Source organism: Streptomyces sp. NPDC058683 (assembly GCF_042716195.1).
GTDB lineage: Bacteria > Actinomycetota > Actinomycetes > Streptomycetales > Streptomycetaceae > Streptomyces.
Window position 1 is genome coordinate 57,672 of sequence record NZ_JBHXSK010000014.1, and the last position, 114,009, is coordinate 171,680.

Consider the following 114,009-nt stretch of genomic DNA (forward strand, 5'->3'; position numbering starts at 1 on the left):
TGGAGCGGGCGAGTACGGCCGCCCCGCCTGCCCGTTCAGCCGTACGAGGGTGACCGGAGCCCCTTCAAGATCGTTTCCAGTGCATGAAACTCACCCTGCGTACCGCGGCGGCCTGTGCCCTGGCCGCAGCCGCCGTGACCACGGTCCTGGGCAGCGCCCAGGCCACCACCCGTACCGTCGCCCCGGCCCAGCACCACGCCAGGGTGGCCGCGCCGACCGACGAGCACGACCCGAAGGAGGACGTGGAGCTGGACGAGAACGGCCGCCCGGACCTGAACGAGGACTGAGACGGAGCGCCCCGTCAGGCGCGCCGGGAGTACCCCCGGCCGAAGGCTGGGGGAGGAACTGCGCGACCAGCCACACCGGTCCCGCAGTTCCCCACCGGCCGGCCCTTCAGTCGTCGTCGTCCTGAGGCGGCTCACCGAACAGTGCCTGGATCGCGTCCACGGCGCTGCCGTCGTGGTCGCTGCCGGCCGTCCCCCTCCCGGCCTGGACGTTCGCCGTGCGGTCCACCTCCAGGATGGAGTCCGCGTTGGAGTTGTCGATCACAGTGATCAGGCTCCCGGCCGCGCACGCGGGCACCGCGGCCGCGCCGAGAAGTGCCGCCGCGACCGCCACAGCCGTCGGTAACCGCCTCACACGCCCACACCCTCGGGCTCGTCGAGCCGTTCCCGGGCGATGTTGCGTTCCAGCAGAGTGGTGGACGCCTTGACCCCGACGCCACCGGCCGCGTCCACCTCGGGGAGCCGGCCGTCCGCCGCCTTGAGCTCGCCGAGCGCGCTCTCCATGGCCTCGTGCGCGGCGAACAGACAGGGAGTGGAGTAGATGGCGACGTCGACACCGAGTTCGTCCAGTTCGGTGAGCGAGAGCCGGGGCGACTTGCCGCCGCCGATCTGGTTGAAGAGCAGCGGCTTGTCGCCGACGACCTTGCGGATGCGGCGGATCCACTCCTCGCTGCGGACCCCGTCGACGAGGATCACGTCGGCGTCGGTGGCGGCCAGCCGCTCCGCGCGGTGCAGGATGTCGTGCTCGTCGGTGGCGTCCGTACGGGCCACGACGAGCAGGTCCTGTCGGGTCGCCAGGACCTTCTCCAGCTTGTCCAGGTACTCCTCCAGGGGCAGTACCTGCTTGCCGTCGGCGTGCCCGCAGCGGCGGGGCCGCTTCTGGTCCTCCAGGATCACCCCGGAGGCGCCGATGCGTTCCAGCCCCTCCACGACGTGGCAGGCGACCTCCGGGTCGACGTAGCCGTCGTCGATGTCGACGAGGAGATGGTGGTGCGGGAACGCGCCCCGCAGCCGCTGGACGAAGGCCACCATGTCGGGCCAGGCGATGAACCCGATGTCCGGCAGGCCGTAGTACGACGCGGCGAAGCCGAAGCCGGAGACGAACATCCCGTCGTAGTGTTTGGCCGCGATCGATGCCGAGTACATGTCATACACGCCGATCAACGGGGTGGTCCCCGGTCCGGCGATCTGTTCGCGCAGCTTCTTCCCGTAAGTCAAGGTCCGGCCCCTCCTGTGGGTGGGTGGCGCGGCGGCTCGATGGCCTCCGCGTCTCGACGCCCTTTGCCAAGACAAGAGCATGTCTAGATACGCACGTGACTATCTCCGTGCGCGAGCTTTACTCACCCCAATGGCGGATCGGGTTCACCGGAGAAACGTCACTGGCCGAGCCGGGCGGCCCAGGCCAGACCCCCGTGCAGATGGGACAGGAAGGCCGAATCCCGGTACGCCTCCCGGGCATGCCCCAGTGCCGTGTAGAACACCCGTCCGGCTCCCTGCTCGCGGCACCAGGCCAGCGGATGGTCGTCCCCCGTCGCGCCGCCGTCGTACGACGACTCGTCGGCGCGCAGCAGCACCCGTACCCGGCCGCGCGGGTTGTCCCGGAAGTCGTACCACTCGTCCGTGAAGTCCCAGACGGCGGGCAGGTGCCGGGTCGCCGGATGGTCGTGGTCCTCGACGAGCGCCCGGCCGGGCTGGTACTCCGGGTGGCGCTCGAAGCGGGCGCCGAGGAGTTCGCCGTAGTAGGGCCAGTCGTACTCGGTGCAGGCCGCCGCGTGCACGCCGGCGAAGCCGCCGCCCGCCTCGACGTGGGCGGCCAGCCGGGCACGGCCCGCCGGGGTCAGGATCTCGCCGCTGGTGGAGAGGAAGACGACGGCCGCGTACCCGTCCAGCGGCTGTTCGAGGGCGGCCGGGTCCTCGGTGGCGTCGACGTCGAAGTCGGTGAACTCCCGTACGGCCGCCACGGCGTCGGGGATCGAGTCGTGGCGGTAGCCGGTGGTGCGGGTGTGGAGGAGCAGTCGAGGGGCCATGGCCGCATGGTCGCCCATGACCGCCGACGGTTCAAAGGCCGGGCGTCGGCACGCTGTTGTCGGGGGCGCCGTCGCCGTTGGACGGCAGGTCGCCGCGCTGCACCGGCTGGTCGTCGGTGAAGGCCGGGTCGGGCGTGGGCAGCAGGGTGTCGAGTTCGCCGGCGGTGGGACGGTGGATCGCGCGCACCGCCTTGCCCAGCACGGCGTCGGAGACCCCGCCCTCGCCTTCGAGCCACACCACGCAGTCCTTCTCCGTCACCTCGTACTTGTGCTGGCCGGCGTAGCGCAGGTGGTCGGTGTAGAGATGGATGACGGCGCCGGTCTTGTCCGCGTACGAGGCGGAGAACCCGTCGTCGCCCTGCACGCCGACGGACTGCTGGGCGAGGGTGAACCCCGGCGCCTCGGTGACATAGACCAGCTCCGGGTCCATGCCCAGCGCCTTGGCCTTGGCGGCGAGTTCGGCCGGGTCGGCGGGCGAGCCGGAGGCTCCGGAGTCCGCCTTCTCGGTACCGCATCCGGCGAGCAGGGCGGCGGCGAGGAGCAGGGGCGGCAGAACGCGCACGGCACGGATCATGCGCTCATCGTGCCGCACAGGCGTTCCACAGGCATCGGGTTTTCCGGTCGCCCCGCTGCTCGCCGTGTCCGCGACCGTCCCCGGCCCCGCGGGAGCCGTGCCCTCCGGCCGGGTGTCCGATTCCTTCAAGACCGGCGCCCGGCCCTCCGCCTACGGTGACGCCATGACTCCACGATTCGCCGTGATCGGCCTGGTCGCCTCCGACCTGACCGCGTCCCTCGCCTTCTACCGCCGCCTGGGCCTGGAGTTCCCGCCTGGCGCCGAGGAACAGCCCCATGTCGAGGCCGAGTTGCCCGGCGGGCTCACCCTCGCCCTGGACACCGAGGAGACGGTCCGCTCCTTCCACCCGGCCTGGCGCCCGCCGGCCGGCGGCGGCCGGACGGGGCTCGCCTTCCGCTGCGGGTCGCCCGCCGAGGTGGACGCGGTCTACGAGGACCTGGTCGGCGCCGGGTACCACGGCGAGCTCAAGCCGTGGGACGCCTTCTGGGGCCAGCGGTACGCCACCGTGCACGACCCCGACGGCAACGGCGTCGACCTGTTCGCCCCGCTACCCGAGTAGCTCGGTCAGCGGCAGCCCGGCCAGCTCCCGCACCTCACGGGAGAGATGGGGCTGATCCGCGTACCCCGCCCGGACCGCGGTCTCGGCGAGCGGGACCCCGCCCCGGGCGAGCGAGAGGGCCCGCTGCATCCGGAGCACCCGGGCGAGCGTCTTGGGCCCGTAGCCGAAGGCGGCGCGACTGCGCCGGTGCAACTGGCGGGCGCCGAGGCCCAGTTCGTCGGCGGTGGCCGCCACCGGGCGTCCCGCGTCCAGCGCTTCGACGAGCCGCCGCAGCGACGGGTCGGGCGGGACGGGCCGCTCCAGGGCGATCTGCTCCAGCGCGGCGGCGGGATCACCGGCGGCACCTACCCGGGCCCGCAGCCGCCGTACGACGGAGGCCGGCCAGAGGTCGCTCAGCTCCACACGCCGGTCGAGCAGTTCGTACGCCGGCACGCCGAGGACGGCGGGCGCGGTACCGGGGTAGAAGCGGAGGCCCACCCACCGGCCCTGGGCGCCCTCGGTGACGTACGCGCGCGTGTCGGGCCCGGCGACCAGCAGCCGCCCCTCGTGCCAGAGCAGATCCATACACCCGTCGGGCAGCACACGCCCCGATCCGCCCTCGCCAGGGGTATTCACCCAGACGACCGCACCGGAAAGCCGAGACGCCCGTTCCTTGTACACATGGGCCAGCGTAGACGCGCCCCGTCAGGACACGGGGCCATGCGCGATACGCCGGCTTCACCGCGCCCCGTCAGAGGCGGGGGGGCGATACGCCATCCTGATCGTGCCCCTTCAGGGGCGCGCGGAACTGCGCGAGCAACCACCCACAACCCGCACCCCGCCGAACACCGCACCCCCACGGCGAACCCGCCCCGGCCCTCAAGCCTCCGGCTTACGCGGCGGCGGATGGCTGCTCTTCACATGCGTACGCAACCGCGCCGTGACGTCCTCCGGCGGCAGGAACCGGGACCACCGCTCCGGGAACTCGGACGGCATGTCCGGATCCTCGGGGTCGACCTCGCGCGCCGCGGCCGCGCGGGCGACGTACTCGGCGACCTGGGCCTCCCGCAGCCGTTCGTTGGCGGCGCGGGCCGCGGCCGTGGCGGCGGCCGGCCAGACCCGGTCGATCGCGGCGTTCACGGCGGCGCCGACCAGCACGGCGAAGGCGGACACGCCGATCCACAGGAGCACGGCGACGGACGCGGCGAGGGAGCCGTAGATCGTCGCGCCCTCGATGGTGTTGGTCAGGTAGATGCGCAGCAGGAAGCTGCCGAGGACCCACATGGCCAGGGCCACCAGGGCACCCGGCACGTCCTCGATCCACGGCGAGCGCACCGGCACGGAGACGTGGTACAGCGTGGTCAGGAAGACGATGGACAGGACGATCACGACCGGCCAGTACAGGACCTGTACGACCGTCTCCGACCACGGCACGATCCGGACCACCGCGTCCGGCCCGGCCACCATCAGCGGCAGCGCCACCGAGCCGATCAGCAGGGCCGCGACGAAGAGCAGGAAGGACACCACCCGGGTCTTCACGATGCCCCGGACGCCGTCCAGGCCATACATCACGGTGATCGTGTCGATGAAGACGTTCACCGCGCGGGAGCCCGACCACAGGGCGAACAGGAAGCCGATGGAGATCACGTCGGGGCGGCCGCCCCGCATCACGTCGTGCAGGATCGGCTCGGCGATCTCCTTGACGCCCTTGTCGGACAGGACCGTGCGGGAGGCGTCCAGGAGGTTGGCCTCCAGGCTGGCGATGGTGTCGGCGCCGGTCCAGTCGTCGACGTAGCCGAGCAGTCCGATGAGGCTGAGCAGCAGCGGCGGTACGGACAGCAGGGTGAAGAAGGCGGCCTCGGCGGCGAGGCCGAGGATGCGGTACTCCATGCAGGAATTGACGGTGTCCTTGAGCAGCAGCCAGGCCGTCCTGCGCTTGGAGACGTTCCGGTAGAGGGCCCTGGCCCGGTGGAGCCGGCCGGAGGGCCGCTCGGGGGTATCGCTTGCTGGCTGCACGCCCTAACGGTATCCGCCGTCCGGGGCGGTACTCATCTTCCGGGGCCCCGAAGCGATCTTCCGGGACCCGGCGGGACCTTGCGGCGCGGCCGGGGGCACCGCCGTGTCACGCTGGAGACCACCGCCGTCGCCCCGGGTAGGTTCGCAGACATGGCAGGCACCCCCACGCATACCGTGACCAACCAGCCGCCTCCGCTGGCCGGATACGACCTCTTCGCCGCCGACCGCGCCCTCGTCGAGGCCGTGGCCCGGCACACCGGCCCGGAGCTGCTGGACGAGGTCCGTGCCGAGCTGTCGTCGATCGGCGTCTCGGCGGGTTCGGCGCAGGTGCAGGAGTGGGGGGTGCAGGCCAACGAGCACCCGCCGCGGCTGCGCACCCACGACCGCTACGGCCACCGTGTCGACGAGGTCGAGTTCCATCCCGCCTGGCACCGGCTGCTCGGCAAGGGCGTGGGCGCGGGCCTGACCACCGGCTGGGTACGGCCGTCCGGGCACGTCCGGCGGGCGGCCGCCTTCCTGGTCTGGACCCAGGTCGAGGCCGGCAACTGCTGCCCGCTGTCGATGACGAACGCGGCGGTGCCCGCGCTGCGCGCCGACCCGGAGCTGGCCGCCGTGTGGGAGCCGCTGCTGACGTCCGTGATCTACGACCGTGAGCTGCGGCCCGCCGCCCGGAAGGCCGGCGCCCTCTTCGGCATGGGCATGACGGAGAAACAGGGCGGCAGCGACGTACGCGCGAACACGACCTCCGCCGTGCCGCTCGCCGAGTCCGGGACGTACGCGCTCACCGGACACAAGTGGTTCTGCTCGGCCCCGATGTCGGACGGCTTCCTGGTGCTGGGCCAGGCACCGGACGGACTGACCTGCTTCCTCGTGCCGCGCGTCCTGGCGGACGGCACCCGCAACGTCTTCCTCCTCCAGCGCCTCAAGGACAAGCTCGGCAACCGGTCGAACGCGTCGGGCGAGGTCGAGTTCGACGGCACCTGGGCGCGGCGCGTGGGCGAGGAGGGGCGCGGGGTGCGGACCATCATCGAGATGGTCGCCGCGACCCGGCTCGACTGCGTGCTGGGCTCGGCGGGGCTGATGCGGCAGGCGGTGGCACAGGCCGTGCACCACTGCACGTACCGCGAGGCGTTCGGCGGGAGGCTCGCCGACAAGCCGCTGATGCGCAACGTCCTGGCCGACCTCGCGATCGAGTCGGAGGCCGCGACGACGCTCGCGCTCCGGCTGGCCGCCGCCTACGACGACGGGAGCGAGTCCGAACGGGCCCTGCTGCGGCTGGCGTTGCCGGCCGCCAAGTACTGGGTGACCAAGCGCTGCGCGCCGGTCGCCGTGGAGGCCGCCGAGTGCCTGGGCGGCAACGGCTACGTGGAGGAGTCGGGGCTGCCCCGGCTGGTGCGCGAGTCACCGCTGAACTCGGTCTGGGAGGGCGCGGGGAACGTCCAGGCGCTGGACGTCCTGCGGGCGTTGCAACGCGAACCGGCAGCACTGGACGCCTACCTCCAGGAGATCGGCCGCGCCCACGGCGCCGACCACCGCCTGGACCGCGCGGTCAAGGACCTCTTCTCCGAACTGGCCGACCTGGAGGGCATGGAGGCCAGGGCCCGACGCCTCGTGGAACGCCTGGCGACGGTCCTCCAGGGCTCCCTGCTGGTCCGCTTCGCGCCCCCCGAGGTGGCCGACGCCTTCTGCGCGTCAAGACTGGGCAACGACTGGGGTTCATCCTTCGGCACCCTGCCGAAGGGCCTGGACCTGGCAGCGGTGATGAATCGAGCAAGGGTGCGCATCCCTACCTGAAGGGGCGCGGGGAACCGCGCGAGCAACCCACCACTACCGTCGGCCGCCGACGCACCTGGTAGCGCAGCCCCTGCCGCGATCGGCTCCCCGCCGGGACGCGGGGGTGGTGCTGCGCCGACACGGCACCACCCCCGCTTCGGCCCATGTCAGGCCACGACGCCGGAGCGTCGGCTCAATTTTCGGCCAACCCCGGTCCGTTCACCAGGGTTGCAAGGGGTTGCAACATGACGGTGTCTGTGAGCGGACTGTGTGCCTCGGGCACTGGAAAACGGCAGTATGAGACGCGCAGTCGGACCGGAAACCGCCGCCCGGACGACTTGACAAGACTCTTCCATGCCTTTTTGCGAGGACTGTCCGGGAGGACCTCAGTGGGGAACCCGCCGATGGACGTGGCGCGACTCGCCGCGGTGGACGCGGCGCAGGCGGCGCGGTTACTGAGCGAACTGCGCGAGGCCAGACTCGCCGGACACCGTGGGCGGATCGCTCCCCGGCCGGTGATCGAGCAGTCCTGGGGGCGGACGCTGCGCAGCGGCGTCGACCCCGACCACGACCTCCGTTCGGGACTGCTGTCCGCCGACGAAGTCCGGCGCAAACGTGAGGAGTCACCGCTCAGAGATGTACTGCCGGTGTTGCGGGAGGGGTTGCTTTCGGTCGCGGACGTCGCCCGGCACATCATGGTGGTGGCCGACGCCGACGGCCGGGTGCTGTGGCGCGAGGGTTCCTCGCCGGTGCTGCGCAAGGCCGACGGTCTCGGCTTCGCGCCCGGCGCCGACTGGCGGGAAGACGTCGTCGGCACCAACGGGGTCGGCACCCCGGCGGTGGTGCGGCGCCCCGTCCAGGTCTTCGCCGCCGAGCACTTCGTCAGCTCACTCAGCTCCTGGACATGTTCCGGCGCACCCATCTGCGACCCCCGGGACGGCAGGCTGCTCGGTGTGGTGGACGTCAGCGGTCCGCTGGAGTCCATGCATCCGGCCACCCTCGCCTGGGTGAACTCGGTGGCGAAACTCGCCGAGGCCCGGCTGCGGGAGCTGCATCTGGACGCGCTGCAGCGGCTGCGCGCGGTCGCGGCGCCGGTGCTGGCCCGGCTGGGCGGGCGGGCGCTGGTGGTGGACGCCGACGGCTGGACGGCGGCGGTCATCGGCATGCCGTATCCCCAGCGGCTCGCGCTGCCCAAGCCCCTTTCGCCGGGCCGCCGCTGGCTGCCGGCGCTCGGGCTGTGCTCGGTGGAGCCGCTGGCCGGGGGCTGGCTGCTGCGCGCGGTGGACGATCCGGCACCGGCGGGCGGCGGGCGGCTGGTGCTCGACCTGTCCCGGCCGCGCCGGCCCTCGGTGACGGTGGGCGGCGGCGCCGGCTCCTGGTCCCGGGAACTGAGCCCCCGGCACGCCGAGTTGCTGTATCTGCTGGCGGTGCGAGGTGCCGGGCGGAGCGCGGCCGGGCTGGCCGAGGACGTCTTCGGGGACGCCTCACGGACGGTGACCGTGCGCGCCGAGATGTCCAGGATCCGGCGCTATCTGGGGGCGCTGCTCGAACACCGGCCCTATCGCTTCCGGGAGGACGCGGAGATCGAGGTGCTGCTCCCCGCCGACCCGCACGACCTGCTGCCCTGCTCGACCGCCCCGGCGGTGGCGGCGGGCAGAGGGCCTGCCCCCCGGTCCAGGTGAAGGCCCGCACCCCAGGGCTCATTCAACGCATCAGGGGCATAAGAGGACGCATCTTCCGCATATTTACGCGGTCTACGCGGTACGGCCGCCCCGACTGCCGTAGCATCCCGGTGCGGGCATCCCCACCTGCTCCTCGGTCAACGTACGGACCATGGGGCGCAGTTGGCCCGCCTCGGGAGGAGACATGAAGCATCGCGGCAGACACCGGCGGCGCAGGCGGGGCACGGCACTGCGGGCCGCCCTGGCCGGGGCCGCGCTGGCGCTCACCGCGACCGCCACGATCGTCAGCGCCTCGCAGGCCACGGTCGCCGAGAACCCGGGCGCACTGAAGCCGCTGACCTCTGCCGCCGACACCGCGCCGCTCCAGCTTCAGGAACACCTCGTGCCACGCCGCTCGCTGGACCGGCTCGCCTCGGCGATGGGCGGGACCGTCGGGGTCACCGACGTCCTGGCCGACGCCGACCACAGCCTGCGCGAGGCGGCCGACTGCGACTCCGACGACCGGGACTCACTGCCGGCCACCCCGGAGGCCACCGAGGCGTACTGCTGGGATCCCACCGACACCCTCACCGACGACTGGCGGCCGGCCTCGGTGACCACCTCATCCGACGCGGACGACGACGGCCTGTGGGGCGCCAACCGGGTCGTCCTGGCCGGCTGGACGCACAGCACCTCCAGCGGCCCGGCCGCCTCCCGGGGCCTGGCCAGGGTCGCGGTCGTGAACGAGAACGACCCGGCGCACCCCTCCTACTCCTGGGTCCTGCTGACCGTGCCCAGCGCCGACGGCCGTACCTACCGGGGTCTGACCTCGGAGATCTCCGGCATGGTCTGGTACGAGGACAAGCTGCTGGTCACCACCACCCCGGGCAGCGCCGACGCGCTCTACGTCTACGACCTCAACCGCATCCAGCGCACCTCGGTGCTGACCGACGCGGTCGGCCGGGTACCCGGCGGCTGGTCGGCCGACGGCTTCCGGTACGTGATGCCCGCCGTGGGCTCGTACCGGTTCACCGCGGGAGCCTGTTCCGCGGCCGGCGCGCCCTGTCCGAGCGCGCTCTCCGTGGACCGCGGGACGGCCCCGGACAGCCTGGTCCTCGGCGAGTGGACACCCGCCGGCAGCGATCAGCGGGCCCGGCTGTGGCGGTACGCGTTCGACGAGAACCCGAAGCACGACGGACCGCTCGCCACCGACGCCACCGGCCGGGCGGACGCGGTCGAGGCGTACCTGACCGGGGCCTCCGAGATCCGGGGCGTCCTGTCGTACCGACCGCCGGGCGCGACCGCCTCCGAGTGGTACGTCGGCCACCTCCCCGGCGCCATGGACGGGCACGGCAGCCTGTGGCGGCAGGACACCGAGGGCGCACAGGCGGCCAGCTGCGGCTCGGACGCCTCGCACCGCTGCTGGGGCGAGAGCGCCGGCTCGCTCTCCTACGCCCCCGACACGGGCGAGGTGTGGTCGGTCACGGACCGCATGCTGTTCTCGGTGCCGCTGCGCTCGATCGACGCGTCGCTCCGATAACGGACATCGACACGGCCGGGGCCGGGATGATTGCCTGGCCCCCATGAGCAGCGTCGTCGTGACCACCTGGTCCCTGGAGCAGACCTCCCCGGCCGACCTCCGCCCGGCCGCCACGCCGGAGGGCGGCACGGTCGGGGTCGTCCGCTCCGAGATCCCCTCCCCCGAGTTCAGCCGCTTCCTGTACGCCTCGGTCGGCGGCGACATCCGCTGGACCGACCGGCTGGGCTGGACGTACGCCCGGTGGCGGGAGCACCTGGAGCGGCCGGGCGTGGAGACCTGGGTCGGCTACGACCGGGGCACCCCGGCGGGCTACGTCGAGCTGGAACCGCAGGACGACGGAGTCGTGGAGATCGTCTACTTCGGCCTGATACCGGCGTTCCGGGGCCGCCGGATCGGCGGTCACCTGCTGTCGTACGGCGCCGCACGCGCCTGGGACCTGGCGGAGCGGTGGCCCGGTCTGCCGCCGACGAAGCGGGTGTGGCTGCACACCTGCAGCCTGGACGGCGAGCACGCGATGGCCAACTACCAGCGGCGGGGCTTCAGGCTCTTCGACACGAAGATCGAGGAGGAATCGGACGTCCCGGCCCCGGGGCCCTGGCCGGGGGCCCGTCCGGAGTCACGTCCCGGGGCGTGACGCGGGGCGTGACCCACGCCACCCTGTCTCAGTATTCAGAATAGATCCGTCCGAACTGCGGACGATGGTGGACTGCCCCGAGATCCGCGTGACACGCTTCCGTCATGTCTGGAACTGGAACCGCCTTGGTGAGTCGGCGGCACGTCGACCTCGGCCGCATGTCCAGCGCCATCTGTCCGGCGGGCTGAGAGCACAGCACCGCCGCCCCTTCCTGTCCAGACCTTCCCTTGCGCAGTGTCGCGCAGATTTACCCCCGTGCGCCCGTACGCGCAGGTAAGAGCCGCTTCCCCGCCTGTCCCGAAGGACGTAGTCACCATGGCCGCCACCCCGCAGAACCCTGCCGCCTCCGCGCCCCGCCGCAAGGTGAGTCGTCACCGCGGTGAGGGTCAGTGGGCTCTGGGTCACTTCACCCCGCTCAACGGCAACGAACAGTTCAAGAAGGACGACGACGGTCTCAATGTGCGGACACGCATTGAGACGATCTACTCCAAGCGCGGCTTCGACTCGATCGACCCCAACGACCTGCGCGGACGTATGCGCTGGTGGGGCCTGTACACGCAGCGCAAGCCCGGCATCGACGGCGGCAAGACCGCCATCCTGGAGCCGGAGGAGCTGGACGACAAGTACTTCATGCTGCGGGTGCGCATCGACGGCGGCCGCCTCACCACCCAGCAGTTGCGGGTGATCGGCGAGATCTCGCAGGAGTTCGCGCGGGGCAGCGCGGACGTCACCGACCGGCAGAACATCCAGCTGCACTGGATCCGCATCGAGGACGTTCCCGAGATCTGGAACCGTCTCGAGGCCGTCGGCCTGTCCACCACCGAGGCGTGCGGCGACACCCCGCGTGTCGTCATCGGCTCGCCGGTCGCCGGCATCGCCGAGGACGAGATCATCGACGGCAGCTGGGCGATCGACGAGATCAACCGGCGGTTCATCGGCAGCAAGGAGTTCTCCAACCTGCCGCGCAAGTTCAAGTCCGCGATCTCCGGCTCGCCGCTGCTCGACGTGGTGCACGAGATCAACGACATCGCGTTCGTCGGTGTGGAGCACCCCGAGCACGGCCCCGGCTTCGACCTGTGGGTGGGCGGCGGCCTGTCCACCAACCCGAAGATCGGTGTCCGGCTCGGCGCCTGGGTGCCGCTGGACGAGGTCCCGGACGTCTGGGCGGGCGTCATCGGCATCTTCCGGGACTACGGCTACCGGCGGCTGCGCACCCGCGCCCGGCTGAAGTTCCTGGTCGCCGACTGGGGCGCGGAGAAGTTCCGCCAGATCCTGGAGGACGAGTACCTCGAGCGGAAGCTCGTCGACGGCCCCGCGCCGGCCGAGCCCCTGCAGCGCTGGCGCGACCACGTCGGCGTGCACCGGCAGCAGGACGGCAACTTCTACGTCGGGTTCGCCCCGCGCGTCGGCCGCGTGGACGGCACCACCCTGGCGAAGATCGCCGACCTCGCCGAGGCGCACGGCTCGGGCCGGGTGCGCACCACGGTCGAGCAGAAGATGATCGTCCTCGATGTCGTGGAGGACCAGGTCGACTCGCTGGTCGAGGCCCTGGAGGCGCTGGACCTGACCGCCAAGCCGTCCCCGTTCCGGCGCGGCACCATGGCCTGCACCGGCATCGAGTACTGCAAGCTCGCCATCGTCGAGACGAAGGCGCGGGGCGCCGCGCTCATCGACGAACTGGAGCGCCGGCTGCCCGACTTCGACGAGCCGCTGACCATCAACCTCAACGGCTGCCCGAACGCCTGCGCCCGCATCCAGGTCGCGGACATCGGTCTCAAGGGCCAGCTGGTCCTCGACGACCAGGGCGAGCAGGTCGAGGGCTTCCAGGTGCACCTGGGCGGCGCGCTGGGCCTGGAGGCCGGTTTCGGCCGCAAGGTCCGCGGCCTCAAGGTGACCTCGGAGGAGCTGCCGGACTACGTCGAGCGGGTGCTCAAGCGTTTCCAGGCGGAGCGCGAGGACGGCGAGCGGTTCGCCGCCTGGGCGTCCCGCGCCAGTGAGGAGGCCCTCTCATGAGCGAGCGGGCCGCCCCCTTCTACTGCCCCTACTGCGGCGACGAGGACCTGCGTCCGAACGAGCAGGGTCACGGCGCCTGGGAATGCGCGGCCTGCAACCGCGCATTCCAGCTGAAGTTCCTCGGGCTGCTCGCCCGGGGGCTGAAGCACTCCGAAGCCGGAGGGGAACAGATATGACCACAGCTCAGGAAGACCGCACCACCGACGATTTGAAGGCGCTGGCCGAGCAGGCCGGCCGCGAACTCGAAGACGCCTCCGCCCTGGAGATCCTCCAGTGGGCGGTGGACACCTTCGGCAAGAGCTTCTGCGTGACCTCCTCCATGGAGGACGCCGTGGTGGCCCATCTGGCGTCCCGCGTCCAGAAGGGCGTGGACGTCGTCTTCCTCGACACCGGCTACCACTTCCCGGAGACCATCGGCACCCGGGACGCGGTCGAGGCCGTGATGGACGTCAACGTCATCACCCTCACCCCGCGCCAGACCGTCGCCGAGCAGGACGCCGAGTACGGCCCGAAGCTGCACGACCGCGACCCCGACCTGTGCTGCAGGCTCCGCAAGGTGCAGCCGCTGGAGCAGGGCCTGACGAAGTACGCCGCCTGGGCGACCGGGCTGCGCCGCGACGAGTCCGCGACCCGGGCGAACACCCCGGTCGTCGGCTGGGACGAGAAGCGGCAGAAGGTCAAGATCTCCCCGATCGCCCGCTGGACCCAGGACGACGTGGACGACTACGTCGCCGAACACGGCGTGCTGACCAACCCCCTGCTGATGGACGGCTACACCTCCGTCGGCTGCGCCCCCTGCACCCGCCGGGTGCTGGAGGGCGAGGACGCGCGCGCCGGCCGCTGGGCGGGGCGCGCCAAGACCGAGTGCGGACTGCACGGATGACGGCCATCGGGCTTTCGACGACCCATTCGACGAACCAGGAGAACAACGTGACGACCGGAGCCACCGTCTGGCTCACGGGTCTGCCGAGTGCCGGCAAGACCACCATCGCGTACGAGCTGGCCGGCCTGCTGCAGGCCGACGGCCACCTCGTGGAGGTGCTCGACGGCGACGAGATCCGCGAGTTCATCTCGGCGGGCCTCGGCTTCAGCCGCGAGGACCGGCACACCAATGTGCAGCGCATCGGCTTCGTCGCCGAACTCCTGGCACGTAACGGCGTCACAGCCCTCGTCCCGGTGATCGCGCCCTACGCGGACAGCCGGGACGCGGTGCGCAAGCGTCACGAGGAGAACGGCACCGCGTACGTCGAGGTGCACGTGGCGACCCCGGTCGAGGTGTGCTCGGTACGCGATGTGAAGGGTCTGTACGCCAAGCAGGCCGCCGGTGAGCTGACCGGGCTGACCGGTGTCGACGACCCCTACGAGGAGCCCGAGACACCCGATCTGCGGATCGAGTCGCAGCACCAGACCGTGCAGGAGTCCGCGGCGTCCGTGCACGCCCTGCTGAGCGGGAAGGGACTGGCATGACGACGACCGTGGCGGCTCACGGGGAGGGCACGGACACCCCGTACGCCCTGTCCCACCTGGACGCGCTGGAGTCCGAGGCGGTCCACATCTTCCGTGAGGTGGCGGGCGAGTTCGAGCGGCCGGTGATCCTGTTCTCCGGCGGCAAGGACTCCATCGTCATGCTGCATCTGGCGCTGAAGGCGTTCGCCCCGGCGGCGGTGCCCTTCTCGCTGCTGCACGTGGACACGGGACACAACTTCCCGGAGGTCCTTGAGTACCGGGACCGTGTGGTGGCCGCACATGGGCTGCGCCTCCATGTGGCCTCCGTACAGGACTACATCGACCGGGGTGTGCTCAAGGAGCGCCCGGACGGCACCCGTAACCCGCTGCAGACGCTGCCGCTGACGGAGAAGATCCAGAGCGAGAAGTTCGACGCGGTCTTCGGCGGCGGCCGCCGGGACGAGGAGAAGGCCCGCGCCAAGGAGCGGGTCTTCTCGCTGCGGGACGAGTTCTCCCAGTGGGACCCGCGCCGCCAGCGCCCCGAACTGTGGAACCTCTACAACGGACGGCACGCCCCCGGCGAACACGTCCGGGTCTTCCCGCTCTCCAACTGGACCGAGCTGGACGTCTGGCAGTACATCGCCCGCGAGGGCATCGAGCTGCCGCAGATCTACTTCGCGCACGAGCGCCAGGTCTTCCAGCGGGGCGGGATGTGGCTGACGGCCGGCGAGTGGGGCGGCCCGAAGGACGGCGAGACCATCGAGAAGCGGCAGGTGCGCTACCGGACCGTCGGTGACATGTCCTGCACGGGCGCCGTCGACTCCGACGCCGGCACGCTGGACGCCGTGATCGCGGAGATCGCCGCCTCCCGGCTCACCGAGCGCGGCGCCACCCGGGCCGACGACAAGCTCTCCGAGGCCGCGATGGAAGACCGCAAGCGCGAGGGGTACTTCTAGAGATGAGCACGACCACCACGGATCTCGGCCTGACCGAGACCACCCTGCTGCGCTTCGCGACCGCCGGTTCGGTCGACGACGGCAAGTCCACCCTCGTCGGACGGCTGCTGCACGACTCCAAGTCGGTCCTCACCGACCAGCTGGAGGCCGTGGAGCGCGCCTCGGCCTCGCGCGGGCAGGACGCACCCGACCTGGCGCTGCTGACCGACGGGCTGCGGGCCGAGCGCGAGCAGGGCATCACGATCGACGTGGCGTACCGTTACTTCGCCACGCCCAGGCGGCGGTTCATCCTCGCCGACACGCCCGGCCATGTGCAGTACACCCGCAACATGGTGACGGGTGCCTCCACCGCCGAGCTGACCGTGGTCCTGGTCGACGCCCGCAACGGGGTCGTCGAACAGACCCGCCGGCATGCCGCGATCGCCGCCCTGCTCCGGGTCCCGCACGTCGTCCTCGCCGTCAACAAGATGGACCTGGTCGACTACCAGGAGACGGTCTTCGCCGCGATCGCCGAGGAGTTCACGGCGTACGCGACCGAGCTGGGCGTCCCGGAGGTCACGGCGATCCCGATCTCGGCGCTGGTCGGCGACAACGTCGTGGAGCCGTCCGCCAACATGGACTGGTACGGCGGCCCGACCGTCCTGGAGCACCTGGAGACCGTCCCGGTCAGCCACGACCTGGCGCACTGCCACGCCCGGCTGCCCGTGCAGTACGTGATCCGCCCGCAGACCGCCGAACACCCGGACTACCGGGGCTACGCCGGCCAGATCGCCGCCGGCACCTTCCACGTCGGCGAGCCGGTCACGGTCCTGCCGTCCGGTCGTACGACCACGATCTCGGGCATCGACCTCCTTGGCAGGCCGGTCGACTCGGCCTGGACGACCCAGTCGGTGACCCTGCTGCTCACCGACGACATCGACGTCTCGCGCGGCGACCTGATCGTGCCCACGAAGGACGCCCCGGCGACCACCCAGGAGGTCGAGGCGACCGTCTGCCACGTGGCCGACCAGCCGCTGACCGTCGGGCACCGGGTGCTGCTCAAGCACGGCACCCGCACGGTCAAGGCGATCGTCAAGGACATCCCGTCCCGGCTGACGCTCGACGACCTGTCCCTGCACCCGCACCCGGGACAGCTCGTCGCCAACGACATCGGCCGGGTGAAGATCCGTACCGCCGAGCCGCTGCCGGTCGACTCCTACGCCGACTCGCGCCGCACCGGCTCGTTCATCCTGATCGACCCCGCAGACGGCACCACGCTCACCGCGGGCATGGTCGGCGAGTCGTTCGCCTCCCCCGAGCCCGTCAACGACGAGGCCGAGGACGACGGGTGGGACTTCTGACATGACGATGACCGACGTCTACTCGACGTTCGCGAAGGAGGGCGGCCGCGTCGGCAGCGGCGACCTCGGCAGCGGGCAGGGCGGGGTGGCGCGATGTGCGTGCTGACGTACGCGCACTGCCTGCGCGCCCCGGCCCCCCACCCGACGTCCCGGATGCGACGAAGACCTGCCGACCTCCCGGCCACGACCTGAGAGACCGTGACCGCCGGGCCAACGAGAGGAAAGCCTCCCGTGCCTGCCAACCGTTCCAAGCTCCTGCGCCGCGGCATAGCCGCGCTCGCCGCACTCCCCTTGCTCACGCTCGCCGCCTGCGGGTACGGGTCGGACTCCGACAAGAGCGACACCACCAAGGTCGCCGCCGGGGCCAAGAAGATCGAAGGCCTCGACACCGTCAAGATCGGCTACTTCGGCAACCTGACCCACGCGACCGCGCTGGTGGGCAACCAGAAGGGCTTCTTCCAGAAGGAGCTCGGCGCGACCAAGGCCAAGTACGCGATCTTCAACGCGGGCCCGTCCGAGATCGAGGCGCTCAACTCGGGCTCCATCGACATCGGCTGGATCGGCCCCTCCCCGGCGATCAACGGCTACACCAAGTCCAACGGCACCGACCTGAAGATCATCGGCGGTTCGGCGTCCGGCGGCGTGAAGCTGGTCGTCAACCCGAAGAAGATCAAGTCCCTGAAGGACGTCAAGGGCAAGAAGATCGCGACGCCTCAGCTGGGCAACACGCAGGACGTGGCGTTCCTCAACTGGGTCGCCGACCAGGGCTGGAAGGTCGACGCGCAGAGCGGCAAGGGTGACGTCACCGTCGTCCGCACCGACAACAAGATCACCCCGGACGCCTTCAAGGCCGGTTCCATCGACGGTGCCTGGGTGCCGGAGCCGACCGCGTCCAAGCTGGTCGCCGAGGGCGGCAAGGTGCTGCTCGACGAGTCCACGCTGTGGCCCGACAAGAAGTTCGTGATCACGAACATCATCGTGTCGCAGAAGTTCCTCAAGGCGCACCCGAAGGTCGTCGAGGCCGTGCTCAAGGGCTCGGTCGAGACCAACAAGTGGATCAACGCCAACCCCGACCAGGCGAAGGCCGCCGCGAACAAGCAGCTGGAGGTCGACTCCGGCAAGGCGCTGCCCGACGACGTCCTGGACCCGGCCTGGAAGTCGATCCAGTTCACCGACGACCCGCTGGCCTCCACCCTCAACACCGAGGCCGAGCACGCCGTCAAGGCCGGTCTGCTCTCCGACCCGCTGCTGAAGAACATCTACGACCTGACGATCCTCAACAAGATCCTCACGTCCGAGGGCGCGAGCACGGTCGACGCCGCCGGTCTCGGCAGCAGCTGACCCCGGTCCCGACGCGTTCCCAGGAGGTGACGACCATGGCCACGACCACGACACTCGCCAAGGCCGGCGAGTCGGTGGAGTACGCGGCACGCCTTGAGCATGTCTCGAAGTCCTTCGCGACTCCCGGCGGGCAGCAGCTCGTCCTGGACGACATCACGCTCGATGTCGCGCCGGGTGAGTTCGTCACCCTCCTGGGGGCCTCGGGCTGCGGCAAGTCCACGCTGCTGAACCTGGTGGCAGGGCTCGACCAGCCCTCGGCGGGTTCCATCGCGACGGACGGGCGGCCCGCCCTGATGTTCCAGGAGCACGCCCTCTTCCCGTGGCTGACCGCGGGCAAGAACATCGAACTCGCCCTGAGGCTCAGGGGGGTTCCCAAGAACGACCGCCGTGCCAGGACCGAGCAGCTGCTCGAACTGGTCCGGCTGAAGGGCGCGTACGACAAGCGCGTCCACGAGCTGTCCGGCGGTATGCGCCAGCGGGCCGCACTGGCCCGCGCGCTCGCCCAGGAGAGCAGACTGCTGCTGATGGACGAGCCGTTCTCGGCCCTGGACGCCATCACCCGGGACGTGCTGCACGACGAGCTGACCCGGATCTGGGAGGAGACCGGGGTCTCCGTCCTGTTCGTCACGCACAACGTGCGCGAGGCGGTGCGGCTCGCCCAGCGGGTGATCCTGCTGTCCTCCCGCCCCGGCCGGATAGCGCGCGAGTGGGAGGTCGGCATACCGCAGCCGCGCCGCATCGAGGACGCGCCCGTGGCCGAACTGTCCCTTGAGATCACCGATGTACTGCGTGGGGAGATCCGCCGTCATGGCCAGCAGTGAGACGAAGACGCCGGGGACGGCCGCGACGGTCGGCGGCGAGCTGGCCGGCATCGAGGCGGGTCTGGACGCGCTGGAGATCGCCGTCACCGGCCGGACGCCCTTCCGCCACACCTTCACCAGCAAGATCCTGCCCCCGATCATCGCGCTCGCCGTGGTCCTCGTGGTCTGGACGCTCCTCGTCCCGGTCGTCGACGACCCGTCCAAGCTGCCCTCACCGGCGGCGGTGGGCGACGCCTTCAAGGACGCCTGGCTCAAGGGCGACCTGCTCGGCTACATCTGGACCAGTGTCAGCCGCGGCCTCCTCGGGTTCCTCTTCGCGCTGGTCATCGGCACCCCGCTGGGTCTGCTGGTGGCCCGGGTGAAGTTCGTGCGCGCGGCCATCGGCCCGATCCTGTCCGGCCTCCAGTCGCTGCCGTCGGTGGCCTGGGTGCCGCCGGCCGTGATCTGGCTGGGCCTGAACAACTCGATGATGTACGCGGTGATCCTGCTCGGCGCGGTCCCCTCCATCGCCAACGGCCTGGTCTCCGGTGTCGACCAGGTACCCCCGCTGTTCCTGCGGGCCGGGCGCACGATGGGCGCGACCGGCGTCAAGGGCATCTGGCACGTCGTGCTGCCGGCCGCCATGCCCGGCTATGTGGCGGGTCTGAAGCAGGGCTGGGCGTTCTCCTGGCGCTCGCTGATGGCGGCGGAGATCATCGCGAGCTTCCCCGACCTCGGCGTGGGCCTCGGCCAGCTCCTGGAGAACGCGCGCACCGCCAGCGACATGGCCATGGTGTTCGAGGCCATCATCCTGATCCTGTTCGTCGGCATCGCGATCGACCTGCTGATCTTCAGCCCGCTGGAGCGGTGGGTGCTGCGCAGCCGCGGTCTGCTGGTGAAGAGCTGAGGTCGCCCATGCGCAAGCCGGTCCGCCCCGTCCTCGTCGTGATCGCCCACGGCAGCCGCGATCCGCGGCACGCGGCGACCGTGCACGCCCTGGTACGGCGGGTACGGTCGCTGCGGCCCGGGCTGCGCGTGGAGACCGGCTTCCTGGACTTCACCATCCCCTCGGTGCCCGGGGTGCTGGAGTCCCTGGCGGCAGAAGGCGTCCGCGATGTCGTGGCTCTCCCCCTGCTGCTCACCCGCGCCTTCCACGCGAAGGCGGACATCCCGGCCGTCCTGCGGGACGCGCCGCCGCGGCTGCGGATCCGGCAGGCGGAGGTGCTCGGCCCGTCCCCGCTGCTCCTGGCGGCCCTGGAACGGCGGCTGTACGAGGCGGGGCTGACCCCCGCCGACAAGTCCTCGACCGGGGTCGTACTGGCCTCGGCGGGGTCCAGCGACCCGGAGGCGATCGCGGTGATCGCAGAAATCGCGCGGGAGTGGCGGCACACCGGTTGGTGCGCCGTGCGGCCCGCGTTCGCCTCCGCATCCCTCCCCCGCACCGAGGACGCGGTACGGGAACTGCGCGACCTCGGCTGTGCCCGGGTGGCGGTGGCTCCCTACGTCCTCGCCCCCGGCTTCCTGCCCGACCGGATCGCGCGGGGCGCGGCGGAGGCGGACGTGCTGGCCGAGGTGCTCGGCCCGGCGCCGGAGGTGGCGCGGGTGCTGCTGGAGCGGTACGACGCGGCCCGCACCCCTGCCCTGGCGGCCGTGGGGGCCTGAGCCCCGTCCGGCGTCCGGCGTCCGGTCCGGGAGGCGTCCTCGGGGTTCGCGGTCCGGCGCTCCCCTGTGACGCCGGACCGCGAACGGCCGGCTCACGGACGGGCTCTCACGAGCGACACTGCCGTGGCCGGCTCTTACCTCTGCGTCGCCGTCCGCGAACGTGTCACACCAGGGGCTTTACCGGTTCGGCTTCCCAACGACTTGTCCTTATTGGGCAGTTGACCGGGCCCGGCCGCGCCCGGGTCACGCCTGCTGGAGGCGGGCGACAGCCTCGTCGGCGAGGCGGACCAGCTCCCCGACCGGCAGCGAGCCCGGCTCCCGCTGCTCGCGTGCGAAGGTGTTGGCGAGGCGCTGGAGCAGGTCGTTGAGCGGGGTCGGCACACCGTGCAGGCGGCCCAGCAGCGCGATCTCGCCGTTGAGGTAGTCGGCCTCGATGGTGCCGGTGCCGCGGCTGAGGGACTGCCAGGAGGAGCCGCCGCCGCGCGGAGCGCCGTCCAGCGGGACCAGGTCCACTTTGTGGCCACGCAGCGCCCGCTGCTCCTCGACGCTCGCGTACGCGATCCCGGCGGCGTCGAGCACGGCCTCGCCCTCGGCCCGCACCCGCTGGAACAGGGTCACGGCCGCCTCGTCGGCGACGGGCCCGGCGACGGCCTCCAGCGCGTTGCCGAGGTTGGACAGCAGCTTGGCGTACTGCCAGCGCGCCACGTCGGGCACGACGGGTGCCTCGAAGTGCGACGTCTCCAGGTCGGCGGCGACCAGCCGGACGGTCGCGTCGGTGCCGCGGGGGTGGCGGCCCAGGTGCAGCATGCCGGTGAGCGGGGCGCCGCCGGCGGAGACGACGCCCGGTTCGAGGTAGGTCGCCGGCAGCCAGACGCAGACGCCGTAGACGTGCCGGAAGACGCGCAGGGCGAGGCGCTGGCCCTCCACGCCGTTCTGGGCGCAGAACACGGGCAGCCGCTCCGCCGCCGTGCCGCCGCCCGCCACCGGCGCCGGCCCCCAGGTCCCCAGGGCGGTCACGGTGTCCTGTGTCTTGACGGCGAGGACGAGGACGTCGTCCGCCCGCAGCTCGCCCAGTTCCCCGGGCCCGGTGACGGCCCGCAGCCGGTACGTGTACTCGCCCTCCGGCACCTTCAGCCGCAGCCCGCCGTCCCGCAGCGCCGCGTGGTGCGCACCCCGCGCCACCAGCACGACCTCATGCCCCGAACCCGCGAGCCGCCCGCCGATCGCCCCGCCGACGGCCCCTGCTCCGATGATGATGTAGCGCATGGGAGGAGCCTCGCACAGGCGTTGACCCTGCCCCTGGGGCAGGGTCGAGGGTGACGGCATGGACGGATACCTGGAACAGACGCCGTACAGCGACCCCGGAGACCTGGACACGAGCCGGTTGCCGCGCGATCCCGGTGAACTCGCCCGGCTGGTCCGGGGGCTGATCATCCACCGCTTCGAGGGCGACCGCCTCGGGTACGAGATCCCGCCGGAACGGCTGCACCACGACGGCGAGGTCCGGTTCGTCTCCGGGATCCTGCGGATCCTGCGCGAGCGCTCGGGCGCACCGCTCACCGAACCGAGGGCGTACGGGGAGCGGTTCGTCGGGACGTGCCGGGACTTCGCCCTGCTGCACGTGTCCCTGCTGCGGGCGACGGGCACCCCGGCCCGGGTGCGCGGGGGCTTCGGCACGTACTTCGTCGACGGCTTCCACGAGGACCACTGGATCACCGAGTACAGGCTGCCGGACGGGAGTTGGCGGCTGGCCGACCCGCAGGTCGTGGATCGGGGCCACGACCTGGACTTCGACCCGCTGGACGTGGAGCGGGACCGGTTCGTCGTGGCCGGTGACGCCTGGCGGGCCGTCCGCAGGGGCACGGCCGATCCCGGGACCTTCGGGCTCTGGGGGAACGACGATCTGCGGGGCGCCTGGTTCGTCCGGCACAGCCTCGTCCTCGACCTGGCCTGCCGCAACGGCGTCGAGACGCTGCCGTGGGACGGCTGGCTCCCGCTGGCCGGTACCGAGGAGCCGGATGCGGTGCTCTCCGAGGACGACCTGGCCCTCCTCGACGCGGTCGCCGCCTGCGACGACGACGGGGCCCGCCGCCTGTACGCCGACCCGCGTCTGACCGCACCTCGCGAGATCCTGTCGCGCGCCCCCTTCCTCGGCCTGCGGAAGGTCACGCTCCCTGGGCGGTGAGCTCCACCAGCTTGACGACCGTGTTCCAGTTCCGGGTGGTGGCGATCAGCCCCTTGTTGATCCGCGGCCGGGACAGCGCCTCCGCCAGCTTGGAGCGGCCGAGGCCGTCCGGGGCGTACAGGTACAGCGCGCGGTCGCCCAGCCGGAACTCCTCGGGGAGGTGGGCGGCTGGGTCCAGGTCCGCGAACCGCTCCGGGGTGACCGGTGCGGAGAAGTAGGTGACGTGCAACTGCTTGGCCTCCAGCTCGGCGGCCGGGAACGGGCAGGCCTCGGCGATCGCCCTGAGGTAGGAGTGGTCGCGCACGAGCACGTCGACGGAGAAGCCGAACCGCTCCTCGATCGCCTCGGTCAGCTCCGCGGCCAGCGACCCGGCGTCCCCGTGGGCGGCGGCGAAGACCGCCTGCCCGCTCTGGAGGTAGGTCTGTACGGACTCGTGCCCCAGGCCGGTCATGAGCGCCCGCAGCTCGGCCATCGGGAGCTTCTTCCTGCCGCCCACGTTGATCCCGCGCAGCAGTGCCGCATACATCGTCATTCGAACACCTTAGAACGGCCGTCGTGCCCCGTGGGGGTGGGCACGACGGCCGTGCCGGGCGTGCCGGACTGCCCGAAACTCTGGCCGATGAGAGCGCCCCGGATCAACTCCTACACGCACCTGTGACTTGTTCAACAAGGTTTTGTAATCACAAAGCGGATCCGCGTCGTCGGAAGGGACACCCCTGATCAACACCCCCGAGATGGGTCGATAGATGTAAGGGCCCGACATCCTCCCAGGCGATGAGAGCCGGCCGTCGTACTTCACCGGGCAGCACGAGGAGTCGGTCTTATCCAGCCCATACCTTCGAATCGAACGAAGGAAGTCGTGAAGAAATCGTGGCGGCCGGGGCCGTCACCGCACACGAGGGGGCAATCCCGTCATGGGGATCGGAGAGACACGGGTGCGGGGCCTGGCCGCCCGGGCCGGCGGCTGGAGCGCCCGGCACCGCTGGGCCGCCGTCGGCATATGGGTCCTGTTCGTCGTCCTGGCGATGGGGCTCGGCTCGGCGGCCGGCCGGGTCGACGTCGACGAGAGCGACCAGCTCAAGGGCGAGACGCACACCGCGGCAAAGATCATCGACGACGCGGGGATCAAGGAGCCGGCCGCGGAGACGGTCCTGGTCCAGTCCGAGGATCCGTCGGTCAAGGCCACGGACGCCGAGTTCAGGTCCGCCGTCGCGGACGTCGTCAAGGCGGTCGACGGCACCGGCAAGGTCACGGGCATCACCTCGCCGTACGACACCGGGACGATCTCGAAGGACGGCCGCAGCGCACTGGTCCAGTTCGACATGCGCGGCGACGCGGAGACCGCCGCCGACCGGGTCGAGCCGGTGCTGGACGCGGTGGCCGGGGTGCAGAAGGCGCACGGCACGCTGCGGATCGCGGAGATCGGCGGCGCCAGCATGGACAAGCAGTACGGCGACGCCTTCGGCAAGGACTTCAAGCGGGCCGAGTACTCCGCCGTGCCGGTGGCCTTCGGCATCCTGCTGATCGCCTTCGGCGCGCTGGTGGCCGCGCTGCTGCCGGTCGGCCTGGCGATCACCGCGATCATGGCGACGATGGGCCTGATGGGCCTGGTCAGCCATCTGCAGCCGATGAGCGACACCGCCAACTCCGTGATGCTGCTGGTCGGCATGGCCGTCGGCGTCGACTACTGCCTGTTCTACCTGCGCCGGGAGCGCGAGGAGCGGGAGGCCGGCCGGGACGCGGGCGCGGCGCTGCGGATCGCCGCCGCCACCAGCGGCCGGGCCATCATCGTCTCCGGTGTCACGGTCTGCGTGGCGATGGCGGGCATGCTGTTCACCGGCCTCGCCGAGTTCGAGGCGATGGGCCTGGCCTCCCTGATGGTCGTCGCGGTCGCCATGGTCGGCTCGGTGACCGTCCTGCCCGCGCTGCTCTCCCTGCTGGGCCACCGGGTGGAGAAGGGTCGTATACCGTTCCTGCGCCGCCGCCAGCGCGCACACGGCCCTTCCGCGAGCCGCTTCTGGACCGCCGTGCTGCGGGGCGTGCTCGCCAAGCCGCTGGTCTCCGTGCTCGTCGCGGCCGGTGCACTGCTCGCGGTCGCCGCACCCGCCCTCGGCATGAAGACCTCGCAGCTCACCCTGGACCAGGAGTTCGGCGGCTCGCTGCCGATCGTGCAGACCTACGACCGGGTCAACCAGGCCTTCCCCGGCGGCTCCCAGCCGGCCGAGGTGGTCGTCAAGGCGAAGGACATCAACGCCCCCGAGGTCAAGCAGGCGCTGACCGACTTCCGCAAGCAGGCGATCAGTTCGGGTGCCTCGCGCGGCCCGGTCGACATCAGGCTGCACGACGCCCAGAACGTGGCGCTGATCTCCGTACCACTGGTCGGCGGCTCCGACTGGGACAAGGCCGGCCAGAGCCTGGAGAAGCTGCGCGACCAGGTACGGCCCGCCACGCTCGGCATGGTCGACGGGGTGCAGGCGCCGGTGACCGGGAACGTCGCGGGCAACGAGGACTTCAACGACCAGTTGATGGGCTCGGTCGTCCCGGTCTTCGCCTTCGTGGTCGTCTTCGCCTTCCTCCTCATGCTGCTGTCGTTCCGCTCGCTGACGGTCGCGATCACCTCGATCCTGCTCAACCTGCTTTCGGTGGGCGCCGCCTACGGCATCCTGGTCGCCGTCTTCCAGCACGGCTGGGGTGCCTCCCTGGTGGGCGCGGAGGGCGTCGGCGCGATCGTCAGCTGGCTGCCGCTGTTCCTCTTCGTGATCCTGTTCGGCCTGTCGATGGACTACCACGTGTTCGTGGTCTCCCGGATCCGCGAGGCCCGGCTGCGCGGCCGGTCCACCAGGGACGCGATCCGGCACGGGGTGGTCACCACGGCCGGGGTCGTCACCAGCGCCGCCGTCATCATGGTCGCCGTGTTCGCGATCTTCGGCACATTGTCCATGCAGTCCATGAAGCAGATGGGCGTGGGCCTGGCGGCCGCGGTCCTCATCGACGCGACGGTCATCCGGGGCGTGCTGCTCCCGGCGGTGATGGCCCTGCTCGGCGAGCGCAACTGGTACCTGCCTCGCTGGCTGCACTGGCTGCCGGACCTGACCCACGACGAGTCCCCGGAGCCGGTGGCGCCCCCGGTGAACCGGGGCGATCCGGACCGGCTGCCGGTCTGAGTGCCGGGTAACGCCCTCCGACACAGGGTCCGTTGGTATCCGGGGGAGCCAACGGGCCCTGTTCGGTGCGTACGGGTGCTCAGCGCTGGTAGCGGGCGAGGACGAGGTTGCCGTCCTTCTCCAGGCGGTGGCGGAGTTCGTCGAGGCCGATGGCGCCGCTGTAGTACGACTGGAGGGCGGGGGTGGCCACCTTGTCCTTCCACTCCGGGTAGCCGCGGACCGTCTGGGCGGGGGCCGGGCTGAGGTGGCCGGCCAGGGCGGTGCCGGTGGCCCAGCCGTACCTGGCGGTGTGCAGGGCCGGATCCTTCAGGGCCTGGGTGCCGGTGGGCAGCATCCAGTCGCCGAGGGCGAGCCGGACCATGTTGTCCGGCCGGAGCAGGAAGTCGATGAACTCGGCCGCCTCCTGCTTGTGGTGACTGTCCTCGGCGACGGACAGCGTCTGCGGGCTGACGCCCTGGGCGAGCCCGTCGGCGCCGGCCGGGGCGGGCAGCACCTCCCAGTCGAAGCCCTTCGGCGCCTGCTGGACGATCTGCTGACGGTAGGAGAAGCCGAGCGGGACCATCGCGTACTTGCCGCCGAAGAAGCCCGGCAGGGTGTCCGAGCCGCCGCTGCCCAGTGTGGAGCCGGGGGCGCTGTGGTCGGTGCCGACCTGGTCGTGGATGGTGCGCGGCACGATCTGGTCGGCGGCCCCGAAACGCACGGTCACCTTGCCGTCCGCGCCCCGGTGGAAGAGCTGTCCGCCCGCCGACAGGGAGAGGTTGAGGGTGGCGGAGACGGGCTCCTTGAGCGGCCAGGCGACGCCGTACCTGCCGTCGCCGCTGAGCTCCTTGGTGACCTGCCTGAACTCCTCCCAGCTCCAGGGCCGTTCGGGTGTCGGTATCCGCACTCCCGCCTTCGCGAGCCAGGTGGTGTTGGCGATCAGCACCCGCGGCTCCTGGAGGAACGGCACGCCGTAGATGCCGTCACCGAAGGTCGCCGTCTGCCAACTCCGCTGCGGTATGTCGGACTTGAGCCGGGCGGGCAGCAAGTCGGTCAGGTCGGCGAGGTAGCCGCCGTAGGCGAAGTCGGCGAGGTCGTCGGAGGCGTCGTGGATGATGTCCGGGGCCTCACCGCCCTCGAAGGAGGTGAGCAGCTGGTCGTGGACACTGTCCCAACTGCCCTGCACGTAATCGACCCTGACGTCCGGATGGGTGGCGTTCCACTCCTTCACCAGCTCCTTGTTGGCGGCGACCGAGTCCTCCTGCCAGGCCAGGGACTGGAAACGGAGGGTGATCGGACCGCCCTTCCGAGCGGCTCCCGAGCATCCCCCGAGCAGCAGGAGGAAGGCGACGACGAGTGCCGTGGTGGTCCTGGTCCGCATCAGCTCTTCACCGCCCCGGTGAGCATCCCGCCGGTGATCCGCCGCTGGACGAGTGCGAAGACGACCAGCGAGGGGAGCGTGGCCAGGAAGGCGGCCGCGGCGAGGGGACCCAGGTCGGCCACGCCCTCCGCGCCGATGAAGTGGGTGAGGACGACCGGCAGGGTCTGTTTCTCCGGTGTCTTCAGCAGCACCAGCGCGAAGAAGAACTCGTTCCACGCGGTGACGAAGGCGAACAGTCCGGTCGCCACGATCCCGGGAGCCAGCAGCGGTGCCGTCACCGACACCAGCGTCCGCAGCCGTCCGGCCCCGTCCACGGCCGCCGCCTCCTCCAGTTCGACGGGGACCGCCCGGACATAGCCGACGAGCATCCACAGCGCGAACGGCAGCGCCCACACCACGTACACCATCACCAGCCCGAACAGGGAGTCGATCAGCCGCAGGTTCTTCAGCACCAGGAACAGCGGGATGATCACCAGCACGAACGGGAAGGCCTGGCTGACCACCACCCACCCGGTGGCCGCCCGGGACAGCGCCCCGCGCCGCCGGGCCATGACGTACGCCATCGGGGTCGCGAGCAGTACGGCGATCAGCGCGGCGCCGAGCGCGGCGAGCAGGGAGTTGAGGCCGGCGCGCAGCAGGGGCTGTTCGTCGAAGGCCTGGCGGAAGTTGGCCAGGGTCGGGTGCCGGGGGATCCAGGTGGGGTGCAGACTGCCCAGCTCGGTCGGTGACTTGAAGGCCGTGGAAAGCAGCCACAGCAGCGGGAAGGCGAGGAAGACGAGGTAGCCGAGCAGGGCCGCGTACTGGGCGACGCGGGCGCCGGTGCGGGTCCTCACGCGTCCTCGCCTCCCCGCAGCCGGCCGGCCAGGAAGACGGCCAGCAGCACCGCGATCACCGCGACCATCACGCAACCCATCGCCGCCGCGTAGCCGAACTGCCCGTAGCGGAAGGCCTCTTCGTAGGCGAAGAGCATCGGCAGCCGGGTCTTGCCGCCGGGGCCGCCGTTGGTCAGGACGTAGACCAGGGCGAAGGAGTTGAAGTTCCAGATCAGGTTGAGCGCGGTGACGGCCAGGGCGACGGGTCTGAGGGCGGGCCAGGTGACCGTGCGGAAGCGGCGCCAGGCGCCGGCGCCGTCCACGGCCGCCGCCTCGTGCAGTTCGCGCGGGGTGTTCTGCACTCCGGCGAGCAGGGCGACCGTGGTCTGCGGCAGGCCGGCCCAGACGCCGACGACGATCACGGCGGGCAGGGCGCTGCCGAGGCCGCTCAGCCAGTCCCGGCCGTCGCCGAGGCCGAGGTCGCGCAGGGTCTCGTTGAGGATCCCCGCGTCCGGGTTGTAGACGAGCCGCCACATGACGCCGACGACGACCTCGGGCATCGCCCAGGGCACGATGGCCAGGGCGCGGGCCAGCCAGCGCAGCCGTAACTCCTGGTTGAGGAGGAGGGCCAGGCCGAGGGCGAGCAGGAACTGGGGCACGGTCACCCCGACGGCCCAGACCAGGCCGATCCGGAACGACTCCCAGAAGAGCGTGTCGTGCAGGAGGTCCTGGAAGTTGAGGCCGCCGATCCACCGGGTGGCCGCGGTCCGGCCGGACTGGGCGTCGGTGAACGCCAGCAGGATCCCGTAGAGCAGCGGGCCGACACTCAGGACCAGGATCGGGATCAGGGCGGGCAGGACCAGGAACCAGGCGCCGTGGCCGGTCAGGCGTGCGGCGCCCGGTCGCCGCACGGTGGCCACGTTCGTCGCCAATGCCACGTCATCCCCCTTTGCGCGGCCCGGTCGGACCCGGTCATGGTCGTGAAGGCAGGTTGTCTCGTCAAGGCACCGCGCACGCGTCGCGACCTCCGCGGATGCGAGACTGGCCGGCGGATGGCTGGAAGACGGCGCCGTGTGCACCCGCACAGCCTCGGGGGCGCGCGGGCATCGGGAACGGACACGGAGGCGGACGATGGACGAGGCAAGGGCGCGGGACGTACTGGCCGCGGCGGGTGTGCTGCCCGGTGCGGCGGCTGACGCCTCGCTCCTCGCCCTGGGCGAGAACGCGGTGTTCGCCGCCGGCGACCTGGTGGTGAAGGTCGGCCGGGACGCCGAACTCCTCGACCGGGCCCGGCGTGAGCTGGAGATCGCCGGGTGGCTGGCGGAGGCGGGCGTCCCGGCCGTGCGGGCCGCCGAGCCGAAGGCGCGGCTCGTGGACGGCCACCCGGTGACCGTGTGGCACTGGCTGGCGGATCCGGTACGGCCGGCCGAGCCGCGCGATCTGGCCGAACTGCTGCGGATCGTGCACGCGCTGCCCGCTCCTCCCTTCGCCTTGCCGCCCCGCGAGCTGCTGGGCGGTGTGGAGCGCTGGCTGCGGCTCGCGGGCGACGCCATCGACCCCGCCGACGCGGCGTATCTGCGCGAGCGCCGGGACGGCTTCGCGGCGGCCGCGGCCGCGCTGACGCCGCACCTGGCTCCGGGACCGATCCACGGGGACGCGCTGCCCCGCAACGTGCACGTCGGTCCGGACGGGCCGGTGCTGGTCGACCTGGAGACCTTCTCGTCCGACCTGCGCGAGCACGACCTGGTGGTCATGGCGCTCTCCCGGGACCGGTACGGCTTGCCGGCCGGGGCCTACGACTCGTTCGTCGAGACCTATGGGTGGGATGTGCGGGATTGGGAGGGGTGCTCGGTGTTGCGGGGCGCCCGGGAGACGGCCAGTTGCGCGTGGGTCGCGCAGCACGCGCCCAGCAACCCCAAGGCGCTGGCGGAGTTCGAGCGGCGGGTGGCGTCGCTGCGGGAGGGCGACGAGTCGGTGCGGTGGTATCCCTTCTGAGCACCAGCGCCCCCGCAGGGGCGCGGGGCTGTATTGGATGTGCGGCTACCGCCGCGTGGGCGCGACCAGCCCCCACCGGCCCGCGGCAAACGAACTACATAACCACCCCAGCACTCAGACGACGTCGGCCAGCTCCCGCAGCGGCCACGCCCCGTCCACCACCGCGTCGGCCTCTCCCTTGCGGCGCAGAAAGCTCTGGAAGTCCGCAGCCCACTCCGCGTACCACTCCACCTGGCGCCGGTGCAGCTCCGCCGGACCCAGCCCCGCGATCTTCGGGTGGCGCTCGGCTATGGCCCCGGCCAGGCGGGCCGCGGCCAGGGCGTCGGCCGACGCGTTGTGGGCGGCGACGAGGGTGATGCCGTACTCGGCGCAGACCGCTTCGAGGTTGCGCTTGCCGCGGCGGTAGCGGTCGACCCAGCGGTCGATGGTGTACGGGTCGATGACCGGTGCGGGGTCGAGGCCGCCGAGGCGGTCGGAGAGCGACGGCAGGCCGTGCCGGCGCAGCTCCGCGGAGAGCAGAGTGAGGTCGAAGGTCGCGTTGTAGGCGACGACCGGGACGCCGGTCTTCCAGTACCCGGTGAGGACGTCCGCGAGGGCGTCGGCGACCTGGTCGGCGGGCCGGCCCTCGGCCGCCGCCCGCTCGTTGCTGATGCCGTGCACGGCCACCGCGTCGGCCGGGATCTCCACGCCCGGATCCGCCAGCCACTCCCGGCGGCCCAGCTCCTGCCCGGCCCTGACCTCGATCACGGCGCCCGTGACGATACGCGCCTCGCGCGGATCCGTACCCGTCGTCTCCAGATCGAAGCCGATCAGGAGCTCTTGGTGCCAGCCCATGGGCGGTCCCCCTTCTTGGTGGTGCTTTCCCCCAGTGGTCTCCACCCTCGCATGCGCCACTGACAATCAGAGGACCGCGTTCCGCTTGCCGTCGCGCCCGCCTCAGGACACAGGGCGCGAATCCGCCCAAGCCATTTCGAACTCCTCGCGGTATGTCGGGAAGAGTCCCGCTTCCAGGACGTCGTCCGACTTGACCACCTTGTCGCCGTTGCGCAGGACCAGCACCGGCGACTCCATGCCCCGCGCCCCGCGCAGGTAGGACTGGACGATCGCGACACCGTCGGCGCCGTCGCCGTCGACCAGGTAGGCGGAGAAGCGGGGGGTGTCGTCGTACACCTGGATCTCGAAGGCGCCGGGGTCGCGCAGCCGGGAGCGGACCCGGCGCATGTGGAGGATGTTCATCTCGACCGAGCGGGATAGTTCGCCCCGTTTCATCCCGAGTTCGCGCTCGCGGCGCTTGATCGCGCTGGAGGCGGGGTTGAGGAAGAGCAGCCGGACCCGGCAGCCGGTCTCGGCGAGCCGGACCAGGCGGCGGCCGGAGAAGTTCTGCACGAGCAGGTTGAGGCCGATGCCGATGGCGTCCAGCCGGCGGGCGCCGCCGAAGAGGTCCTCGGCCGGGAACTGGCGCATGAGCCGGACCCGGTCGGGGTGGACGGCGACGACGTCCGCGTAGCGGTCGCCCACCAGGTCCTCCACCGCGTCCACCGGCAGCCGGCGCGCGGAGGGCACGTCGCCGCCGGTGCCGAGCATCTCCAGGAGCCGGGCGGAGGCCCGTTCGGCCTGGCCCAGGACGGCCTCGGAGAGCGCGCGGTTGCGGGAGACGACGTTGCGGGTCACCTCCAGCTCGTCAAGGGCGAGTTCGACGTCCCGGCGTTCGTCGAAGTACGGCTCGAAGCACGGCCAGTGTTGCACCATCAGCTCGCGCAGCTGCGGCAGCGTCAGGAAGCTGATCACGTTGTCGTCGGCCGGGTCCAGCAAGTAGCCCTTGCGGCGGCTGACTTCGCGGACCGCGACCGCCCGCTGGACCCATTCCTGACCGGCGGGTCCGGCCGCGGCGACCACCCACTCGTCGCCGTGGACGGGTTCGTAGATGGGGCGCAGCACGGCGGCCACGACCGCCCGCAGCCGCTGTTCGACGAGGTTCAGCCAGATGTAGGCACGGCCTGCCCGCTGGGCGCGCGTACGCACCTCCAGCCAGGCGTCGGCGTCCCAGTCCAGCTCCGGACCGATGGAGCCGGAGGCGTCCATCGGCCGGGCCAGGGACACCGCGCCGGGCGGGACGTCTGTGGAGTTCCCCTCGTGACCCTCGTCACCAGGGGGCAGCTCCAGGCCTCCCGAGCCCACCCGTGCACCGCCTTCCGCTCCCCCGAGCTCTCCCTGTGCCAACGATCAAGGAAGGGTACTCCGGGAGCGGTCGGCGGTGCAGCAGGATGGACAGGTCGTTTCTCAACTACCGTTTCCGGGCTGTCCGTTCTGATCAGCGAGGGCGGCCGGAGTGAGCGGATTCATAGCGGTGACGTCGCGGGGGGCCAGGGAGAAGCCCTGCCAGTGGACCGGCATGGGCTGCTGGTCCTCGTCCCGCGCGATGTGGTGGAAGCCGACGTTCACCCAGACCACGGGGTTGGTGAGGGTCTGTCCGTTCACCCACTGGTCGACGGTCTTGGGGTGGCCGTTGGCGCAGCCCGGGTTGTTGCTGGCGAACAGCTCGCACTTGTCGTACTGGGTGAAGTAGACGTCGTGCTTGGTGAAACCGTGCCCCGGGTACTTGTTGGTGGCGCCCTGGACGATCTCGTACGAACGGGCGTGCCCGTCCTTGTTCTTGCCGGCCGTGCTGACCACCCGCCACCAGCGCATGTTCTTGGAGTCACCGGCGAGTTCCTTGGTGACGTTGGTGCGGGTGGTCTTGTTGCTGGGCGCCTGCTGGCCGTGCGCGGGTGCGCTGACCACCGAGTCGTACTGCTCGATGCGGCTCTTGGCGGAGCCGTCGAGGTCGAAGTTCAGCTTCCAGAACACGTTGTGGGCGTGGCTGGTCGCATAGGCGTGGGCGCCCTTGCCGATCGGCCAGCCGCGGCCGTCCCCGGCGTCGTAGTCGCCCGGCGAGAGGCTGCCGGTGGCGCCGACGTTCATGTTGATCGTGCCGTCGTCCTGGAACCGCCACTCGGTCATGTACTCGTACCAGCCGACCTTGTTGACGGTGTAGACCAGCAGGTCCTTGCCCTGCGCCTGGTACACCTTGTTGCCGGTGTCGGCCTGCATCCGGTACGCGTGGCCGCGCGAACGGGTGGTGGTGCACAGGCCGTTGACGTTCGGGTGGGCCGGGTCCCAGGCGTCGGGGACCTTGACGGTCTTGATGGTGCCACCGGGGCACTCGGCCGAGTCGAGCGGCACCAGGCCCTGGGCGAAGCCGAAGCCGGTCAGGTCGTCGTACTCGACGCTGCCGTCGTCGTAGGGAACGTCGATCTGGCCGAGGCGGGCGCTGGAGAGCACCTTGATGGGCGCCGACTCGCCCTTGGGCTGGTAGGAGATGTGCTCCAGGACCAGCCCGGCCTTGCTGTCGTAGCGCCAGCACATCCGCCAGGTGGTACCGGTGGAGAGCTTCTGCTCGATCCGGTAGGCGGCGGAGCAGTCGGCGGCGGGCGCGGCGGCCTGCTTGGGCTGGGCGACGGCGGGCCCGGCCGCGGTGGTCGCGCCGGCGGCCAGCGCGGCCACGGACAGGCCCACGGCGGCCGTCCGGCGGGCGCGGCGGATTCTGTTCGGGTGCATGACGAAGTGACTCCTCGTGCGGGAGATGCAGTCGAAAAAGGAGAAGGAGTTCGGGAAAGGCGAACGGACCGGCTCAGCTGCCGAGCTTCACGACCTTGCGCGCGCTCAGGTCGACGATCAGGGAACGGGCGTCGATCCAGGGCCCGTTCTTGACCTTCGGGAAGAGCCGCACGCAGCGGTGTTCGCCGCACTTGTCGAGCGCGGCCGGCTGGGCGCCCGGAGTGGCGCGGTAGACCGCGCTGTTGAGCAGCAGCTGCTGCTCCGGGGAGGTGAGGTCCTCGCCCGTGGCGTCCTTGAAGTCCGCCTTCAGGCCGGCGCCGAGCGGATCGGCGACGAGCAGCTGGAGCGCCTCGACGTTCTCGTCGTGGCTGAGCGGCGGCTGGACACCCTGCCGGGTGGTGGTCTCCTCGACCTTGCCGGTGTCGAGGTTGACGGTCCGGGTGACGAGGCTGTCGTCCCGGTAGTCGTAGAACGTCACGTCCGCGCGCCGTGGCACGTTCGTGGCATCCAGTTCGTTCGCGTTCGGCTCGGCCAGGTCGACGCTGATCCGCTGCGGGCCGCGCCGGCCCTCGACGTTCTCCCCTGCGTTGAACATCTGCCTGGTCAGGGCGAGTTGTTCGACGCGCTTGGTCTCGTCGTCGGTCAGCGGGTCGCTGCCCGTGCCCTTCGTCCCCTCGGCCGGCGCCTGTTCCACCACGCCCGGCTTGACGGCGTCCGTGCCCTGCCCCGCCTGCTGCGCGGCGACCGAGCCGGTCCCGTCACTCCCTCCCGAGTCGTCCGCCCCGGCCGTACCCGGCAGGGTGATCCCGACCATCACGGCGGTCCCCGCAACCGCCAGGCCCGCACCGGCCACCACTTTGCCCAGATGGCGGTGCACTATCTTGCGCACATCTTCCCCCTACTCCCCCTTGGTCACAGGGAGTACGTGTTTGCCCCACTGGTTCGGCACACTTCGCCACATGGGCCGCTGTGTGCACTGGTCGCCGGGTAAGAGGGGCGTAAGTCACCTGGGGTTCCATTACTTTCGGGCAGACTCATGACCAAGGCGCCCCCGCGCGCAATGCACACCTGGAAGAGTCGACTTCATGCAGGTCTGGCCTGGAGAGGCGTATCCGCTCGGTGCCACGTACGACGGCGCCGGGACCAACTTCGCGGTGTTCACCGAGACCGCGGACCGAGTGGAGCTGTGTCTGCTGCACGACGACGGCTCCGAGACGGCGGTGGAGCTGCGCGAGAGCGACGCCTTCGTCCGGCACGCGTACCTGCCGGGGGTGATGCCCGGACAGCGCTACGGCTTCCGGGTGCACGGCCCGTACGACCCCGGACGCGGCCTGCGCTGCAACTCGGCGAAGCTGCTGCTCGACCCCTACGCGAAGGCGGTCAGCGGGTCGGTGAGCTGGGGCGAGGAGGTGTACGGCTACCACTTCGGCGACCCCGACAAGCGCAACGACCTGGACTCGGCCCCGCACACCATGACCTCGGTGGTGATCAACCCGTACTTCGACTGGGGCGACGACCGGCGGCCGCGCACCGAGTACCACCACACGGTGATCTACGAGGCCCATGTGAAGGGCCTGACCATGCGCCACCCGGGCCTGCCGGAGGAGCTGCGCGGCACCTACGCGGGGCTCGCGCACCCGGCCGTCGTCGAACACCTGACGGAGCTGGGCGTCACGGCGCTGGAGCTGATGCCGGTCCACCAGTTCGTGAACGACCACCGGCTGGTCGACATGGGCCTGAACAACTACTGGGGCTACAACACGATCGGTTTCTTCGCCCCGCACAACGCGTACGCCTCCTGGGGCGACCGCGGCCAGCAGGTCCTGGAGTTCAAGTCGGCGGTCCGGGCGCTGCACGAGGCCGGGATCGAGGTGATCCTGGACGTCGTCTACAACCACACCGCCGAGGGCAACCACCTGGGCCCGACGCTGTCCTTCCGGGGCCTGGACAACCCGTCGTACTACCGGCTGACCGACGACCCCCGCTATTACATGGACACGACCGGCACCGGGAACTCCCTGCTGATGCGGTCCCCGCACGTCCTCCAGATGATCATGGACTCGCTGCGGTACTGGGTCACCGAGATGCACGTCGACGGCTTCCGTTTCGACCTCGCGGCGACGCTGGCGAGGCAGTTTCATGAGGTGGACCGCCTTTCGTCGTTCTTCGACCTGGTGCAGCAGGACCCGGTGGTCTCCCAGGTGAAGCTGATCGCCGAGCCCTGGGACGTGGGCGAGGGCGGCTACCAGGTGGGCAACTTCCCGCCGCTGTGGACCGAGTGGAACGGCAAGTACCGCGACACCGTGCGCGACCTGTGGCGCGGCGAACCGCGCGCGCTCGCGGAGTTCGCGTCCCGGCTGACCGGCTCCTCCGACCTCTACCAGGACGACGGCCGCCGCCCGCTGGCCTCCATCAACTTCGTGACCTGCCACGACGGGTTCACCCTGCACGACCTCGTGTCGTACAACGACAAGCACAACACGGCCAACGGCGAGGACAACCGGGACGGCGAGAGCCACAACCGCTCCTGGAACTGCGGGGTCGAGGGGCACACCGACGACCCCGGGATCCTCGAACTGCGCGAGCGGCAGATGCGCAACTTCGTCGCCACGCTGATGCTCTCCCAGGGTGTGCCGATGATCGGCCACGGCGACGAGTTCGCGCGCACGCAGCAGGGCAACAACAACGCGTACTGCCAGGACAACGAGGTGTCCTGGGTGGACTGGCCGGCCCCCGAGGACGACAGCGGCCTGCTGGCCTTCACGCGCGCGATGGCGCGGCTGCGCAAGGAGCACCCGGTCTTCCGGCGCCGCCGCTTCTTCCACGGCCGCCCGGTGGAGGGCACCCACGACGAGCTGTCCGACATCGCCTGGTTCACTCCGGAGGGCCATGAGATGGCCCAGCAGGACTGGGGGTCGGCACAGGCGTCGGCCCTGACGGTGTTCCTCAACGGCAACGCGATCTCGGAGCCCGGCACCCGCGGGGAGCGGATCGCCGACGACTCCTTCCTGCTGATGTTCAACGCGTCACCGGATCCGCTGGAGTTCCTGGTGCCGGTGAATCACGGCCGCCAGTGGGAGGTGGTGGTGGACACGGCCGACGCCGAGGAGGTGCCGCCCGGTCCGAAGGTGGACGGTGGCGCACGGCTGACGTTGGTGGGACGGAGCCTGACCGTTCTGAAGAGGCCGGCGTAGGGATGCGCCACCGCACAAGGGCTGTTGTCCGGGTGCGGGCCGGTGGGGGCCGGCCGCGCAGTTCCCCGCGCCCCTTCAGGGCGCGACACCGCACCCGGTGACAGAGAAGCCGACGGATCGGGTACGTACGCTTGCATGACTGCTGAGCGAATCACCGCGGCCTTTCCGACAGCCACCTACCGCCTCCAGCTCCAGCCCAGCTTCCCCTTCTCGGCCGCCGAAGCCGCCGTGCCGTACCTCGCCTCGCTCGGCGTCTCCCACCTGCACCTCTCCCCCGTCCTGGAGGCCGTGCCGGGCTCCACGCACGGCTACGACGTCGTCGACCACGCGCGCGTGCGTGCGGAACTCGGCGGCGAGGAGGGGCTGCGCGCGCTCGCGCGTACCGCGCGGGAGCACGGCCTCGGTCTGGTCGTGGACATCGTGCCGAACCACATGGCCATGTCCCCCCGGCACAACCACGCCCTGTGGGAGGTCCTGCGGAAGGGCCCCAGGTCGCCGTACGCACGCTGGTTCGACGTCGACTGGGAGGCGCAGGGCGGGCAGCTGCTGGTGCCGGTGCTCGGCGGGCCGGTCGGCGAGGTGCTCGGCCAGCTCGTGGTCGACGGCGACGTGCTGCGCTATCACGAGCACGCCTTCCCGCTCCGGGAGGGCACCGCGGACCTGCCGCTGCCGGAGTTGCTGGACGCCCAGTGGTACCGCCCGGTGTGGTGGCGGCTGGCCCGGACCGAGCTGAACTACCGGCGGTTCTTCAGCATCTCGGAGCTGATCGGGGTGCGGGTGGAGGACCCGGAGGTGTTCGAGGCCACCCATGCCAAGATCCTCCAGCTGCTGCACGAGGGGGTGGTGGACGGACTGCGCGTCGACCATCCCGACGGTCTCGCCGACCCGGACGGCTATCTCACGCGGCTGCACGAGGCGACCGGCGGACGCTGGACGGTCGTGGAGAAGATCCTGGCCGACGGCGAGCGGCTGCCGGCCCGCTGGCCGGTCGCGGGGACCACCGGGTACGACGCGTTGCGGCAGGTGGACGGCCTGTTCACGGATCCCGCGGGCGCCGGTGAACTGCTCGGCCGGTACCGGCGGTTCGCGGCCCCTCAGACGGACCGGGGCGGCGACTGGGAGGCGACCGTGCGGCGGGCGGCCTACAAGGTGCTCACGCACGAGCTGGCGGCCGAGACGGAGCGGCTGACCCGGGCGGCCGCGCGCGCGTGCGCGACCTCGCCGGACCCCGCGCTGCGCGACCGGGCGCCCTGGGCGCTGCGCACCGCGCTGCAGGAGCTGCTGGTGCGGATGCGGGTGTACCGGCCGTACGTCTCCGGTGACGCGTCCGCCGTGGTCACCGAGCGGGCCGCCGAGGAGGCGAGGTCGGCCTTCGTGGTGCCCGAGGAGGGCGGGGCGGTGGACGTGGTGCGCGGGCTGCTGCTGGCGGGCGACGACGGTCCCGGGCCCGCGGAGTTCCGGACGCGGTTCGCGCAGACCTCCTCGGCGCTGCGGGCCAAGTCCGTGGAGGACACGGCGTTCTACCGCTATGTGCCGCTGCTGTCCGCGACCGAGGTGGGCGGTGCTCCCGGCAGCCCGGGTGTCTCCCCCGACGGCTTCCACGCGTACTGCGCGCGCGTGCAGCGCGACTGGCCGCTCACCGGGACGGCGGTGACGACGCACGACACCAAGCGCAGCGCCGACGTCCGGGCGGCGCTGGCCGTGCTGACGGAGTGCCCGGAGCGCTGGGCGGACGTGCTGACCGAGGTGACCCGGGACGGGGCGGGCGTACCGGACGCGCAGCTGGCGTGGGCCGCCTGGCAGACGGTGTTCGGGCTCGGCCCTGCGGCCCCGGAGCGGGTGCAGGGAGCGCTGCTGAAGCATGTGCGGGAGGCGGGCCTGTACACGAGCTGGACGGAGCAGGAGCCGCCGTACGAGGAGGCGGTGGCCTCGTTCGTCGCGGCGGGCCCGTGCGGGGCACCAGGAGAGCGTGTGGCGGCCTTCCGGGCCTCGCTGGCGGCCCACGTCCGGGCGAACGTCCTCGGCACGGCTCTGGTCCATCTGACGATGCCGGGGGTGCCGGACGTCTACCAGGGCACGGAGGGCGAGTTCCGGGCGCTGGTGGACCCGGACAACCGGCGGCCGGTCTCCTTCCCGCCCGAGCACCCGGGCGAGAAGGACGCGGTGACGGCGGCGGCGCTGCGGCTGCGGGCGCGCCGCCCGGACGTCTTCGGCGATACGGCGACGTACGAGCCGCTGACGGCCGAGGGCCCGGCCGCGGCGCACTGTCTGGCGTTCGCGCGCTCCGGCGAGGTGGTCACGGCGGTGACCCGGCTGTCGCTGCGGCTGGCCGCCGCGGGCGGCTGGCGTGACACGGTGCTGCCGCTGCCTCCGGGGCGGTGGGCGGACGTGCTGGCGCCGGAACGCGAGTTCACGGGGCACGCGCGCGTGGACGTGCTCTTCGAGGGGCTGCCGGTGGCTCTGCTGGAGCGAGTGGACGGCGGGGGCGACGAAGACGACGGGCACTGAGGGCACTGAGGGCACTGAGGGCACCGAGGGCACCGAGGGCACCGAGGGTCATATTCACTCGTACGGGTGAAGATGGGGCCGGGTCGGGGGGTTGCCGAAACTCGTCGGGCGCCTGCCGCGTCCGTAAAGGCGCGCGGAGCCGTTCCGCGCCCCGTAATGGCTTCGCACCCCCGTCGGCGTCAACCGCCTTGTCGGCCGACTGCTCATGCACCTGGGCGCCCCCTGGAGCCTCCCCCTGGAGGTTCTTGACAGTTCACCTATGCCGTGCGGGACTGGGGAATGCGAAGCCGGGCGGACAAGTCGGGGGTGAGTCTCCTGCCGGAGCTGCGTTACCCCAGTGTTCCCGAACTGGTCGCAACCGCCCGGGCGTTGGCCGCTCACCGGCCCGGCCTGTGCACGTTGCGGCAGATCGGCGTCTCCCGCGCGGGCAGACCGCTGCACCTGCTGTCCGTCGGGCACGCCCGGCGGGCGGTGCTGGTGGTCGCGGGTGCCCACGCCAACGAGCCGACCGGGGGCGGCACCCTCCAGGTGCTCGCCGAACGGGTATTGAAAGAGCGGGACCTACGGGCGGAGACCTCCTGGCACTTCCTGCTGTGCGCGGACCCGGACGGGGCGAGCCTGCACGTCACCCCGGCACCGCGCAGCCTGCTCGACTACCACCACGGCTTCTACCGCCCGGCGGGCCCCGAACAGCCGGAGTGGTCGCCGTCGGTGCTGCCCCCGGACCGGCTGCCGCCCGAGACCACGGCTCTGCTCGGAGTGATCGACGAGCTGCGCCCCTACCTCCAGGTCACCCTGCACGGCACCGACCTGGGCGGCAGCTGGGTGCAGTTGACGAAGGACGTGCCCGGGCTCGCCGAACCGTTCGCCAAGTCGGCGGCGGAGCTGCACATCCCGGTGGAGACGGGCGCCTCGGACGCCGCGGGCTGGCCGGCGTCCGGTCCCGGCGTCCGGGTGATGCCGGGTCCGGGGTCGGGGGTGGCGTACCCGAGCATGCCGGACGACGCACGGCACAGCACCTGGTACCACGCGCACCGCTACGGGGGTCTGACGGCGGTGGTCGAGGTGCCGATGTGGGCGAGCGACCTGGTCGACGACCCGGCGCCGCATCCGGCGCCGGCCGCGGCGATGCGGCGGCTGGCGGGCCGGCTGCTGCGGGACTCGCGGGAGGTGGAGCGGGTGCTGACCGAGGCGCTGCCCCGGCTGGACGGCCTCCTGGAAGGGCCGCTGCTGCGGGCGGCCCGCTGGGCGCTGGGGCTGATCCCAGGGCTCGCCGAGGACTGGATCCGCCGGCCGCCGATCGACACCACGATGGCGTACGTGGGCAGCGTGGACGCCTTCGGGCGGCGGCTGCCGTTGCGGGCGGCGTCGATGCTGCTGCGGGTGCTGCGGGAGGTGGACGACCGTGCGGTGCCGCGGCTGGAGGAGCTGGTGGCCTCCTGGTGCGACGCCTACGGGGAGCGCTTCCAAGCCCGCTGGGTGCCGCTGGAGCGCCAGGTGGAGCACCAGTCCAGGACGGTGCTGGCGGCCGCGCAGCACGCCCGTGAGCGGGCGGCGTGAGGCTTCGGGGCCTGTCCGGTGGAGCACGCCCCCAGGGGCCGCACGCCGCCCCCGGGGTCAGCTGTCGAGGGCGAAGACCGGTCCGGTACGGGCCGCCATCTGGCAGGAGTTCGAGAACGTCTCGCGGTACTCGATCGGCCGGCCGTTCCACTGCCCGCGCGCCTGCGCGGTCACGGGGGCGTAGACCATCGGGCACATGGCGTCCTTGACCGGGGAGATGCGCGCGATGTCACCGCCCACCGTGTCGAGTTCGGCACAGGCCTCGGCCGCCCGGGAGTGCCCCTGGGGCGGGTCGCACAGCAGCAGCGTGCCGGGCGTGTCGCCGGACCGGCTGTCGCCCTTGGCGACGGTCAGGTACAGGTAGTCGCCACCGTCGGTGGTGCCGGGCGCGGCCTGGGCCGGGCCGGCGGCGAGGAGGGCGGCGGCCGCCAGCAGGGCACCGCCGGCCGCTGTCGCTCTGATCAGAGGGGTCATTCCCGGTGCATCGGCACGGCGGCCCCGGCACCCCAGTCCGACTCACCCGAACGAGCACGCACGCGCGCGTGGCGGTGTGCCAGTTCGAAAGCGCTCAGGACCATGCGCGTCTGGTACTCGGCCTGGCGTGCGACCGGGATCCAGCGTGCCTCGAAGACCTCGTGGTAGTCCGCGCACCAGGTGTCGATCAGGCGGTCCAGGTCGGGCAGGGCACCGGCCGGGTCGTGGCCGGTGCCGCGCAGCAGCCGGTGCAGCAGCCCGGCGGTGCGCAGGACCAGCCGGCGCCCGGCGATCCGCAGGGCGGCCAGATGGGCGGTGCTGAGCGGGGGCAGCGGGCGGGCGCTGCCGGCGTCGGTGCCGGGGTCCCAGGCGTCGGCGAGTCCCGGGCAGACCAGCAGGTAGTCGTCCACCGGCGCGAGCAGCCGGGCCGCGTCCGGCGCGCCGGACAACTGGGGCCGGATCCGGGCCAGGACGTCCTCCAGGAGGCCGGTGTCGTGCCGCAGGGTCCGGGTCACGGCGCGCAGCGCGGCGTCGCGGTCGGCGAGCGGTGCGCTGTCCTGGACGGCGGCCACGCCCCACATGGGCGCCTCGACGATGGCGGTGACGGTGCCGTGCCGGTACGGATGGAACCAGGTGGACTCGACGGCCGCCTCGGTGATGGCGGCGGCCAGGCCGCCCCGGCGGGGCGGCGGCACCCGGTAGACGGCCGGGCCCAGGGTGGGCCAGTACAGGGCGTCGTAGGCGCCGAGTTCGCGGGGGATACCGAGCCGGTTCGCGGTGTGCGCGAGGCGTTGGGCGAGGCCCGGCAGGTCGTCGGTCAGTTCGACGAAGCCGCCGCCGACGTCCACGCCGTGCAGCGAGCACTGGAGGAAGGGCCGCAGCTCGTCCTGGAGGTCCAGCAGCGCCCGGGTCTCGGGCAGCGCGGCGGCGTCGGCTCCGTCGGGCAGCCATTCGGGCTGCTCCAGGAAGCCGGGCCGGAAGAAGTTCCGGAAGTAGTGGCCCAGCGTGTACGGCCCGGCCAGCCAGCCCTCGTTGCGGCGCGAGCCGTCCGGGTCCAGGCACAGCAGCAGATTCCAGGTGACGTCGGCGTCCTCGGTCAGCCGGGGGTCGGCCAGGACCCGGTCGGCGAGGCGGAGCACGGTGGCGCCGCCGACGGGTTCGTTGGCGTGCGGGCCGGCCACGACGAGGGCGTGCCGGCTGCCGTGACCGATCGAAAGCAGCCACAGCGGAGTGCCCGCGCGGGAGGTGCCGATCCGGTGCAGCCGGGCGTCCCGAGGGTGGTCGGCGACCAGCGCGGCCGCGCGCGAGGACAGCTCGTCCACGGACGGAAAGCGGTGGAGGGGCGGCAGGGCACACCTCCACGATGCTGTGCCGTCGGTTCACATGATGTGCATGGATTACGCACAGTCAGTCACGACTTAAGGGGTACGTCAACACCGTGGCGGACAAACGTTTTTCAGCCACTTGGGAGAAGGTGCGCACTCAGTGGGCCGAGAGCCGGTAGCACACCCGGCCGAAGCCGATCTGGTCACCCTCACGGACGACGGCGGCGCCGATCACCCGGCGGCCGTTCACGGTCGTGCCGTTGGTGGAGCCGAGGTCCCTGAGCACCCACAGGCCGCCCTGCAGGCGGAGTTCGGCGTGCACCCGGGAGACCGTCTCGTGGTTGAGCCGCAGCCCGTTGGCGGGGTCGCGGCCGATGCGCAGCGGGTGCCCGGTGCCGGGGTGCGGCAGCAGCAGCTTGGGCAGCCGCTCGGCCTGCCAGGCCCGGCGCAGCCGCACCGTGAACCCGGAGACGGCCTCGACGGTGCCGAAGAGCACGCGCGTGAAGCGGCTCTCCTGGGGCAGGTCGGCGGTGAGTACGGCCAGTTCGTCCATGCGACGGGCGGCGAGCGCCAGCTCCATACGGCGCACGAACGTGTCGTGCGACAGCCGTCCCATGGCGACGCCGTCGCGCAGCACACTCAGCGCCTTCTCGCGTTCCGCGTCGGACAGCCGCGCGGGATAGGTGTTGAACTCGAAGGACGACGTCACCTTGCCGATTCTGGGTCAGTGAACCCCGGGTGTCCAGAAAACGGGGAAACGGCCGTCACGCGCGCGTACGTACGGCGACACCCCTCGGCAAAGCCGGGATTCAAAGCGGATTGATCTCTTTTCACGGCACGATGGACGGACTACCTCACGATGAGCCAGACGAAGGGGAACCGTCCGTGCAGTTCGAGGTGTGGGCACCGCAGGCAGACCGTGTGACGCTCCATTGCGACGGCGCCGCCCGTGCGTTGGAGCGTGATCCGCGGCGGCCGGGCTGGTGGGCCGGGGAAGCGGACGCCGAGGACGGCACGCGGTACGGGTTCGCGCTGGACGACGGCCCTGCGCTGCCCGACCCGCGCTCGCGTCGTCAGCCGGACGGACCGGACGGGCTCAGCGCGGTCGTCGACCACGGACGGTACGAGTGGCGTGCCTCGGGGCCGGGACGCGCGCTGCCGGGCGCGGTGCTCTACGAGCTGCACGTGGGCACGTACACCCCCGAGGGCACCCTGGACGCGGCCGCCGGGCGCCTGGACCATCTGAAGGAACTGGGCGTCACGCACGTGGAGTTGATGCCCCTCTGCCCGTTCCCGGGCCGGCACGGCTGGGGGTACGAGGGGGTCTCCCTGTGGGCGGTGCACGAGCCGTACGGCGGACCCGAGGCGCTGAAGCGCTTTGTCGACCGGGCGCACGGACTCGGGCTCGGTGTCGTCCTGGACGTCGTCCACAACCACCTCGGTCCGTCGGGCAATTACCTGCCCGCGTTCGGGCCGTACTTCACGGAGACGCACCACACGCCCTGGGGCGCGGCGGTCAACCTGGACGCGCCCGGTTCGGACGAGGTGCGCGCCTACCTGGTGGGCAGCGCGCTGGCCTGGCTGAGCGACTACCGGATCGACGGACTGCGCCTGGACGCGGTGCACGCGCTGTGCGACACGCGCGCGTGCCACTTCCTGGAGGAGCTGTCGTCGGCCGTGGCCGGCCTGGCGGCCGAGTCGGGCCGGCCGTTGTTCCTCGTCGGCGAGTCCGACCTGAACGACCCACGGCTCATCACCGCGCGCGCGGAGCACGGGCTCGGCCTGGACGCGCAGTGGAACGACGACTTCCATCACGCCCTGCACACCGCGTTGACCGGGGAGTCCCAGGGCTACTACGCCGACTTCGCGCGCGCCCCCCTCGCCGCCGTCGCCAAGACCCTCACCGGCGGCTACTTCCACGACGGCACCTACTCCAGTTTCCGGGGCCGTCGGCACGGCCGGCCGCTGGACCGCGCGCGGGTGGCCGGGCACCGGCTGCTCGGCTACACCCAGACCCACGACCAGATCGGCAACCGCGCCCAGGGCGACCGGCTTTCGGCCACCCTCTCCCCCGGCCTGCTGGCCTGCGCGGCCACGCTGACGCTCACGGCGCCCTTCACGCCGATGCTGTTCATGGGCGAGGAGTGGGCGGCGGGCACCCCCTGGCAGTTCTTCACCGACCACACCGACCCGGATCTGGCGGAGGCCGTACGACGCGGCAGGCGACGGGAGTTCGCGGCGCACGGATGGGCCGAGGAGGACGTACCCGATCCGCAGGACCCGGCGACCCGGGACCGGTCCTGCCTGGACTGGTCGGAGCCGGACCGCGAGCCGCACGCGCGCGTGCTGGCCTGGTACCGCCGGCTGCTCGCCCTGCGCCGCGAGCAGCCGGACCTCACCGACCCCGACCTCGCCGACACCAAGGTGGCCTACGACGAGGAGGCACGCTGGCTGGCGTTCCGGCGCGGTGACGTGCGGGTCGCCGTGAACCTGGGCAAGGAGCCGGCCCCGATCCCGCTGGGCACCGCCCGGGTGGAGGTCCTGGCCGCGTGGGACCCCGTGACGGCACCGGACGCGAACGGGCTGCTGCGGGTGCCGGGCGAGTCGTGCGTGGTTCTGACCCAGGCGTGAGCACGCGTCCCGGCGTAGGTGGTGCACGCACGGGCTGGGACACGCGTACGGCATGCACGCCTGCGTGTCCTACGTCTCCTCGTCCGTGTCGTCCTCCCGGAGGTCCGACACGCGCTCCAGCAGGATCGTCTCCCAGGCGCGCCGGAGTTGGGTGCGCAGCAGGGGCAGGGGGCTGTCGTCGCGGCCGTCGAGGCGGTCGGTGAGGCGGATGACGGTGTCGCAGCGGGCAAGCCACAGGCCGCGCAGGCAGGGGCGGGCGCCGTAGCCGGCGAGGGTGGCCGCGCGGACGGCCGCGCCGGAGCCGACCGCGAGGGCGAGCCCGGCGATGTCCTCGGCGGGGTCGCCCACCGCCGCGTCGGTCCAGTCGAGGACCCCGCGCACCCTGCCGTCGGCGCTGACCACCAGGTGCTCGCCCTTGAGATCGTGGTGGACCACCACGGCCGTACCGGGCTGGGCGGCGAGCTGGGCGGCGCCCGGCGAGGTGAAGTGGAGCAGGGGTGCGGGGTCGAACTCGTCGGCGATGGCGAGGCGTTCGGCGGCGGGCACGGCCATCCGGCGCAGCGCCTCCAGGGAGCGCGGCGGGGTGCGTGGCAGGCCGAGCGTCTCGGCCTGCCGTACCGGCACCTCGCGCAGCCCGGTGAGCAGCCCGGCCAGATCGGCCTCGCCGACCGCGGAGACGTCGTGCTCCTCGGCCGTGCCCCCGGGGATCGCGGTGTCCAGCGTGTAGGTGAGTCCCGGCGCCCACTCGCCGTGCGTGACCCCGGCCGGGACGGCGACGGGCAGGTGCGGGCGCACCAGGTCGCGCAGGCGCAGTTCGCGGCGCTGGCGCGCGGAGGCCTCGCGGTCGGGGGCGAGGCGCAGCACATAACGCGTGCCGACCCACCAGGTGGAGTGCTCACCGCCCGCCGCGACGGGCCGGATCTCGGGGCCCGGGGTTCCGGTCTCGCTCTCTTTGAGCAGCGAACGGACCAGTCGGCGGACGGTGTCCGCGGTGGGTGTCGGTGCCTGGGTCATGGATCGCGCCGTTGCCGTTCGGGGTGGGGTAGGGGCGAGAGGATACGCCCGGGGCCGGGTCGGTCAGCCCACTATGACCATCTCGCGCGTGGTGTTGTTGAAACGACGCCCGCCCTCCTCGGTCACCGTGACGATGTCCTCGATCCGCACCCCGAAGCGGCCGGGCAGATAGATGCCGGGTTCCACGGAGAAGCACATCCCGGGCACCAGCGGCTGCTCCTCGCCCTCGATCATGTACGGCGGCTCGTGCGTGGTGACGCCGATGCCGTGGCCGGTGCGGTGGATGAAGTACTCGCCGTACCCGGCGTCGGTGATGACCGCGCGGGCGGCCCGGTCGACCTCCTGGCAGGCGGCACCGGCGCGTACGGCCCGGAAGCCGGCCTCCTGGGCGGCGCGCACGATGTCGTGCACCTCGCGCTCCTCGGCGGTCGGCGGGCCCACGTGCACCGTTCGGGTGGTGTCGGAGCCGTAGCCGTCCTTGAGGCCGCCGAAGTCGAGGACGACCATGTCGCCGTCCTGGATGACGCGGTCGCCGACCTCGTGGTGCGGGTTGGCGCCGTTGGGGCCCGAGCCGACGATGGTGAAGTCGACCTGGTCGTGGCCGAAGCGGCGCAGCAGGTCCGCGAGGTCGTGGCCGACGTCGGACTCGCGGCGGCCGGCGAAGGGAACCTTGCGGATCTCCTCGAACGTCGCGTCGGCGGCCGCTCCGGCGGCGGCGAGGAGTTCGAGTTCGGCCGCGTCCTTCACGGCGCGGAGCATGGGCAGCGCGTCGGTGAGGGAGGCGTAGGAGGTGCCGGGGAGGGTCTTCTGCAGGCCCAGCAGGTGCATGGCCCAGGCGTTGTCGCTGATCCCGAACCGGCCGTCCTTGGCGAGCAGGCCGGCGGTGACGGTGTAGGGGTCGATGCCGTCGGTCCAGTCCCGCAGGGTCAGGGCGGCCGAGCCGTCGGCCTTCTCGGCGTCGGGTGCCTCCAGGGTGGGGACGACCAGCACGGGGTCCTTGCCGGGGGTCAGGACGAGGAGGGTGAGCCGTTCGGTGACCGCGGTGGGGGTGTAGCCGGTGAGCCACACCATGTCGGGGCCGGGGGCGATCAGGAGGCCGGCGAGTCCGGCGTCGGCCGCGGTGTGCGCCGCGCGCGTCATACGGGACTTGTAGTCGTCGGCGGTGAAGGGCGCGGGCGTACTACCGGTCATCCGAGCCTCCCTGTGCGGGTGAGGGGACTGTAGGTGCCTCGGGGAGCATCCTGCCCGGAGAGGGGGAGCCACGCGAGCCGGTTCACGCGGAAGGGCGTTGTGCGTCACGGCCGTACGGCGAGTGCCGCCGCACCGTGGCTGGTCGCGCCCGCGCGGCGGAGCCGCATTTCGATACAGCCCCGCGCCGGCGTTCTCAAGTGACGACCCCCGGCACCACGGTCAGCTGCTGGTACCCCCCGCTCTCGTGCCGCACCGTGAGTCTGGCCTCCTTCCCCGGGCGGGCCTCGGCCACCACGCGTGCCAGGTCCGCGGCACTGTCGATCCTGCTGTCGCCGAGCTGAAGGAGCACGTCGCCGCGCACCAGGCCCGCCGTGTAGCCCGGGCCGGGGATGTGGACGCCCACGACCAGGGCGCCCACCTTGTCCGCGTCCACGGCCTCCACTCCCAGGGTCGCGGCCGCCGTCGGCGAGGCAGCGGGGGTCACCGACGGTGCGGGGCCCGATGTCGTCGGCGGAGCCTGCTGCCGCAGCTCCGCCAGTCTGCTCATGCCGATCACCGTGGCGCCGACGGTGCCGATTCCGACCCCGCACAGCACCAGGACCGTGCCGACGATCAGGCCGAAGAGCAGGGACCTGATCCGCCGCCCGCGCCGGCGCGCGGCGTGCGGGTGCCGGGCCGGGCCGGGTTCGGGGTCGTCCCGGCGTTCCTGACCTGGGATCGGCTTGGGACGCAAAGCGGTCTGTTCCATGGTTCGCCTCCAGCCTCAGCTCTACCCGGCGCACGCGGGCGCGACGAGACACGAACGAGTGAGACTGACCCTGGGTCAGGGGCGGGAAACCCTTGGCCCCACCTGCGCCGCGGGCACCGTCGAGAATGCCTGCCAACAGGTTCGCCGCCGCTCCCGTGGGGGTCCCGCCGTACACCAGTTCCACCCGGCGGACGAGGCGTGGCGCGGGAACGGCGACCTTGCTGGGGACGTCGGGGGTCGTCCGCAGGGGCAGCAGGCTGAGGCCGTGGCAGCGGCGGTCAGGGGTGAGGGGGGCGCGATCACGCCTCACCTGCACGCCGTGAAAGTTCGGCGGCGAACGGCAGGATGCAGCCGGCCTCGCCGCCCGGCTCCTGGCCGGCTGCGTAGTTCAGCGGCCAAGGCGTGCGCGAACCATGTTCACCATGGCGTTGACTTCGTTGATGCGCATCAGGCGCGCGAGGGGGATGAACAGAGCAATCATTACGGTCGCGCCTGCGGCGAGTGCGGTGAGCGCGGCAACGGCGGGGGTGTGAATCACTGTCATCAGCCAGGCAGCGACCGATCCGGCTGCCAGGGATGCGGGAAGGCTGGCCCCGATGAGACGCGCATAAGTTCGGATGACTTGACGGCCGTCGAGGTCGCCGCCGAGTCGGCTGCGGAGTCGTTTCCAGGCGACGCCGACGCCGATGACGTAGGCCAGGCCGTATGTGCAGGCCATGCCGGTCACGGCCCACCGCGCGGGGAGCAGCAGATAGGCAGCGAAAGATCCGCCGGCGTTCACGAGCGCGACGATGAGGGTGTTGAAGAAGGGGGTCCGGGTGTCTTCGTAGGCGTAGAAGCCGCGCAGTACTACGTACTGCACCGAGTAGGGGATCAGCCCCAAGGCGAAGGCCATCAGGACGAAGCCGATGTTGCGGGCGCCTTCCTCGCCGGCTCCGGCGTAGAGCAGCTGGATCAGGGGCACCCCAAGAGCGAGAAATGCGAAGGCACAGGGAACGATGGCGACCGCTGATGTACGCAGGCCCTGTGAGATGTCGTCTCGGACTGCGTCGTGATCGCCGTCGGCGGCTGCGCGGGCGATGCGGGGAAGGATGGCAGTCATCACAGAGACGGTGATGATGGCCTGCGGCATCTGCCACAGGAGGAGCGCGTAGTTGTATGCGGTGATGCCGGTGCCGGGGTGTCCGGCCTTCTCTGCGGTGGCGCCGGCGGCGGTGGCAAGACGCGTCACGACGACCATGCCGGCTTGATTGACGAGCACGAACAGGAAGGTCCATTTCGCCAGGCCGAGAGCTTTCCCAAGGCCATGGCCACGCCAGTCGAAGCGAAGGCGGATCCGAAATCCCGAGTCGCGCAGGTAGGGGACCATGGCCAGCGCCTGAACCGCCAGCCCCAGAAGGGTGCCGACACCAAGCAGACGCACTCCCTGAGGCGTGATCGTTGACGCCGACATTCCCGAATGGGCGGCCGTGCCGAATACCCAGACGAATGACCCGAAAGCAACGATGATCAGGATGTTGTTCAGGACGGGCGTCCACATCATGGCACCGAACCGCCCGCGCGCATTCAGGATCTGCCCCATCACCACGTGAATCCCCATGAAGAACATGGTGGGCAGGCAGTAACGGGCGAAGGCGACCGCGACACGCAGTTGGTCAGGGTGAGTGGCCATCGAGGGCGACATGACACGGATGAATTCCGGCGCCGCAATGACGCATATCAGGGTGGTCGAACCGAGGAATGTGATGACCAGGGTGATGAGACGGTTGGCGTATGCGGCACCTCCGTCGGAGTCCTCCTTCATCGACCGCACCAACTGCGGAATGAAGACCGCATTGAGGGCCCCTCCGCCAACCAGCACGTAAATCATGGTGGGTAGCGTATTGGCCACCTGATAGGTGTCGTTGAGTGTTCCCACACCCAGCGCAGCCCCCATGACCAGAGTGCGCAGAAAGCCAGTCAAGCGTGAAACCAGAGTTCCGGCCGCCATCAAAGCGCTGGACTTCATGAGACCGGGAGACTGCTTACCGTCGGAGCTTTCGCCGGCAGCCGGCATCGCTTCAGTCGCGACAGAATTCATGACGGAGGCAGAGCCGGCCACTCGGCGAATCTGGAGCGTCTCGAAGTCGCGGGCAGCCACGTCCGGCACGGCATGCCGGACACGACGCCGCGGCCCGGGCTCTGGGGCGGCTTCGCGACTGCCGTCACCTTCAGCATTCATACGTGATCCATCGCTCCGCATCTCCGACTACCACTACGGCCACGCCACCATACCGGCGCGGCAACTCCGTGAAGTCCGGCGGATGTTGTGGTCAGCGTGCTTCGGCTCCGTGACGCCTCTCCCTTCAACTCTGCTGCCGGAGACGGCAGCCGCGAGTCCTGATCGTTGAGGTGTCCACACAGGTCAGCCGGGTGACCGTGGGTGCGGTTCGGCGCCGGGCGGATCCGTGAGGGGCGACGCGTGCGGTGAAGCCCTACATCGGCCCCACCTCGAACAGGCCACCGGCCACCGGCTGGTGGATCAGGGCCAAGACGCCCGCCGCGCCGATTTACAGCGCGTGCGACCCGAACCACAGGTCTGATGTGGGCGACTGCTGATGTGACATGGGTCATCCCATCCTCGGCACCACTCTTACCTTTCGATGCGGCTCTTACCTTTCGGCTCCGCTCTTACCTTTCGCTGCCGATATCGACTTCCATTGCGACAACTTCGGGCGAAATACAGGCCCAGGAAGATCAATTCTCGCCAACTCTCAGTCGTCCTGACCGAAAATAATCTCTGGCAATCCACGGGTGCGCCATAGATAGTTGGCGACCGCACGTGAAATCAGGCAAAGCAAACCGCTTCTCCACGAGAGGAAAACAAATGCGTCGAATAGTGACGACAGTCGCGGTGACGAGTTTCCTGCTCGCACTCGGAACGGGTGTCAGCGGGGCGGCAACGCCAACCAGCTCCGCCACTCAGACCAAAGTCGTGAGCCCCAAAGCGAGCTACAGCTTCGCCTGCACGCTACCGCAGGGTTCCTACGTAAATTACTCGTTCAGCGACGGAATCACGTCCACCACGATCTACTACAACAACCACTGTTCCAGCGGGATATACGTCAGGGTGCACGTCGCCGCCGGCAGCTCGTGCTGGCTCACCCCGACCGGCAAGTCCCATGCGGTCTTCGACGCCGGGGTGACAAGCATCACCGAAGGATGCTGAGAGCCCATTCTCTGCCGATACAGCGGCGGATTTGAACATCGCTCACGAAGCCATTTCAGCCCAACCTCACGCTTTCACGAGCGGGCTTGTCCAGGTCTTGATCGGATAAGTGGGGCGTAGAGCAGGGCAGTCACGGGCTTCGTGATCATTGCGGTGTCTGATACTCCAGCCGGACTATTGGATTTACCCTGGCCAACGGTCTGGCAACGGGGAGTCCGGCGGGTGTGCGGCGGACGCGGGACGGTCTTGCCGAGACCGTCCCGCGAACGCGTGCCCGCGCCGCATGAAGTGATGGCAATCCGAACAACCTCAAACACCGTTGCGTTTACTTCCGTGACCGGTTCGCGAGCCCGTGCTCGAAGAACGCGATGACGGTATGGATGGTGTAGTTCTGGCTGGTCGTAGGAGCCCCTCTTTGGTCACCGTCGGCGACGGCACCGTCTTTCCCCCCGGCCTGGGCCGCTGCGCTCCCCGTCGTGGCCGGAGGCCGTTGTCAGTGGTGGCTGTTACGTTCTGTGACATGACCGATCACTGCCTGCGGCTGCTCCGGCAGCACCGCCGCCTGGCCGAACTGGCGGCGTTCCCTTTCAACTTCGACCTGGCCCGGGCCGTAGACGGCCATGCCGAGCCGGTCCGTCTCGCCTCCGGCGGCTCTCTGGAGGCGGTGGCGGGCTGCGACACCGGCGGCACGTATTTCGCCTGCGCGGACGGCTCGTTGCTCTACGCGGACTCGGAGGGCTCGGCCGGGATCATAGGGTCGTCCGTGGACGAGGCGCTTGAGGTCGTGATCGGCCTGCCGGGCTGGCGTGACCACCTGCACCTGTCTCCGGCGGACGGCGAGGCGGCGATCCTCGCGCGCGTGGCCGAGACAGAGGAGGAGATCCGCGAGTACCACGGCATCGACGCCGAGCGCACCGAACTCCGCGCCGCCCTGGACCTGCCCGACCGCTCCCCCGTCGAACTGCTCGGCATGCTGCACTCGGCCCTGTTGCGCACCGAACCCGACTTCCTCCTCCTGAACGCGGACGAAGGCTGCGCCTACGACCTGCTCGACCCGCACCCCCGGCCGCCCCTGTGGGAATCGGTACGGCACGAGGTCCCCGGCGACCCGGCCGACCAGCCGCTGTCCACGTGGACCCGGCTGGCGGCCGAGCAGGGGATGACCGAGCTCGCCCGGGTGGCGCTGATCCGGCGGCTGGACGACATATACCTGGACCAGAGCCTGTTGCTGCGGCCCGGCAGCAGAAAGGACCTCGACCTGTCGCCGCTGCTCTGCCTGACCGGGGAGTTCGAGCGGCTGGGCGACCTGTCGCAGGCCGAGCGCGCCCGGCGTCTGCACAGCGCCCTCCGGTAGGCGCCCGGGCCGGATGAGCGCCGCCGGCCGCCCCGTCAGCCGACCGGCAGTGCCGGGGCGAGCGGGGGGCGGTCCGGCAGGAAGCCGTGGGCCCGGCGGGCCAGGTGGTCCGCCTTGTAGCGGTCGACCCGTTGGTGCCAGTTCAGGATTCCGGCCATCCAGTTCTGCAGATCGCGGACATAGCCGTCCATGGCCGCACGGGCCTCGGCCGACAGCTCGAAGTCGTCGTACACGACGGGGAGTTCATTGCCGACGACGTGCTCGAACTGCTGCATCCGCTGGGTCATCAGGTCGTGCACGACGCGGAGCGCGGTCGGGTAGTCGACGCCGAAGAAGTTCTGGACGACGAGGATCGCGTTGTGGAACTCGCCCTCGTACTGGATCTCCTTCTGGTAGGAGAAGACGTCGTTGACGAGCATGCCGTAGTCGATGGCGGCGTTCTCCAGGGAGCGGACCGGGCCGCTGCGGTAGACCTCCGCGGGGATCGCGGGGCCCTGGCCGCGGCGGGCCAGGCTCAGGGTGAGGTCGGAGCCGAAGGTCGCCCGGCGCATCTCCAGGAAGTCGACGGGGTCGGGGATGCGGTGCTGAAGCTGGTTGGACATCTCCCAGAGCCAGCTCTCGGTCATGCTGTCGACGGACTGCCGGAGAGCGAGCCGGTCTTCGGGGTTCATCCCGGCGGTCGTGCGGGCCCACAGGTCGATCAGGCCGCGCTCCATGCCGGTGGCCGGCACGGGGACGGGCTCGTCGGCGAGGGGCATGCAGGCGGAGAGGCGGGCCGTCGCGAGCCGGGCGCCCGCCAGGTCCCGCCGGGTGCCGAAGACCAGGGGGTAGTAGTCGTCCGCGTAGGTGCCCCAGGCCAGCCAGTCGGCGCTGAGGTCGAGTTCCTCGGGGGTGGCGTCCGGGTCGAGGCCGGCGGAGCAGAGCACCAGGTCGGAGGCGGCGAGTTTGTCCTCGTCCCAGACGCCCTCGGCGAGCATGCCGGTGTCGTGCATCCAGGCGGTCAGCCGGGGGCGGGCGGCGTCGAGGTGCGGGCTGAGCTCGACCTCGTAGGGCATGTGGAAGTCGGGCAGGAGGGAGGGGCCGACCTGCTGGAAGGGCACATGGGAGTAGGCCCGCAACCTCTCGGCGGCGGCCGAGGCTAGCAGGGCGCCGACGTCGGCGGCGGAGGTGCCGGGCCCGGTGAGCTGCTGCCAGGGGGAGGACCGGGTGGCGCCCTGGTTCATGTAGCGGCTGGAGCGCATGTGCCACTCGTGGCCGCCGGACTGCCAGTCCTGCAGGCCCTTGGTGTAGGCGGCGATCGCGGCGGCCTGGTCGGGGGTGAGGCCCTTCTCGACGGCGAGGGCGGGCATTTCGGTGAGGGCGGTGTGCTCGAACTGGTGGAGGCGGGAGGTGAGGATGTCGTTGACCGTGTCGGCGGCCTCCTGGGTGGTGCAGTCGAAGAAGGTCTCCAGGACCAGCACGCCATTGCTGTTCTCGCCCTCGTCCTCCACCTCGCGCTGGTAGGAGAACAGGTCGTTGCGCAGGTGGACGGCGTCGGCGAAGGTCTCCATCAGCACCCGCAGCGGCCGCGACCCGGCGGCGGCCTCGGGCACCTCGGCCGTCGCGTATTCGACGAGCCCGGCCGACCAGGGGGCGCCGCCGACCTTGCGGCGCATCTCGATGTACTCGACGGGGTTGGCGATCCGCCCCTCGTTGATGTTGGCCAGCTCCCACATCGACTCGTTCAGCAGATGCTCGGTGGCGACCGAGAAGCGACGGCGCCAGTCGACCGACATCGACGGCACCGTGCGGGCCCACAGGTCGGCGAGGCCCGCCTCGACCGGGTTCTCCGGTTCCGGCACGGGCGTCGCGGGGTCGAGCGGCATGAACAGCGGGAGCCGGTCGAGATGGGCCTTGCCGGCGGCACGGTCCTGGGTGCGCTTGTACATGTCGAGGAAGTGGTCGTCGAAGAAGAACACCCACACGTACCAGTCGGTGATCAGCGACAGGGCGGGGCCGTCGCAGTCGGGGTGGGTGTAGCTGCACAGCAGGCCGTAGTCGTGCGCCTCCAGGTCGGCCTGGGTCCAGATCCCGGAACCCTCCAGCATGCCCATCCCACGGGCCCACTCGGTGGAGTGGGCCCGGGCCTCCTCCAGGTGCGGGTTGAGCCGCGCGGGATACGGCATGTAGAAGTGCGGGAGTTCGAACGGCTGCGTCATGGCCGGGGCCCTACCCGTGGGCTCCGACGCCCATCCACCGCGGGGCACATGATCACACCATCGCGTGAACCGGGGCAGAATTCGGGAACTTCGACGGGCCTGTGTGACGCCCGCCGGTCACTCCTCGCACCTCGGCCCCGGCCGGCGGGCTCAACCGGCAGCCGCGCCGAACCACTTGGGCAGCACACCGGACAACTCCCGCTGGTCCTCGCCCGCCCAGGCCACATGACCGTCCGGTCGCAGCAGTACGGCGGGCACGTCCAGTTCCTCGCCGACGTCGACGACGTGGTCGACCCGGTCGGCCCAGCCCGCCACCGAGAGCCGGCCGGTCTGGTCGAGCAGCAGCCCCCGGCCGCCGTGCATCAGCGAGTAGAGCCGCCCGCGCTTCAGCTGGATGTCCCGGAGCCGCCGGCCGAGGAGTTCGTGCCCCTCGCCGAAGTCGTAGCGGACGGAGACCGCGGCGATCTTCTCGATGAGGTACCGGTTCACCTCTTCGAAGCCCATCAGTTCCGTCACCAGCCGGCGCACCGCCCGCGCACCCGGTTCGGCGGACAGCAGTTCGGTCTGCGCACGGGTGTTGTCGAGCACGGCCGCGGCCACCGGGTGCCGTTCGCCGTGATAGCTGTCCAACAGCCCCTCCGGCGCCCAACCGCCCACCTCGGCGGCCAGTTTCCAGCCGAGGTTGAACGCGTCCTGGATACTGAGGTTGAGCCCCTGGCCGCCGGTCGGCGGGTGGATGTGCGCCGCGTCACCGGCCAGCAGCACCCGGCCGTCCCGGTAGCGCTCGGCCAGCCGGGTGGCGTCGCCGAAGCGGGAGATCCAGCGCGGGGAGTGCACCCCGAGATCGCTACCGGCGAACTCCCGCAGCCGCTGCCTGAACTCCTCAAGGGTCGGCGGGACCCTGCGCTTCTCGGACACCTCCGCCGCGGGCACGATGACGCGGTGCACACCGTCCTCGCGGGGCATGACGCCGAACCGCACACTGGTCCGGCGGACTTCGGCCACCACGGCGGCCAGTTCCTCCGGCGGCAGGCCCACCTCCAGCTCGGCCAGCCAGGTCTCGCTCCGGGCCGGTTCGCCGGGGAAGCCGACGCCGAGCAGCCTGCGCACCGTGCTGCGGCCGCCGTCGCAGCCGACGAGGTAACGCGAGCGCAGCCGGGTGCCTCCCCCGCCCGCCGGGGCGCCCGGACCGGCGAGTTCGACGGTCACCCCGTCCTCGTCCTGGCTCAGCCCGGCCAGTTCGCAGCCGCGCCGGATCTCGGCGCCGAGTTTCCCGGCGTGTTCGGCCAGCAGGCGCTCGGTGGTGGTCTGCGGAATGCCGAGGACATAGGAGTGCGCGGTGTCCAGCCGGTCGGGCCACGGCGCGAGAATGCCGGCGAAGAAACCGGGGGCCGCGAACTTCTGGCCGAGCGCGAGAAACCACTCCAGCAATCCGCGCTGGTCCATTATCTCGACACTGCGCGCGTGCAGGCCGAGTGCGCGGGACTGGCCGGTCGGCGCCGCCTCCTTCTCCAGCACGAGCACCCGCACGCCGTGCAGCCGCAGTTCGCCTGCCAGCATGAGTCCCGTGGGTCCGGCGCCGGCAATGATCACATCGAGCATCAAATTCCCCCATAGGAAAAGAAAGGCACGCACACGTCACGGATCACTGATTTCCGCAGGTACGGGCTTCGGCCCGAGATTCTGCAACACCGACCGGGCCTTGCCGCAAGGCCCCCGGTGCGCTATACGTTGAGAGTGGCAAGGAGCGGAAGAACTCCTTGCCTCTGCTTTTTCTGCCGGTGCTTTTCTGCCGGCCGCTTCCGCCGCCCGCTCCGGGCGGACGTCCTCCCCCGAAGGTTTCACAGGGCATCCTTTAGGCTGCCGCTGTTGGTCCATTCGCCGGATCAACGGATCAGGGGGCGGGGGCCGATGAACAACGTGACCGGGGTGTTCCAACCGCTGCAGGCGGACGATCCGCCGATGGTGGCCGGTTACCGTCTCGCCGCGCGGCTCGGCGCGGGCGGCATGGGCCGGGTCTATCTGTCGCACACGCAAGGCGGCCGGCCGGTGGCGATCAAGGTGGTGCGGCCGGAGCTGGCCGACGACCCGGACTTCCGGCGCCGATTCCGCAGGGAGATCACCGCGGCCCGCCGGGTGCGGGGCGCGTACACCGCCGAACTCATCGACGCCGACGCGGACGGCGTACCGCCCTGGCTGGCCACGCTGTACGTGCCCGGGCCCGCCCTCTCCGACGTCGTCGCGCGGCGCGGACCGCTGCCGCTGCCGGCGGTGCTGTGGCTGATGGCGGGAGTGGCCGAGGCGCTCCAGGCCATCCATGGCGCGGACATCGTGCACCGGGACCTGAAGCCGTCGAACGTGCTGCTGGCCTCGGACGGACCGCGCGTGATCGACTTCGGCATCTCGCTTGCCGCCGACGCCACCTTCCACACCGCCACGGGCACCGCCATCGGCACGCCCTCGTTCATGGCTCCCGAGCAGGCGTCCGGGAGCAAGGTCACCCCGGCGACCGATGTCTTCGCACTCGGCCAGACGGCGGCGTTCGCGGCGCTGGGCGAGCCGCTGTACGGGGACGGCCCCGCGGTCAACGTGCTGTACCGGATCGTGCACTCGAAGCCCGATCTCAGCCTGCTGCCCGAGGAGTTGCGCCCGCTGATCGCCCGCTGTCTGGACGCCGATCCGGAGCGGCGGGCCACCCTGGCGGAGATCGTCGAGTGGTGCCGGGGACGGCTGGGCCCGGACGCCGACGCGGGCGCGGGGCCGGCCGTGTGGCAGGAGCTGACCGGCCCGGAGGTGACGGTTCCGGCGCCGGTCGCCGACCCCACCTGGGCCTACCCCGTCCCGCCGGGCACGAGGCCGCTGCCGACGCCGCCGGCGGGGCAGTCGATGAGCCGCCGTCGTAAGGCACTGATAGCGGCCGCCGCCGTGACCTCGGTCGCGCTGATGATGACGGCCGTGGTGCTGATCGTCAGGGACACGGACTCCTGGGTCCGCCGGCAGGTCGAGGCCCAGTCCTCGTCCGGCGCATCCGGTTCGACGGTGTCGGGCAAGGGCGGCGCCGTCTCCTCGGGCGGTGCGGCCCGGGCGTCGTCGTCCCCGAGCGCGTCACCGTCGCCGCACACGGTCGCCTACCCCTTCCCCGCCGAGCGTCTCGACGAGGAGAACTCCGTCGACATCGATGCGCAGGCCGAACGCAAGGACCGCAAGGGCGACGTCCGCTTCGTGTGCACCAAGGACGGCTGCTCGCTGGAGAGCCGGACCAGCGTGTTCGTCGACGTGCTGGGGGACCCGCGCGGCTCCCTGGAGGTGTGCCGTCAACTGCTCGGCGACGCCACCAGCCACAGCAGCACGCTGGCCTCGGTGGCGGCCGGGAGCGAGATCTGCGCCAAGGACCGCGACGGCGACATCGCCCTGTTCGTGGTCCAGGTGAAGTCGGACGCGCTGCCGGACAGCGGGGTCAGCTTCCTGATGGCGGATCTGACGGTCTGGCAGGCAAGCTAGGGCCTTGTCCCCTTGCCGGGTCCCGGCGGGCGGGTCACCGTGGTCGTATGAGCAGCTCTGTCGGCGGTGGCGAAGGACCTTCCGTCCCCGACGTCTTCGATCCGCGCCGTTACGCCACGGGCGTGCCGTACGACGACTACCGGGTCCTGCGCGACCACCATCCGGTGTCCTGGCAGCGGGAGCCGGAGGTGCTGGGGTGGCCGGCCGGGCCGGGGTTCTGGGCGGTGGCCCGGCACGCGGACGTGGTGCGGGTCCTCAAGGACCCGGGGACGTACTCGTCGTGTCTCGGCGCGACCCAGATCCGGGATCCGGACCCGGAGGATCTGCCGTTCATCCGGCGGATGATGCTCAATCAGGATCCGCCGGAGCACGGCCGGTTGCGGCGCGTGGTGAGCCGGGCCTTCACACCGGGCCGGATCGAGCGGTTCGAGGCGGTGGTACGGCAGCGGGCGCGGACCCTGTTCGCCCGGGCGCTGGAGACGGCCCGGGAGGGGGACGGCACGGTCGACCTGGTCGCCGCCGTCACCGACGAGTACGCGCTGCTCAATCTGGCCGACCTGCTGGGCGTCCCGGACGGCGACCGCGGGCTGCTGCTGCACTGGACGCGGCGGGTGATCGGCTACCAGGACCCGGACGAGGCCGGCCCCCCGGTGCGCGACGAGCAGGGCCGGCCGGTCGATCCGCGGTCGCCCGCGATGCTGCGGGACATGTTCGAGTACGCCCGTCAGCTCGCCGCGTACAAGCGCCGCAACCCCGCCGACGACGTCATGACGGCTCTCGCCCGGGACCCCGAACCGGCCGAGGGCGAGCTGGAGATGTTCTTCTTCCTGCTCACGATCGCCGGCAACGACACCGTGCGCTCGGCCGCTCCCGGCGGACTGCTCGCACTGGCCCAACACCCCGTTGCCTGTGCACTGTTGCGGGCCGGGAAGGTGCCGGCCGACACCGCCGTGGACGAGTTGCTGCGCTGGCATCCGCCGGTGCTGACCTTCCGCCGGACCGCCGCGTGCGACACCGAGCTGGGCGGTCGGCGGATCAGGAAGGGCGACAAGGTGGTCGTCCTGCACGCGTCGGCCAACCGTGACGAGCGGGCCTTCGCCGCCCCCGACCGGCTCGACCTGGGCCGGACGCCGAATCCCCAGCTGTCCTTCGGGGACGGCCCGCACATCTGCCTGGGCGCTCACTTCGCGCGGCTCCAGTTGCGCACGCTCTACGCGCAGGCGCCCGACCTGGAGCCGGCCGGGCCCGCCGAGCGGCTGGTCTCCAACTTCATCAACGGCATCAAGTCCCTGCCGATGTCCGTGCGTTGACCTGGATCAGGGCGTGGGTGCCGGCCGTACGCCAGCGCTGCCCCTCGGCCGCGTCCAGGGCCGCCTCGGTGTCCGCGGCCAGACCGGTGATCACGTCGGACTTGAGGGTGCGCAACGCGGCCACCGGACCCGGGAACCAGGCGGTGACCTCGGCGAAGGGCGTGGTCGGCGGCCAGAGCCGATCGCCCACCAGACGGCGGTAGTTGAGGTCGCCCTTGAAGAGGGTGAGGTCGGCGGCGGCGAACTCGGCGCGCAGGTCCCCGGGCATCTCGGTGTACGGGAGCGGGGCGCAGGAGAAGGGGTGGGCGCGCACGGTGAGCCGGCCGTCCGACATCGCCGACCAGAGGGTGCGGCCGTACCCGGCGGCCGCACCGGGTGCGGCGGTGAGCCTGCGCAGGGCGTCGAGCACGTCGGCGGTCGTGGCGTCGGAGACGTAGTAGGGGTACGGCTTGATGTGCAGGACCGCGTCCGCGATGCGCCCGGTGTCCAGGAGGTGGGCGATCAGCAGCAGGTCGGGGACGAGTTCACGGCCCGCGTTGTCGGCGACGAGGCACAGGGTGCCGCCCCGGAGCAGCCGCCACAGGCCGGCGCTGTCGTCGGCGACCAGGGCGGAGACGGCCTGGCCGGACTCGGCGGAAAGGCGGAACCCCAGGTCGGCGCGGTTGCCCCAGAGGGAGCCGTGCAGCAGGGCGCGGTCCGGGTCGCCGTCGAGGGCGTCGAGCGCGGCCAGTTCCTCGTCGGTCTCCTTGGCGTCCAGCTCGGCGAGCTTGAAGGGGCGGAAGGGGTCGACGCCCTGCCAGGGGCCGGGGCCGAAGTAGCCGACGGCGTCCAGGAGCCGGCGGTAGAAGTAGCTCTCGGACCACAGCCACGGCACGTCGAACCAGGACTGCCCGAGGTAGCTGTCCAGGCCCCAGCCGCGCCACCGGTCGGCGTCGGGCAGGGGTTCGATCACGCCTTCGGTGCAGTTGTGCAGCAGCGCGTCGAGGGCGCGGTGCTGTGCGGGGCCGTACGGGAAGGCGTCCCGCACCTGGCGGATGATCGCGGGGTGCCGTTCGGCCAGCACGCTGTGCGGGAACGGGCCGGTGGAACCGAGGATCACGGGTGCGGCGGCGGAGTCGGGCATGGGCGCCACGCTATCGCGCGGGACGCCCGGCTCCGCCGAACCGGCGGCGCCGGTCACGCCGTTCTGATCTCGCGCTCCAGCTGGGTGGCGAGGGTCAGGTAACGGGCGCGCCGGTGCACCGGGACCAGGCCGCGGATCATCAGGTACCACATCTCCGCGACCCTGCGCGGCAGTCGTCCCACCGGCTCCAGGTTGCGTCCGGCGACCCGGGTGCCGACGAAGAAGCAGACCAGGGAGTGGGCGACCGCGCCGACGTCGATGTCCGGGTGGACGTCGGACTCCTTGACCGCGCCCAGGAGTTTGCGGGTGGCGAACTCCAGGCCCTCCGTGAACGGATGCCTCAGCGGCGGCCGTACGCTGACGTCCGCGGTGGCGAGCCGCAGTCCGGCGCGCGGGATCGGGCCGTCGACGGAGAGCCGGGCGATCGCGAACGTGGTGCGCATCAGGCCCTCCAGCGAGGAGTACCCGCGGCTGTCCAACTCCTTCACCAACTGGCTGGAGGTGCGGAACTGGAGCTCCATAATGGCGTGCGCCAGGTCCTCCTTGGCGGCGAAGTGGAAGTAGAGCGCCCCCTTGGTGACCTTCGCGTGTTCGACGATCTCACTCAGACTGGTGGATTCGTAGCCACGCCGGTCGAAGAGGTCGGCGGCGGCCGTGATGATCGTGGCGCGGGTCTGCTCCGCGCGTAACTGCCTCGCCATCGACTCAACACTCCTCACGGCTCCAAACCGACGGGGCATGCGGTTTGTTTTTTACCCCGTGCACACGATAGCTCACCGTGCGGGAACGGGAGGCAACCTGTGCGGACCTGGTGACGGACACGTGCAAGTCGTGTGCGTGGCCTCGCGATCGGCGACCACACTGCACAAACGCACGAGATCAGAACACGCCACTCCCTCGTGTTCGTGCCGGTTTCCGAAGACGATGCGGACGGCCGGGCGCACATCGGCGATCACCACGATACGAGCCGGACGGTTGGTTCTCAATGACGCCTGCGCAGCCCGCAAAACGGACGACCCGGTCGGCGCCCCCCACACCGCCCTGCCCTGTGATCAACCACAGTGAACGGTACGCCCCCGGATCCCGTACTCACCTCAGCAGACCTCGTACCCGCGCCTGGCTAGGAGACGTCCCGATGACCCGGACGACCGCCCGTCTGACGGGAGCCGCCGTCGCGGCTCCGCTGCTGCTCCTGTCCTGGGCGGCGGGCTCCGCCCAGGCGCACGGCGCACCCACCGACCCGGTCAGCAGGGTCTACGCCTGCTCCCCCAGCGGCGGCAGCGCGGCGACGGCGGCCTGCAGGGCGGCGATCTCGGCGAGCGGGCAGAACTTCGTGGCGTGGGACAACCTGCGGGTCGCGGGGGTCAACGGCCGTGACCGGCAGGTGATTCCGGACGGCAGGTTGTGCAGCGGCAACCTGCCGGCGTACAAGGGGCTCGACCTGGCGCGCGCGGACTGGCCCGCGACCCGGTTGACCCCGGGCGCCCGGATGACGATGACGTACGCCTCGACGATCGCGCACACCGGCACGTTCAAGCTGTATCTGACGAGGCAGGGGTACGACCCGACGAAGCCGCTGACGTGGTCCGAGCTGCCCGCGCAGCCGTTCGCCGAGTTCAAGGACCCGGCGCTGACGAACGGGGCGTACCACTTCACCGCGAAGCTGCCGGCCGACCGGACGGGCCGTCAGATGCTGTACACGATCTGGCAGAACAGCAGCACGACGGACACCTACTACTCGTGCTCCGACGTGGTGTTCACGGCGAAGAAGGACGGCGGGGCGACGGCGAGCGCACGGCCGCGGGCGAGTGCCACGCCCACCCCGAGCGCTTCCGGGAGCCCGACTCCCACCGCTTCGAAGAGTACTGCCGTCCCGGCGCGGCGGACGGCGGCGGCCCCGGTCTCCCCAAAGACCGCGACCTCCGCCGCCGACAGCACTCCCGTGGCCTCCGACACGAGCCCGGGTTCGGGCCCGTCGGCGCCACTGCTGGCGGGCGGCGCCGCCGCGGTGCTGGTGCTCACCGGGGGCGCCGCCCTGGCGTTGCGTCTGCGTCGACGCTGACCGCCTGTAGCTGACCGCCTGTATACGAAGGTCAGTTGACGAAGACGGTGGCGCCGTTGTCGGTGACCGGGGCGTACTTGGCGGTGAAGTAACCGGCCGCGAAGCAGAGCGAGGAGCCGGAGCTCTTCGTGAACGCCTGGTTGGTGAAGTTGATGCTGTTGTCGGTGTTGCTCGACGTGCCGGTCAGGCTCGGCGCCTGGTAGACGCAGGTGATGCTGCCCAGCAGGGTCTTCAGCTTGACGGTGGTCTGGATCGTGGAGCCGCTCGCCGGGGTGACCGTGAGCGTGCCGTCCGAGGCGACCGTGGTGGTGTACGGCAGGTTGTCGACGGTGATGCTGGTGACGCCGGTGACCCCGAGGACGTTGCTGGTGCAGCTGCTGGCGTCGAAGGAGTGCCCGCTGACCGACTCGGTGGCGGTGCCGGGGGCGGCCGGGTTGTCGGTGACCGTGGCGGTGAAGACCGAGGACGTGCACGACACGCCGCTGGTGCCGGTGGCGCTGGAGTAGAGGGTGGCGCTGGTGCCGGTGGCCAGCGGCGCGCTGAGCACGTCGCCGACGGCGACGGCGGTGCCGCCGGCGCTGCCGGTGGTGAGCACCGCACCGTCGGCGGAGGCGGGAACGGTGGCGGCGACCGAGAGGGCGACGACGGTACCGGCGAGGGCGAGGAGGGATCGCGTACGCATGCGGGTTGCCTCTTTCCTTGGGGGACTTGCGTGGGGTGAGGAGAGGTGGGGTTCAGGGCGGGCGTGTATGCGCCGCCAGCCGTTGCCGGCCCGTGACGCCTTCTCCGTACGTGACGGACCGGCAACGGCAGCCGAGCCGGACACCGGCCGAAAGCCTGGGGGGTTAGGCCTCCGGCCGGGCCGGTTGAGGGCGTTCGGGCACGGCCCCTGGGGGAAGCGACCGTGCCGACGCCGTGAGCGGAGCCGTGATCGAAGAGGCCGGGAAGCGGACGATGCCGCTCGGCGGATCCGGCGCCACGGATCCGAAAGAGACCAGGGAGAGTTGTAGACCTGATCAACCGTCAACGTCAAGGCAGATCAAGGGAGTTGAGAAACCGATCAAGGGAATACCAGGTCGGAACACAATTGACGCATATTCAACACCCTTTTTTCACAACTGCCTTGACCCATTAAAGTAACCGCCGGTAACTTGCGGCGTGGCTACTGCTGCGTAACGAGAACGCCCTTGCGTCCGCCGGGAGTTGCGAGGAGGCGTGCGCGGCAGCCGCTGTCCGCGCCAGGACAACGTGCCACTGAAGCCCAACCCGCGTGACTTAATGCATGGGAGCAGACATGGCCTCGTCCCCGGACATTCCGTCCGCCGACAACACTCCTGAGAACCCGGGAAGCGGTTCTCCTTCCGACACACCAGACACCGCCGGGGTCACCGGAGGGGGACAGAGACGGGGACGGGTCCGCGCGCGCCGGGCCGCCGTGATGGCGGTCCCGGCCACCCTGGCCGCCGCCGGCCTCGCGGTCTTCACCGCACAGGGCGTGCTGGGGGTGTCGTTCTTCATCTCCGGCATGCCCTTCACGGTCACCGCCAAGTCGCTCGACGGCACCGGCTTCGAGCAGTTCGGCGCGCTCGACAACATGATCAAGGACAGCCCGAACGAGGGTGACACCGGCGGTCAGGTGCTTGTCGTCACCTCCGCGATCAAGGACGCGACCCTGGACAGCCTGTGCCAGAGCGTCGACCTCGGCGGCATCAACCTGCTCATCAAGGCGGGCAGCGGCGCGTCGAAGGTGAAGGCGACCGATCTGACCACTGACTCGACCCTGCTGACGGGCAACGCGTTCTTCAGGAACATCGAGATCGGCAACGACGCGAGCACGCTCAACAAGGCCGGGGTCAAGGGACCCGAGGGCGTCTTCAGCCAGCAGGCCGACACCGTGCACATCGACGACCTGCGGCAGACCAACTACGCAACCACCGCTGCGACGTTCACGCTTCCCGGCCTGAAACTGAGCTTCAGCGACACGGGTTGCTGATGTCCGACACAGACACTCCACGTGAGGGGTGGCGGCCCGCCTTCCGCGGTTGGCGGGCCCGTCGGCCGTTCTGGGGCGGGCTGCTGCTGACCCTGGGGGGCGGGTGGATCCTGCTCACCGAGAAGGCCTCGCTGAAGGTCGTCGTACATATCGGCATGCAGGGCCTGGCGGGCTATCTGCTGCCGGCCGTGATGGTGGTGTGCGGCCTGCTGGCCCTCTTCAGCCCCTCGCAGCGCCTCTTCTACTCCATCGTCGGCATCCTGTGCTCCCTGGGCTCCTGGGTCACCTCCAACCTGGGCGGCTTCTTCGTCGGGCTCGCCCTCGGAGCCGTCGGCAGCTGCATGATCTTCGGCTGGCTGCCGGACCAGGAGCCGCGGGTGAGCCGACGGCAGCGGAAGAAAAAGGCACGGGCGACGGACGCCGTGCAGGCGTAGTGACGTGTGCCCGGCAGGCGGAGCGTTTTCCCCGGACGGTTTCTCCGCAGCCGGCGCGCTTACGGGAGACGACGGCCTCCGCGCCCTCTCCGCCGGCCGGCGGCGGGGGATGCGGAGGCCTTTTCCGTGCGCCACGACCAGGAACGCGAGCATGCCGTCCGCACACTCCCACCGGGCGCCGCTGCGCCCGCCGGCGACCACCGGCCACTCCTGCGGATCCGGGCCGGCCGTGCGCCAGCAGAAGACGTCGCCTTCAGATCCCGCAGGATGTCGAGGCCGTACCGCACCCCTTCGACGAACTCCTTGAAGTCCGCCAGCAGGCCGAGGCCGGACGCAGCGCCGCAGTCCCTGGATCGTGCGTTCGAGGTCCGAAACGTTCAGCATGTGTCCTGCCGGCTCGAGCTGTTCTTCGCTGTCACGTCGAAGAGCGGTCCGGCCTTGGTACTGGCCGTCATGTGTATTCCGGTGGGTATGGGGTCCGTGTCGTCGGCCTACTCCAGCGTCGCGGAATACTGCACCCACTTTCCCTGCTCGAGTTGCGTCTTCATCCTTTTCTCGCACCGCCCCATGCCGCTCTTGTTCATACGGTCGAATCCGGTGAAGAGGTTCTCGGCCTTCGGTGCCCCGTTGAACTGGTCATCGATGATGTGGGTCTTGTTGTAGGTCGCCCTTCCGGGGCGAGGCTGTTCGTGGGGCCGTCCGGGAATCCGGCCACGGGGACCGAGGCGAGGCCGGCCCGTGGGGACGGCGCCCCGAAAGCAGCCGACGCGACAGGGGGCGTTCCTGGCGGAACCGGCGCGGTGGTCGGCGCCATCGCGGGGGTGAGCGCCGCCGGGGCGGGCGGCCTCCTCGTCCGCCGCCGCTCCCGTCGTCGTACGTGATCCACAGGAGGAACCCGATCAGCATGCGGCTCCGCCGGTCTCGTCCGCGGCCACCCGGTCATCGCGGCGGTCACGGCCGCCGTCCTGCCTGCGGTCCTGTCGCTCACCGCGCTGCTCACCCGGGACCGGAGCGCCCGGCCCCGGGCCGCTGGCGTCTCCCGCAACTACCGGGCCTGTCCGGTCGTCTCGCCCGCGGGCGCCACGGACGCCCGGCTCAGCCAGGTGTCCTGGCAGGGCATGCAGGACGCGGCGCGCTCCGGCGGGGTCAACGCCCAGCGTTTCCCGGCCCCCACCATCGACACCAAGGCCGCGGCGCGCGCCAACCCGCACCAGGAGTTCGTGATCATCGGCGCCACGTCGACACGTCCGCGCATCTCGGCCATCGCCGCGCCTGACGATCCCGGGAGGGAACAGGACGGAAAGGAACTGGCCGAGACGGTCGGCGCCGGTCCCGTAGTGCCCTGGCGGCGGGGCCGGCGAGGCCGTCCGTGCGCCGGGCCAGGGCGATCCGGAGGGTGCCCGCGAGGTGCGGGAGCAGGAGGCGTCAGCTCGTGGTGACGGTCGGCTCGGTGGCCGTCCTGGGCTCCGGCTGCGCTGGGGCCGCGGCCGGTTCCGCCGCCCGCTGTACCGACGTCGGCCCCACGGGTGCCGCCGTGTCGTCCGTCTTCATCGCCTTCGCCTCGCTCTTGAGGATGCGCATCGACTTGCCCAGGGCCCGGGCGGTGTCGGGCAGCTTCCGGGAGCCGAAGAGCACGATGAAGACGATCGCGACGACCAGCAGATGCCAGGGTTCGAGTCCGTTGCGGAGCATGACCGCCCCCTCCCTTTCTCACGTTGTTCCGTGCCGACGGAAGGTGCTTCCTGCGCCCGGCCGGACAGCGACGATTGCTACATTGCGCAACTGTACAACCCGGGCTGGGAGGCGGTGCCCCGGCACGGCCCCGTGATCCCTTACGGCCGGCGCCGGTCGTGGCGTGCCCGAACCGCCCTCAGGGCCAGGGCGTACAGCGCCAGGACGGCGGCGAGCAGCAGCGGGTAGGCGGGCGGCAGCCCGGTCATGCCGAGGGCCGCGCCCATGGGGCTGGGCGGGAGCAGCAGGCCGACGGCGGCGAGCGCGGCGGCGGCCCGGCCGACGGGCCCGGGCCGGGTGCCGCCGCGCAGCAGGAACATCACCAGGGCCTGGGTGAGCAGGTTCTCGGTGAACCAGGCCGAGTGGAAGACGGCCTGGTCGTCGAGGGCGTCGGGACCGCGCAGGGCGAGCGCGAGGACGCCGAAGGTGGCGAGGTCGGCGATCGCGTTGAGCACGCCGAAGCCGGTGATGAACCGCAGGAAGGCGTGCGGTCGCAGCACGGTCGGACGGCGCAGTGTCGCCGGGCCGGGGCGGTCGTGGGCGAAGGCGAGCTGGGCGGCGTCGAAGCAGAGGTTCTGGACGAGCACCTGGGCCGGGAGCATCGGAAGGAAGGGGAGCAGCAGCCCGGCGGAGAGCATCGCGAGGACGTTGCCGAGGTTGGAGGAGAGGGTGACCCGCAGATAGGAGGCGATGTTGGCGCTGCTGTACCGGCCGGCGGTGACGGCGTGTCCGATCGCGCCGAGGTCCTTCTCGGCGAGCACGACGTCGGCGGTCTCGCGGGCGAGGTCCACGGCGGTACGGGGCGCGATCCCGACGTCGGCCGCGCGCAGGGCGGGGATGTCGTTGACGCCGTCGCCGAGGAAGCCGACGGTGTGCCCGGCGGCGCGCAGCCCGCTGACGATGCGGGCCTTGTCCTCGGGCGTGCAGCGGGCGACGACGCCGGCGTCCAGGTCGAGGGGATCACCGGCCACGGTCACCCGGTCCACGTCCAGGCCGAGGTCCCGGCAGGCGCGGGCGGCCGTGGCGGGGTGGTCGCCGGTGAGGACGCGGACGGTGATGCCGAGGCCGGTGAGGCCGCGCAGGGCCTCGGCGGCGCCGGGGGCGAGGGCGTCCCGGAAGGTGACCAGGCCCCGGAAGGTGAGGCCGTGTTCGTCGGCGGCCGTGTAGGGGCGGGTGCGGGCGGGAGCTTCGGCGGTGGCGACGGCGAGCACGCGCAGCCCGGCGCCGGCCTCGCGGGCGGCGAGGGCGAGCAGTCGTTCGTGTTCGGTGGGGTCGAGGTCGCAGCGGGCCAGTACGTCCTCGGCGGCGCCCTTGGTCACCAGGACATGGGTGCCGAGACCGCCCGCGACGACGGCGGTGGCGGTGCGCCGCCCGGGGGCGAAGGGAACGGCGCCGATGCCGTCGTACTCCTCCCCCACCGGTCCGGCCGCCGTGAGCAGGGCCTCGTCCAAGGCGTCGGCGGCGGGCAGTTCGGCGAGCTGGAGGGTCCACCAGGCGCCGACGGCCGCCCAGCGCAGCACCTCCGGGTCGTCCTGCCCGTCGGGACCGAGGGCGCGTTCGACGACGGGGCGGTCCTGGGTGAGGGTGCCGGTCTTGTCGAGGCAGAGGACGTCGGCCGCGCCGAGGTCGTGCAGCGCGGGCAGGCGTCGTACGACGACCCGGTGGGTGCGGGCGAGCCGGGCGGCGCCCCGGGCCAGACAGGTGGTGACGATCACCGGGAGCATCTCGGGGGTCAGCCCGACGGCGACCGCGACCGCGAAGGGCAGCGTCTCCAGACCCCGGCCGCGCAGCGCGGCGTTGGCCATGAGGACCAGCGGCGGGGTGAGCAGCATGAACCGGATCAGCACCCAGGAGATCCCGTGCACGGACCGGTCGAAGGCGCTCGCCGCCCGCCGCCCGCCCGCCGCGCTCTGTACGGCGGCGAACCGGGTCCGCTCTCCCGTCGCCACGACGACCGCCGTGGCACTGCCCGAGGCGACCCCGCTGCCCTGGAAACAGAGGTACGGCTCCTGGAAGGGACCCTCCTCGGCCGCGTCGCCCGCGTCGGGGACCTCGGCGGCGGCCTTGGCGACGGGCGCCGACTCGCCGGTGAGCACGGCCTGGTGCACGGTCAGCCCACGGGCCCGCAGCAGTCGTACGTCGGCCGGGACCAGGTCGCCGGGGCCGAGCCGTACGACATCGCCCGGGACCAGTTCGGCGACCGGGATCTCCCGGGCCCGCGGTGCCGTCTCCGTGCCCGTGCGGCGCAGCACGGTGGCGGTGCCGGCGACGAGTTCGCGCAGGGCGGCCAGGGAGCGGTCGGCGCGGTGTTCGCCGGCGGCGCGCAGTCCGCAGCTGACCGCGACCAGGGCGAGGATCACGACGGCCGTGCCCCAGGAGGCGACGACGGCGGAGACCAGGCCGAGGGTGAGCAGGACGGCGGTGAAGGGGTCGCGCAGGGCCCGGGCGCAGCGCAGCGGCCAGGAGGCGGTGTGCAGAAGGGGAGGGGTGTTCTCGCCTGCGGCGGCGAGCCGGGCCGCGGCCTCGGCCTCGGTCAGCCCGCGCGGTCCCGTGTGCAGCCGGCGCAGCACCTGCAGCGCGGTGGCGGCCTCGCCCTCAGAGGCCACGGAGGCGGCGAGGGGCCGGGAGTTCGGCGCCGGTGGTGCGGGCGGTGAGGCGGCCGACGAGGAGGCGTACGACGTCGACCACGTCCGGGTCGTCCACCAGGTACACCTGGCGGCGGCCCTCCCGGCGGGAGCGGACGAGGCCTGCGAGCTTCAGCTTGGTGAGGTGCTGGCTGACGGCGGGCAGCGCGCCGCCGACCCGCTCGGCGAGACCGGTGACGTCGCTCTCGCCCTGCGCCAGCGCCCAGACGATGTGCAGCCGGGCGGGCGAGGCGAGCAGCCCGAAGGCCGCGGCCGCCTCCGTGAGCACGTCCGCGGAGGGGTCGTCGTAGCCGCTGCCGGGCGGTGTCGCCACTGTCGTACTCCTCCTGTCCACCGCGTCGAGGGGACCCGTTCCGGATCGGAGGGAACAGTCTAGGGCGCGGGAACTTCTCCGCGGCCGTGTCAGTTTCTACGTTGTTGTAGAAGTAAATTCCTGGCAAGCAGGACTCTTGGCAAGCAAGGCTCTTGGCAAGCACATACCGACCGAGGAGTGAGTGCGCATGGCTCTGTGGGACCGCATCAAGGACTCCGCGACGCAGATGCAGACCCAGCTCGTGGCGAAGAAGAACGACTTGAAGAGCGGTGCGTTCCGCGATGCGAGCATGGCGATGTGCGCGCTCGTGGCGGCTGCCGACGGCACCATCGATCCGGCGGAGCGGCAGCGCGTCGCCCAGCTCATCGCCACCAACGAGGTGCTGCAGAACTTCCCGGCGGACGACCTGCGCCGGCGTTTCGAGGAGAACCTGAACAAGCTGACCGCCGACTTCGCCTTCGGCAAGGTGAGCGTTCTCCAGGAGGTCGCCAAGGCGAAGAAGAAGCCGGCCGAGGCGCGTGCCGTCATCCAGATCGGCATCGTGATCGGCGGTGCGGACGGCGACTTCGACAAGACCGAGCAGGCCGTGGTCCGCGAGGCCTGCTTCACCCTCGACCTGCCGCCGCACGAGTTCGACCTCTGACCGGCGCGGTCCTCACTCCTCGGCCCCGGACACGGTGGCCGGTTCGTTCGACGCCGGGATGATCCGGGCCCGCAGGTCCGGGTCCGGCATCCCCGGGTCGAAGGGGAACAGGGGGCGGCGGACCCGGTGGTGGCCGAGACGGGCGAGGTCCTGGTCGACGCCGCCCGGCGTGAGGGCCATCTTCCAGTCCGCGGCCATGGCGTACAGCTCGGGCTCCAGGTAGCCGATCTTCACGATCACGATGTCGACGGTCCGCGGATCCAGGTCCAGGTCGGTGAAGTCGTGCTCGTGGTGGTACGGCTTGCGCAGCCGGGTCAGGATCACATGGACACCGCCGACCCGGAGGACGACCTCGGTACCGGCGTCCCGGTCGCCGTGCCGGACCGCATGGACCACGCCGGTCAGCGTGAGTGGTCCGCAGTGACGGTCGTCGACCTCGGCCCCGGCGGTGACGGTGACGGTCGCGCCGACGCCGGCCCGGACGGCGGCCTCGACGGCGGCGGGGCCGGGCAGCGAGGCGTAGACGACCTGCGGGCCGAACGCGTCCCGGAACTCCGGCCGGGCGAGCACCTGCCGAAGTCCCCAGGTCACGTCGCCGGCGCCGCCCGCCGTCGGGTTGTCGCCGGTGTCGCTGATGAAGTAGGGGCGGGCCGTGGCGGCCAGGGCATCGTCGAGACAGTCGTCGAGGGTGCCGGTCGGCGCGACGAACGCGAAGTCGTGGCGGGCCTTCCAGAAGCCGAGCGCCAGTTGTTCCGCGCCCGCCGTCACCGCCGCCCGGTCCTGGCCGGTGACCACGACGGCGGCCCGGTTGCGCGGTTCGTCGGCCCACGCGTAGCCGACCCAGACCGCCGCGTCGAGGACTCCGGGCCGTGCCGCCACCTCGTCGACCGCCGCGTACACGCTCCTGGCGGGCTCGATCCGGGTCGAGGTCTGTTCCCCGGCCAGCAGGACCGGGACCGGGATCCACACCTTGACCGGCCGGGGCGCGCCGTCCACCAGCCGGCCGAGCAGGTTGCGGGCGGCCCGTTCTTTGGTCTCCAGGGTGTCCTCGTGCGGGGCCGTGCGATAGCAGGTGATCAGGTCGCTCAGGTGGACAAGGCCGCGGGAGACGTTGCCGTGCAGGTCCATGGAGGTCGACACCAGGGTGTCCGGGCCGGTCACCTCGCGGATACGGGCCAGGAGTTCGGCCTCGGCGTCGTCGAGGCCCTCGACGGTCATGGCACCGTGGATGTCGTACCAGAGGCCGTCGACGGGACCCAACTCCGCGAGCCGCTCGACGAGTTCGTCGGACAGGGCACGGTAGGCGGCCGCCGTCACCGTGCCACCGGGCAGGGCCTTGCCGACCAGGACACCGCGCCAGTCGGCGGCGGCCCGCAGCGGGGTGCCCTCCGCGAGGAAGGGGTAGCCGGTGAGGACGTCGGCGCCGCGCCGGGGGTGGAAGGCGGGGGCCTCGGTGCGGGCCGGGGAGAAGGTGGACGACTCGATGCCGAGACCGGCGATCGCGATGACGGGGTGGGACGGGGACATGGCTCCTCCGGAACGGGACGGGGCCGAGCGGGCCGGCCGGTGACGGTGGGGCTCAGTGGTGGTGGGCGGTGGCCGTGTGCAGGGCCTGGGCCAGGGCGCGTTGGAGGGCGAACCGGCCCGCGCCGGCCAGTCCGGCGTCGGCGCCGAGGCTGGCCCGCTCGATCACCAGATGCTCGGTCACCAGCGGATGGCAGCCCTCGTAGAGCTGGCTGCGCACGGCGGCGACGAACGGTTCCAGCGTGGAGAGGATGCCGCCGAGGTACACGGCGTCCGGGTTGAAGAAGTTGACGTTGGCGGCCAGCACCATGCCGAGGTAGCGCCCGGCCTGCCGGACCGCCCGGGTGGCCTCGGGGTCGGCGTCGGAGGCGAGTCGTACGACGTCCTCGGTGGAGGCCACCGCCAGGCCGCGCTCGCGCAGGATCCGCACCAGCGCCGCACCGGAGGCGACGGTCTCCAGACAGCCGGTGTTGCCGCAGGAGCACGGGATGTCGTGGGCGGCCTCCACCCGGACGTGCGTGATCTCCCCGGCCGCGCCGGTGCCGCCCCGGTAGAGGCGGCCGTCGGCGATGACGCCGGCGCCGATCGCCGTGCCGGTCTTGACCATGATGGACTGCCGGCGTTCGGGCGGCTGGGCCCCGTGTTCGCCGACGGCCATACAGTTGGCGTCGTTCTCGATGGCCGCCGGCACTCCGAAACGGTCCTCCAGCCAGGTGCGCACGGGAAAGCGGTTCCAGCCGGGCATCCGGGACGGCAGGGTGACGACTCCGGAGACGATGTCGACCGGTCCGGGCAGCGAGAGGCCGACACCGCGCAGCAGTTCCCGGCCGTGCTGTTCGGCGAGTGCCTCCAGGGTCGCGGCGAGGCCGGGCAGCGCGGCCTCGGGTCCGTCGGCGGTCGCGAACGGCACGGTGGTGACGTCGGTGAGCACGCCGCCCGCCTGCATCACCCCCACATGGGCGTGCCGGCCGCCGAGTTCGGCGGCCACGGCGAAGCCGTCCCTGCCGCCGAGCCGCAGCGTCTTGCGGGGCCGGCCGCCGGCCGAGGACACCGTGCCTTCCTCGGCGACCAGGCCATGGGCCATCAGCTGGCCGACCGCCGACGAGACCGTCGAGGGCGCCGCGCCCAGGAGGGCCGCCAGTTCGGTGCGCGAGGCGGCCTGTCCGGAGGCCAGGAGGTCGAGGACGCGCTCGGCCAGCACGGGGTGACCGGCGGATGGCTTGCGACGCCGCCGACTTTCTTCGGTCATGGACGGGGTTTCTTCCGGCATCGGGGACGGGTGGCGTCGAGCGTAAGCCCCACGGCAAGGCCGTCGGCTTTCTCCAGAACAGCAGAAACAGGCTTTTTACAGGAACACACCTGTTTCTTCGACCAGTCGAATCGTTGACTGTCCCTCACCCTCTTCCTCCGGTCCTCTTTTTTCGAGGTGAGCCATGTCCCCCCTCCGCCCCGGGCTCCTCGCCGGCGCCCTTCTCTCCGCGAGCACCCTGCTGCTCGCGGGGTGTTCCGGGTCGAGCGGTACGTCGTCGTCCGCGTCCCACGACTCGATCGACTACGCGCTGCCCGCCAACTTCACACCGAACTGGATCCTGCCGATCGGCACCGCGGCCCACCTCAACACCAACAACATCTCGATCGCCAACTCCCTCTGGGAGCCGTTGATCGCCTACGACGGCTCGACCGGCTCGATGGGCTGGAACAAGAAGGGTTCCGTGGCCACGGCCGCCACGTTCGCCGCGGACCACAAGAGCGTGACGATCACCCTGGGCGACCGGCACTGGAGCGACGGCAGGCCGATCACCTCCGCCGACGTGGCGTTCTGGTACGACCTGATCAAGGCGAACAAGGCGCAGTGGGCGGGCTACAACCCCGGCAAGGCCCCGGACAACTGGACGTCCTTCAAGACCGTCGACAGCCGCCGCTTCACGATCACCTTCGACAAGGCCTACAACCCGCAGTGGATGCTGGCGAACGAGCTGAGCTCGATCAACCCGCTGCCCAAGCACGCCTGGGACAAGGGCGGCAGCGCCAAGGAGGAGTGGACCTACCTGAACGACGCGGCGAAGAACATCGCCGGGTACCAGACGAACGCTTTGTGGAAGACGATCAGCGGCCCGTACGCCGTGAAGTCGTTCTCGACGGCCGGCAAGGTGGTCCTGACCGCCAACAAGAAGTACGACGGCGGCGAGAAGCCGGCCATCACCACGGTGAATCTGCTGCCCTTCACCACCACCGACGCGGAGAAGAACGCCCTGCGCTCGGGCAGCGTCGACTACGGCTACATCGAGGCGACCGACCTCGACCAGAAGGACAGCTTCACCGCGCGCGGCTACTCGGTGAAGCCGTGGACCGGCTGGGCGATCACCTACATGCCGTACAACTTCAACAACCCGGCGATGGGCGCGGTGTTCAGGCAGTTGTACGCACGGCAGGCGATCCAGCGGTCCATCGACCAGACGACCCTCGCGAAGGTCGTCTTCAACGGCACCGCGGTACCCGGCTACGGCCCGATCCCGCAGGCCCAGTCCTCGGACTTCGTGTCGGCGGCGCAGCGGGCCAACCCGTATCCGTTCTCCACCGCGGCGGCCAAGTCCCTGCTGACCGCCCATGGCTGGACGGAACAGGGCGGGGTGATGACGTGCACCGGCCCGGGGGCAGGGGCGGACCGGTGCGGGGCCGGGGTCGCCAAGGGCACGAAGTTCGAGATGCAGGTGCTGTCGCAGTCCGGGTCGACGGTGACCGACAACATGATGAGCGCGATCCAGTCCTCGCTCGCCGACACCGGCATCAAGTTCAGCATCAAGACCGCGCCGGTCAACTCGGTACTGTCACAGACCCCGCCGTGCACGGCGGGCCAGTCGATCTGCGCATGGCAGCTGTCGTTCTTCGGCACGGCGGGCAGCTGGTACTTCCCGGCCTTCCCGACCGGTGACTCGCTCTTCCAGTCCAAGGGCGGCTCCAACTTCGGCAACTACTCCAACACGGCCGTCGACAAGCTCATCGCGGCGTCCACGACGGCGAGTTCGAACGCGGTGATCCAGGAGTACAGCGCGTCCCTCGCCAAGGACCTGCCGGTGATCTGGCTGCCCGAGCCCGACTACCAGATCTCCGTGATGCGCAACGGCCTCGGCGGCTTCTCCCAGGACCCGCTCGCCAACTTCCACCCCGCGCAGTGGAAGTGGACCAGCTGAGCATGGACACCGCGTTGTTCCTCGCCCGGCGCCTGCTCCAGGCCCTGGTGGTGATCCTCATCGTCACGGTCGTGGTGTTCTGTCTGCTGCACGCGCTCCCCGGGGGTCCCGCGCGCGGGATCCTCGGCCCGCAGGCCACCGCCCAGCAGATCACCTCGTTCAACCACGAACAGGGCCTGGACCGGCCGCTGCCCGTCCAGTACGTCTACTACCTGCGCACCCTGCTGCACGGCGACCTCGGCACCTCGTACACCCTCAACGAGGCGGTCTCCCGGCTGATCGAGCAGCGGCTGCCGAAGACCCTCGTACTGACCGTGCTGTCGGCGCTGCTCGGCCTGCTGGTCGCGGTGCCGGTCGGCATGTGGCAGGCGGTGCGGCGGGACCGGCCGGTCGACTACGCCCTGACCACGCTGAGCTTCGTGGCGTACGCGACGCCCGTGTACTTCCTCGGGCTCGTCCTGGTCCTTGTCTTCACGCAGTGGCTGCCCTGGTTCCCCTCCCAGGCGCCCCAAGGGGACACGCTGGCCCAGGTGTTCGCGGATCCGGCGGGCCTGGTACTGCCGGTGGTGACGGGTGCCGCGTCGATGGTCGCCGTGTTCAGCCGGTACATGCGGGCGGCGACCCTGGACAACCTCTCCGAGGACTACGTGCGTACCGCGCGGGCGGGCGGCTCGACACCCGGCAGGATCCTGTGGCGGCACGTGTTCCGCAACTCCCTGACCCCCGTGACCGCCATGCTCGGCTACTACGTCCCGGTGCTGTTCGGCGGTGCCCTGGTCGTCGAGCAGCTCTTCAACTACCCGGGGATGGGGCTGCTGTTCTGGAGCGCGGCACAGTCCTCCGACTATCCGGTGCTGCTCGGCTGTGTCCTGGTCATCTCCGTCGCGACCGTCGTGGGCACCCTGCTGGCGGACGTCGTCCAGCGGATCATCGACCCCCGGGTGAAGGGAGGCCGGGCATGAGCGCCCTGACCGAGACCGTGCCGGTGGTGAGCCGACGGCCGCTGTCCGTGCGGCGGTTCGCCCGCAACCGGACGGCGGTGGCCGGAGTCGTGGTGGTCGTCCTGTTCCTGCTGTTCTGCTTCGCCGGCCCGCTGCTGCACGCCACGGACCAGACCCGCACCGATCTCTCCCAGGTCAACCTCGCGCCGAGCGGGGCGCATTGGCTGGGCACGGACGCCGTCGGCCACGACGAGCTCGGCCGGCTCATGTACGGCGGCCGGGTCTCCCTGCTGGTGGGCCTGGCGGCCGGCGTCCTCGCGACCGTGATCGGCACGCTCTGGGGCGCGGTGGCCGGCTACGCGGGTGGCTGGGTGGACGCGGTGATGATGCGCGTGGTCGACGCGGGCATCGCCATCCCGGCCCTGTTCATCCTGCTGGTGGTGTCCGCGATCAGCGATCCCGGTCCGCTCGGGCTGGTCCTCATCCTGGGTCTGGTCTCCTGGCTGGTGCCGTCCCGGCTGGTGCGGGCGGAGACCCTGACGCTGAAGAACCGTGACTACGTCCTGACGCTGCGCGCCATCGGCGGCACCCACGGCCGGGCGATCCTGCGGCACGTCCTGCCGAACTCGGTGTCGACGATCGTGGTCGCGGCGACCTTCCAGGTGGCGGACGCGATCCTGCTCGTCGCCTACGTCTCGTATCTGGGCCTGGGGGTGCAGCCGCCGCGCACCGACTGGGGCGGCATGCTGTCCGCCGGTCTGACGGCGGCCTACTCCGGACGCTGGTGGCTCATCGTTCCGCCCGGCCTCGCGATCATCCTCGTCGTGTGCGCGTTCAACGCGATCGGCGACGGGCTGCGCGACGCCTTCGACGTGAGGGGACGCGGATGAACAACCCCGACATCTCCGGTACTCCCCGGACCCCCGACGACCGGGCCGTCCCCGACGACCGGGCCGTCCCCGACGACCGGGCCGTCCTCGACGTCCGGGATCTGGCCGTGACCTTCGCGACCGACACCGGTCCGGTGCCCGCCGTTCGCGGGGTGTCGCTGCGGGTGCGGCCCGGGGAGACGCTCGCGCTGGTCGGCGAGTCCGGGTCCGGCAAGTCCACCGTGGCGCTGGCCGCGTTGGGGCTGCTGCCCGGCAACGCCGTGACGACCGGCCGGATCACGGTCGGCGACACGGACGTCGTCGGCGCGGGCGAGCCCGAACTGACGCGGCTGCGCGGCCGTACCGCGTCGATGGTGTTCCAGGAACCGGCCACCGCGCTGGACCCGCTCACCCGGGTCGGCGCCCAGATCGCGGAGGTCGTCCGCAACCACCGGGAGGTGTCGCGCGCCGAGGCCGCCGCCGAGGCCGTCGCCCTGCTGCGCAGGGTGGGCATTCCGGAGCCGGAGCGGCGGGCCAGGGCCTTTCCGTTCCAGCTCTCGGGCGGACAGCGGCAGCGGGTCGTCATCGCGATGGCCGTCGCCAACTCCCCCGGTCTCCTGGTCGCCGACGAGCCGACCACCGCGCTCGACGTCACCGTGCAGGCCGAGATCCTGGACCTGCTGCGGGAGCTGGCGGCCGACGCGGGCACCGGCGTGCTGCTGGTCACCCACAACATGGGTGTGGTCGCCGACTTCGCCGACCGGGTCGCGGTGATGCTGCGCGGCGAGGTGGTGGAGACCGGGCCGGCGGAGGAGGTGCTGCTGCGTCCCGCCCACGAGTACACCCGGCGGCTGCTGGCGGCGGTGCCCCGGCTGACGGCCGACGGACCCGCCGCCGAGGACGTCGTGGCGCCCGAGGGGGAACCGGTCGTCCGGCTCCGGGACGTCTCCGTCCGCTTCGGCCGTGGCCGGGGTGCCGTGTCCGCCCTCCAGAAGGTCTCGTTCACGGTCCGGGCCGGGGAGACGGTCGGGCTGGTGGGCGAGTCCGGGTCCGGGAAGTCGACGGCGGCCCGGGTGGCGCTGGGCCTGGTCACGCCCGACGCCGGGGCGGTCTCGCTGTTCGGGGCCGATCTGCGGCGCAGCCGGGGCCGGGCCAGACGGCGGCTGCTGTCCGGGGTCGGGGTGGTGCTCCAGGACCCGGTGGCCTCGCTGGACGCCCGGATGAGCGTCGCGGAGTGTGTCGCCGAGCCGCTGCGGGTGCACCGCCGGGACCTGTCGGCGGCCGAGCGCCGCGCCCGGGTCGCCGAGGCGCTCGATCTGGTCCGGCTGCCCGGCCGGGTGGCGGGACGCGGACCGCGTGAGCTCTCCGGCGGTCAGCGGCAACGGGTCAGCCTGGCCCGGGCGCTGGTGCTGGCGCCCCGGCTGCTGGTCGCGGACGAGCCGACGAGCGCACTGGACGTGAGTGTCCAGCGCACGGTGCTGGAGGTGATCGCCGAGCTGCAGCGCGAGCTGGGGTTCGGCTGCCTGCTGGTCTCGCACGATCTCGCGGTGGTACGGGAGTTCGCCGCGCGGGTGGTGGTCATGCGGGGCGGACGGGTGCTGGAACAGGGGGCGACCGCGACGACCCTGCGCCACCCGGAGACGGAGTACACCCGCGGGCTGCTCGCCGCCGTGCCGGTACCCGATCCGGTGCTGCAACGCGCCCGCCGGGCGGCCGTACGAGGACAGGAGGCCGGCGCGTGAGCGACGCACCCGAGGCGTTCGCGGGGATCGACATCGGCGGGACGACCACCCAGGCCGTCCTGTGCACGCCGGATCTCGCCGTCCTGGACCGGGCGCAGCTGCCGACCCCGGCCGCCGAGGGCGGCACCGCCATGGTCGGCGCCGCCCTGACCGTCGTACGACGGCTGCTGGAGCGCACGCCGGTACGGCTGCTCGGTGCCGGGGTCGGGGCGGCCGGGGTGGTGGACGCGCGGGCCGGGCGGATCCTGGTGGCCAGCGACTCCTTCCGGGACTGGGCCGGTTACGAGGTCACCGCGGCGGTCCAGGAGGCGCTCGGGGTACCGGCGTCCCTCGACAACGACGTCAACGCCTTCCTGCGCGGCGAGGTGGCGCGGGGCGCGGTCGTGGGCGAGACCCATGTGCTCGGCATGACGCTGGGCACCGGGGTGGGCGGGGCGCTGTGGCTGGACGGCGAGCTGTACGACGGCCCGTGGGGCGCGGCGGGCGAGATCGGGCATGTGCCCGGCTTCGGCGGGCTGCCCTGCACCTGCGGTGGGCGGGGCCATCTGGAGACGCTGGCGTCCGGCCGGGCGCTGGCGGCGCGGTACGCCGAGCGGACCGGGCGTACGGCGACCGCCCGGGAGCTCGCGGTGGCGGCGGGGCGAGGCGACGCGGACGCGGTCGCCGTGTACGAGGCGGCCGGGGCCGCCGTCGCCCGCGCGATCCTGCTGGTGGCGGGGCTGCTGGACGTCACCACGTGTGTGGTGGGCGGCGGTGTGAGCCGCTCCTGGGCACCGCTGGAACCGGCCCTGCTCGCCGTTCTGGCGGCCGAACCCCCGGTCAGTGGCAGGCCGGTGCGGGTACTGCCGGCCCGTCTGGGCGAGGACGCCGTCGCGGTGGGCGCGGCGGCCCGGATCCGGGCGCGGCTGCTCGCGCAGGCACCCGAGACGGTCACCTGAGCAGTGCACCGGCCCTCACCGGTCGATGGAGACCCGTGTCTCTTGGGCAGGGAGACTCGCGTGTCTCACAAGTCGGCCAGTTTCGGGAGCAGTTCCACCGCGGTGGTCACGTCCCCCGTCAGCGCACGGTCCTCCGTGCCCGCCGGCAACGCTGCCGCCGCCACCCTGAAAGCAGGCACCGTCGGCTCCATCGGCCCGAGCCGCAACGCCCGTACCGCCACCACCAGTTCGCATGCCAGGACCACCCCGTAGGCCTCCGCCGCCCGTTCCGCCTGTTTCGCCGCCTGGCCTGCGAAGGTCGCCGCCTCCTCCAGGCCGTGGGACAGGACGGTGTGGCCGGCCGAGGCCGGGGTCGCGGCCGAACGGACCTCCGCCAGGGCCGAGTTGGCCGTGTACTCCAGGATCATCGTGCCGGAGCTGCTCGCCGGGCCGGTGGCCAGGAACCCGGGCAGGCCGGTGAGGTCGGCGCGGCCCAGGGCCTGGAGGCGGGCCGCGGAGAGCTGGGCGGTCTGGAGAAGGGCGAGGTCGAGGCCGTCCAGGGCCAGGGCGAGCGGCGTCACGAAGAAGCCGCCGTGGTGGTAGACGCGGCCGTCGGGTGCCAGCACGGGGTTCTCCGTGGGGCAGTTGATCTCCGTCTCGATGATCCGGCGGAGGGTGTCGGCGGCCTCCAGGGCCGCGCCGTGGACCTGGGGGAAGGCGCGGAAGGCGTAGGGGTCCTGGACGCGGCGGCCGGTGGTGAGGGGGTGGTCGGGTATCGCGAGGAGGCGTCGTATCTCCGCCGCCGCCCTGGCCGGGCCGGGGTAGGGGCGCAGGGCGTGCACCTGGGGCGCGTAGGCCTCCGGCGAGCCGGAGACGGCGGCCAGGGAGAGTGCGGCCACCGCGTGTGTGGCTCTCAACAGCACGTCCAGGTCGTAACAGGCCAGGGCGGCCCGGCCCAGCGCGAGGGCGTTGCTGCTCAGGAGGGCGAGCGAGTCGCCGGGGCGGAGGGTGACCGGGGCGGGCAGTTCGGCGTCGGGGGACGTCGTCAGCCAGGGGCGTTCGCCGATCAGGGTCAGGCCGGTCTGGGCGAGCGCGGTCAGGTCGCCGGTGCCCACGCCGCCGTACTCGTTGATCGCGGGGTACACGCCAAGACGCAGGGCCTCGGTCAGGGCGGTGACGAAGGAGGGGTGGATGCCGGAGCCGGCGGCCAGGAGCTGGTTCGCACGGACCGCCAGCAGGGCACGGGCCCGGCGCGGCGGGAGCACGGGGCCGGCGCCGCCGGCGTGGCTGCGCAGCAGGCGCAGGGTGTGGCCGGCCGCGTCCGACGGGTCGACCGCGATCGAGCGGTGGGCGCCCACGCCGGTGCCACGGCCGTACCAAAGGCCTTGTTCGGCGAGGTCTTCGGCGGTCTCGTGGGCGCGGCCGACCCGGTCGAGCGCCTCGGGCGGTACGACCGGATCGGCGACGGCGTCGGCCAGCCGGACGAGTCCGGGCAGGCCGAGGCCGTTGCCGTCGAGCACGACACAGGAGCGCGCGGGCCGCTGTCTCGGTACGTCGCTGGTGCTGTCCAAGGGAGATCGGGCGCCGGTTCGGGTCAGCTGGTGAGGCCGACCTTCTTCAGCCAGGCCTGGGCCACGTCCAGCGGGTCCTTGTTGTCCGACTGCACCTGGGTGTCCAGGTCCAGCAGGGTCGCCGTGTCGAGCTTGGCGGAGACCGCGTTGAGGGCGTCGGTGGCCGTCTGGTTCAGGGCGCTCTTGTAGACCAGGGGCTGGACGTTCTCGAAGCCGAAGAGGTTCTCCGGGTCCTGGAGGACGACGAACTTCTCCTTGGTGATGGTCGGGTCCGTGCTGAAGATGTCGCCGGCCTGCACCGAGTTCTTCTTCAGGGCGGCCTGGGTGAGCGCGCCGCCCGCGTCGAGCGCCTTGAAGGACTTGAACTCCAGGCCGTACACGGACTTCAGGCCGACCAGGCCCTGCTGGCGGGTCTGGAACTCCGGCGAGGCGCCGATGACCAGGTCCTTGGCGATGTTCTTGAGGTCGGCTATGGAGGACTTCTCGGTGAGGTTGTACTTGGCGGCCGTGACCGCGTTGAGCGTCACCGTGTCCTTGTCCTGCGCCTCCGCCGGGTCGAGCAGCGTCAGCTTGGAGTCGAGCTTGGCCTCGACGGCCTTGGTGGTCTCCTCGACGGTCTTCGGGGTGGCCTTGGGGTCGAGGTAGGCGAGCAGGGCGCCGTTGTACTCGGGCAGGACCGAGATGGAGCCGTTCTTGAGCAGACCGTAGGTCGTCTCACGACTGCCGATGTTCGGCTTGTAAGTGACCTTGATGCCCTTGGCCTTGAGTGCTTCGCCGTAGATGTCGGCGATCAGGGTGCTCTCGGCGAAGTTGTTGGAGCCGACGACGACGGTGTCCCCGCTCGCCTTGCTGTCGGACAGCGGGTCGGACTTGCTGTCGTCGGAAGAGGAACAGCCCGCCAGCAGGGCCGTCGTCGCGGCGAGCGCGACCGCCGCCACGCCTCGGTATGTCCGGATTGACCTGCTGGGAAGGGTGTTGGAAGTCACGGTTGCCGTTCCGGGAGCTGTGGGCAGAAGGGTGGGGGTGTTGCGAACCGCATGAGGTTGTTGGGAACCACTCCGCACGATCCAATCCAGCCGGTTCTCGGTCAGTCAAGTATCTCCGGGTCACCGATTGGCTTCGATCCGTGGCCAGTTGTGGACGGAGAGCGGTCTCTTTGTAACGGATTCTTGATAAAGAGCAAGCGGAATCGCGCTTCAAGAACGCTGTAGTCTCACCGCAGTTGACATCGGTCACAGCGGTGCACGGGGCCCGCTACTCGGTGTCGTTCCGCAACAGCTCGGGGTGAAGACGCCCCCCACAGTCGAGACACCCTCATGAAGGAGGCCCGGTGTCCACGAACCAGGTGGACGCGCCCGTCCGGCCCGCCCAGGCGCGGGGTGGGATTCGGGGTTTCGCCGACCGTTGGCCCTTCCGGCGCAAGCTGAACCTGCTGGTCGGTGTGCCGCTCGCCGTCATCGCCGTACTGCTCGCCTATGTCTTCACCGATCTGGTGCAGCAGTCCACCAGCGCGGAGGACGCGGCACAGCTGGTCCGGGACAGCACCCAGGTGGCGCGGCTCGTGGACAAGGTCGAGGCGGAGCACCAGCAGGCGATCCTGCTCTCCGCGCGGTACGAGTCCGGGGACGACACCCCCTCGCAGGCCCCCTACCGCGCGGCCCAGAAAGCGGTGGCCGACCAGCTCCGGACGGTCCGTGACACCTTCGGCGACCGGCTGCCGGACACCGAGTCGGACGCCCTGCGGCAGGTCGAGGGCCTGTCCAGCCTGCGCGAGTCCGTCGAGCAGTCGTACCTGCCGGCGGACAACATCGACCCGGCGTACAGCAACGCGGCCAACGACCTGATCGACGGCCTCGGTCTGGACCGCAACGCCGACCTCGCCGCCACCTTCACCGGCAACCTGCTGGACTCGCTGCTGCGCGCCGACGCCGCCCACGGCGCCTTCGAGACCAACGTGCTCGCGGCCACCACCGGGGACACCAACGCGCTGATCGAGTTCACCAACGCGGTCGGCGCCTACGACCTGTACCAGCACCAGGCCGCACGCTTCACCCGGTTCGCCACCGAGGGGCAGGCGGCCCAGCTGGCCTCCGTCGAGCACACCAAGGCCCAGGGCAAGATCGCCGAGTCCTACGCCGAGCTGCAGATCGACCCGAGCAGGCTGGAGGCGGGCAGCCAGGAGGACATCCGGCAGGCGGTCAGGGACGCGCTGACCGACTACCCGGACTATCTCAACCAGGCCACCGCCCGGCTGAACATCACCGCCTCGCTCATCGGCCAGATCGCCGACCGGGCCGACGCCAGCGCCGAATCGGCCAAGTGGCGCGCCATCTACCTGCTGAACGGCACCCTGCTCGGCTTCGTCCTGTGGATCACCCTCGCCGCGCTGGTGCGCCGCTCGGTGATCCGCCCGGTACAGGCCCTGACCGGGGTCGCGCACGAGGTCGCCGAGGTGGCGGGGCGCGAACTCGCCCGGGTCGCCGACGACGACACCGAGGACGACAGCCCGCCCCGGCTGCGGGACATGCCGGTCACCGCCCGCGACGAGATCGGCGACCTGGCCGAGGCGTTCAACCAGGTGCAGACCACGGCCGCGGCCCTTCTCGAACGCCAGGTGCTCAGCCGCCGCAACACCGCCGAGATGTTCGGCAACGTCGGCCGCCGGGTCAGCAACCTGACCACCCGCCAGCTCGCCTTCATCGACGCGGTGGAGCGCGCGGAGACCGACCCGGCCCTCCTCGAACGCCTCTACTCCATCGACCACATCGCCGTCCGCCTGCGCCGCAACGCCGACAGCCTGATGCTGCTGGCCGGCATCCGCGAGACGGTGCTGTCCTCCGGGCCCACCCCGCTGTCCAACGTGGTCCGGGCCGCACTCGGCCAGATCGAGGGCTACCAGCGGGTACGGCTGTACGCCGGCACGGACGCCATGATCGAGCCGGACATCATCGGCGACCTCACCCTGATGGTGGCCGAACTCCTGGAGAACGCGGTGTCCTTCTCGCCGGAGGGCAGCCCGGTCGAGGTGACCGTCCGCACCGGCGACCACGGCGCGCACATCGTTGTCACCGACCACGGCCTGGGCATGAGCGCCGAGCGGCTGGCCGAGGAGAACGCCCGGCTGATCCGCCGTGAGCGCCTCGACCTGGTGCCGACCAAGGTGCTCGGTCTGTTCGTGGTGGGTGCGCTGGCCCGGCGCTGGGAGATCGGCGTCGAGCTGACCCGGACCCCGGGCGGCGGTGTCACCGCCGAAGTGACGCTGCCCTCCCGGCTGTTGCTGACGATGAGCGCGGTGGCCGACACCTCCGGCACCCCGCTCGCCGTGGAACCGACGGCGCCGGCCGAACCGACCGGGCCGACCGCCGCCGCGTCGGTCCCGGCCGCCGCCGAGCCCGAGGGCCCGCTCCCCCGCCGGGTGCCGCGCCGCGATGCGGCCGCCGAGGCGCCGGCCGCGCCGACCCCGCTGATCCCGGCCGCCCGCACCGGCGAACCCCCGGCCGACTCCGCCGACGGAGCGCGCCCGCTGCGCCGCCGGGTACGCGGCGCGACCCTCCGCACCACCGTCGGCGCCGCCCAGACCCTCGCCCAGCCACCGCGCAACCGCGACGCCGACGCCGAGCGGGACGCGCTGGAGGAGTTCGAGGCGGCGGTGGAACGCGCCCGGCGCGAGAGCGACACCGCAAGCCACGAGCGACCCGCGCCGCACCCCGAGACCAACCCGCCGCACCACCAGATCCACCTTCCGGAAGGAGCCGAGCAGTGAGCACGTCGACAGGTGACACCCCGACGGGCGGCGCAGCCACGCCGACCGACCTGCAGGCGGCCGCAGCCGACTTCACCTGGCTGCTGAACCGCTTCGCGACCGAGACGGCCGGCGTGGTGGACGCGATCGCCGTGTCCTCCGACGGTCTGCTGATCGCCGTGTCGGAGCTGCGTGAGCGCGCGCACTCCGAACGGCTGGCCGCGATCGTCTCCGGCATCACCAGCCTGGCCGCCGGCGCCTCCGGCAACTACGGCCTGGGCGGCCTCAACAAGGTCATCATCGACCTGGAGGGCGGCCATGTCATCGTCTCCGCGATCGGCAGCGGCGCCGTGCTCGGCGTGGTCGCGGACAACGAGGCCAAGCTCGGCAACATCGCCTACGAGATGACCCTGTTCGCCAACCGGGCCGGTGCCGCGCTCAGCCCGCAGCTGGTCCTGGAGCTGAAGAACAGCGTCGGCGTCCCACAGACGCGCTGACCGGCGGAGCCGGTCGAGAGAGGAAGACACAGCCATGGCGGACGGCTTCCCGCCCCCGGGCCCGGACCCGGTCGGTCCCGCCCCCGCCGTACGGCCGTTCCTGGTCACCGCCGGCCGGGTGGCGGACAGCGCCTCCGGACCGGCGATGCCCGTCGAGACCCAGGTGGTGGCGACCACCGCCGGACTCGACGCGCTCGCCCGGCTCTCCTTCGAGCAGCACGACATCGTCGCCGCGTGCCGGATTCCGCAGTCGCTCGCGGAACTGGCGGCGCGGCTGCGGCTGCACCTGAACGTGGTCCGGGTGCTCGCCGAAGACCTGCGCGAGGCGGGGCAGCTGACCGTGCATGTGCCCGACTTCGAAGCCACCCACGACTCGTCCGTCCTGCGCAGGGTTATCGACGGCCTGCGGGCCATCCCAGACTCCCGAGGGGTACTCCGTGACACCGACTGACTCGCTGACCCGGGGGACCGGGCGTACGGCCGTCCGGCCGCCGCTGCCGGTGAAGATGGTCATCGCGGGCGGTTTCGGCGTGGGCAAGACCACCGCCGTCGGCTCGATCTCGGAGATCGAACCACTGACCACCGAGGCGTCGATCACCGAGGTCGCGGCGGGCGTGGACGACCTGACGCTCACCCCGCGCAAGACGACCACGACCGTGGCGATGGACTTCGGCTGCATCACCATCGACCCGACACTCAAGCTGTATCTGTTCGGCACGCCCGGGCAGGAACGGTTCGGCTTCATGTGGGACGACATCGTCGAAGGCGCGCTCGGCGGGCTGGTGATCGTGGACACGCGGCGGCTCGACGACTGCTATGCGGCGGTCGACTACTTCGAGCACCGCGGGATTCCGTTCGCCATCGCCATCAACGCGTTCGACGGGCAGGTCGAGCACACGCTGGACGAGGTGCGGTGGGCGCTGGACGTCGCCGAGGGGACTCCGCTGGTCGTCTTCGACGCGCGTGAACGGGGTTCGGTGCGGGACGCGCTGCTTGTTGTTCTCGAACTGGCGCTGGCGCGGCGCGAGGGGTAGTGCGGTGGGTGGGGACCTGCGGGCCCGCCGCGTGGGGCCGGTCGCGCCCACGCGGCGGTAGCCGCACGTTCAATACAGCCCCGCGCCCCTTTCGGGGCGCTAACTCCTGCGTACTCCCGGAGAAACCGTCAGTCTGGCCACCGCCCAGAAGATCCCGAGCGTGGCCAGGGCCATCGCCGCCACCAGGGTCGCGCCGCCCACGACCTTCTCGTAGTTCTTCTGGTAGAGGCCGTCGATGATGTAGCGGCCCAGGCCGCCCAGGCTGACGTACGCCGCGATCGTCGCCGTCGAGACGATCTGGATGGCCGCCGAACGCAGGCCGCTGAGGATCAGCGGGAGGGCGACCGGGAGTTCGACCTGGAAGAGGACGCGTGCCTCCGGCATGCCCATGCCGCGCGCGGCGTCCACCGGTGACGGGTCGACCGAGCGCATCGCCTCGTACGTCGTGACCAGGATCGGCGGTACGGCGAGGATCACCAGCGGGATCATCACCGGCAGCATGCCGAAGCCGAGCCAGATGAACATCAGGACCAGCAGGCCGAAGCTGGGCAGGGCCCGGCCGGCCGTGGCGATCAGGGCGAGGGTGTTGCCGCCACGCCCGTAGTGGCCGGTGATCAGGCCGACGGGCAGGCCGATGACGGCCGCGTAGGCGAGCGCCTCCAGCGAGTACTGGACGTGCTCCCACAGTCGGGCGGGGATGCCGTCGTACCCGTGCCAGTGCGAACTGTCGCTGAAGAAGGCGTGGATGAAGTTGAGGACGTTCACCGGGTGCTCTCCTTCGGCATCCAGGGCGTCAGCACACGGCGCAGGAGGACGAGGAGGGCGTCCGCCAGGATCGCCAGCAGGGCCGTCGTCACCACGGAGTTCACCGCCAGCTCGGGGCGGTGGTAGATGTTGGCGTCGTTGAGCAGGTTGCCGAGGGCGCCCTGGTTGCCGATCAGCATGCCGACGCTGACCAGGGAGATGCTGGAGACGGTGGCCACCCGCAGACCCGCGATGATCGCGGGGACGGCGATCGGCAACTGCACCTGGAAGTAACGGCGTACGGGGCCGAGGCCCATGGCGGTGGCGGCGGCGAGGGTCTCGGGCGGGACCGAGCGGACGCCGTCCACGATCGCCGGGACCAGGACCACCAGGCTGTACACCGCGAGCGGGATCATCACCGTCGTCTCGGTCTGGCCGGTGTAGTCGATGAGGACGACGAAGAAGGCCAGGGAGGGGATGGCGTACAGGATCGTGGTCACGCCCAGGACCGGCGGGTACAGCCAGCGGAAGCGCACACAGAGCTGGGCGATCGGGAGGGACACCAGCAGTCCGGCCAGCACCGGGAGGAGGGCCTCGCGCAGATGGAGGCCGATCAGCCCGAAGTAGGTGTTCTGGAGGTCGCTGGGGATGTCGAAGAAGCCGCTCATCCCCCGACCTTCGTGTGGTCGCGGCCCTCGGCGTGGGCGGTGCGGATCGCGGCGCCGATGACCTGCTGGGAGACGACGCCGACGGCGCGGCCCTCGCCGTCCACGGCCACCGCCCAGCCGGTCGGCGAGAGCACGGAGCCGTCGAGGGCGGCGCGCAGCGAGTCCCTGCCGGGCACGAACGGCCGCCCGTACGGCAGCAGCCGCTCCGGGTCGATCGAGCCGGCGGTGAGGGCGCTCGGCTCGCCCCAGCCCAGGGGCCTGCCGTCCAGGTCCGTCACGAGGAGATAGGGGGTGTCCGTCGCGGTGCGGGCGTCGAGCTTGGTGGCGTCGGCGTCGACCGGGACGATCGGGGCGCTCTGCAGCGCGAGGTCCGCGGAGGGGAAGAAGGACAGCCGGCGGATGCCCCGGTCGGCGCCGAGGAAGTCCTCGACGAAGGCGTCGGCCGGGTCGGTGAGCAGTTCGGCGGGCGGCGCGTACTGGGCGAGGTGGCCGCCGGTGCGCATCACGGCGACCATCGTGCCGAGTTTGATCGCCTCGTCGATGTCGTGGGTGACGAAGACGATGGTCTTGCCCAACTCGTCCTGGATGCGCAGGAGTTCGTCCTGGAGGCCCTTGCGGACCACCGGGTCCACGGCGGAGAACGGCTCGTCCATCAGCAGCACGGGCGGGTCGGCGGCGAGCGCCCGGGCCACGCCGACGCGCTGCTGCTGGCCGCCGGAGAGCTGGTAGGGGTAGCGCTTGGCGAGCGCCGAGTCCAGGCCCACCCGGTCCATCAGCTCGGCCGCGCGGGCGCGCGCCTTCTGCTTGTTCCAGCCGAGCAGCCGGGGCACCGTGGCGATGTTGTCGATGATCGTGCGGTGCTGGAAGAGACCGGCGTTCTGGATGACGTAACCCATCGACCGGCGCAGGGTGTTGACCGGCTGCGCCTGGATGTCGGCACCGTCGAGGAGGATCCGGCCCTCGCTGGGCTCGATCATCCGGTTGATCATCCGCAGGGTCGTGGTCTTGCCGCAGCCCGAGGGGCCGACGAAGACGGTGATCGAGCGATCCGGTATCTCCAGGGAGAGTCGGTCGACGGCGACCGTACCGTCCGGGTACCGCTTGGTGACTGAATCTATCCGTATCAAAACGCCGAATGCCCTTCGGGTTTGGCTGGGACTGCCCGGTTTCGACCACGGTCGCCGTGGCACAGGCCGTTGCGGGGAGAGTCTAGACCGCAAGTGTTTCAGCACTTTGGCGGCTGACTGGTCGTCTTCAGTCTGTGACCTGACCGGCCGCCGTCAGCCGCGCCGGCCGGTGGCCAGGGCGCGCCAGCGGGCCCGGGTGACGTCCTCGCCGTCCACCCAGCGCGCCCTGCCGGGCGGCGCGGCGGGCAGCGCCAGGTCCGCCATGAAGCGCACGAGATCCGCGTAGTAGGCGTAGTCCGGGCCGGGGTTGAGATCCCGCAGTCGCGCGACGGCGGCCTGCGCCTGTGCCCGGTCGTCCAGGACGGCATGGTGGAACCCGAGGGCGAGTTCCAGGGTGAGCCGGGCGGCGGTGATGCCGGCGACCCGGGCCTCGGCACGCAGTACGTCGGCGCGGTCGGCGATCCCGGCGCCCGGTGTCCCGGCGTCCCGGACGAGGGCGGCGATGTGCGCGGTGAGCCGGGTGGCCCGCAGGTCGAGGCCGGCGAGCAGGTGATGGGCGAGGTCCAGTTCGTCCGCGGCGGCGGCCGGATCGGCGAAGGCCAGGACGAAGGCACGCTGGGTCTGGGCGGTGGCGCGTTCACCGGCCACGGCGTGCCGCTCGGCCTCGTCCCGCGCCGCCGCGTAGGCCTCGGCGGCCCGTGTCATGTCGCCCTGCACCCACCAGACGTCACCGAGCACCCGATGGTGCCGCCCGGCCCAGCCCAGGGTGGCGGCGGTACTCAGCGCGGTCGGGAAGTCACCGGCAAGGCGGGCCAGATGGGCCAGGCCCCGCCGGGCCGCCGGAGCGAGCCGGCCACCGCCCTCCGCGACGGCCCGCATACCGCTGCGCGACTCCTGCGAACGGCCCAGGTCGCGGTCCGCCTTGGCCCGGTAGTACACGGCCATGTCCCGCAGCTCCGGCGGCAGCAGCCCGGAGTCGACGACCGCCGTCAGCCGGGCCACCGTGCGCTCCCGGTGCTCGTGCTGGCGGCGGGCGAGTGCGCTGAGGGTCTCCACCAGGGCGTCGGCGGCCGTGTGCAGCGCGGTCGGCGGGCCCCCGGCCGGTGGGGGCGGAGCGAGCGGCTCCCACACGGAGTCCCCTGTGTAGCTCCAGGCGGCGTCGGTGAGCCAGCCGAGCGCGAGGCCGAAGTCGCGCGCGAGGCGCAGGCCCTGGCGCAGGCAGTTGACGAGCTGGCCGCGGTCGCGTTCGGGAGCGGTGGCCCAGCGTTCCCCGACGGCCTCGAAGGCCCGCGCCGCCGCCCGTTCCCAGTCCCGCGCCGACCAGCGGTCGTCCGCCTGGTCGTCGGCCGTCCGGATGGTGGAACGGATGACGCCGTGGAGGTGGTACGGCCAGACGCCGTGCGGATCCGACAGCACGAACGGCCTCTCGATGAGGCGCAGAGCGGCGGCCTCGTACGTCATCCCGGCGGCCCTGGAGGCCAGGGGTACATCGAAGTTGTCGAGGAGCGACACCGAGCGCAGCACATGCCGTTCGTCCGGCGTGAGGTCGGTGAGCGTGCGGCTGATGAGGGCCGGGAAGGCGACGTCGAAGTCGGCGGGGCCGGGTTCGCGCCCGGTGCGCCGGATGGCCAGGAAGCGCTGCACGGCCAGATCGAGATGGAGGGGCAGGCCGTGCGAGCGGGCGACCATCACCGCCCGGATCTCCGGCGCGATGACGGGACGGCCGTCGCGCGTCAGGCGCCGGGCCAGGTAGTCGTCGCAGTCCTCGGGCGAGAAGTCCCCGATGAGGATCTGCCGGGACGGCCACTGCCCCGGCCCGCCGGATACGGCCAGGCCCGGCCAGGCCGCTGGTCCGGTCCAGTCGAGCTGACCGTGCAGGGCCTCCTCGGCCCACTGGAGGCGGCTGCGGCCGGTGATGACGAAGAAGGCGTTGGGCATCAGCCAGACGACCCGTTGCAGCAGCCGCTCCAGGTCGCGGTGGACGCGGTCGCCCACGTCCTCGAACGTGTCGAGGAGGATCACCGGCAGCACGGCCCGGGCCGGCGGTAGGCGGGCGATCTCCCAGGCCAGTAGATGCGCGTAGTAGGAGAGGGCGTCCAGATCGGGCTCGGCCTCCAGGAGGTCGGCGAGCCGGGCACAGCCCGCGAGTGCGCGTACGGCGGCCCGGTGGTCGCGCAGGGCACGGACCAGGGCTCCGGTGACCTGCCCGACCACCGCGCCGACCGTGCCGGGCAGCAGCAGGGCCTGGGCGATGTCGGTGAGTGCCGACTGCATCTGGTCCGGCACGGCCTTGCCGAACCGCCGGCCGAGGCCGCCGCGCCGCAGGAACTCCTCCAGCGGCTCACCCGGGTGCACGTGGTCCCAGTACCGGCGCATCGCCAGATCGAAGGCGGGCAGCGGACGGCCCAGTTCGGCGAGGGCGAGCCGGAGGGTGAGGATCACCCGTTCGAAGTCCGTGCCGGCCGAACGGGCGAGATCGATCCGGACGGGGAGGACCCGGCCGTTCACCCGGAGGGGTTCACCCCATTGGGTGGGCCGGTGCTCGGTGTGGGCGAGGGCCGCCTCCACCTTCCGCGACAGCGTCGACTTCCCTATGCCGCCGATGCCGTGGAAGACGAGGACGTTGTCGCGGGGTGCCTCCAGGTCCTCGACGTCGAAGCCGGGTGCCGCGAGGGCGCGCACATGCCCGGCAAGGGCTGCGGTGACGGCCGCCCACTGCTCCTGACGGTTGGTGAAGTGCTCCTCGACCTGGATTCCCCGATCGTTCGAACCGAACAGCGCACGAAGATCCCGCCCGCCCACGACACCCCCCGGATATACAAGAAGGCTAGGTACGGGCACAAAGGGTCGCCATTGCGGAATCAGCCATTCCATAAGAATCCCGTGTGTTCCTGGCGGTCTACGAGTGTCCCTCGGGATCCATGCCCCCTAAGCTGGGCAACCACGGAACGGGGGCGCGACACAGGCCTCTCCATGCCCCGGCTCCCCCACCTCCGGACAGGGAGAGAAACGGTGTGGTCGACCACCAGGCATGCGGGCCGGGGGCTCGGCGGAAGTGACGCCGAGCGAAGTTCCACGCCGTTCCGCCAGCTGTGGCACACCGCTTTCAGAACACTGCGGAAACGCCCTGCCGGGGAAGTCCGGGCAGAAGGAGCCCACAAGACGGTTCTGCCGCCCGACGCGGAAATCCGGCAGCCGACGGCCCCGCACGACACGTACGACCCCGAGGCTCTCGGGCACGCCGCGGCCCTGGAATGCGTACGACTGGTCATCGCCTGGTACAACAGGGCCATCCATCTGGAGAGGCACAACCGGCCACCCGATCCCGTGCGGCTGGACGAACTGCTGACAGCACGCCAGAAGTGCATGGCCGAGCGGAAATACCTCGACGAGGCCACTCCCGAGCAGGCCGACCGCATGGCCCGGGACTACAGCGTCCTGTTCGGGAAACTGACCCGCCAGAATCCGCAGCTCAGTTGACCGACGAGATCAGCGGTGCGGCCAGTTCGGCGATCTCGTGCCATTCGTCGGCGTACTGGGGAAGTCGCCGGTGCAGCAGACCCTGGTTCCCGAAGAAGTGCGCCGCCTCCACGGTGGTGTAGGGCCGCCGCCACTCGCCCTCCATGGCCTGCACGGCCCCGCCCGGCAGGTGGCCGGCGTCGCCGCGCTCGCTGCGGTGGAGCACCGTTCCGTCGCGCCGTACCACCCGGAGCGCGTGCACCGAGGACTCCCGCTCGACCGCCGCGACGACCTCACCGAGCGCCTTGAAGCACTCGTTGTGCCCGGCGGTCTCGGTGAACCGGGCGTGCGTCGGATTCCTGCGGAGCACCCGCGCATAGCGCAGCCCGATGCCCTGCCGGCTGTCCGCCTCGCGCACGGCGAGAACCACGAGTTCCACCCGGTAGTGCGCGGCACGGAAAGCGGCGACCTCTCCGAGGAAACACCGGATGGGGAGCCTGGGGCTGATCTCGATCACGAGATGGCCCGCCATCTGCCGCATCCCGGCGACCACCCGCGCCTGCCATTCCTGATAGACGGACCGGACCAGGGTGCCGGCGGTCCGCGGATTGTCCTTCAGGGCCGGCAGATAACGCGGGTCGTTGATCTTGAAGTCGTCGCCCGAGATCCGCGTCGCCTTCTCCAGCCCGTCCGGCACCAGATGGCGGTTCTCGGATTTCCCGGCACCCGGCTGCCCCATGACATACACCACGACGGGCGCCGCCTGAGACACGACTTGTTCGTAGCCGGGCCAGATGAGATGGGTGAAAATCCACTCTCTGTCGTCTTGCGACAGATCGTCGAGAGTCAAGGGCGTCCCGATCTGTGACTCATGGGCGGAGCGGCAAGGCGCACCATCAGGCTACCTGCCCGTCTTTCACCTGATTCCCAGCAGCCTCAGGAACATCTTGCGATGCGCACGGCTCCGACCGCAATGGTTGTTGAGGGTCATTCGCATACGGAACCCTGACGCGCACCGTCCGAGCGAATGAACAAGACTCACCATTTCCGCTCGGAAACCGAATTGAACGCGCCTCGGACTCGCCACCGCCCGCACGGAACCCACGACTCCGGCCCGGCACCTGGGTCTCCGACAGGTGCCCACTGTGGGCAGGCTGTGAGTTCCCTAATTCTCATTCCTCGCTCAGTGAAGCCTCACGACCGCCCCAGACAGCGCCCCGATCGTCATGGCCATGAACGAAACGAACGCGGGAGGCGTCCGGCGCCGGTCGGTCGAGATCGTGGTGCCGGTCCACAACGAGGCCCATGTCCTCGCCGGCAGCATCGGCCGTCTCCACGCATACCTCGAGGACTCCTTCCCGTTCCCGTTCCGCATCACGATCGCGGACAACGCGAGCACGGACGCCACCTGGACGGTGGCGACCGACCTGACCCTGCGCCTGCCGCACGTCCACGCACGGCGGCTGGAGCTCAAGGGCCGGGGCCGTGCGCTGCGGCACGTGTGGAGCAGGTCCACCGCCGACGTCGTCGCCTATATGGACGTCGACCTGTCGACCGGGCTCGAAGGCTTCCTGCCGCTGGTCGCCCCGCTCCTGTCCGGGCACAGCGACCTCGCCGTCGGCAGCCGGCTGCACCGGCAGGCGGCGGTGGTGCGCGGCCCGAAGCGGGAGTTCGTCTCACGCTCCTACAACCTGCTCCTCAAGGCGGGGCTGGGCGCCCGCTTCTCGGACGCGCAGTGCGGCTTCAAGGCCGTACGCACGGAGGTGTTCCGGGCGCTCGCCCCGCACATCGAGGACACCGCCTGGTTCTTCGACACCGAACTGCTGGTGCTCGCCCAGCGCAACAGGCTGCGCGTCCACGAGGTCCCGGTCGACTGGGTCGACGACCCCGACAGCCGGGTCGACATCGTCCGCACCGCCGTCGACGACCTCAAGGGCATGGGCCGGATGTTCCGGGCCACCGTCACCGGCCGCACCCGCGTCGCCGCCGTACCCCGCCGTACCACCGTCCCGCAGGACGTCGCGGTCCTGCCCACCGGGGCGGCCACCGCCACCGAGCCCCTGGAGTACGCGTCATGACGACCCTCGCCCCGCCGCCCGCCCCGGTCCAGGACGGCCGGCACCGGTCCGCCGCCCCGCCGGTCTCCCGCGCCAGAAGGCTGTTCATGGGCGCCCCCGAGGACCCCCGCTGGGCCCGTCCGGCCCTGTGGGCGATCCTGCTCCTGGCCACCGTCCTGTACGCCTGGAACCTCTCCTCCGTCACCGGCAACACCTTCTACGACGCGGCCGTCTACTCCGGCACCAAGAGCTGGAAGGCGTTCTTCTTCGGCGCGCTGGACTCCGGCAGCTTCATCACCGTCGACAAACCCCCCTTCGCCCTGTGGGTGATGGGCCTGTCCGCCCGCGTCCTCGGCTACGGCACCTGGCAGTTGATGCTGCCGATGGTCGCCACCGGCGTCGGCTCGGTCGCCCTGCTGTACCGGCTGGTCAAGCGGGACTTCGGGGTCGTGGCGGCCACGATCGCCGCAGTGGTGCTGACCCTGACGCCCATCACCGTCGCCATCAACCGCGACACCAACCCCGACCCGGTCCTGGTCTTCCTGATGCTGCTCGGTGCGGCCGCGCTGCTGAAGGCCGTGCGCACCGGCAGGTTGCTGCCGCTGGTGTGGTCGGCGGTGGCGATCGGCTTCGCGTTCAACACCAAGATGATGCAGGCGTACGTCGTGCTGCCGGCGTTCTTCCTGGTCTATCTGTGGGCCGCGAACGTGTCGTTGGGCAGGCGTGTCCGCAACCTCGCCGTCGCCACGGTCGCGTTGATCGTGAGCAGCGCCTGGTGGATGGCGATCGTCGACCTGATCCCGGCCTCCTCGCGGCCCTACATCGGCGGCTCCACCGACAACACCGTGTGGGACCTGGTCATCGGCTACAACGGCTTCGGCCGGATCTTCGGGGCCAGTTCCTCGGTGGGCTCGCAGGGCAACGGCGCCAGTTTCGGCGGCAGTTCGGGCCTGTACCGGATGTTCAACGACATCATGGGCGGCCAGATCTCGTGGCTGATCCCGTTCGCCGCGATCGCCCTCGTCGGCGGCCTCGTACTGCGCGGCCGGGCGCCGCGCACCGACGCCAGGCGGGCCGCGCTGATGCTGTGGGGCGGCTGGTTCGTCCTGCACTTCCTGACGTTCTCCCTCGCCGAGGGCACCTTCCACCCGTACTACGTCACCGCGATGGCCCCCGGGATCGCGGCCGTGGCCGGCGCGGGCGGGGTCATGCTGTACGACGCCTTCCGCGACGGTTCTGGGGCGAAGTGGGGCTGGGTGCTTCCGGCGGCGGTCGCCGCCAGTACCGTCTGGGCGGTCGTCCTGCTCCAGCGGGTGTCCGGATCCGGCACGGTGTACACGGTCGCCGAGGTGGTGGCCGCGCTGGGCGGTGCGCTGGCGGTGGCCGGGCTGCTGGTCGGGCGGTTCATGCGGCGGCAGAGGCTGATGGGCTTCGCGGCGGTGGTGGCGATCGTCGCCCTGCTGGCCGGCCCGGCCGCCTACTCCGTCTCGGCGGCGACGACCGCGAGCACCAACGGCACCAACCCGACGGCCGGCCCCGACACCGGCGGTGGTATGGGCGGTATGGGCGGCGGTGGACAGCGGCCGAGCGGCAGCGCGCCGAGCGGGACCAAGAGCGGCACCGCCCCGAGCGGCACCGGCGGGCAGTCCATGGGGCAGCCGCCGACCGGGACGGGAAGCACCGGCACCGGCACCGGCACCAACTCCAGCAGCCAGTCGCAGTCCGATCGGACCGCCGGAGGCATGGGCGGCGACACCCAGGTCAGCTCCGCGATGATCACGTACCTCAAGAAGCACCAGGACGGCGCCACCTGGCTGGTGGCGGTGGCCACCGACCAGACGGCCTCCTCGATCATCCTGGAGTCCGGTCAGCCCGTCATCTCCATGGGCGGCTGGTCCGGCAGCGACGACGCGATGACCCTCGCCAAGCTCAAGAGCCTGGTGAAGACCGGCAAGCTGCACTACATCGTGGTCAGCAGCAGCGGCGGCCAGGGCACCGACTCCGAGATCGCGACCTGGGTGAAGAAGCACGGCAGCGCGGTGACCGCGTACAGCGGGCTGTACCGCCTGGACACGTCCGACGTCGGCTGACCGGCTCCTCCCCGTTTCCTTCTCCGCGGTCCCGCCAAGAGGGCCGCCGGCCTCGGGCCCGGCATGACACGCCCCAGAGGGTGGTGTCATGCCGGGCCCGAGAAGTGCCGTTGGACACGGCGACGAGAGGCTCCCAGAAGATAGCAACGCATATTGACTATCTTCTAGACTACAAGCATGGTGATGTTCTCGGAATTCCGGTGGCACACGGCCGACGGGATCATCATCGATCGGAAGGGAGCTGTCTTGTCCTTCAGTTCCGGCTCCACGCCCCCCGAGCGCTTCACCCGGCGACTGGGGCAACTGGTGGGCATCGAGACGCCGTCGGGTCGGGCCCGAGGGCTGAACGACGCCTACGACCTGCTCGAAACCTGGGCGGGCGGCGCGCTGGGCCGCCCCGAACGGATCGTCTCCGACGGGGTGCCGCACCTGTACTGGGGCGGCGCGGATCCTTCCGTACCGAAGAGCCGCCGGGTCCTGCTGCTCGGGCACGCCGACACGGTGTGGCCGCTGGGCACGCTGGCGGAGAACCCGTTCGAAGTGTCAGGGGCGCGCGCGACCGGCCCCGGGGTCTTCGACATGAAGGCCGGGCTCGTGCTCGCCTTCGAGGCGCTCGCGCTGGCCGGTGACGTCTCACACGTCAGCGTGGTGGTGTCCGGTGACGAGGAGTGCGGGTCGATCACCTCACGCGCGCTCGTCGAGGAGGCCGCGGCGGCCTGCGGCGCGGTCCTGGTACTGGAACCCAGCGAGGGCGGCGCGCTCAAGACCGCACGCAAGGGCGTCGCGCAGTACCGCCTCGGCGTCAACGGCCGGGCCGCGCACGCCGGCCTCGAACCGCACAACGGCGTCAACGCGCTGGTCGAGCTGGCCCATCAGGTGCTGACGATCCGCGATCTGGCCGACCGGGACCGCGGGACCACCGTCACACCCACGGTGGGCGGCGCCGGCACCACCACCAACACCGTTCCCGAGCAGGCGTTCGTGGACATCGACGTGCGGGCCTGGGAGCGCGCGGAACTGGAACGGGTGGAACAGGAACTGCGGGCACTGCGCCCGCGGGAGCCCGGCGCGGAACTCGCCTTCCAGGGCAGCGTCAACCGCGGCCCGCTGGAACGCGGGATGTCCGTCGGCCTGCTGGGCTCCGCCCGGGCGGTCGCCGAGCGGCTGGGGCTCGCCCCGGTCACCGAGACGAGCGTCGGCGGCGGCTCGGACGGCAACATCACGGCGAGTCTGGGGGTGCCCACCCTGGACGGACTGGGCCCGGACGGCGGTGGCGCACACGCCCGCCACGAGTGGGTGGACCTGTCCTCCGTCCGGGACCGTACATCCCTCGTCGCCGGCCTACTCGCCGATCGGGCGCCCTGACACCGGGGCCCCGGTCACGCCTCCGTCGCCCTGTCCCGCACCCTGGCCTCCACGGAGTCGAGCAGCATGTCGATCGCGTTGTCGAAGATTCCGGGATCGCCGATCGCCGCCAGCGGGGCCGTCAGACCGGCGATCCTCGGATAGGTGTCCGCCGGAAGACGGCGGTACTCCAGCTCCCAGGCCAGGGTGTCCCGGTCGCGGGAGTCGGCGTCGAGCGCCTGGAGCCCGGCCTCCATGGCGGACAGCGAGCGGATGACGTTCCCGAAGACCCGGACGAACGTCACCGCCTCCTCGTCGTCGAGGCCGGCCCGCCGCAGACAGCCGAGGGCGAACTCCACATTGGCGAACTCGGTCGGCCGGCGCGTCGTACGCGCCGCCATCTGCCAGGCGAACACGGGGTACCGCATGTAGTGCTCGTGGATGTGCCGGGCCTGCGTGCGCAGGTCGTCGCGCCAGGAGTCGGTGGCCTTGAGCTGTCCGCCGTAGGAGCGCGCTCGGAGGTCGTCGATGAGCTCCAGGATCAGCTCGTCCTTGTCGCGGAAGTGCCGGTAGAGCGAGGTCGGGTGGGCGTGCAGCTCCTTGGCGAGGGCCTGGAAGGTGAACGCCTCCAGACCGTCCCGGGTGGCGACCTTCTCCGCCGCGTCCAGGATCACCCGCCGGCTGAGCGTGTCCCGCGCCAGCCGCCGCCGACCTCCGGTCCCGCTCGCCGAAGCGTCCTTGCTCCCGCTCGCGCGCGCACCACTCATGCTCGTCCCTTCCCTCGGCTTCCGGGCCGCCGTCGCGACCCTATCGCCCGCACCAAAACGTTATCCACAGACCTGGGCAACACGAACGCATAGTTACTAGCCTATGTCCATTGCTAAGTCTTGCACGGCTCCCTACGATGAGCCCACGGCTTCGCCACGGAAGGTTTCCAGCCATGCCTCAACCGCTCACTGCGACCGTTCAGGGCCGGTTCCCGGCCAGACTCCCGGCGGCCGGCACACTCCTCACCGCACTGGCGCTGACCGCCACCGCATGCACCTCCGGGGCCCCCGTCCCGGCGTCGGACACCGGCACGAACCTGCCGGTCAGACAGGGCGGCAGCCTGGTCATCGGGGCCGAGCAGGAGCCCGACTGCGCCGACTGGATCGGCACTTGCGGCGCCTCCATCTGGGGCACCTACCTGATGCAGACGCAGACCGTCCCGCAGGTCTTCGACGTCCGCCTCAAGGGCGGGAACTGGACACCGGTTTCCTCGAACCTGATGGCCTCCGAACCGACCACGAAACTGGTCGGGAACCAGCAGCAGATCACCTACAGGCTCAACCCGAAGGCCGTCTGGTCCGACGGAAAGCCGATCACCTCCGCCGACCTGAAGTACACCGCCCTCCAGGTCCGCGACGGCAAGGCGATCTTCGACAAGAGCGGCTACGACCGCATCACCTCGGTCACCACCCCCGACGCCACCACCGCCGTCGTCACCCTCAAGTCCCCGTACGGCAACTGGAAGCAGCTCTTCGGCGCCGGCTACGGGGTACTGCCCTCTCATCTCCTCCAGGGCAAGGACCGCAACGCCGTCATGAAGGACGGCTACACCTTCAGCGGCGGCCCCTGGAAGATCGCGTCCTGGAAGAAGGGCGTCTCCGTCACCCTCGTCCCCAACGACCGCTACTGGGGCCCCAAGCCGCACCTGGACAAGGTCACCTTCCAGTTCGCCTCGGACACCGCGGCGGCCGTCCAGGCCTTCGCCGGCGGGACCTTCGACGCCCTCTACCCCACCCCGCAGCTCACCACGGTCGACCAGATCAAGACCCTGGGCAGCGCGGCCCACATGCAGGTGCAGTCAGGGACCGGCAACCTCCAGGCCCTGTGGCTCAACAACGCGAAGTTCCCCTTCGACTCGGCCGCCGTACGCAAGGCCTTCGCCTACTCCGTCGACCGCGAGGCCATCGTCAAGCGCCTGTTCGGCTCGTACGGCGTCACCGCTCCCGCACAGAGCTTCCAGTCGCCGCTGCTCTCCCGCTACGCCGCCGACGACTTCTCCGGCTACAAGCCCGACGCGGCCAAGGCGGCCCAGCTGATGAAGGCGGACGGGTGGACGAAGAACGGCAGCGGGTACTGGGCGAAGAACGGCAAGGAGGCCGCGTTCGCCGTCACCTCCCTCGCCGGCAACCAGAGCCGTGAGCTGACCGAACAGATCCTCCAGGCCCAGCTGGCCAAGGCCGGGTTCCGGGTGACGATCAAGAACTCCACGCCCGCGAACATCTTCGGCAAGCTCGCTCCCGCCGGCGACTTCCAACTGGGCCTGTGGAACCTCACCGACTCCTTCCCCAACCCCACCCTGTCCGCCACGTTCAGCAGCACGGCCATCCCGAGCGCCGCCAACGGGCAGTCCGGCATCAACTTCATGCGCATCCGCATCCCGGGCCTGGACCCGGTGCTGGAGCGGGTGGACACCGAACTCGACGACAGCGCCCGGATCGCGGACTCGCACAAGGCGGAGAAGCTCATCGCCGACGACGTCCCCTCACTGCCGCTGGCCGCCGTCCCGAACATCCTGGTCACCGGCGCGCGCGTCGGCGGGCCGCTCTCCATCAACCCGGTGGAGGGCCCCTGGTGGAACCTCGCGGAATGGGGCCTGACGAAATGACACCGGTCCGCCCACCCCGCAGGGGCCTGCCATGACCAGATACGCCCTGCGCCGCCTGCTGGCCTCCGTGCCCGTGGTCTGCGTCGCCTCGTTCATCCTGTTCTGGGCGGTGCGGGCGACCTTCGACCCGCTGGCGAAACTGCGCCAGTCGGTCGACCCCACGGCCCTGCACCGGGAGACGGTCCGCCTCGGGCTCGACCGGAGCCTGCCCGAGCAGTACCTGCTGTGGGTGAAGGGCTTCGTCCAGGGCGACTGGGGCATCAGCACCCGCACCGGCGGAGCCGTGCTGCCGATGGTCGGCGACGCCCTGGGCACCACGCTCCAGCTGATCCTGTGGGGCGTCGCCCTCGCCGTCGTCCTGGCGCTGGCGATCGGGCTGTACTCGGCGGCCCGCCAGTACACCGTGGGCGACCACGTGCTGACGGGCCTGTCCTACCTCGGTGTCGCCATGCCGGCGTTCTGGTTCGGCCTGGTCCTCATCCAGGTGCTCGCCGTCTGGCCCAAGCAGCAGTTCGGCCTGCCGGACCCCCCGCTGTACTTCGTGGGACTGCACTCCGTCGGCCACAGCGGACTCGACCTCGACTACCTGCGCCATCTGGTGCTGCCCGTGATCACGCTCACCGTCGGACTCGTCGCGTCCTGGTCCCGGTTCGGCCGCGCCACCCTCCTGGAGGCGCTCTCCAGCGACTACGTCCGCACCGCCCGGGCCAAGGGCGTCCCCCGCCACCGCATCCTCCTGCGGCACGCCCTGCGCAACGCGCTCGCGCCGTTCGTCACCGTCGTCGCCATGGACGCCGCCGCCCTGGTCGGCGGGCTCGTGGTGACCGAGCAGATCTTCTCGATCCCCGGCATGGGCAAGCTGTTCCTCGCCTCGCTGGAGACCGGGGACGTCTTCGTCCTGCTGCCCTGGATGCTCGTCGTGGCCGTCGCCGTCATCCTCTTCAACCTGCTGGCCGACCTGTCCTACGCCCTCCTCGATCCCCGGGTGGCCCTGCGATGACCCAGCCCACCGCGCTCCCGGCGCCCTCCCCTCCCCTCACCGGACCGCCCACCGCGTCCGGCGACCCGCGGACCTCCCGTGTCGTCCTGTCCCGCTTCCTGCGCCACCGCCTCGCGGTCGCCGCGCTGATCGTGCTCGTCGTCCTGGCGGTCTGCTGCTTCGGCGCCGGCTGGATCGCGCCCTACCCGCGCAACGCCCAGGACCTCCTGGCCGCCTCCCAACCACCGTCCGGCTCCCACTGGTTGGGCACCGACTCCCTCGGCCGCGACTACCTCAGCGAGATGTTCTACGCCGGACAGCTCTCCCTGGCGATCGGCCTCGGCGTCGCCCTGCTGGCCACCCTGGTGGGGACGGCGGCCGGCGCGATTGCCGGGTATCTCGGCGGCTGGCCCGACGAGGTGATCATGCGGGTGGCCGACCTGTTCCTGATCGTGCCCCCGGTCGCCGTCCTGGCGGTGTCCCTGCAAGGCCTCGGCCCCTCGCCGCTGACCATCGTGGTGGTGCTGAGCAGCCTGGGCTGGACCCTGATCGCCCGGGTCGTCCGGGCCCGGGTGATCCAACTGCGCCACCAGGAGTTCGTGGAGGCGGCCCGGGTCATCGGCGCCTCCGGCCCGAGGATCGTCGTACGGCACCTGCTGCCCAACCTGACCGGCCTGATCGTGGTCAACGTGTCCCTGACGGTGGCCACGGCGATCATCCTCGAATCCACCGTCAGCTTCCTCGGCTACGGCGTCCAGCCGCCCAAGTCGAGCTGGGGCAACATGCTCACCCAGGCCACCGGACTGATCGGCACCTCACAGGCCTATCTCCTCTACGTCCCCGGCCTGGCGATCCTCGTCACCGTGCTCGCCGTGAACTTCCTCGGCGACGGGCTGCGCGACGCGCTCGACCCCCAAGGCAGGCAGTGATGGCACCCGCCACCGAAGACACCGGCCAGGCGGCGGCCCCGCTGCTGTCGGTCCGCGACCTGAGTGTCACCTACCGCACCGACGCCGGTCCCGTGGCCGCCCTCGACCGGCTCTCCTTCGACCTGCACGCCGGGGAGACCCTGAGCATCGTCGGCGAGTCCGGCTCCGGGAAGAGCGCCGCCTCCCTGGCGGTGATGGGGCTGCTGCCGCGCAACGCCACCGCCTCGGGCTCGGTGCGGTTCCGCGGCCGGGAGCTGCTGGACCTGTCCGACCGGGAGCTGCGTGCCGTACGCGGCCGGCGCATCGCCATGGTCTTCCAGGACGCGCTGGCCGCGCTGAACCCGATGATGACGGTGGGCGCCCAGCTCGCCGAGGCGGTGAGCGTGCACGACCCGTCCGTCTCCCGCGCCGCCCTGCGGGAACGGGCCGTGGACCTGCTCGACCTGGTCGGCATCCCCGATGCGCGGACCCGGGCCGGGCAGTACCCGCACGAATTGTCGGGCGGCATGCGGCAGCGCGTGATGATCGCCACCGGTATCGCCAACGAACCGGACGTCCTCATCGCCGACGAGCCGACCACCGCGCTCGACGTGACCGTCCAGGCGCAGGTCCTCGACGTCCTGGCGCGCGTCCAGGAGCGTACGAAGTCCGCGATCCTGCTGATCACCCACGACCTGGGCGTGGTGGCCGGCCTGGCCGACCGCGTCCTGGTCCTGTACTGCGGGCGGAAGATGGAGGAGGCCCCGGTCGAGCCCCTCTTCTACCAGCCGGCCCACCCCTACACGCGCGGTCTGCTCGCCGCGCTGCCGCGGATCGACCGCAGCACCCGGCGGCTCGCCCAGATCGCCGGCCAGCTGCCCTCGCCGAACGAGCGGCCTGAGGGCTGTCCCTTCCAGAACCGCTGCCCGCACGCCGACGAACGGTGCGCCGAGAGCCCCCGGCCGGTCCCGGTCGGCGAGGGCCACACCGCGGCCTGTGTGCGGGCGCACGAGATCGCGAGCGTGACGCCATGACCGCACCGGCACTGACCGTCGAGGGGCTGGTCGCCGAGTACACCACCGGCCGGCGCGGACGGCACGCGGGGACCGTGCGGGCCGTCTCCGGGGTGGACCTCGTCATCCCGCGCGGCACCACCCTGGGCCTGGTCGGCGAGACCGGCTGCGGCAAGAGCACCCTGGGCCGCTGCCTGGTCCGGCTGACCGACCCGGCCGCCGGCCGGATCATGCTGTTCGACACGGACGTGACGGCGGCCGGGCGACGGGAGCTGGCGGCCGTACGCCGTCGTATCCAGTTCGTGTTCCAGGACCCGTACGCCTCCCTCAACCCGAAGCTCACCGTGCACGCGGCGCTCGCCGAGCCGCTGCGGATCCACGGTCTGCACCGGGGCCGGGAGAGCGAACGGGTGCGGGAACTGCTGGAGTTGGTCGGTCTGGACCCGGGGCACGCCCACCGGCATCCGCACCAGTTCTCCGGAGGCCAGCGGCAGCGCATCGGCATCGCCCGCGCACTCGCCGTGGAACCGGAGGTGCTGGTCCTCGACGAACCGGTCAGCGCGCTGGACGTCAGCGTGCAGGCCGGGGTGATCAACCTGCTGGAGGACCTCCAGCAGGAGTTGGGCCTCACCTATCTGTTCGTCGCCCACGACCTGTCGGTGGTCCGGCAGATCAGCGACCGGGTCGCGGTCATGTACCTCGGGCGGATCGTCGAACAGGGGCCCGTGGAGGCACTGTTCACCCGGCCGCGCCATCCCTACACCCAGGCCCTGCTCTCCGCCGTGCCCATCCCCGATCCGCGGCTGCAGCGGGCGCGCCGACGGATCGTCCTGGACGGCGATCTGCCCAGCCCGCTGGCCCCGCCGTCCGGCTGCCGGTTCCGCACCCGCTGCTGGAAGGCGCGGGACGTGTGCGCCGAGACCACGCCCGCCCTCGTGGAGCAGGGCGACGGCCTGCTGACCGCCTGTCACTTTCCCGACGACCCGCCCCCGGCAACCCCGGACCGACCCGAGGAGGTCACCACACCATGAGCAGCGACTGGCAGAGGTTCTTCACCACCGACCGGCCCCACGCCGTCCGGCGCGGGCGCGGACCGGGCGACCGGTCCCTGATCGTCGTGGAGAGCGAGGACGGTCCCCGGCTGTCCCTGTGGGACGCGGGGCGCGGCGCGGTCCGGCCACTGAGCGAAGTGACCTCGGGCGACCTCGTGCAGGCCGTTCTCTCCTCCGACGGCGAGCAGATCCTGGCGCTGCACGACGAGAACGGCTCCGAGGTCGGCCATGTGCACGCGACGGGACTGGACGACGACGCCGGCCGCGATCTCACCCCCGATCTGCCGCCCTACGTCCTGCGCGGCATCGACGTGGCGGGGCGGGCGGACCGGGCCGTGATCACGTGCGCGGCGGAGGACGGTTTCAGCCTGTGGCTACTGAGCACGGACGGTTCAGCCGGCCCCGAGCTGCTGTTCCGCTCGCCGCACGAGGCATGGAACGGCCTCGTCTCGACCGACGGCACCCGTGCCTCCGTCGACACCACCGACCACAATCCCGGCGTCCGCAGATTCGCGGTCACCGTCGTCGACACCGCCACGGGCGAGGTGCTCGACCGCCTCACCGACGGTCCCGACGCACCGGTGCGCGGTGTGCGGTACTCCCCCGTGCCGGGCGACGACCGGATCCTGGTCGCCACCGAACGCACCGGGTACGCCCGCCCCTGCGTCTGGCATCCCACGCTCGGCACCCGCATCGACATCGACGCACCGCATCTCCAGGGCGACCTGGTCCCGCTGGACTGGTCCGACGACGCCACCCGGATCCTGGCCGTGCACGTGGACGCCGGGATCCACCGGGTCATGGAGGCCGACCTGGAGTCGGGCACGCTCCGGCCGCTCGACCATCCGCAGGGCGCGTACTTCGAGCCGGACGTGGCGAACGCGCACCTCCACCTGTGGGCCTCGCACTACGGCCCCGGAAGCACCGTGCGCCTCCTGCACCAGCGCTTCGACTCCCCGCTGCGCGTGCTGCACGCCAACGGCCCGGACTCGGCGCCCGTCCCCGTGCTCTTCCCGCAGCCCGACCTGGACGGCGTGCAGTGCACGTCGAACTCGATCCGCTCGACGGACGGCACCCACGTCCAGCTGTGGTGGGCCCGGCCGCGCCGCACCGAAGGACCCGGCCCCCTGGTCCTGAACCTGCACGGCGGCCCCAACATGGTGTCGGTCGACAGCTACGACCCCGCCGCCCAGGCCTGGCTGGACAACGGCGTGGCCTACGCCTCGCTGAACTACCGGGGTTCGGTCACCTTCGGGCGGCGCTTCCGCGAGGGGTTCATGCCGGCGATCGGCGACCGGGAACTGGAGGACATCGAGGCGGCGGTCCGCTGGCTGGTCGCCGAGGGCGTCGCCGACCCCGACAAGGTCTTCGTCACGGGCGCCTCGTACGGCGGTTTCCTGTCGCTGCTGTCCGTGGGACGGCTGCCCGGACTGTTCGCCGGCGCCCTGGCGCACGTACCGATGGCGGACTGGCTGGCGGGATACGAGGACATGAACCCGGCGCTGCGCGCGGCCTGGTCGTCGTTCTTCGGCGGGAAGCCGGAGGACGGCCTGGACCGGTTCGTGCGGGCCTCACCCATCACCTACGTGGCCGAGGTCGTCGCGCCGGTCTGGATCAACCAGGCCACGCACGACACCCGTACCCCGCCCAAGCAGGTGCGCCGCTACGAAGAGGCACTGCGCGCGGCCGGCGGGGACATCGTCGTCGACTGGTACAGCGGCGGTCACGAGACGACCGGGCGGGTCAAGGCGCTGGCCGAGCAGTCCAGGATGCTCGGCCTCGTCCGGGCCGCCCTGCGTCAACAGCCTTGGAGTCAGGGCCTGTTGTGAGCCGTGAGGAAGGACCGGAGGTGGCCGAGGGTCGCCTCCGGGGCCTCCTCGGGGACGTAGTGGTCGCAGGGCAGCGCGGCGCCGGTGACGTCGTCGGCGTACGCGGACCAGACGGCCGGGACGTCGTAGTGGCGGCCGACGAAGCTGTGCTCGCCCCAGAGCGCGAGCAGCGGCTGGGTGAGTCGGCGGCCGGCCGCCGCGTCCTCCTCGTCGTGGACGAGGTCGATCGAGCCGGCCGCGCGGTAGTCCTCGCAGGAGGCGTGGATCGCAGCCGGGTCGGAGAAGCAGCGCACGTACTCGGCCTGGGCGTCCGGATGGAAGGGGGTGCCGCCCTGGTGCCGGGCGCCCATCCGGGCCCGGATCCAGAACTCCGGGTCGCGGCCGATCAGGTGCTCGGGGATGCCGTTGCCCGCGGTCAGGAAGAACCAGTGGTAGTAGCCGCGCCCGAAGTCGGCGTCGGCGTGCAGATAGGCGTGCCGGGTCGGCACGATGTCCAGGACCGCAAGGGCGGAGACCGCCCGCGGATGGTCGAGCGCCAGGCGGTGGGCGACCCGGCCGCCCCGGTCGTGCCCGACCACCACGAACCGCTCGAAGCCCAGCTCCCGCATGACGAGCAGCTGGTCGCGTGCCATGGCCCGCTTGGCGTACGGGGTGTGCCCGGCGTCCGACGGCGGCTTGTCGCTGTCGCCGTAGCCGCGCAGGTCGGTGAGGACCACCGTGTGGGTCTCGGCCAGGCGCGGGGCGATCAGGTGCCAGATGGCGTGGGTCTGGGGATAGCCGTGCAGCAGCAGGACCGGCGGCCCGTCCCCGCCCACGCGGGCGTTGATACGGACACCGTCCGCGTCGACGGTGTACCGGGCGAACGAGGCGGGCAGCAGACTCTTCATGGTCCGATCCCAGCAGGGCCCGGGCGGCCCGTCCAAGACCCGTGGCCGACAATGCATATAGGCGCGGCCTATCGGCGGACAGGGGCGGGCGCGGGAAGGCGGCAGCGTGGACGTCCGGCAGCTGGAGTACTTCCTCGCGGTGGTCGACCACGGCAGCTTCAACCGTGCGGCGACCGCGCTCTACCTCTCCCAGCCCTCGCTCTCCCAGGCGATCCGGGCCCTGGAGCGGGACCTGGGCAGCGACCTTTTCCACCGGATAGGCCGCCGGGTCGTCCTCACCGAGGCCGGTACTGCGCTCATCGAACCGGCCCGGGCGGCGGTCCGCGGCCTGGAACTGGCGCGGGCGAGCGTGGAGTCGGTGCACGGGCTGCGCACCGGCCGGGTGGAGATCGCGGCGATGCCGTCCCAGGCCGTCGCCCCGCTCACCGGGATGATCAGCCGCTTCCACCGGGCCCATCCGGGTGTGTCGGTGACCGTACGGGCCGCGTTCACCGCGCGGGACGTGACCGAGATGGTGCGCACGGGGGTGACGGAGCTGGGTCTGCTGGCCGCCGCGGACGCGACCCCGGACACGGAGGTCGGGGCCCACCCCCTCCCGGAGCAGCGGTTCGTGCTGCTGGCGCCTCCGGACGGCCCCTTCGCCCCGGACACGACCGTGGTGGACAGGAAGGACCTCGCCGGGCACCGGCTGATCGTCGGGCAACAGGGCACCGGGATGCGCCGGTACGTCGACGACCTGATCGCCGACGGGGTGAAGGTGACCCTTGCGGTCGAGACCGAGCACCGGGTGGCGATCCTGCCGCTGGTCCTGGCGGGATCGGGCCTCGCGGTCGTCACCGACGCGTGGCGGGACCTGGCCCGGCGGACGGGCGTCCGGGTGCTGGAGCTGGAACCGCGTACGAGCCTGCGGGTGACGCTGGTGAGCCGGCCCGGCACGACGACCCCGGCGGCGGAGGCGTTCCTGCGCACGGCGCTGCAGGAGGGTGCGGACACGGCCCCTTATAAGGACTGCCTATAAGGCACATGGGCAGCCGGTCTTGGACGCGCCGCACGAACCGTTGCTGCAATCCATCCCATGGAGAAGCACCGCATCGCCCTGATCCCCGGCGACGGCATCGGCGCCGAGGTCGTCCCCGCGGCCCGCCGGGTGCTGGACGCCGTCGCCGCCCGCCACGGCATCGCCCTCACCTACGACACCTTCGACTGGTCCTGCGAGCGCTATCTCGCCGAGGGCGCGATGATGCCGCCCGACGGCCTGGACCGGATCCGGGGGCACGACGCGATCCTGCTCGGCGCGGTCGGCTACCCGGGGGTCCCGGACCATGTCTCGCTGTGGGGTCTGCTGATCCCCGTCAGGCGCGGCTTCCAGCAGTATGTGAACCTGCGCCCGATCCGCGTCTTCGAGGGTGTGCCCAGCCCGCTGCGCGAGGCCCGGCCGGGCGACGTGGACTTCGTCGTGGTGCGGGAGAACGTCGAGGGCGAGTACGGCGAGATCGGCGGGCGCCTGTACCGCGGTCTGCCGGAGGAGACGGCCGTGCAGGAGGCGGTGTTCACCCGCAAGGGCGTGACCCGGATCGTGGACTACGCGTTCGAGCTGGCCGCCGGCCGGTCCGGACGGCTGACCTCGGCGACGAAGTCCAACGGGATCGTGCACACGATGCCCTTCTGGGACGAACTCGTCGCCGAAAGCGCCGCCCTGCACCCGGGGGTGGCGTGGGACCAGGAGCACATCGACGCGCTGGCCGCGAAGTTCGTGCTCGACCCGGGCCGCTTCGACGTCGTGGTCGCCTCCAACCTGTTCGGTGACATCCTCAGCGACCTGGCGGCGGCGATCGCCGGCAGCATCGGCATCGCCCCCGCGGCCAACCTCAACCCCGAACGGGACTTCCCCTCCATGTTCGAGCCGGTGCACGGCTCGGCCCCCGACATCGCCGGGCGCGGCACGGCCAACCCGCTCGGTGCGATCTGGTCCGCCGCGATGATGCTGGACCACCTCGGCCACCCCGAGGCGGCCGGTGCCGTCACCGACGCGATCGCCGCATTCCTGTCCACGACCCGGCTGCGCACTCCGGACCTCGGAGGCTCGGCGACCACAGCCGAGTTCACGGCGGGCCTGATCGACCTGCTGTGACCGGGGCGCTCAGAGGTGGCCCCGGACGACTGATACAGGAGACGGTCCCGGCTTCCCGGCTACCTCGAAGGGCCCGTCGCCGCCGGAGGTCAGGCGGCCGCCGACGGCTCCTCCGCGACCGGGATGCCCGCCGTCCGCAGTACCTGCCGGCCGGTGTCCACGGCGAACACCTCGCAGCCCGGGCGGGCAGCGGCCCACCCGACGCCCTCGGCGCCCATCGCGAACGCGGCCGTGGCCACGGAGTCCGCCTCGGTCAGCGAGGGGGCGACGACCGTGAGGCTGAGCAGCCCGGTCGCCGGACGTCCCGTCCGGCCGTCGATGATGTGGTCGCCGCGCTCGTAGCGGGCGGACGTGGCGACCGCCCCGTCGGTGACTTCGAGGACCGTGCACACCTGGTCGGCGTGCTCGGGGTGCCGTACGCCCACCCGCCAGGGCCCGCCGGAGGCGACCACGTCACCACCGGCGTTCAGCACGAACCGTCGCGCCCCGGCCGCCGACAGCAGGTCCGCCGCGCGCTGCACCGACCAGCCCTTGACCACCGCGCACGGGTCGAGGCCCCGCCCCGGCAGCCGTACGTCGAACGCGCCGCCGGTCGCCAGCCGGTACTCCTCGCACAGCGCGAGCACCTCGGCGAGGTCCGGGCTCACCTCGGTCTCGGAGAGTTCGCCCCGGTCGAGCCGGGAGACCTCGCTGTCCGGCCTGAACGGGCTGAACCGCTCGTCGACCTCGCGCAGCCAGGCGAAGACGGCGTCCGCCGCGCTCTCCGGGACGTCCCTGTCGTCGATCCGCAGGGAGACCGGGAAGCCCATGACGTGTTCGACTCGGCGCACGGTCAGCCCTTCGCGTCGATCGCGGCCTGGAGGGACTCCCGGTAGCCGTCACTGGTGATCGTCGCGCCGGACACGGTGTCGATGTCCGCGCTCTGCGCCTTCAGCGTCTCCGAGATCAGCACCGGGACGGCCGCGGTCGTCTGCGGATGGTCGGGCTGCTGGAGCATCCTCACCGCGGTGATCTTGTCGCCGTCGAAGGTCACCTGGACCTCCACGGGACCCTTCTCGGTGTTGACGGTGCTGCCCTTGACGACCGTGCCCGAAGCGCCGGTCGCGGAGGTGGACGGGGTCGTGACGGGCTGCTCGGCGGTGGCGGTCGTCGTACCGCCGACGGACGGCTCGTAGCGCCAGACGGGGATCAGGCCCGCGATGCTCAGGGCGACGACAGGTATGGCTCGCTTCACGATGTCTCTCTCATCCCGCCAGGCTGAAACGCTCGAAGTGGATCTGCGGCTTGGGCACGCCCAGGTCTCCCAGGCTGCGCAGCACCGCGTTCATCATCGGCGGCGGGCCGCACAGGAAGACGTCCCGGTCGGCGATGTCCGGCACCAGCTGGATCAGCTCGCGCGCGGCCAGCTTGTCGGGGACCGGCGGGCCGGTGACCAGGTGCAGTTCGGCGCCCTTGGCGACGGCGAGGTCACGCAGTTCGCCGTAGAGGACGGCGTCCCGGTCGGCGGCGACGCGGTAGATGACGACCGTGTGGCCTTCGAGGTCCTCCAGGAGGGCGCGGATGGGGGTGACGCCGACGCCGCCCGCGATCAGCAGGGACTCGGTCTTCCGGCGGTGCAGGGGGGTGAAGGCGCCGTAGGGGCCCTCGGCGAAGACCCGGGTGCCGACCTTCAGGTGGCGCAGGGCGGCGCTGCCGTCGCCGACGGCCTTGGCGGTCAGGCGCAGGGTGCGGCCGTCGGGGGCGGCGGAGAGGGAGAAGGGGTTCGCCTGCCACCAGCGGTCCTTCGTGAGGAACCGCCACAGGAAGAACTGGCCGGCCTGCGCGCCCAGTTTCTCGAGGTCACGGCCGGTGACGTGGACCGAGACCACGTTGTCCGACTCGGGGACGACGGCGGAGACCCGGAACTGGTGGCGGTAGTTGCGCCACAGGGGCAGGACCAGCCGGCCCAGGGCCACCGAGCCGAGCGCGACGCCCCACACCGTGTACCAGTACGCCGTCGCGGCGGACGACGCCGTGAACGTCGTACCGACCGCGACCTGGTGGCTGAAGGCGAGCACCACGGCCACATACGTGTAAAGGTGGACGAAGTGCCAGGTCTCGTAGGCGAGCCGACGGCGGGCGTAGCGGGCCGAGACGGCGCCGACCACGAGGATGATGCCGAGGGCGACGACGGCCCGGAGTACGCCCTCGGTCGTCTCGGCGAGGTCGACGATCTCGCCGACCGGGCCTACGCCGGCGCCGTCGGCGTAGCCGAAGCTGATGAAGACGGCGTGCCCGAGCAGCGTCCACAGCAGGGCGAAACCGGTCCAGCGGTGCCAGGAGGTCAGCCGGTCCATGCCGATCCGGCGGTCCAGCCAGGGCAGCCGGGCCACCAGCACCAGCTGGAAGGCCATGACGAGGGCGCCGTACAGGCCGAGGAAGCGGCCGATGACGATCAGGGCGTTGGAGGCGAAGCCCGCCTGGGCGAAGAAGTAGGCGACCACGGCCGCGTTCACGGCGAGTACGGCGTACAGGCCCGTGCGGGCCACCACCCTGGGGCGTATCGCCGTGGGGGGCGCAGGGGGCGATTGGACGGTCGTCACGGGTCGGCAGCTCCTTGATCGGGTCCTGGGAGTCGAGCTTCACCCGTCACTGCTGTCGTTTTCCTGTCGGGCTGCTTTCAACTGGTTATCGATGTGTTTTCTGTGTGAGCACGGGTCTGGCGCCCAGCGCCGGGTGGCGCAGTATGAGCGGGTGGAAAAAGTACGACTCCTCGTCGTGGACGACGACCCGCCGATCGCCGACCTGGTCGCGACGGTCGCACGGTACGAGGGCTGGGAGGCGGTCACCGCGTACTCCGGAGAGGACGCGCTGGCCAGGGCCGCCGAGTTCCGGCCGGACATCGTCGTGCTCGACCTGATGCTGCCCGACCTCGACGGCTTCGGCGTGCTCGACCGGCTGCGGCGCTCCGGGACGATGGTGCCGGTGGTGTTCCTCACGGCCCGCGACGGGGTCGCCGACCGGGTCGCGGGGCTGACCCGGGGCGGGGACGACTACCTGGTCAAGCCGTTCGCGGTGGAGGAGCTGATGGCGCGGCTGCGCACGGTGCTGCGGCGCAGCGCGGGGCCCGGCTTCCAGCGCTCGGTCCTCCAGGTCGCCGACCTGACGATGGACGAGGACACCCGTGAGGTCCGGCGCGGCGAGCGGCTGTTCTCGCTGACCCCGACCGAGTTCGAGGTGCTGCGCTATCTGATGCGCAAGTCGCCGACCGTGCTCACCAAGGCGCAGATCCTGGACCATGTGTGGGAGTACGGCTTCGGCGGCCGCTCGAACGTGGTGGAGCTGGTGGTCAGCCGGCTGCGCCGCAAGCTGGACGAGGCCGGCGGGGAACCGCTGATCCACACCGTGCGCGGTTTCGGGTACGTCGTCCGGCAGCAGGCGGCCGAGTGATCCGGCGGCTGTGGCGCTCGTACCGGAACATGCGCCTGGGCACCCGGCTGGCACTGGGGCTGGGGGCGCTGGCCCTGGTGGTGTTCGCGGTCGTCGGCTCGGCCCTGACCATGTACATGCGGGACTACCTGTCGGCCCAGCTGGACGACCAGCTGATGCTGGCCCAGGTGGCCCAGTCCAAGAGCATCGCGCAGCACGGCACCCTCCAGGGCAAGAAGTACTACCACTGGTACTACGCCGTGTACGACGTCTCGCGCGGCACCCCGGTGCTGCGCAAGCCCGAGGAGACCAGTGACCTGCCCGAGGACATCGGCGACCTCACCTCGGTGGCGAAGGCGCAGATCGCGGCGGGCACGGAGGTGCTGCGGACCAAGGACCTGACCGGCGAGGGCGAGTACCGGCTGCGCGGCTGCGAGGTGGAGCCGGGGGTAGTGCTGGTCAGCGGCGCGCCGATGGACAGCATGGACGACACGGTCCGCCAGCTGGTCACGGTCCAGGTGGTCGCGTTCGGTCTCGCGCTGCTGGCCCTTGTGGTGTTCGGCCGCCGGCTGCTGCGGCACGGCCTGGAACCGCTGAGCGACATGGCACACACCGCCCATGGCATCGCCTCGCACAATCTGACGGAGTCGGCGGCCCGGCTGCCGCTGCGCGCGGCCAAACGGGGCGGCGGCCCCGAGGTCGAGGAGCTGCGCACCGCGTTCAACACGATGCTCGAACACATCGACCACTCCCT

102 protein-coding genes (2 of these 102 running past the window's edge) are annotated in these 114,009 nt (G+C 71.4%); 56 read left to right on the top strand and 46 right to left on the bottom strand.

Annotation, left to right across the window (positions count from 1 at the left end; translation table 11 throughout):
• Together ACFWXC_RS17095 and ACFWXC_RS17100 are read left to right on the top strand one after the other, a co-directional pair.
• Positions 1–53 carry the end of a LacI family DNA-binding transcriptional regulator gene (locus tag ACFWXC_RS17095; protein WP_384479422.1) on the top strand. 1,012 nt of this gene lie to the left of the window's left edge, so 53 of the gene's 1,065 nt are visible here — the last part of the coding sequence; its start codon lies off the left edge, out of view; it ends in the stop codon at positions 51–53.
• 30 nt (positions 54–83) lie between these two features.
• Positions 84–287 carry a hypothetical protein gene (locus tag ACFWXC_RS17100; protein WP_384479424.1) on the top strand — a complete coding sequence of 68 codons (204 nt, stop codon included), beginning with the start codon at positions 84–86 and terminating at the stop codon, positions 285–287.
• A 106-nt stretch (positions 288–393) separates the two neighbouring features.
• Here the strand turns inward: ACFWXC_RS17100 and ACFWXC_RS17105 are convergent, their stop codons facing one another.
• The 4 genes from ACFWXC_RS17105 to ACFWXC_RS17120 form a co-directional block, all read right to left on the bottom strand.
• Positions 394–639 (bottom strand): hypothetical protein, encoded by a 246-nt coding sequence (locus tag ACFWXC_RS17105; RefSeq protein ID WP_384479426.1) that lies wholly within the window; start codon positions 637–639, stop codon positions 394–396.
• Positions 636–1,502 (bottom strand): isocitrate lyase/PEP mutase family protein, encoded by an 867-nt coding sequence (locus ACFWXC_RS17110; RefSeq protein ID WP_351729279.1) that lies wholly within the window; start codon positions 1,500–1,502, stop codon positions 636–638. The genes ACFWXC_RS17105 and ACFWXC_RS17110 overlap by 4 nt, the downstream gene beginning before the upstream one ends.
• Before the next feature lie 158 nt (positions 1,503–1,660).
• The gene (locus ACFWXC_RS17115) at positions 1,661–2,311 is read right to left on the bottom strand and encodes a ThuA domain-containing protein (protein WP_384479427.1); all 651 of its coding nucleotides are present in this window, start codon (positions 2,309–2,311) and stop codon (positions 1,661–1,663) included.
• Positions 2,312–2,342: 31 nt separating this feature from the next.
• The gene (locus tag ACFWXC_RS17120) at positions 2,343–2,885 is read right to left on the bottom strand and encodes a membrane lipoprotein (RefSeq protein ID WP_384479429.1); all 543 of its coding nucleotides are present in this window, start codon (positions 2,883–2,885) and stop codon (positions 2,343–2,345) included.
• A gap of 163 nt (positions 2,886–3,048) precedes the next feature.
• On the opposite strand from ACFWXC_RS17120, the gene ACFWXC_RS17125 reads away from it, so the two are divergent.
• Positions 3,049–3,444 carry a VOC family protein gene (locus ACFWXC_RS17125; RefSeq protein ID WP_384479431.1) on the top strand — a complete coding sequence of 132 codons (396 nt, stop codon included), beginning with the start codon at positions 3,049–3,051 and terminating at the stop codon, positions 3,442–3,444.
• Here ACFWXC_RS17125 and ACFWXC_RS17130 read toward each other — a convergent pair.
• Together ACFWXC_RS17130 and ACFWXC_RS17135 are read right to left on the bottom strand one after the other, a co-directional pair.
• The gene (locus ACFWXC_RS17130) at positions 3,433–4,104 is read right to left on the bottom strand and encodes a helix-turn-helix domain-containing protein (RefSeq protein ID WP_384479433.1); all 672 of its coding nucleotides are present in this window, start codon (positions 4,102–4,104) and stop codon (positions 3,433–3,435) included. The genes ACFWXC_RS17125 and ACFWXC_RS17130 overlap by 12 nt on opposite strands.
• 198 nt (positions 4,105–4,302) lie before the next feature.
• Positions 4,303–5,439: a YihY/virulence factor BrkB family protein gene (locus ACFWXC_RS17135; RefSeq protein ID WP_384479435.1), complete on the bottom strand. Its 1,137-nt coding sequence runs from the start codon at positions 5,437–5,439 to the stop codon at positions 4,303–4,305.
• Positions 5,440–5,589: 150 nt separating this feature from the next.
• Here ACFWXC_RS17135 and ACFWXC_RS17140 point away from each other — a divergent pair, with 150 nt between their 5' ends.
• The 15 genes from ACFWXC_RS17140 (at position 5,590) to ACFWXC_RS17210 (ending at position 20,605) form a co-directional block, all read left to right on the top strand.
• The gene (locus ACFWXC_RS17140; protein WP_384479436.1) at positions 5,590–7,233 is read left to right on the top strand and encodes an acyl-CoA dehydrogenase family protein; all 1,644 of its coding nucleotides are present in this window, start codon (positions 5,590–5,592) and stop codon (positions 7,231–7,233) included.
• A 383-nt stretch (positions 7,234–7,616) separates the two neighbouring features.
• Positions 7,617–8,894, top strand: coding sequence for a GAF domain-containing protein (locus tag ACFWXC_RS17145; RefSeq protein WP_384479437.1), 1,278 nt, complete (start codon positions 7,617–7,619; stop codon positions 8,892–8,894).
• A 184-nt stretch (positions 8,895–9,078) separates the two neighbouring features.
• Positions 9,079–10,413, top strand: coding sequence for a hypothetical protein (locus tag ACFWXC_RS17150; protein ID WP_384479439.1), 1,335 nt, complete (start codon positions 9,079–9,081; stop codon positions 10,411–10,413).
• 43 nt (positions 10,414–10,456) lie between these two features.
• Positions 10,457–11,047 (top strand): GNAT family N-acetyltransferase, encoded by a 591-nt coding sequence (locus ACFWXC_RS17155; RefSeq protein WP_384479441.1) that lies wholly within the window; start codon positions 10,457–10,459, stop codon positions 11,045–11,047.
• A 104-nt stretch (positions 11,048–11,151) separates the two neighbouring features.
• The gene (locus tag ACFWXC_RS17160) at positions 11,152–11,235 is read left to right on the top strand and encodes a putative leader peptide (protein ID WP_360476077.1); all 84 of its coding nucleotides are present in this window, start codon (positions 11,152–11,154) and stop codon (positions 11,233–11,235) included.
• Positions 11,236–11,362: 127 nt separating this feature from the next.
• Positions 11,363–13,060 carry a nitrite/sulfite reductase gene (locus ACFWXC_RS17165; RefSeq protein ID WP_384479442.1) on the top strand — a complete coding sequence of 566 codons (1,698 nt, stop codon included), beginning with the start codon at positions 11,363–11,365 and terminating at the stop codon, positions 13,058–13,060.
• Complete coding sequence (locus ACFWXC_RS17170; RefSeq protein ID WP_217546992.1) at positions 13,057–13,236, top strand: hypothetical protein; 180 nt, start codon at positions 13,057–13,059, stop codon at positions 13,234–13,236. Before ACFWXC_RS17165 ends, ACFWXC_RS17170 begins: the two co-directional genes overlap by 4 nt.
• The gene (locus tag ACFWXC_RS17175) at positions 13,233–13,943 is read left to right on the top strand and encodes a phosphoadenylyl-sulfate reductase (RefSeq protein ID WP_384479444.1); all 711 of its coding nucleotides are present in this window, start codon (positions 13,233–13,235) and stop codon (positions 13,941–13,943) included. Before ACFWXC_RS17170 ends, ACFWXC_RS17175 begins: the two co-directional genes overlap by 4 nt.
• Entirely contained in the window at positions 13,940–14,527 is a 588-nt protein-coding gene (cysC, locus tag ACFWXC_RS17180; protein WP_384479446.1) for an adenylyl-sulfate kinase, read from the top strand. The genes ACFWXC_RS17175 and cysC overlap by 4 nt, the downstream gene beginning before the upstream one ends.
• A complete protein-coding gene (cysD, locus tag ACFWXC_RS17185; RefSeq protein WP_384479447.1) occupies positions 14,524–15,462 on the top strand; it encodes a sulfate adenylyltransferase subunit CysD in 939 nt (312 codons plus the stop codon). The genes cysC and cysD overlap by 4 nt, the downstream gene beginning before the upstream one ends.
• Positions 15,463–15,464: 2 nt before the next feature.
• The gene (locus ACFWXC_RS17190; protein WP_384479449.1) at positions 15,465–16,802 is read left to right on the top strand and encodes a sulfate adenylyltransferase subunit 1; all 1,338 of its coding nucleotides are present in this window, start codon (positions 15,465–15,467) and stop codon (positions 16,800–16,802) included.
• A 231-nt stretch (positions 16,803–17,033) separates the two neighbouring features.
• On the top strand, positions 17,034–18,143 hold the full coding sequence (locus ACFWXC_RS17195; protein ID WP_384479451.1) for an aliphatic sulfonate ABC transporter substrate-binding protein: 1,110 nt from the start codon (positions 17,034–17,036) through the stop codon (positions 18,141–18,143).
• Between the two features lie 35 nt (positions 18,144–18,178).
• Positions 18,179–18,964: an ABC transporter ATP-binding protein gene (locus ACFWXC_RS17200; protein WP_384479452.1), complete on the top strand. Its 786-nt coding sequence runs from the start codon at positions 18,179–18,181 to the stop codon at positions 18,962–18,964.
• Positions 18,951–19,850: an ABC transporter permease gene (locus ACFWXC_RS17205; protein WP_384479454.1), complete on the top strand. Its 900-nt coding sequence runs from the start codon at positions 18,951–18,953 to the stop codon at positions 19,848–19,850. Before ACFWXC_RS17200 ends, ACFWXC_RS17205 begins: the two co-directional genes overlap by 14 nt.
• 8 nt (positions 19,851–19,858) lie before the next feature.
• A complete protein-coding gene (locus tag ACFWXC_RS17210) occupies positions 19,859–20,605 on the top strand; it encodes a sirohydrochlorin chelatase (RefSeq protein WP_384479455.1) in 747 nt (248 codons plus the stop codon).
• A 243-nt stretch (positions 20,606–20,848) separates the two neighbouring features.
• On the opposite strand, the gene ACFWXC_RS17215 is transcribed toward ACFWXC_RS17210, so the two are convergent.
• The gene (locus tag ACFWXC_RS17215) at positions 20,849–21,871 is read right to left on the bottom strand and encodes a ketopantoate reductase family protein (RefSeq protein WP_384479457.1); all 1,023 of its coding nucleotides are present in this window, start codon (positions 21,869–21,871) and stop codon (positions 20,849–20,851) included.
• A 58-nt stretch (positions 21,872–21,929) separates the two neighbouring features.
• On the opposite strand from ACFWXC_RS17215, the gene ACFWXC_RS17220 reads away from it, so the two are divergent.
• Positions 21,930–22,790: a transglutaminase-like domain-containing protein gene (locus ACFWXC_RS17220; RefSeq protein ID WP_384479459.1), complete on the top strand. Its 861-nt coding sequence runs from the start codon at positions 21,930–21,932 to the stop codon at positions 22,788–22,790.
• Here the strand turns inward: ACFWXC_RS17220 and ACFWXC_RS17225 are convergent.
• Positions 22,771–23,322 carry a DUF1697 domain-containing protein gene (locus ACFWXC_RS17225; RefSeq protein WP_384479460.1) on the bottom strand — a complete coding sequence of 184 codons (552 nt, stop codon included), beginning with the start codon at positions 23,320–23,322 and terminating at the stop codon, positions 22,771–22,773. The genes ACFWXC_RS17220 and ACFWXC_RS17225 overlap by 20 nt on opposite strands.
• A gap of 382 nt (positions 23,323–23,704) precedes the next feature.
• Between ACFWXC_RS17225 and ACFWXC_RS17230 the strand changes: the two genes are divergently transcribed.
• On the top strand, positions 23,705–25,954 hold the full coding sequence (locus tag ACFWXC_RS17230) for an MMPL family transporter (RefSeq protein WP_384479462.1): 2,250 nt from the start codon (positions 23,705–23,707) through the stop codon (positions 25,952–25,954).
• Positions 25,955–26,033: 79 nt separating this feature from the next.
• Here the strand turns inward: ACFWXC_RS17230 and ACFWXC_RS17235 are convergent, their stop codons facing one another.
• From ACFWXC_RS17235 to ACFWXC_RS17245, 3 genes are read right to left on the bottom strand one after another with little or no spacing between them, the layout of a single operon-like run.
• The gene (locus tag ACFWXC_RS17235) at positions 26,034–27,314 is read right to left on the bottom strand and encodes an ABC transporter substrate-binding protein (protein WP_384479464.1); all 1,281 of its coding nucleotides are present in this window, start codon (positions 27,312–27,314) and stop codon (positions 26,034–26,036) included.
• Positions 27,314–28,147, bottom strand: a complete 834-nt coding sequence (locus ACFWXC_RS17240) for a carbohydrate ABC transporter permease (RefSeq protein ID WP_384479466.1) — start codon at positions 28,145–28,147, stop codon at positions 27,314–27,316. The genes ACFWXC_RS17235 and ACFWXC_RS17240 overlap by 1 nt, the downstream gene beginning before the upstream one ends.
• Positions 28,144–29,058 carry a carbohydrate ABC transporter permease gene (locus ACFWXC_RS17245; protein WP_384479675.1) on the bottom strand — a complete coding sequence of 305 codons (915 nt, stop codon included), beginning with the start codon at positions 29,056–29,058 and terminating at the stop codon, positions 28,144–28,146. The genes ACFWXC_RS17240 and ACFWXC_RS17245 overlap by 4 nt, the downstream gene beginning before the upstream one ends.
• 199 nt (positions 29,059–29,257) lie before the next feature.
• On the opposite strand from ACFWXC_RS17245, the gene ACFWXC_RS17250 reads away from it, so the two are divergent.
• Entirely contained in the window at positions 29,258–30,121 is an 864-nt protein-coding gene (locus ACFWXC_RS17250) for a phosphotransferase (RefSeq protein ID WP_384479468.1), read from the top strand.
• Between the two features lie 114 nt (positions 30,122–30,235).
• On the opposite strand, the gene ACFWXC_RS17255 is transcribed toward ACFWXC_RS17250, so the two are convergent.
• From ACFWXC_RS17255 to ACFWXC_RS17270, 4 genes are all read right to left on the bottom strand, one after another.
• Positions 30,236–30,955 carry a 3'-5' exonuclease gene (locus ACFWXC_RS17255; protein ID WP_384479470.1) on the bottom strand — a complete coding sequence of 240 codons (720 nt, stop codon included), beginning with the start codon at positions 30,953–30,955 and terminating at the stop codon, positions 30,236–30,238.
• A 102-nt stretch (positions 30,956–31,057) separates the two neighbouring features.
• Complete coding sequence (locus ACFWXC_RS17260) at positions 31,058–32,299, bottom strand: SAV2148 family HEPN domain-containing protein (protein WP_384479472.1); 1,242 nt, start codon at positions 32,297–32,299, stop codon at positions 31,058–31,060.
• Between the two features lie 102 nt (positions 32,300–32,401).
• Entirely contained in the window at positions 32,402–33,718 is a 1,317-nt protein-coding gene (locus ACFWXC_RS17265; RefSeq protein WP_384479474.1) for a copper amine oxidase, read from the bottom strand.
• A 73-nt stretch (positions 33,719–33,791) separates the two neighbouring features.
• Entirely contained in the window at positions 33,792–34,607 is an 816-nt protein-coding gene (locus ACFWXC_RS17270) for a Tat pathway signal sequence domain protein (RefSeq protein WP_384479476.1), read from the bottom strand.
• A gap of 196 nt (positions 34,608–34,803) precedes the next feature.
• On the opposite strand from ACFWXC_RS17270, the gene glgX reads away from it, so the two are divergent.
• The 3 genes from glgX (at position 34,804) to ACFWXC_RS17285 (ending at position 40,980) form a co-directional block, all read left to right on the top strand.
• Positions 34,804–36,912, top strand: a complete 2,109-nt coding sequence (gene glgX, locus ACFWXC_RS17275) for a glycogen debranching protein GlgX (RefSeq protein WP_384479478.1) — start codon at positions 34,804–34,806, stop codon at positions 36,910–36,912.
• Between the two features lie 135 nt (positions 36,913–37,047).
• Positions 37,048–39,420, top strand: a complete 2,373-nt coding sequence (treY, locus tag ACFWXC_RS17280; protein WP_384479480.1) for a malto-oligosyltrehalose synthase — start codon at positions 37,048–37,050, stop codon at positions 39,418–39,420.
• A gap of 306 nt (positions 39,421–39,726) precedes the next feature.
• The gene (locus ACFWXC_RS17285; protein WP_384479677.1) at positions 39,727–40,980 is read left to right on the top strand and encodes a M14 family zinc carboxypeptidase; all 1,254 of its coding nucleotides are present in this window, start codon (positions 39,727–39,729) and stop codon (positions 40,978–40,980) included.
• 57 nt (positions 40,981–41,037) lie between these two features.
• Here ACFWXC_RS17285 and ACFWXC_RS17290 read toward each other — a convergent pair whose 3' ends face one another.
• From ACFWXC_RS17290 to ACFWXC_RS17300, 3 genes are all read right to left on the bottom strand, one after another.
• The gene (locus ACFWXC_RS17290; protein WP_384479482.1) at positions 41,038–41,454 is read right to left on the bottom strand and encodes an SSI family serine proteinase inhibitor; all 417 of its coding nucleotides are present in this window, start codon (positions 41,452–41,454) and stop codon (positions 41,038–41,040) included.
• Positions 41,451–42,776, bottom strand: coding sequence for a M14 family zinc carboxypeptidase (locus tag ACFWXC_RS17295; RefSeq protein ID WP_384479484.1), 1,326 nt, complete (start codon positions 42,774–42,776; stop codon positions 41,451–41,453). The genes ACFWXC_RS17290 and ACFWXC_RS17295 overlap by 4 nt, the downstream gene beginning before the upstream one ends.
• Positions 42,777–42,936: 160 nt before the next feature.
• Positions 42,937–43,488, bottom strand: a complete 552-nt coding sequence (locus ACFWXC_RS17300) for an FHA domain-containing protein (RefSeq protein ID WP_384479486.1) — start codon at positions 43,486–43,488, stop codon at positions 42,937–42,939.
• Positions 43,489–43,664: 176 nt separating this feature from the next.
• Between ACFWXC_RS17300 and treZ the strand changes: the two genes are divergently transcribed.
• A complete protein-coding gene (treZ, locus tag ACFWXC_RS17305; RefSeq protein WP_384479488.1) occupies positions 43,665–45,410 on the top strand; it encodes a malto-oligosyltrehalose trehalohydrolase in 1,746 nt (581 codons plus the stop codon).
• 69 nt (positions 45,411–45,479) lie between these two features.
• On the opposite strand, the gene ACFWXC_RS17310 is transcribed toward treZ, so the two are convergent.
• From ACFWXC_RS17310 to murJ, 4 genes are all read right to left on the bottom strand, one after another.
• Positions 45,480–46,424, bottom strand: a complete 945-nt coding sequence (locus ACFWXC_RS17310) for an aminoglycoside phosphotransferase family protein (protein ID WP_384479490.1) — start codon at positions 46,422–46,424, stop codon at positions 45,480–45,482.
• 63 nt (positions 46,425–46,487) lie between these two features.
• Positions 46,488–47,615 (bottom strand): aminopeptidase P family protein, encoded by a 1,128-nt coding sequence (locus ACFWXC_RS17315; protein ID WP_384479492.1) that lies wholly within the window; start codon positions 47,613–47,615, stop codon positions 46,488–46,490.
• 193 nt (positions 47,616–47,808) lie between these two features.
• A complete protein-coding gene (locus ACFWXC_RS17320; RefSeq protein ID WP_384479494.1) occupies positions 47,809–48,363 on the bottom strand; it encodes a PDZ domain-containing protein in 555 nt (184 codons plus the stop codon).
• Positions 48,364–48,751: 388 nt separating this feature from the next.
• A complete protein-coding gene (murJ, locus tag ACFWXC_RS17325; protein ID WP_384479496.1) occupies positions 48,752–50,584 on the bottom strand; it encodes a murein biosynthesis integral membrane protein MurJ in 1,833 nt (610 codons plus the stop codon).
• Positions 50,585–51,337: 753 nt separating this feature from the next.
• Here murJ and ACFWXC_RS17330 point away from each other — a divergent pair.
• Both ACFWXC_RS17330 and ACFWXC_RS17335 read left to right on the top strand, forming a co-directional pair.
• Positions 51,338–51,571, top strand: coding sequence for a hypothetical protein (locus ACFWXC_RS17330; RefSeq protein WP_384479498.1), 234 nt, complete (start codon positions 51,338–51,340; stop codon positions 51,569–51,571).
• Positions 51,572–52,091: 520 nt separating this feature from the next.
• Complete coding sequence (locus ACFWXC_RS17335; protein ID WP_384479500.1) at positions 52,092–52,925, top strand: hypothetical protein; 834 nt, start codon at positions 52,092–52,094, stop codon at positions 52,923–52,925.
• Positions 52,926–52,960: 35 nt separating this feature from the next.
• On the opposite strand, the gene cyc2 is transcribed toward ACFWXC_RS17335, so the two are convergent.
• Positions 52,961–55,123 (bottom strand): germacradienol/geosmin synthase Cyc2, encoded by a 2,163-nt coding sequence (gene cyc2 / locus ACFWXC_RS17340; protein WP_384479502.1) that lies wholly within the window; start codon positions 55,121–55,123, stop codon positions 52,961–52,963.
• Positions 55,124–55,273: 150 nt separating this feature from the next.
• Positions 55,274–56,725 carry a rifampin monooxygenase gene (gene rox, locus ACFWXC_RS17345; protein WP_384479504.1) on the bottom strand — a complete coding sequence of 484 codons (1,452 nt, stop codon included), beginning with the start codon at positions 56,723–56,725 and terminating at the stop codon, positions 55,274–55,276.
• Positions 56,726–57,034: 309 nt separating this feature from the next.
• On the opposite strand from rox, the gene ACFWXC_RS17350 reads away from it, so the two are divergent.
• The gene (locus tag ACFWXC_RS17350) at positions 57,035–58,624 is read left to right on the top strand and encodes a serine/threonine-protein kinase (protein WP_384479506.1); all 1,590 of its coding nucleotides are present in this window, start codon (positions 57,035–57,037) and stop codon (positions 58,622–58,624) included.
• A gap of 47 nt (positions 58,625–58,671) precedes the next feature.
• Positions 58,672–59,934 carry a cytochrome P450 gene (locus ACFWXC_RS17355; protein ID WP_384479508.1) on the top strand — a complete coding sequence of 421 codons (1,263 nt, stop codon included), beginning with the start codon at positions 58,672–58,674 and terminating at the stop codon, positions 59,932–59,934.
• Here ACFWXC_RS17355 and ACFWXC_RS17360 read toward each other — a convergent pair.
• Positions 59,906–61,057: a damage-control phosphatase ARMT1 family protein gene (locus ACFWXC_RS17360; RefSeq protein ID WP_384479510.1), complete on the bottom strand. Its 1,152-nt coding sequence runs from the start codon at positions 61,055–61,057 to the stop codon at positions 59,906–59,908. The genes ACFWXC_RS17355 and ACFWXC_RS17360 overlap by 29 nt on opposite strands.
• A 53-nt stretch (positions 61,058–61,110) precedes the next feature.
• A complete protein-coding gene (locus tag ACFWXC_RS17365) occupies positions 61,111–61,758 on the bottom strand; it encodes a ScbR family autoregulator-binding transcription factor (RefSeq protein ID WP_384479512.1) in 648 nt (215 codons plus the stop codon).
• Positions 61,759–62,192: 434 nt separating this feature from the next.
• Here ACFWXC_RS17365 and ACFWXC_RS17370 point away from each other — a divergent pair, with 434 nt between their 5' ends.
• Complete coding sequence (locus ACFWXC_RS17370; protein WP_384479514.1) at positions 62,193–63,119, top strand: lytic polysaccharide monooxygenase; 927 nt, start codon at positions 62,193–62,195, stop codon at positions 63,117–63,119.
• A gap of 31 nt (positions 63,120–63,150) precedes the next feature.
• Here ACFWXC_RS17370 and ACFWXC_RS17375 read toward each other — a convergent pair whose 3' ends face one another.
• Entirely contained in the window at positions 63,151–63,801 is a 651-nt protein-coding gene (locus ACFWXC_RS17375; RefSeq protein WP_384479516.1) for a Tat pathway signal sequence domain protein, read from the bottom strand.
• 612 nt (positions 63,802–64,413) lie between these two features.
• Here ACFWXC_RS17375 and ACFWXC_RS17380 point away from each other — a divergent pair.
• Together ACFWXC_RS17380 and ACFWXC_RS17385 are read left to right on the top strand one after the other, a co-directional pair.
• A complete protein-coding gene (locus ACFWXC_RS17380; protein WP_384479517.1) occupies positions 64,414–65,112 on the top strand; it encodes a DUF6230 family protein in 699 nt (232 codons plus the stop codon).
• Positions 65,112–65,546, top strand: coding sequence for a DUF6114 domain-containing protein (locus tag ACFWXC_RS17385; protein WP_384479519.1), 435 nt, complete (start codon positions 65,112–65,114; stop codon positions 65,544–65,546). The genes ACFWXC_RS17380 and ACFWXC_RS17385 overlap by 1 nt, the downstream gene beginning before the upstream one ends.
• 491 nt (positions 65,547–66,037) lie before the next feature.
• Here the strand turns inward: ACFWXC_RS17385 and ACFWXC_RS17390 are convergent, their stop codons facing one another.
• From ACFWXC_RS17390 to ACFWXC_RS17410, 5 genes are all read right to left on the bottom strand, one after another.
• Positions 66,038–66,253, bottom strand: a complete 216-nt coding sequence (locus ACFWXC_RS17390; protein ID WP_384479679.1) for a DNA/RNA non-specific endonuclease — start codon at positions 66,251–66,253, stop codon at positions 66,038–66,040.
• Between the two features lie 338 nt (positions 66,254–66,591).
• Entirely contained in the window at positions 66,592–66,810 is a 219-nt protein-coding gene (locus ACFWXC_RS17395; protein WP_384479521.1) for a hypothetical protein, read from the bottom strand.
• Positions 66,811–66,971: 161 nt separating this feature from the next.
• Positions 66,972–67,238: a Sec-independent protein translocase subunit TatA gene (gene tatA / locus ACFWXC_RS17400; protein ID WP_384479523.1), complete on the bottom strand. Its 267-nt coding sequence runs from the start codon at positions 67,236–67,238 to the stop codon at positions 66,972–66,974.
• Positions 67,239–67,378: 140 nt separating this feature from the next.
• Positions 67,379–69,883, bottom strand: a complete 2,505-nt coding sequence (gene mgtA, locus ACFWXC_RS17405; RefSeq protein WP_384479525.1) for a magnesium-translocating P-type ATPase — start codon at positions 69,881–69,883, stop codon at positions 67,379–67,381.
• Positions 69,873–70,235, bottom strand: a complete 363-nt coding sequence (locus ACFWXC_RS17410; protein ID WP_384479527.1) for an ArsR/SmtB family transcription factor — start codon at positions 70,233–70,235, stop codon at positions 69,873–69,875. The genes mgtA and ACFWXC_RS17410 overlap by 11 nt, the downstream gene beginning before the upstream one ends.
• Before the next feature lie 187 nt (positions 70,236–70,422).
• Here ACFWXC_RS17410 and ACFWXC_RS17415 point away from each other — a divergent pair, with 187 nt between their 5' ends.
• Positions 70,423–70,878, top strand: coding sequence for a TerB family tellurite resistance protein (locus ACFWXC_RS17415; protein WP_351729144.1), 456 nt, complete (start codon positions 70,423–70,425; stop codon positions 70,876–70,878).
• Positions 70,879–70,890: 12 nt separating this feature from the next.
• Here ACFWXC_RS17415 and ACFWXC_RS17420 read toward each other — a convergent pair whose 3' ends face one another.
• Positions 70,891–72,405 (bottom strand): M81 family metallopeptidase, encoded by a 1,515-nt coding sequence (locus ACFWXC_RS17420; RefSeq protein ID WP_384479529.1) that lies wholly within the window; start codon positions 72,403–72,405, stop codon positions 70,891–70,893.
• A 52-nt stretch (positions 72,406–72,457) separates the two neighbouring features.
• Positions 72,458–73,651, bottom strand: coding sequence for an ROK family protein (locus tag ACFWXC_RS17425; RefSeq protein WP_384479531.1), 1,194 nt, complete (start codon positions 73,649–73,651; stop codon positions 72,458–72,460).
• A gap of 184 nt (positions 73,652–73,835) precedes the next feature.
• Here ACFWXC_RS17425 and ACFWXC_RS17430 point away from each other — a divergent pair, with 184 nt between their 5' ends.
• The 5 genes from ACFWXC_RS17430 to ACFWXC_RS17450 are packed head-to-tail and all read left to right on the top strand — an operon-like array spanning position 73,836 to position 80,083.
• Positions 73,836–75,593: a peptide ABC transporter substrate-binding protein gene (locus tag ACFWXC_RS17430; protein WP_384479533.1), complete on the top strand. Its 1,758-nt coding sequence runs from the start codon at positions 73,836–73,838 to the stop codon at positions 75,591–75,593.
• Positions 75,594–75,595: 2 nt separating this feature from the next.
• Positions 75,596–76,555 carry an ABC transporter permease gene (locus ACFWXC_RS17435; RefSeq protein ID WP_384479534.1) on the top strand — a complete coding sequence of 320 codons (960 nt, stop codon included), beginning with the start codon at positions 75,596–75,598 and terminating at the stop codon, positions 76,553–76,555.
• On the top strand, positions 76,552–77,424 hold the full coding sequence (locus ACFWXC_RS17440) for an ABC transporter permease (RefSeq protein WP_384479536.1): 873 nt from the start codon (positions 76,552–76,554) through the stop codon (positions 77,422–77,424). The genes ACFWXC_RS17435 and ACFWXC_RS17440 overlap by 4 nt, the downstream gene beginning before the upstream one ends.
• On the top strand, positions 77,421–79,145 hold the full coding sequence (locus tag ACFWXC_RS17445; RefSeq protein WP_384479537.1) for a dipeptide ABC transporter ATP-binding protein: 1,725 nt from the start codon (positions 77,421–77,423) through the stop codon (positions 79,143–79,145). The genes ACFWXC_RS17440 and ACFWXC_RS17445 overlap by 4 nt, the downstream gene beginning before the upstream one ends.
• Positions 79,142–80,083, top strand: a complete 942-nt coding sequence (locus ACFWXC_RS17450) for an ROK family protein (RefSeq protein WP_384479539.1) — start codon at positions 79,142–79,144, stop codon at positions 80,081–80,083. The genes ACFWXC_RS17445 and ACFWXC_RS17450 overlap by 4 nt, the downstream gene beginning before the upstream one ends.
• A gap of 65 nt (positions 80,084–80,148) precedes the next feature.
• On the opposite strand, the gene ACFWXC_RS17455 is transcribed toward ACFWXC_RS17450, so the two are convergent.
• Both ACFWXC_RS17455 and ACFWXC_RS17460 read right to left on the bottom strand, forming a co-directional pair.
• Complete coding sequence (locus tag ACFWXC_RS17455; protein ID WP_384479541.1) at positions 80,149–81,633, bottom strand: aromatic amino acid lyase; 1,485 nt, start codon at positions 81,631–81,633, stop codon at positions 80,149–80,151.
• 23 nt (positions 81,634–81,656) lie between these two features.
• Positions 81,657–82,619 (bottom strand): ABC transporter substrate-binding protein, encoded by a 963-nt coding sequence (locus tag ACFWXC_RS17460; protein WP_384479543.1) that lies wholly within the window; start codon positions 82,617–82,619, stop codon positions 81,657–81,659.
• A gap of 344 nt (positions 82,620–82,963) precedes the next feature.
• On the opposite strand from ACFWXC_RS17460, the gene ACFWXC_RS17465 reads away from it, so the two are divergent.
• From ACFWXC_RS17465 to ACFWXC_RS17480, 4 genes are read left to right on the top strand one after another with little or no spacing between them, the layout of a single operon-like run.
• Positions 82,964–85,396, top strand: a complete 2,433-nt coding sequence (locus tag ACFWXC_RS17465) for an ATP-binding protein (RefSeq protein WP_384479545.1) — start codon at positions 82,964–82,966, stop codon at positions 85,394–85,396.
• On the top strand, positions 85,393–85,872 hold the full coding sequence (locus ACFWXC_RS17470) for a roadblock/LC7 domain-containing protein (RefSeq protein ID WP_351325995.1): 480 nt from the start codon (positions 85,393–85,395) through the stop codon (positions 85,870–85,872). Before ACFWXC_RS17465 ends, ACFWXC_RS17470 begins: the two co-directional genes overlap by 4 nt.
• 34 nt (positions 85,873–85,906) lie before the next feature.
• Entirely contained in the window at positions 85,907–86,323 is a 417-nt protein-coding gene (locus tag ACFWXC_RS17475; RefSeq protein ID WP_351710291.1) for a DUF742 domain-containing protein, read from the top strand.
• Positions 86,310–86,906, top strand: a complete 597-nt coding sequence (locus ACFWXC_RS17480; protein WP_362566292.1) for an ATP/GTP-binding protein — start codon at positions 86,310–86,312, stop codon at positions 86,904–86,906. The genes ACFWXC_RS17475 and ACFWXC_RS17480 overlap by 14 nt, the downstream gene beginning before the upstream one ends.
• A gap of 99 nt (positions 86,907–87,005) precedes the next feature.
• On the opposite strand, the gene ACFWXC_RS17485 is transcribed toward ACFWXC_RS17480, so the two are convergent.
• The 4 genes from ACFWXC_RS17485 to ACFWXC_RS17500 form a co-directional block, all read right to left on the bottom strand.
• Positions 87,006–87,671 (bottom strand): ABC transporter permease, encoded by a 666-nt coding sequence (locus ACFWXC_RS17485; protein WP_384479548.1) that lies wholly within the window; start codon positions 87,669–87,671, stop codon positions 87,006–87,008.
• Positions 87,668–88,318, bottom strand: a complete 651-nt coding sequence (locus ACFWXC_RS17490) for an ABC transporter permease (protein ID WP_384479550.1) — start codon at positions 88,316–88,318, stop codon at positions 87,668–87,670. Before ACFWXC_RS17490 ends, ACFWXC_RS17485 begins: the two co-directional genes overlap by 4 nt.
• Positions 88,315–89,445, bottom strand: coding sequence for an ABC transporter ATP-binding protein (locus ACFWXC_RS17495; protein WP_384479552.1), 1,131 nt, complete (start codon positions 89,443–89,445; stop codon positions 88,315–88,317). The genes ACFWXC_RS17490 and ACFWXC_RS17495 overlap by 4 nt, the downstream gene beginning before the upstream one ends.
• Positions 89,446–89,598: 153 nt before the next feature.
• Positions 89,599–92,247 carry an ATP/GTP-binding protein gene (locus ACFWXC_RS17500; protein ID WP_384479553.1) on the bottom strand — a complete coding sequence of 883 codons (2,649 nt, stop codon included), beginning with the start codon at positions 92,245–92,247 and terminating at the stop codon, positions 89,599–89,601.
• A 210-nt stretch (positions 92,248–92,457) separates the two neighbouring features.
• Here ACFWXC_RS17500 and ACFWXC_RS17505 point away from each other — a divergent pair, with 210 nt between their 5' ends.
• Positions 92,458–92,925, top strand: coding sequence for a hypothetical protein (locus tag ACFWXC_RS17505; RefSeq protein ID WP_384479555.1), 468 nt, complete (start codon positions 92,458–92,460; stop codon positions 92,923–92,925).
• Here ACFWXC_RS17505 and ACFWXC_RS17510 read toward each other — a convergent pair.
• Positions 92,918–93,676 carry a zeta toxin family protein gene (locus ACFWXC_RS17510; RefSeq protein ID WP_384479557.1) on the bottom strand — a complete coding sequence of 253 codons (759 nt, stop codon included), beginning with the start codon at positions 93,674–93,676 and terminating at the stop codon, positions 92,918–92,920. The two genes, ACFWXC_RS17505 and ACFWXC_RS17510, sit on opposite strands and share 8 nt — an antisense overlap.
• 460 nt (positions 93,677–94,136) lie before the next feature.
• Between ACFWXC_RS17510 and ACFWXC_RS17515 the strand changes: the two genes are divergently transcribed.
• The 3 genes from ACFWXC_RS17515 to ACFWXC_RS17525 all read left to right on the top strand — a co-directional run bounded on the left by ACFWXC_RS17515 (position 94,137) and on the right by ACFWXC_RS17525 (position 98,416).
• Positions 94,137–94,982: a glycosyltransferase gene (locus ACFWXC_RS17515; RefSeq protein ID WP_384479558.1), complete on the top strand. Its 846-nt coding sequence runs from the start codon at positions 94,137–94,139 to the stop codon at positions 94,980–94,982.
• Positions 94,979–97,051, top strand: coding sequence for an ArnT family glycosyltransferase (locus tag ACFWXC_RS17520; RefSeq protein ID WP_384479560.1), 2,073 nt, complete (start codon positions 94,979–94,981; stop codon positions 97,049–97,051). The genes ACFWXC_RS17515 and ACFWXC_RS17520 overlap by 4 nt, the downstream gene beginning before the upstream one ends.
• A 246-nt stretch (positions 97,052–97,297) precedes the next feature.
• A complete protein-coding gene (locus ACFWXC_RS17525) occupies positions 97,298–98,416 on the top strand; it encodes a M20/M25/M40 family metallo-hydrolase (protein WP_384479562.1) in 1,119 nt (372 codons plus the stop codon).
• A 14-nt stretch (positions 98,417–98,430) separates the two neighbouring features.
• On the opposite strand, the gene ACFWXC_RS17530 is transcribed toward ACFWXC_RS17525, so the two are convergent.
• On the bottom strand, positions 98,431–99,162 hold the full coding sequence (locus tag ACFWXC_RS17530; RefSeq protein WP_384479563.1) for a TetR/AcrR family transcriptional regulator: 732 nt from the start codon (positions 99,160–99,162) through the stop codon (positions 98,431–98,433).
• Between the two features lie 173 nt (positions 99,163–99,335).
• On the opposite strand from ACFWXC_RS17530, the gene ACFWXC_RS17535 reads away from it, so the two are divergent.
• From ACFWXC_RS17535 to ACFWXC_RS17560, 6 genes are read left to right on the top strand one after another with little or no spacing between them, the layout of a single operon-like run.
• On the top strand, positions 99,336–101,048 hold the full coding sequence (locus tag ACFWXC_RS17535) for an ABC transporter substrate-binding protein (RefSeq protein ID WP_384479565.1): 1,713 nt from the start codon (positions 99,336–99,338) through the stop codon (positions 101,046–101,048).
• A gap of 31 nt (positions 101,049–101,079) precedes the next feature.
• Positions 101,080–102,048, top strand: coding sequence for an ABC transporter permease (locus ACFWXC_RS17540; RefSeq protein WP_384479567.1), 969 nt, complete (start codon positions 101,080–101,082; stop codon positions 102,046–102,048).
• Complete coding sequence (locus ACFWXC_RS17545; RefSeq protein WP_384479569.1) at positions 102,045–102,956, top strand: ABC transporter permease; 912 nt, start codon at positions 102,045–102,047, stop codon at positions 102,954–102,956. Before ACFWXC_RS17540 ends, ACFWXC_RS17545 begins: the two co-directional genes overlap by 4 nt.
• Entirely contained in the window at positions 102,956–103,969 is a 1,014-nt protein-coding gene (locus tag ACFWXC_RS17550) for an ABC transporter ATP-binding protein (RefSeq protein ID WP_384479571.1), read from the top strand. Before ACFWXC_RS17545 ends, ACFWXC_RS17550 begins: the two co-directional genes overlap by 1 nt.
• Positions 103,966–104,979 carry an ABC transporter ATP-binding protein gene (locus ACFWXC_RS17555; protein WP_384479573.1) on the top strand — a complete coding sequence of 338 codons (1,014 nt, stop codon included), beginning with the start codon at positions 103,966–103,968 and terminating at the stop codon, positions 104,977–104,979. The genes ACFWXC_RS17550 and ACFWXC_RS17555 overlap by 4 nt, the downstream gene beginning before the upstream one ends.
• On the top strand, positions 104,976–106,829 hold the full coding sequence (locus ACFWXC_RS17560) for a prolyl oligopeptidase family serine peptidase (RefSeq protein ID WP_384479575.1): 1,854 nt from the start codon (positions 104,976–104,978) through the stop codon (positions 106,827–106,829). The genes ACFWXC_RS17555 and ACFWXC_RS17560 overlap by 4 nt, the downstream gene beginning before the upstream one ends.
• Here ACFWXC_RS17560 and ACFWXC_RS17565 read toward each other — a convergent pair.
• Complete coding sequence (locus ACFWXC_RS17565) at positions 106,814–107,716, bottom strand: alpha/beta fold hydrolase (protein ID WP_384479577.1); 903 nt, start codon at positions 107,714–107,716, stop codon at positions 106,814–106,816. The two genes, ACFWXC_RS17560 and ACFWXC_RS17565, sit on opposite strands and share 16 nt — an antisense overlap.
• Before the next feature lie 106 nt (positions 107,717–107,822).
• On the opposite strand from ACFWXC_RS17565, the gene ACFWXC_RS17570 reads away from it, so the two are divergent.
• Together ACFWXC_RS17570 and ACFWXC_RS17575 are read left to right on the top strand one after the other, a co-directional pair.
• Positions 107,823–108,734: a LysR family transcriptional regulator gene (locus ACFWXC_RS17570; protein ID WP_384479579.1), complete on the top strand. Its 912-nt coding sequence runs from the start codon at positions 107,823–107,825 to the stop codon at positions 108,732–108,734.
• 57 nt (positions 108,735–108,791) lie between these two features.
• Positions 108,792–109,847: a tartrate dehydrogenase gene (locus tag ACFWXC_RS17575; protein WP_384479581.1), complete on the top strand. Its 1,056-nt coding sequence runs from the start codon at positions 108,792–108,794 to the stop codon at positions 109,845–109,847.
• 89 nt (positions 109,848–109,936) lie between these two features.
• Here the strand turns inward: ACFWXC_RS17575 and ACFWXC_RS17580 are convergent, their stop codons facing one another.
• From ACFWXC_RS17580 to ACFWXC_RS17590, 3 genes are read right to left on the bottom strand one after another with little or no spacing between them, the layout of a single operon-like run.
• A complete protein-coding gene (locus ACFWXC_RS17580) occupies positions 109,937–110,677 on the bottom strand; it encodes an FAD:protein FMN transferase (protein WP_384479583.1) in 741 nt (246 codons plus the stop codon).
• 2 nt (positions 110,678–110,679) lie between these two features.
• A complete protein-coding gene (locus ACFWXC_RS17585) occupies positions 110,680–111,081 on the bottom strand; it encodes an FMN-binding protein (protein ID WP_384479585.1) in 402 nt (133 codons plus the stop codon).
• A 10-nt stretch (positions 111,082–111,091) separates the two neighbouring features.
• The gene (locus ACFWXC_RS17590) at positions 111,092–112,429 is read right to left on the bottom strand and encodes a ferric reductase-like transmembrane domain-containing protein (RefSeq protein WP_384479587.1); all 1,338 of its coding nucleotides are present in this window, start codon (positions 112,427–112,429) and stop codon (positions 111,092–111,094) included.
• A 91-nt stretch (positions 112,430–112,520) separates the two neighbouring features.
• Here ACFWXC_RS17590 and ACFWXC_RS17595 point away from each other — a divergent pair, with 91 nt between their 5' ends.
• The gene (locus ACFWXC_RS17595) at positions 112,521–113,276 is read left to right on the top strand and encodes a response regulator transcription factor (RefSeq protein WP_384479589.1); all 756 of its coding nucleotides are present in this window, start codon (positions 112,521–112,523) and stop codon (positions 113,274–113,276) included.
• A protein-coding gene (locus ACFWXC_RS17600; protein ID WP_384479591.1) for a sensor histidine kinase crosses the window boundary here: on the top strand, positions 113,273–114,009 show its 5' portion. 700 nt of this gene lie beyond the right edge of the window; only the first 737 of its 1,437 coding nucleotides appear in the window; it begins with the start codon at positions 113,273–113,275; its stop codon lies off the right edge, out of view. Before ACFWXC_RS17595 ends, ACFWXC_RS17600 begins: the two co-directional genes overlap by 4 nt.

Coding starts and splice junctions, on each gene's coding strand:
- ACFWXC_RS17100 (WP_384479424.1), top strand. CDS start 84: ATGAAACTCACCCTGCGTACCGCGGCGGCCTGTGCCCTGGCCGCAGCC.
- ACFWXC_RS17115 (WP_384479427.1), bottom strand. CDS start 2,311: ATGGCCCCTCGACTGCTCCTCCACACCCGCACCACCGGCTACCGCCAC.
- ACFWXC_RS17120 (WP_384479429.1), bottom strand. CDS start 2,885: ATGATCCGTGCCGTGCGCGTTCTGCCGCCCCTGCTCCTCGCCGCCGCC.
- ACFWXC_RS17125 (WP_384479431.1), top strand. CDS start 3,049: ATGACTCCACGATTCGCCGTGATCGGCCTGGTCGCCTCCGACCTGACC.
- ACFWXC_RS17140 (WP_384479436.1), top strand. CDS start 5,590: ATGGCAGGCACCCCCACGCATACCGTGACCAACCAGCCGCCTCCGCTG.
- ACFWXC_RS17145 (WP_384479437.1), top strand. CDS start 7,617: ATGGACGTGGCGCGACTCGCCGCGGTGGACGCGGCGCAGGCGGCGCGG.
- ACFWXC_RS17150 (WP_384479439.1), top strand. CDS start 9,079: ATGAAGCATCGCGGCAGACACCGGCGGCGCAGGCGGGGCACGGCACTG.
- ACFWXC_RS17155 (WP_384479441.1), top strand. CDS start 10,457: ATGAGCAGCGTCGTCGTGACCACCTGGTCCCTGGAGCAGACCTCCCCG.
- ACFWXC_RS17160 (WP_360476077.1), top strand. CDS start 11,152: ATGTCTGGAACTGGAACCGCCTTGGTGAGTCGGCGGCACGTCGACCTC.
- ACFWXC_RS17165 (WP_384479442.1), top strand. CDS start 11,363: ATGGCCGCCACCCCGCAGAACCCTGCCGCCTCCGCGCCCCGCCGCAAG.
- ACFWXC_RS17170 (WP_217546992.1), top strand. CDS start 13,057: ATGAGCGAGCGGGCCGCCCCCTTCTACTGCCCCTACTGCGGCGACGAG.
- ACFWXC_RS17175 (WP_384479444.1), top strand. CDS start 13,233: ATGACCACAGCTCAGGAAGACCGCACCACCGACGATTTGAAGGCGCTG.
- cysC (WP_384479446.1), top strand. CDS start 13,940: ATGACGGCCATCGGGCTTTCGACGACCCATTCGACGAACCAGGAGAAC.
- cysD (WP_384479447.1), top strand. CDS start 14,524: ATGACGACGACCGTGGCGGCTCACGGGGAGGGCACGGACACCCCGTAC.
- ACFWXC_RS17190 (WP_384479449.1), top strand. CDS start 15,465: ATGAGCACGACCACCACGGATCTCGGCCTGACCGAGACCACCCTGCTG.
- ACFWXC_RS17200 (WP_384479452.1), top strand. CDS start 18,179: ATGGCCACGACCACGACACTCGCCAAGGCCGGCGAGTCGGTGGAGTAC.
- ACFWXC_RS17205 (WP_384479454.1), top strand. CDS start 18,951: ATGGCCAGCAGTGAGACGAAGACGCCGGGGACGGCCGCGACGGTCGGC.
- ACFWXC_RS17210 (WP_384479455.1), top strand. CDS start 19,859: ATGCGCAAGCCGGTCCGCCCCGTCCTCGTCGTGATCGCCCACGGCAGC.
- ACFWXC_RS17215 (WP_384479457.1), bottom strand. CDS start 21,871: ATGCGCTACATCATCATCGGAGCAGGGGCCGTCGGCGGGGCGATCGGC.
- ACFWXC_RS17220 (WP_384479459.1), top strand. CDS start 21,930: ATGGACGGATACCTGGAACAGACGCCGTACAGCGACCCCGGAGACCTG.
- ACFWXC_RS17225 (WP_384479460.1), bottom strand. CDS start 23,322: ATGACGATGTATGCGGCACTGCTGCGCGGGATCAACGTGGGCGGCAGG.
- ACFWXC_RS17230 (WP_384479462.1), top strand. CDS start 23,705: ATGGGGATCGGAGAGACACGGGTGCGGGGCCTGGCCGCCCGGGCCGGC.
- ACFWXC_RS17235 (WP_384479464.1), bottom strand. CDS start 27,314: ATGCGGACCAGGACCACCACGGCACTCGTCGTCGCCTTCCTCCTGCTG.
- ACFWXC_RS17250 (WP_384479468.1), top strand. CDS start 29,258: ATGGACGAGGCAAGGGCGCGGGACGTACTGGCCGCGGCGGGTGTGCTG.
- ACFWXC_RS17255 (WP_384479470.1), bottom strand. CDS start 30,955: ATGGGCTGGCACCAAGAGCTCCTGATCGGCTTCGATCTGGAGACGACG.
- ACFWXC_RS17265 (WP_384479474.1), bottom strand. CDS start 33,718: ATGCACCCGAACAGAATCCGCCGCGCCCGCCGGACGGCCGCCGTGGGC.
- glgX (WP_384479478.1), top strand. CDS start 34,804: ATGCAGGTCTGGCCTGGAGAGGCGTATCCGCTCGGTGCCACGTACGAC.
- treY (WP_384479480.1), top strand. CDS start 37,048: ATGACTGCTGAGCGAATCACCGCGGCCTTTCCGACAGCCACCTACCGC.
- ACFWXC_RS17290 (WP_384479482.1), bottom strand. CDS start 41,454: ATGACCCCTCTGATCAGAGCGACAGCGGCCGGCGGTGCCCTGCTGGCG.
- ACFWXC_RS17310 (WP_384479490.1), bottom strand. CDS start 46,424: ATGACCCAGGCACCGACACCCACCGCGGACACCGTCCGCCGACTGGTC.
- ACFWXC_RS17315 (WP_384479492.1), bottom strand. CDS start 47,615: ATGACCGGTAGTACGCCCGCGCCCTTCACCGCCGACGACTACAAGTCC.
- ACFWXC_RS17320 (WP_384479494.1), bottom strand. CDS start 48,363: ATGGAACAGACCGCTTTGCGTCCCAAGCCGATCCCAGGTCAGGAACGC.
- murJ (WP_384479496.1), bottom strand. CDS start 50,584: ATGAATGCTGAAGGTGACGGCAGTCGCGAAGCCGCCCCAGAGCCCGGG.
- ACFWXC_RS17335 (WP_384479500.1), top strand. CDS start 52,092: ATGACCGATCACTGCCTGCGGCTGCTCCGGCAGCACCGCCGCCTGGCC.
- cyc2 (WP_384479502.1), bottom strand. CDS start 55,123: ATGACGCAGCCGTTCGAACTCCCGCACTTCTACATGCCGTATCCCGCG.
- rox (WP_384479504.1), bottom strand. CDS start 56,725: ATGCTCGATGTGATCATTGCCGGCGCCGGACCCACGGGACTCATGCTG.
- ACFWXC_RS17350 (WP_384479506.1), top strand. CDS start 57,035: ATGAACAACGTGACCGGGGTGTTCCAACCGCTGCAGGCGGACGATCCG.
- ACFWXC_RS17355 (WP_384479508.1), top strand. CDS start 58,672: ATGAGCAGCTCTGTCGGCGGTGGCGAAGGACCTTCCGTCCCCGACGTC.
- ACFWXC_RS17360 (WP_384479510.1), bottom strand. CDS start 61,057: ATGCCCGACTCCGCCGCCGCACCCGTGATCCTCGGTTCCACCGGCCCG.
- ACFWXC_RS17365 (WP_384479512.1), bottom strand. CDS start 61,758: ATGGCGAGGCAGTTACGCGCGGAGCAGACCCGCGCCACGATCATCACG.
- ACFWXC_RS17370 (WP_384479514.1), top strand. CDS start 62,193: ATGACCCGGACGACCGCCCGTCTGACGGGAGCCGCCGTCGCGGCTCCG.
- ACFWXC_RS17375 (WP_384479516.1), bottom strand. CDS start 63,801: ATGCGTACGCGATCCCTCCTCGCCCTCGCCGGTACCGTCGTCGCCCTC.
- ACFWXC_RS17380 (WP_384479517.1), top strand. CDS start 64,414: ATGGCCTCGTCCCCGGACATTCCGTCCGCCGACAACACTCCTGAGAAC.
- ACFWXC_RS17385 (WP_384479519.1), top strand. CDS start 65,112: ATGTCCGACACAGACACTCCACGTGAGGGGTGGCGGCCCGCCTTCCGC.
- ACFWXC_RS17395 (WP_384479521.1), bottom strand. CDS start 66,810: ATGGCCGAGATGCGCGGACGTGTCGACGTGGCGCCGATGATCACGAAC.
- tatA (WP_384479523.1), bottom strand. CDS start 67,238: ATGCTCCGCAACGGACTCGAACCCTGGCATCTGCTGGTCGTCGCGATC.
- ACFWXC_RS17415 (WP_351729144.1), top strand. CDS start 70,423: ATGGCTCTGTGGGACCGCATCAAGGACTCCGCGACGCAGATGCAGACC.
- ACFWXC_RS17420 (WP_384479529.1), bottom strand. CDS start 72,405: ATGTCCCCGTCCCACCCCGTCATCGCGATCGCCGGTCTCGGCATCGAG.
- ACFWXC_RS17425 (WP_384479531.1), bottom strand. CDS start 73,651: ATGACCGAAGAAAGTCGGCGGCGTCGCAAGCCATCCGCCGGTCACCCC.
- ACFWXC_RS17430 (WP_384479533.1), top strand. CDS start 73,836: ATGTCCCCCCTCCGCCCCGGGCTCCTCGCCGGCGCCCTTCTCTCCGCG.
- ACFWXC_RS17435 (WP_384479534.1), top strand. CDS start 75,596: ATGGACACCGCGTTGTTCCTCGCCCGGCGCCTGCTCCAGGCCCTGGTG.
- ACFWXC_RS17440 (WP_384479536.1), top strand. CDS start 76,552: ATGAGCGCCCTGACCGAGACCGTGCCGGTGGTGAGCCGACGGCCGCTG.
- ACFWXC_RS17445 (WP_384479537.1), top strand. CDS start 77,421: ATGAACAACCCCGACATCTCCGGTACTCCCCGGACCCCCGACGACCGG.
- ACFWXC_RS17475 (WP_351710291.1), top strand. CDS start 85,907: ATGGCGGACGGCTTCCCGCCCCCGGGCCCGGACCCGGTCGGTCCCGCC.
- ACFWXC_RS17490 (WP_384479550.1), bottom strand. CDS start 88,318: ATGAGCGGCTTCTTCGACATCCCCAGCGACCTCCAGAACACCTACTTC.
- ACFWXC_RS17515 (WP_384479558.1), top strand. CDS start 94,137: ATGAACGAAACGAACGCGGGAGGCGTCCGGCGCCGGTCGGTCGAGATC.
- ACFWXC_RS17520 (WP_384479560.1), top strand. CDS start 94,979: ATGACGACCCTCGCCCCGCCGCCCGCCCCGGTCCAGGACGGCCGGCAC.
- ACFWXC_RS17530 (WP_384479563.1), bottom strand. CDS start 99,162: ATGAGTGGTGCGCGCGCGAGCGGGAGCAAGGACGCTTCGGCGAGCGGG.
- ACFWXC_RS17535 (WP_384479565.1), top strand. CDS start 99,336: ATGCCTCAACCGCTCACTGCGACCGTTCAGGGCCGGTTCCCGGCCAGA.
- ACFWXC_RS17540 (WP_384479567.1), top strand. CDS start 101,080: ATGACCAGATACGCCCTGCGCCGCCTGCTGGCCTCCGTGCCCGTGGTC.
- ACFWXC_RS17545 (WP_384479569.1), top strand. CDS start 102,045: ATGACCCAGCCCACCGCGCTCCCGGCGCCCTCCCCTCCCCTCACCGGA.
- ACFWXC_RS17550 (WP_384479571.1), top strand. CDS start 102,956: ATGGCACCCGCCACCGAAGACACCGGCCAGGCGGCGGCCCCGCTGCTG.
- ACFWXC_RS17555 (WP_384479573.1), top strand. CDS start 103,966: ATGACCGCACCGGCACTGACCGTCGAGGGGCTGGTCGCCGAGTACACC.
- ACFWXC_RS17560 (WP_384479575.1), top strand. CDS start 104,976: ATGAGCAGCGACTGGCAGAGGTTCTTCACCACCGACCGGCCCCACGCC.
- ACFWXC_RS17565 (WP_384479577.1), bottom strand. CDS start 107,716: ATGAAGAGTCTGCTGCCCGCCTCGTTCGCCCGGTACACCGTCGACGCG.
- ACFWXC_RS17575 (WP_384479581.1), top strand. CDS start 108,792: ATGGAGAAGCACCGCATCGCCCTGATCCCCGGCGACGGCATCGGCGCC.
- ACFWXC_RS17595 (WP_384479589.1), top strand. CDS start 112,521: ATGTGTTTTCTGTGTGAGCACGGGTCTGGCGCCCAGCGCCGGGTGGCG.